Source organism: Rhodococcus sp. 05-2254-5 (assembly GCF_002258575.1).
Classification (GTDB): Bacteria; Actinomycetota; Actinomycetes; order Mycobacteriales; family Mycobacteriaceae; genus Rhodococcoides; species Rhodococcoides fascians.
Window position 1 is genome coordinate 1 of the sequence record NZ_NOZG01000021.1, and the last position, 93,170, is coordinate 93,170.

At 64.2% G+C, this 93,170-nt stretch carries 103 protein-coding genes and 1 pseudogene; 47 read left to right on the forward strand and 57 right to left on the reverse strand.

The window, feature by feature from the left end; translation table 11 throughout:
- The 11 genes from CH278_RS12715 to CH278_RS12770 form a co-directional block, all read right to left on the reverse strand.
- The coding region (locus CH278_RS12715) for a hypothetical protein (protein WP_179279580.1) at positions 1-1,269 on the reverse strand (1,269 nt) is incomplete at its 3' end.
- A complete protein-coding gene (locus CH278_RS12720) occupies positions 1,254-2,123 on the reverse strand; it encodes a hypothetical protein (RefSeq protein WP_094622102.1) in 870 nt (289 codons plus the stop codon). The genes CH278_RS12715 and CH278_RS12720, both read right to left, overlap by 16 nt.
- A complete protein-coding gene (locus tag CH278_RS12725) occupies positions 2,123-2,797 on the reverse strand; it encodes a hypothetical protein (protein WP_256991941.1) in 675 nt (224 codons plus the stop codon). Before CH278_RS12725 ends, CH278_RS12720 begins: the two co-directional genes overlap by 1 nt.
- Positions 2,798-2,843: 46 nt before the next feature.
- Positions 2,844-3,080 carry a hypothetical protein gene (locus CH278_RS12730; protein ID WP_094622026.1) on the reverse strand — a complete coding sequence of 79 codons (237 nt, stop codon included), beginning with the start codon at positions 3,078-3,080 and terminating at the stop codon, positions 2,844-2,846.
- A 10-nt stretch (positions 3,081-3,090) separates the two neighbouring features.
- Positions 3,091-3,375, reverse strand: a complete 285-nt coding sequence (locus CH278_RS12735) for a hypothetical protein (protein WP_094622027.1) — start codon at positions 3,373-3,375, stop codon at positions 3,091-3,093.
- Positions 3,372-4,022 (reverse strand): DUF6668 family protein, encoded by a 651-nt coding sequence (locus tag CH278_RS12740; protein WP_255182252.1) that lies wholly within the window; start codon positions 4,020-4,022, stop codon positions 3,372-3,374. Before CH278_RS12740 ends, CH278_RS12735 begins: the two co-directional genes overlap by 4 nt.
- Positions 4,019-4,906, reverse strand: a complete 888-nt coding sequence (locus tag CH278_RS12745) for a MinD/ParA family ATP-binding protein (protein WP_094622028.1) — start codon at positions 4,904-4,906, stop codon at positions 4,019-4,021. The genes CH278_RS12740 and CH278_RS12745 overlap by 4 nt, the downstream gene beginning before the upstream one ends.
- A complete protein-coding gene (locus CH278_RS12750) occupies positions 4,903-5,679 on the reverse strand; it encodes a hypothetical protein (protein ID WP_094622029.1) in 777 nt (258 codons plus the stop codon). Before CH278_RS12750 ends, CH278_RS12745 begins: the two co-directional genes overlap by 4 nt.
- 58 nt (positions 5,680-5,737) lie before the next feature.
- Positions 5,738-7,300 (reverse strand): cutinase family protein, encoded by a 1,563-nt coding sequence (locus tag CH278_RS12755; protein WP_256991942.1) that lies wholly within the window; start codon positions 7,298-7,300, stop codon positions 5,738-5,740.
- Positions 7,297-8,379: a hypothetical protein gene (locus tag CH278_RS27545; protein ID WP_179279581.1), complete on the reverse strand. Its 1,083-nt coding sequence runs from the start codon at positions 8,377-8,379 to the stop codon at positions 7,297-7,299. The genes CH278_RS12755 and CH278_RS27545 overlap by 4 nt, the downstream gene beginning before the upstream one ends.
- 496 nt (positions 8,380-8,875) lie before the next feature.
- Positions 8,876-9,055, reverse strand: a complete 180-nt coding sequence (locus CH278_RS12770) for a hypothetical protein (protein ID WP_094622033.1) — start codon at positions 9,053-9,055, stop codon at positions 8,876-8,878.
- Between the two features lie 598 nt (positions 9,056-9,653).
- On the opposite strand from CH278_RS12770, the gene CH278_RS12775 reads away from it, so the two are divergent.
- Positions 9,654-10,100, forward strand: a complete 447-nt coding sequence (locus CH278_RS12775; RefSeq protein ID WP_094622034.1) for a helix-turn-helix transcriptional regulator — start codon at positions 9,654-9,656, stop codon at positions 10,098-10,100.
- A 142-nt stretch (positions 10,101-10,242) separates the two neighbouring features.
- On the opposite strand, the gene CH278_RS12780 is transcribed toward CH278_RS12775, so the two are convergent.
- Positions 10,243-11,262, reverse strand: a complete 1,020-nt coding sequence (locus CH278_RS12780; RefSeq protein ID WP_094622035.1) for a GAF domain-containing protein — start codon at positions 11,260-11,262, stop codon at positions 10,243-10,245.
- Between the two features lie 581 nt (positions 11,263-11,843).
- On the opposite strand from CH278_RS12780, the gene CH278_RS27550 reads away from it, so the two are divergent.
- Positions 11,844-12,632: a cytochrome P450 gene (locus CH278_RS27550; RefSeq protein ID WP_179274558.1), complete on the forward strand. Its 789-nt coding sequence runs from the start codon at positions 11,844-11,846 to the stop codon at positions 12,630-12,632.
- Between the two features lie 94 nt (positions 12,633-12,726).
- Positions 12,727-12,948 (forward strand): hypothetical protein, encoded by a 222-nt coding sequence (locus tag CH278_RS12790; RefSeq protein WP_143536251.1) that lies wholly within the window; start codon positions 12,727-12,729, stop codon positions 12,946-12,948.
- Positions 12,949-14,493: 1,545 nt separating this feature from the next.
- On the opposite strand, the gene CH278_RS12800 is transcribed toward CH278_RS12790, so the two are convergent.
- Entirely contained in the window at positions 14,494-15,327 is an 834-nt protein-coding gene (locus tag CH278_RS12800; protein WP_094622037.1) for an SDR family NAD(P)-dependent oxidoreductase, read from the reverse strand.
- A 720-nt stretch (positions 15,328-16,047) separates the two neighbouring features.
- Between CH278_RS12800 and CH278_RS12805 the strand changes: the two genes are divergently transcribed.
- From CH278_RS12805 to CH278_RS12820, 4 genes are all read left to right on the forward strand, one after another.
- Entirely contained in the window at positions 16,048-16,962 is a 915-nt protein-coding gene (locus CH278_RS12805) for a ParA family protein (protein ID WP_094622038.1), read from the forward strand.
- Positions 16,959-17,357 carry a ParB family protein gene (locus CH278_RS12810; RefSeq protein ID WP_094622039.1) on the forward strand — a complete coding sequence of 133 codons (399 nt, stop codon included), beginning with the start codon at positions 16,959-16,961 and terminating at the stop codon, positions 17,355-17,357. The genes CH278_RS12805 and CH278_RS12810 overlap by 4 nt, the downstream gene beginning before the upstream one ends.
- A 111-nt stretch (positions 17,358-17,468) precedes the next feature.
- Positions 17,469-18,395, forward strand: a complete 927-nt coding sequence (locus tag CH278_RS12815) for a DUF2637 domain-containing protein (protein ID WP_094622040.1) — start codon at positions 17,469-17,471, stop codon at positions 18,393-18,395.
- Between the two features lie 418 nt (positions 18,396-18,813).
- Complete coding sequence (locus CH278_RS12820; protein WP_094622041.1) at positions 18,814-19,401, forward strand: recombinase family protein; 588 nt, start codon at positions 18,814-18,816, stop codon at positions 19,399-19,401.
- A 202-nt stretch (positions 19,402-19,603) separates the two neighbouring features.
- Here CH278_RS12820 and CH278_RS12825 read toward each other — a convergent pair whose 3' ends face one another.
- Positions 19,604-20,125: a hypothetical protein gene (locus CH278_RS12825; protein WP_094622042.1), complete on the reverse strand. Its 522-nt coding sequence runs from the start codon at positions 20,123-20,125 to the stop codon at positions 19,604-19,606.
- Between the two features lie 363 nt (positions 20,126-20,488).
- Between CH278_RS12825 and CH278_RS12830 the strand changes: the two genes are divergently transcribed.
- Complete coding sequence (locus tag CH278_RS12830) at positions 20,489-21,394, forward strand: DUF3800 domain-containing protein (protein ID WP_094622043.1); 906 nt, start codon at positions 20,489-20,491, stop codon at positions 21,392-21,394.
- A 1,313-nt stretch (positions 21,395-22,707) separates the two neighbouring features.
- Here CH278_RS12830 and CH278_RS12845 read toward each other — a convergent pair.
- The 5 genes from CH278_RS12845 to CH278_RS12865 all read right to left on the reverse strand — a co-directional run bounded on the left by CH278_RS12845 (position 22,708) and on the right by CH278_RS12865 (position 28,962).
- On the reverse strand, positions 22,708-23,520 hold the full coding sequence (locus tag CH278_RS12845; protein ID WP_094622046.1) for an SDR family NAD(P)-dependent oxidoreductase: 813 nt from the start codon (positions 23,518-23,520) through the stop codon (positions 22,708-22,710).
- A 15-nt stretch (positions 23,521-23,535) separates the two neighbouring features.
- Positions 23,536-25,089, reverse strand: a complete 1,554-nt coding sequence (locus CH278_RS12850; protein ID WP_094622047.1) for a class I adenylate-forming enzyme family protein — start codon at positions 25,087-25,089, stop codon at positions 23,536-23,538.
- Between the two features lie 3 nt (positions 25,090-25,092).
- On the reverse strand, positions 25,093-26,325 hold the full coding sequence (locus CH278_RS12855; RefSeq protein WP_094622048.1) for a thiolase family protein: 1,233 nt from the start codon (positions 26,323-26,325) through the stop codon (positions 25,093-25,095).
- Between the two features lie 53 nt (positions 26,326-26,378).
- Positions 26,379-27,644: an MFS transporter gene (locus CH278_RS12860; RefSeq protein WP_218828706.1), complete on the reverse strand. Its 1,266-nt coding sequence runs from the start codon at positions 27,642-27,644 to the stop codon at positions 26,379-26,381.
- Positions 27,645-27,828: 184 nt separating this feature from the next.
- Positions 27,829-28,962 (reverse strand): PucR family transcriptional regulator, encoded by a 1,134-nt coding sequence (locus CH278_RS12865; protein ID WP_179274559.1) that lies wholly within the window; start codon positions 28,960-28,962, stop codon positions 27,829-27,831.
- 137 nt (positions 28,963-29,099) lie between these two features.
- Here CH278_RS12865 and CH278_RS12870 point away from each other — a divergent pair, with 137 nt between their 5' ends.
- Positions 29,100-30,263 carry a hypothetical protein gene (locus CH278_RS12870; RefSeq protein WP_094622050.1) on the forward strand — a complete coding sequence of 388 codons (1,164 nt, stop codon included), beginning with the start codon at positions 29,100-29,102 and terminating at the stop codon, positions 30,261-30,263.
- Between the two features lie 232 nt (positions 30,264-30,495).
- Here CH278_RS12870 and CH278_RS12875 read toward each other — a convergent pair whose 3' ends face one another.
- On the reverse strand, positions 30,496-31,290 hold the full coding sequence (locus CH278_RS12875) for an aminoglycoside 6-adenylyltransferase (protein ID WP_094622108.1): 795 nt from the start codon (positions 31,288-31,290) through the stop codon (positions 30,496-30,498).
- 518 nt (positions 31,291-31,808) lie between these two features.
- Positions 31,809-32,042: a helix-turn-helix domain-containing protein gene (locus tag CH278_RS12885; RefSeq protein ID WP_094622052.1), complete on the reverse strand. Its 234-nt coding sequence runs from the start codon at positions 32,040-32,042 to the stop codon at positions 31,809-31,811.
- Between the two features lie 165 nt (positions 32,043-32,207).
- Between CH278_RS12885 and CH278_RS12890 the strand changes: the two genes are divergently transcribed.
- The 5 genes from CH278_RS12890 (at position 32,208) to CH278_RS12910 (ending at position 38,490) form a co-directional block, all read left to right on the forward strand.
- A complete protein-coding gene (locus CH278_RS12890) occupies positions 32,208-33,884 on the forward strand; it encodes a Mu transposase C-terminal domain-containing protein (RefSeq protein WP_256991943.1) in 1,677 nt (558 codons plus the stop codon).
- Between the two features lie 4 nt (positions 33,885-33,888).
- On the forward strand, positions 33,889-34,854 hold the full coding sequence (locus CH278_RS12895) for a TniB family NTP-binding protein (protein ID WP_256991944.1): 966 nt from the start codon (positions 33,889-33,891) through the stop codon (positions 34,852-34,854).
- On the forward strand, positions 34,851-36,089 hold the full coding sequence (locus CH278_RS12900) for a TniQ family protein (protein ID WP_256991945.1): 1,239 nt from the start codon (positions 34,851-34,853) through the stop codon (positions 36,087-36,089). Before CH278_RS12895 ends, CH278_RS12900 begins: the two co-directional genes overlap by 4 nt.
- Before the next feature lie 191 nt (positions 36,090-36,280).
- Positions 36,281-37,447, forward strand: coding sequence for a site-specific integrase (locus CH278_RS12905; protein WP_094622053.1), 1,167 nt, complete (start codon positions 36,281-36,283; stop codon positions 37,445-37,447).
- Entirely contained in the window at positions 37,444-38,490 is a 1,047-nt protein-coding gene (locus tag CH278_RS12910; protein WP_094622054.1) for a hypothetical protein, read from the forward strand. Before CH278_RS12905 ends, CH278_RS12910 begins: the two co-directional genes overlap by 4 nt.
- Positions 38,491-38,574: 84 nt before the next feature.
- On the opposite strand, the gene CH278_RS12915 is transcribed toward CH278_RS12910, so the two are convergent.
- The 3 genes from CH278_RS12915 to CH278_RS12925 form a co-directional block, all read right to left on the reverse strand.
- Complete coding sequence (locus CH278_RS12915; RefSeq protein WP_094622111.1) at positions 38,575-39,432, reverse strand: ZIP family metal transporter; 858 nt, start codon at positions 39,430-39,432, stop codon at positions 38,575-38,577.
- A gap of 116 nt (positions 39,433-39,548) precedes the next feature.
- Positions 39,549-40,241, reverse strand: a complete 693-nt coding sequence (locus tag CH278_RS12920; RefSeq protein WP_094622055.1) for a DedA family protein — start codon at positions 40,239-40,241, stop codon at positions 39,549-39,551.
- Positions 40,238-41,038: a phosphatase PAP2 family protein gene (locus CH278_RS12925; protein WP_179279582.1), complete on the reverse strand. Its 801-nt coding sequence runs from the start codon at positions 41,036-41,038 to the stop codon at positions 40,238-40,240. Before CH278_RS12925 ends, CH278_RS12920 begins: the two co-directional genes overlap by 4 nt.
- Before the next feature lie 122 nt (positions 41,039-41,160).
- On the opposite strand from CH278_RS12925, the gene CH278_RS12930 reads away from it, so the two are divergent.
- The gene (locus CH278_RS12930) at positions 41,161-41,841 is read left to right on the forward strand and encodes a winged helix-turn-helix domain-containing protein (RefSeq protein ID WP_094622057.1); all 681 of its coding nucleotides are present in this window, start codon (positions 41,161-41,163) and stop codon (positions 41,839-41,841) included.
- A gap of 96 nt (positions 41,842-41,937) precedes the next feature.
- Here the strand turns inward: CH278_RS12930 and CH278_RS12935 are convergent, their stop codons facing one another.
- The 3 genes from CH278_RS12935 to CH278_RS12945 all read right to left on the reverse strand — a co-directional run bounded on the left by CH278_RS12935 (position 41,938) and on the right by CH278_RS12945 (position 44,033).
- Entirely contained in the window at positions 41,938-43,170 is a 1,233-nt protein-coding gene (locus CH278_RS12935) for a phosphodiester glycosidase family protein (protein WP_094622058.1), read from the reverse strand.
- 158 nt (positions 43,171-43,328) lie between these two features.
- Positions 43,329-43,667 carry a hypothetical protein gene (locus CH278_RS12940; protein ID WP_143536253.1) on the reverse strand — a complete coding sequence of 113 codons (339 nt, stop codon included), beginning with the start codon at positions 43,665-43,667 and terminating at the stop codon, positions 43,329-43,331.
- 129 nt (positions 43,668-43,796) lie between these two features.
- Entirely contained in the window at positions 43,797-44,033 is a 237-nt protein-coding gene (locus CH278_RS12945) for a hypothetical protein (RefSeq protein ID WP_032371172.1), read from the reverse strand.
- A 169-nt stretch (positions 44,034-44,202) separates the two neighbouring features.
- Between CH278_RS12945 and CH278_RS12950 the strand changes: the two genes are divergently transcribed.
- The 5 genes from CH278_RS12950 (at position 44,203) to CH278_RS12970 (ending at position 51,491) form a co-directional block, all read left to right on the forward strand.
- Positions 44,203-45,606: a sensor histidine kinase gene (locus tag CH278_RS12950; RefSeq protein WP_094622060.1), complete on the forward strand. Its 1,404-nt coding sequence runs from the start codon at positions 44,203-44,205 to the stop codon at positions 45,604-45,606.
- A gap of 214 nt (positions 45,607-45,820) precedes the next feature.
- On the forward strand, positions 45,821-46,567 hold the full coding sequence (locus CH278_RS12955) for an ABC transporter permease (protein WP_094622061.1): 747 nt from the start codon (positions 45,821-45,823) through the stop codon (positions 46,565-46,567).
- Between the two features lie 81 nt (positions 46,568-46,648).
- Positions 46,649-47,899 (forward strand): COG4705 family protein, encoded by a 1,251-nt coding sequence (locus tag CH278_RS12960; RefSeq protein WP_094622112.1) that lies wholly within the window; start codon positions 46,649-46,651, stop codon positions 47,897-47,899.
- A gap of 116 nt (positions 47,900-48,015) precedes the next feature.
- A complete protein-coding gene (locus tag CH278_RS12965; RefSeq protein WP_094622113.1) occupies positions 48,016-50,538 on the forward strand; it encodes a DUF2156 domain-containing protein in 2,523 nt (840 codons plus the stop codon).
- Between the two features lie 401 nt (positions 50,539-50,939).
- Positions 50,940-51,491, forward strand: coding sequence for a recombinase family protein (locus CH278_RS12970; RefSeq protein WP_094622062.1), 552 nt, complete (start codon positions 50,940-50,942; stop codon positions 51,489-51,491).
- A 12-nt stretch (positions 51,492-51,503) separates the two neighbouring features.
- Here the strand turns inward: CH278_RS12970 and CH278_RS12975 are convergent, their stop codons facing one another.
- From CH278_RS12975 to CH278_RS12990, 4 genes are all read right to left on the reverse strand, one after another.
- Positions 51,504-51,794: a hypothetical protein gene (locus CH278_RS12975; RefSeq protein WP_143536254.1), complete on the reverse strand. Its 291-nt coding sequence runs from the start codon at positions 51,792-51,794 to the stop codon at positions 51,504-51,506.
- Positions 51,794-52,198, reverse strand: coding sequence for a hypothetical protein (locus CH278_RS12980; RefSeq protein ID WP_094688662.1), 405 nt, complete (start codon positions 52,196-52,198; stop codon positions 51,794-51,796). The genes CH278_RS12975 and CH278_RS12980 overlap by 1 nt, the downstream gene beginning before the upstream one ends.
- A 170-nt stretch (positions 52,199-52,368) precedes the next feature.
- Positions 52,369-53,400 carry a hypothetical protein gene (locus CH278_RS12985; protein ID WP_094622065.1) on the reverse strand — a complete coding sequence of 344 codons (1,032 nt, stop codon included), beginning with the start codon at positions 53,398-53,400 and terminating at the stop codon, positions 52,369-52,371.
- 134 nt (positions 53,401-53,534) lie between these two features.
- Positions 53,535-54,266, reverse strand: coding sequence for a hypothetical protein (locus tag CH278_RS12990; protein ID WP_143536255.1), 732 nt, complete (start codon positions 54,264-54,266; stop codon positions 53,535-53,537).
- A 561-nt stretch (positions 54,267-54,827) separates the two neighbouring features.
- Between CH278_RS12990 and CH278_RS12995 the strand changes: the two genes are divergently transcribed.
- The 5 genes from CH278_RS12995 to CH278_RS27555 all read left to right on the forward strand — a co-directional run bounded on the left by CH278_RS12995 (position 54,828) and on the right by CH278_RS27555 (position 57,284).
- A complete protein-coding gene (locus CH278_RS12995) occupies positions 54,828-55,754 on the forward strand; it encodes an ArdC-like ssDNA-binding domain-containing protein (protein WP_094622067.1) in 927 nt (308 codons plus the stop codon).
- A 371-nt stretch (positions 55,755-56,125) separates the two neighbouring features.
- Positions 56,126-56,362, forward strand: a complete 237-nt coding sequence (locus CH278_RS13000; protein WP_094622068.1) for a hypothetical protein — start codon at positions 56,126-56,128, stop codon at positions 56,360-56,362.
- Between the two features lie 58 nt (positions 56,363-56,420).
- Positions 56,421-56,729, forward strand: a complete 309-nt coding sequence (locus CH278_RS13005; RefSeq protein WP_094622069.1) for a hypothetical protein — start codon at positions 56,421-56,423, stop codon at positions 56,727-56,729.
- A 55-nt stretch (positions 56,730-56,784) separates the two neighbouring features.
- Entirely contained in the window at positions 56,785-57,114 is a 330-nt protein-coding gene (locus tag CH278_RS13010; RefSeq protein WP_094622114.1) for a hypothetical protein, read from the forward strand.
- On the forward strand, positions 57,111-57,284 hold the full coding sequence (locus CH278_RS27555) for a hypothetical protein (RefSeq protein WP_155289420.1): 174 nt from the start codon (positions 57,111-57,113) through the stop codon (positions 57,282-57,284). The genes CH278_RS13010 and CH278_RS27555 overlap by 4 nt, the downstream gene beginning before the upstream one ends.
- Before the next feature lie 428 nt (positions 57,285-57,712).
- Here CH278_RS27555 and CH278_RS13015 read toward each other — a convergent pair whose 3' ends face one another.
- The 3 genes from CH278_RS13015 to CH278_RS27560 form a co-directional block, all read right to left on the reverse strand.
- Positions 57,713-58,282 carry a TetR/AcrR family transcriptional regulator gene (locus CH278_RS13015; RefSeq protein ID WP_094622070.1) on the reverse strand — a complete coding sequence of 190 codons (570 nt, stop codon included), beginning with the start codon at positions 58,280-58,282 and terminating at the stop codon, positions 57,713-57,715.
- On the reverse strand, positions 58,282-58,749 hold the full coding sequence (locus CH278_RS13020) for a nuclear transport factor 2 family protein (RefSeq protein WP_094622071.1): 468 nt from the start codon (positions 58,747-58,749) through the stop codon (positions 58,282-58,284). The genes CH278_RS13015 and CH278_RS13020 overlap by 1 nt, the downstream gene beginning before the upstream one ends.
- Positions 58,750-58,858: 109 nt before the next feature.
- Positions 58,859-59,008: a hypothetical protein gene (locus tag CH278_RS27560; RefSeq protein ID WP_179274560.1), complete on the reverse strand. Its 150-nt coding sequence runs from the start codon at positions 59,006-59,008 to the stop codon at positions 58,859-58,861.
- Positions 59,009-59,323: 315 nt separating this feature from the next.
- On the opposite strand from CH278_RS27560, the gene CH278_RS13025 reads away from it, so the two are divergent.
- Both CH278_RS13025 and CH278_RS13030 read left to right on the forward strand, forming a co-directional pair.
- Entirely contained in the window at positions 59,324-59,611 is a 288-nt protein-coding gene (locus CH278_RS13025) for a hypothetical protein (RefSeq protein WP_094622072.1), read from the forward strand.
- Between the two features lie 99 nt (positions 59,612-59,710).
- Positions 59,711-61,414 (forward strand): ParB/RepB/Spo0J family partition protein, encoded by a 1,704-nt coding sequence (locus CH278_RS13030; protein ID WP_094622073.1) that lies wholly within the window; start codon positions 59,711-59,713, stop codon positions 61,412-61,414.
- Here the strand turns inward: CH278_RS13030 and CH278_RS27565 are convergent.
- The 4 genes and pseudogenes from CH278_RS27565 to CH278_RS27995 form a co-directional block, all read right to left on the reverse strand.
- Positions 61,390-61,560, reverse strand: a complete 171-nt coding sequence (locus CH278_RS27565) for a hypothetical protein (RefSeq protein ID WP_179274561.1) — start codon at positions 61,558-61,560, stop codon at positions 61,390-61,392. The genes CH278_RS13030 and CH278_RS27565 overlap by 25 nt on opposite strands.
- Before the next feature lie 6 nt (positions 61,561-61,566).
- Positions 61,567-61,935, reverse strand: a complete 369-nt coding sequence (locus CH278_RS13035; protein ID WP_094622074.1) for a histone-like nucleoid-structuring protein Lsr2 — start codon at positions 61,933-61,935, stop codon at positions 61,567-61,569.
- Between the two features lie 90 nt (positions 61,936-62,025).
- Complete coding sequence (locus CH278_RS27990; RefSeq protein ID WP_256991947.1) at positions 62,026-62,523, reverse strand: hypothetical protein; 498 nt, start codon at positions 62,521-62,523, stop codon at positions 62,026-62,028.
- A gap of 97 nt (positions 62,524-62,620) precedes the next feature.
- A pseudogene (locus CH278_RS27995) lies at positions 62,621-62,986 on the reverse strand (ATP-dependent DNA ligase); the annotation flags it as partial.
- Positions 62,987-63,232: 246 nt separating this feature from the next.
- Between CH278_RS27995 and CH278_RS13045 the strand changes: the two are divergent.
- From CH278_RS13045 to CH278_RS13070, 8 genes are all read left to right on the forward strand, one after another.
- Entirely contained in the window at positions 63,233-63,490 is a 258-nt protein-coding gene (locus CH278_RS13045; RefSeq protein WP_094622115.1) for a hypothetical protein, read from the forward strand.
- A gap of 334 nt (positions 63,491-63,824) precedes the next feature.
- Positions 63,825-63,989 (forward strand): hypothetical protein, encoded by a 165-nt coding sequence (locus CH278_RS27570; RefSeq protein ID WP_179274562.1) that lies wholly within the window; start codon positions 63,825-63,827, stop codon positions 63,987-63,989.
- A gap of 87 nt (positions 63,990-64,076) precedes the next feature.
- Entirely contained in the window at positions 64,077-64,931 is an 855-nt protein-coding gene (locus CH278_RS13055) for a hypothetical protein (RefSeq protein ID WP_094622076.1), read from the forward strand.
- Positions 64,928-65,272, forward strand: coding sequence for a hypothetical protein (locus CH278_RS13060; protein ID WP_052065211.1), 345 nt, complete (start codon positions 64,928-64,930; stop codon positions 65,270-65,272). Before CH278_RS13055 ends, CH278_RS13060 begins: the two co-directional genes overlap by 4 nt.
- Positions 65,273-65,357: 85 nt before the next feature.
- On the forward strand, positions 65,358-65,522 hold the full coding sequence (locus tag CH278_RS27575) for a hypothetical protein (RefSeq protein ID WP_155289017.1): 165 nt from the start codon (positions 65,358-65,360) through the stop codon (positions 65,520-65,522).
- A 775-nt stretch (positions 65,523-66,297) separates the two neighbouring features.
- Complete coding sequence (locus CH278_RS13065) at positions 66,298-66,579, forward strand: hypothetical protein (RefSeq protein WP_094622077.1); 282 nt, start codon at positions 66,298-66,300, stop codon at positions 66,577-66,579.
- A 35-nt stretch (positions 66,580-66,614) separates the two neighbouring features.
- Positions 66,615-66,755: a hypothetical protein gene (locus CH278_RS27580; RefSeq protein WP_179274563.1), complete on the forward strand. Its 141-nt coding sequence runs from the start codon at positions 66,615-66,617 to the stop codon at positions 66,753-66,755.
- A gap of 50 nt (positions 66,756-66,805) precedes the next feature.
- Positions 66,806-67,819, forward strand: coding sequence for a DUF4192 domain-containing protein (locus CH278_RS13070; protein ID WP_094622078.1), 1,014 nt, complete (start codon positions 66,806-66,808; stop codon positions 67,817-67,819).
- 184 nt (positions 67,820-68,003) lie between these two features.
- Here the strand turns inward: CH278_RS13070 and CH278_RS27585 are convergent, their stop codons facing one another.
- Entirely contained in the window at positions 68,004-68,174 is a 171-nt protein-coding gene (locus tag CH278_RS27585; protein ID WP_179274564.1) for a hypothetical protein, read from the reverse strand.
- Positions 68,175-68,661: 487 nt separating this feature from the next.
- Here CH278_RS27585 and CH278_RS13075 point away from each other — a divergent pair, with 487 nt between their 5' ends.
- From CH278_RS13075 to CH278_RS13085, 4 genes are all read left to right on the forward strand, one after another.
- Entirely contained in the window at positions 68,662-68,904 is a 243-nt protein-coding gene (locus CH278_RS13075; protein WP_008719967.1) for a glutaredoxin domain-containing protein, read from the forward strand.
- A gap of 27 nt (positions 68,905-68,931) precedes the next feature.
- The gene (locus tag CH278_RS28000; RefSeq protein WP_254924082.1) at positions 68,932-69,063 is read left to right on the forward strand and encodes a hypothetical protein; all 132 of its coding nucleotides are present in this window, start codon (positions 68,932-68,934) and stop codon (positions 69,061-69,063) included.
- An 87-nt stretch (positions 69,064-69,150) separates the two neighbouring features.
- The gene (locus CH278_RS13080; protein WP_094622079.1) at positions 69,151-69,747 is read left to right on the forward strand and encodes a DnaB-like helicase N-terminal domain-containing protein; all 597 of its coding nucleotides are present in this window, start codon (positions 69,151-69,153) and stop codon (positions 69,745-69,747) included.
- An 86-nt stretch (positions 69,748-69,833) separates the two neighbouring features.
- Positions 69,834-70,688 carry a hypothetical protein gene (locus tag CH278_RS13085; protein ID WP_094622080.1) on the forward strand — a complete coding sequence of 285 codons (855 nt, stop codon included), beginning with the start codon at positions 69,834-69,836 and terminating at the stop codon, positions 70,686-70,688.
- A gap of 83 nt (positions 70,689-70,771) precedes the next feature.
- On the opposite strand, the gene CH278_RS13090 is transcribed toward CH278_RS13085, so the two are convergent.
- Genes CH278_RS13090 through CH278_RS13110 form a run of 5 tightly spaced genes read right to left on the reverse strand, consistent with a single transcriptional unit; the run spans position 70,772 to position 72,972 of the window.
- Positions 70,772-71,101, reverse strand: a complete 330-nt coding sequence (locus tag CH278_RS13090; RefSeq protein WP_094622081.1) for a hypothetical protein — start codon at positions 71,099-71,101, stop codon at positions 70,772-70,774.
- Positions 71,098-71,517: a hypothetical protein gene (locus CH278_RS13095; RefSeq protein WP_094622082.1), complete on the reverse strand. Its 420-nt coding sequence runs from the start codon at positions 71,515-71,517 to the stop codon at positions 71,098-71,100. Before CH278_RS13095 ends, CH278_RS13090 begins: the two co-directional genes overlap by 4 nt.
- On the reverse strand, positions 71,514-72,326 hold the full coding sequence (locus CH278_RS13100; RefSeq protein WP_094622083.1) for a methyltransferase: 813 nt from the start codon (positions 72,324-72,326) through the stop codon (positions 71,514-71,516). Before CH278_RS13100 ends, CH278_RS13095 begins: the two co-directional genes overlap by 4 nt.
- Before the next feature lie 37 nt (positions 72,327-72,363).
- Entirely contained in the window at positions 72,364-72,546 is a 183-nt protein-coding gene (locus CH278_RS13105) for a hypothetical protein (protein WP_094622084.1), read from the reverse strand.
- A gap of 3 nt (positions 72,547-72,549) precedes the next feature.
- Entirely contained in the window at positions 72,550-72,972 is a 423-nt protein-coding gene (locus CH278_RS13110; RefSeq protein ID WP_094622085.1) for a hypothetical protein, read from the reverse strand.
- A 192-nt stretch (positions 72,973-73,164) separates the two neighbouring features.
- On the opposite strand from CH278_RS13110, the gene CH278_RS13115 reads away from it, so the two are divergent.
- The gene (locus tag CH278_RS13115; RefSeq protein WP_094622086.1) at positions 73,165-73,560 is read left to right on the forward strand and encodes a hypothetical protein; all 396 of its coding nucleotides are present in this window, start codon (positions 73,165-73,167) and stop codon (positions 73,558-73,560) included.
- Positions 73,560-73,913: a helix-turn-helix domain-containing protein gene (locus CH278_RS13120; RefSeq protein ID WP_094622087.1), complete on the forward strand. Its 354-nt coding sequence runs from the start codon at positions 73,560-73,562 to the stop codon at positions 73,911-73,913. The genes CH278_RS13115 and CH278_RS13120 overlap by 1 nt, the downstream gene beginning before the upstream one ends.
- A gap of 55 nt (positions 73,914-73,968) precedes the next feature.
- Here CH278_RS13120 and CH278_RS13125 read toward each other — a convergent pair whose 3' ends face one another.
- Both CH278_RS13125 and CH278_RS13130 read right to left on the reverse strand, forming a co-directional pair.
- Positions 73,969-75,246, reverse strand: coding sequence for a PIN-like domain-containing protein (locus CH278_RS13125; protein ID WP_094622088.1), 1,278 nt, complete (start codon positions 75,244-75,246; stop codon positions 73,969-73,971).
- 101 nt (positions 75,247-75,347) lie between these two features.
- Positions 75,348-76,547, reverse strand: a complete 1,200-nt coding sequence (locus CH278_RS13130) for a hypothetical protein (RefSeq protein WP_094622089.1) — start codon at positions 76,545-76,547, stop codon at positions 75,348-75,350.
- 425 nt (positions 76,548-76,972) lie between these two features.
- Here CH278_RS13130 and CH278_RS13135 point away from each other — a divergent pair, with 425 nt between their 5' ends.
- The 5 genes from CH278_RS13135 to CH278_RS28005 all read left to right on the forward strand — a co-directional run bounded on the left by CH278_RS13135 (position 76,973) and on the right by CH278_RS28005 (position 81,140).
- Complete coding sequence (locus CH278_RS13135; RefSeq protein ID WP_094622090.1) at positions 76,973-77,350, forward strand: plasmid mobilization protein; 378 nt, start codon at positions 76,973-76,975, stop codon at positions 77,348-77,350.
- A complete protein-coding gene (locus CH278_RS13140; protein WP_143536256.1) occupies positions 77,347-79,071 on the forward strand; it encodes a relaxase/mobilization nuclease domain-containing protein in 1,725 nt (574 codons plus the stop codon). Before CH278_RS13135 ends, CH278_RS13140 begins: the two co-directional genes overlap by 4 nt.
- Before the next feature lie 75 nt (positions 79,072-79,146).
- Positions 79,147-79,506, forward strand: a complete 360-nt coding sequence (locus CH278_RS28230; protein ID WP_094622091.1) for a PadR family transcriptional regulator — start codon at positions 79,147-79,149, stop codon at positions 79,504-79,506.
- Positions 79,500-80,165, forward strand: a complete 666-nt coding sequence (locus CH278_RS13150; protein ID WP_143536257.1) for a hypothetical protein — start codon at positions 79,500-79,502, stop codon at positions 80,163-80,165. Before CH278_RS28230 ends, CH278_RS13150 begins: the two co-directional genes overlap by 7 nt.
- Positions 80,166-80,414: 249 nt before the next feature.
- Positions 80,415-81,140 (forward strand): toll/interleukin-1 receptor domain-containing protein, encoded by a 726-nt coding sequence (locus tag CH278_RS28005; RefSeq protein ID WP_094622093.1) that lies wholly within the window; start codon positions 80,415-80,417, stop codon positions 81,138-81,140.
- A gap of 5 nt (positions 81,141-81,145) precedes the next feature.
- On the opposite strand, the gene CH278_RS27780 is transcribed toward CH278_RS28005, so the two are convergent.
- The 11 genes from CH278_RS27780 to CH278_RS13210 form a co-directional block, all read right to left on the reverse strand.
- A complete protein-coding gene (locus CH278_RS27780) occupies positions 81,146-82,237 on the reverse strand; it encodes a hypothetical protein (protein ID WP_218828708.1) in 1,092 nt (363 codons plus the stop codon).
- A 133-nt stretch (positions 82,238-82,370) separates the two neighbouring features.
- The gene (locus CH278_RS13165) at positions 82,371-82,808 is read right to left on the reverse strand and encodes a hypothetical protein (protein WP_094622094.1); all 438 of its coding nucleotides are present in this window, start codon (positions 82,806-82,808) and stop codon (positions 82,371-82,373) included.
- A 41-nt stretch (positions 82,809-82,849) separates the two neighbouring features.
- Complete coding sequence (locus CH278_RS13170; RefSeq protein WP_143536258.1) at positions 82,850-84,040, reverse strand: hypothetical protein; 1,191 nt, start codon at positions 84,038-84,040, stop codon at positions 82,850-82,852.
- Positions 84,041-84,091: 51 nt separating this feature from the next.
- A complete protein-coding gene (locus CH278_RS13175; protein WP_256991948.1) occupies positions 84,092-84,703 on the reverse strand; it encodes a DUF4913 domain-containing protein in 612 nt (203 codons plus the stop codon).
- Complete coding sequence (locus CH278_RS13180; protein WP_094622096.1) at positions 84,700-86,607, reverse strand: type IV secretory system conjugative DNA transfer family protein; 1,908 nt, start codon at positions 86,605-86,607, stop codon at positions 84,700-84,702. The genes CH278_RS13175 and CH278_RS13180 overlap by 4 nt, the downstream gene beginning before the upstream one ends.
- Before the next feature lie 33 nt (positions 86,608-86,640).
- Positions 86,641-86,880, reverse strand: a complete 240-nt coding sequence (locus CH278_RS13185; protein WP_094622097.1) for a hypothetical protein — start codon at positions 86,878-86,880, stop codon at positions 86,641-86,643.
- Positions 86,877-87,470: a hypothetical protein gene (locus tag CH278_RS13190; RefSeq protein ID WP_094622098.1), complete on the reverse strand. Its 594-nt coding sequence runs from the start codon at positions 87,468-87,470 to the stop codon at positions 86,877-86,879. The genes CH278_RS13185 and CH278_RS13190 overlap by 4 nt, the downstream gene beginning before the upstream one ends.
- Positions 87,467-89,125 (reverse strand): peptidoglycan DD-metalloendopeptidase family protein, encoded by a 1,659-nt coding sequence (locus CH278_RS13195; RefSeq protein ID WP_094622099.1) that lies wholly within the window; start codon positions 89,123-89,125, stop codon positions 87,467-87,469. Before CH278_RS13195 ends, CH278_RS13190 begins: the two co-directional genes overlap by 4 nt.
- A 4-nt stretch (positions 89,126-89,129) precedes the next feature.
- Positions 89,130-89,438 carry a transposase gene (locus CH278_RS13200; RefSeq protein ID WP_094622100.1) on the reverse strand — a complete coding sequence of 103 codons (309 nt, stop codon included), beginning with the start codon at positions 89,436-89,438 and terminating at the stop codon, positions 89,130-89,132.
- A complete protein-coding gene (locus CH278_RS13205) occupies positions 89,435-91,144 on the reverse strand; it encodes a hypothetical protein (RefSeq protein ID WP_179274565.1) in 1,710 nt (569 codons plus the stop codon). Before CH278_RS13205 ends, CH278_RS13200 begins: the two co-directional genes overlap by 4 nt.
- 28 nt (positions 91,145-91,172) lie before the next feature.
- Positions 91,173-92,660, reverse strand: coding sequence for an SCO6880 family protein (locus CH278_RS13210; RefSeq protein WP_094622101.1), 1,488 nt, complete (start codon positions 92,658-92,660; stop codon positions 91,173-91,175).
- Between the two features lie 373 nt (positions 92,661-93,033).
- On the opposite strand from CH278_RS13210, the gene CH278_RS13215 reads away from it, so the two are divergent.
- Positions 93,034-93,170: galactokinase family protein (locus CH278_RS13215; RefSeq protein ID WP_143536259.1), on the forward strand; the 137-nt coding region annotated here is incomplete at its 3' end.

Below are 93,170 nucleotides of genomic sequence, written 5' to 3' on the forward strand. Positions count from 1 at the left end.
GGCTAGTCGTCCGACACCACCGGCCCCTCCGGAGAACGCTGCCGCGCCTGCGCTGCCGCCACCGACTGCTTTGCCTGCGGCCATGGACTTTCCGCCCGTGGCGACCGCAGCTCCGGCCATCAGAGCTGTTCCTGCTGCGGCGGCACCGGATCCACCCGAGCCGACGGCCGCGACCGCCGGCACCAACAGGCGCATCATCGCGGGCAGAACCGCCGCGGCCATGGTGAGCATGACGATGCCCAACAGCGATTGTTGGAGCTGGTCGATGTCGGGGATCTCGCCCTCGGTGACGTTCGCCGAGTTTTGTGCGGTCAGGAACGCCATCGCGTAGACCAGTGCGCCGACGGGCTTGAAGAGCAGGAACGCAATGATCCAGGCCACGATCTTGTCGTAGGACTGTGAGCCGACCGAGGTACCTCCGGCTGCGGCCGCGAGCGGTGCGGCCGCGACAGCGGCAATGAGAAGCACCTGGCGGGCCACGAGCATCACTGCCTGCGCGATCGCGCCGAGAAGGCCGACCAATCCGATGATCAGCATCAACCCCGGGGTGGCGCTGCCGTAGGAGTTGATCGAGAGCATCGAGTCGACCATGCCCACCGGGTCACGGTTGGAGGTATCGGTGATCAGCCAGTCCGAGAACGCGTCCCCGGCACGGGTTCCCGCGGCGACGACGACGGAGAACATCGTGGCTGCAATGACGGTGCGGGAGAGGGCCTTGTAGGTTTCTTCGGCTTCGTTGAGCAGTGCGTGACGCCGCGCAGCCGCCAGACGCAAGGCCAGGAAGATGATCGTCGCGACCAGCAGTGCCAGTTGTATCCAGCCCGTGTACTCCGAGATCGTCTGCAGCGGAGTGAAATTCTGCAGATCCGGGTTCGGGATCTTGATCCACCAGGTCATCGCCATGGTCAGTACCTGCGCCATGCCGGTGAGGATCGACTGCACGATCTCCCCGAACTGCGATTCCCACATCTCCGCGAACTGACTGGTAGCGAAGTTCTTGGCTGCGTCGAGGGGGTTGCCGTCCGCGGCGCACAGTGCGCCGCTCGCGCCGCCGATCAGATCGCCGATGACCGGCAACTGCGTACCCAACACGTCCCCGACGACGTCGCCGGCGGTGTCGCACGCGGTGGTCTGTGCCGCGTCGTCCGGGGTGGGTTCCTGCGCGGCCGCGATCGCACTGTCGGTCAGCGTCACCGCAAGCACGATCACCAGTGCCACTGCGGTCGACCGGAGGCACCGGAGGGCGAGGGTCGTCATTTGCCGGGCCATTGCGTCCACCCCGCCAACGTCGGGGTGTTGCCGACCTTGCCCGCCTCGGCGAGCTTGAGGGACCAGTCGCCGCCGCGCCAGAGCAGCTCGATCGGCACCGTGGTCCAGCCGTTGCCGGAGACGTTCTTGCCGGCGTATTCGATCACCGCATAGTCCGAGGAGTAATAGGTCAGGCGGTAGGCCTCCTGCCTGAACAGGGGCTTGGCCGGCGGCGCGGTGTTGCCGGCCGCGATCTGACGTTGGGCGTTGGCGAGATTGCGGTCGAGCTCGGTCTGCAGCTCGGAGGTCGAGGCGACCGCTCGGGTACCCATCACTGCCGCTGCACCCTCGAACGTGGATTGGCTGCGGTTCACCAGCTGCAGTCCCGCCAGCGCCGCGCCTTGTGGGGTTCGAGCGAAGCCGGTGGCGAGGGCACCGTCGACTGCGGTGGGCCCGTCGGAGGCGGAGAACGGGAGGGGATAGTTCTGCACTTTCTGCCACATCACCCCGGCGGGCGGGGCGCTCTGGTAGTCGGCGGAGCTGGGATCGGGGCGAGTGCCGGGGTCTTGGTCGAGGGCGATGCCGTTCGGGTTCGGGGGCACCTCGACGCGGAAGCCGAGTTCGTCGAGGTAGGGCAGTCCCCAGTCGGCGCGGTTGCTCTGGGTCGGCTGCGGCGCGGCGGGACTGGCGGCGTCGGGTTGCGGCGCGGGGATCTCGCGGGCGCTGCGGTTGATCAGGACGGCCGCGGTGCCGCCGACGACGACGAGAACGATCACGATCACCGACAGCACCAACGTCCACCGGCGTCCGCCCAGCACCTGTCCGTCGTCATCCGGAGACGACGGCACGGGATTGTGTCGCGGGGCTGTGCTCATCACGATTTCTCCAATGGTGTTGCCTCTTCCGGTACTTCGGTGATCGAGTGCACTCTGACGGTGGCGTCGCCGGGCTCGGGAAGTAGTAGCCGCCAGTCCTCGCCCGACCACACGACGGCGGTGTCGGATGCGGCGATCGAATCGTCCGGGAAGGTGGTGTAGATCGTCAGAACCGCCCGCTCGGCGGTGTAGTCGGTGATCCGGTACCCGGCGATCGAGGGACGCTCATCGGCGGCAGGAGGTGCGGTGATCGAGATCAGCTGCCGGTTGACGGCGAACGAGTCACGCGCAGGTCCGGGAGCGACCGCAGCATTGACCACCGATGGCCATTGGTAGTCGGGAGCGACCGAGATCCGCACGGTCTGTTGCAGTGCTGCCAGGGCCGCACCCTGCGGGTCGTGAGTGAATCCGCCGACCGGGCCGCTTCCCGGATTACGGGCCGGGCCCTGATCGCCGACAGGCAGTGCGATGCCTTGGTAGTCCTGCCAGCGCACTCCGGTCGGTGGTGCGGACGGATCCGGGGCCGTCGAGGTGGTCGGAGCCGCCGGATCGGTGGCCTGGATGTCGCCGGAGCTGCAGGCCGTGGCCAGTGCCGCTGCGAGCAGCCCGACGGCTATCCATGCTCGTGTCCCGCGGGTGCGGGGTGCCCCGTCGCCGGGTGTGGATGCGGTCATGGTCGGAGATACCTCTTTCATTACGCGATGCTCGTGCGCTCGCATGTCAGAACGTCAACAGGGCTGCGGCGATACCGGTTGCGGCAGAGGCGAACACTGCCGAGATGAGCGTGACCACGATCGACTGACCGGCATCGGTCTCGTGGGGAGATTGGTTGCGGGCGTACGCCAAACGTCCTGCAGCCCAGATCAATCGGACGGTGAATATCGCGAAGGCGAACCAGAGCAGATACTGCAGCAACTGCACCAATGGTTCGGTGACTTCGGTCGGTGGTGTCTTCACATGTCCTCGCTCACGAGAGGACGACGGTGTTCATGATGGTGCCGGCGCTGGTGGCGATGACACCGCCGATCAGGGCACCGACGACGATCTTCGGCGACTCCAACGACCCGCCGTTGTACTTCTCCCAGCCGAACTTTCCGCCGCCGTAGACCAGTGCGCACACCCCGGCAAGGACGACGAACCAGAGCAGCCAGCGACCCAGGCGGAGGAAGCCGTCGGACTTCGGGGGCGCTTCGGGGGTGAGTTCGATCTGGGCGAGGATGTCGATTCCGGTGTGCAGGCTGTGCAGGATCATGGCTTTCCTTCTGTCGGGGTGGTGGAGCGCTGAACGTCGAGGAGGATGGCCTCGCGTAGTTCCGATCCGACGGCGGCGATGTCGGCGGGAACGTCTGTGGCACTGCGCTTTTTCTCCGGTTGCGGATCGAACGGTGACCAGACCGCCAGGCCGCTGGGATCTCGCGCGAGTGGGTACTGCTCGACCCAGCCGATGCGCCAGTCGCGGCCGACGAGTGCGGTGACGACGTCGCGGGTCTGCTGGATTTGTTTGGGCAGCTTTCGACCCGGTCGGTCGGCCACGGTGATCAGGCCGATGATCGTGGAGGGTCCGCCGTGGCCTGCGGTGTGTTGACGAAGCAGTTCACCTGCTTTGACCAGTCCCGAGACGGTCTCGCGGGCAACGATCGCGACGTAGGGACTTTGCTTTCCGTACCCGCCGGGCCAGCGGTCACCGCAGTCGCCGGCGGGAGCGAGGACGTGGGCGAGGGTGCTCACGCCCGCGCCGCCGTGTGCACCGAGCAGCCAGAGCATCGGGGACGGGGAACGATCCGGTAGTGGTATCGGCCTGTCCCAGATCGGGAGCTCGCGTTCGGGTAGGCGCATCGAGAGATCTCCCGACTTGCGGGGTGTCTGGTCGCTGGAGGTCGCGAGGTGGGGAATGCTCACCGGTCCTGCCCTCCGGCGGCAGCGCGGACGGTGTTTGCCCGCAGCTCCTCGTAGGCGGCGGACGTCGCTGGGTTCAGCTCGTCGGCCGTAATCGGCAGCCCGGCGGCCAGGTGAGGGTCGTAGGGGATGTCGAGGACGGCGAACACTTTGCCGTGCAGGTGGTTTCGGAGTTCGTTGAGGTCGATTCCCGGTGTTCCCGGGAGCTGGTGGGATATCGCGACGATGGTGCGCAGTGGGCCTGCATCCGTGGCGGTGTAGCGGATGGTTTCCAGTGCCGCGCGCATCCGATTGACGGCGTCGGCGCGGGCATGGACGGCCAGGACTATCGCCGCCCAGGGCTCGGACCGCAGTGGATCGGCTGCGGCGCGGCCGAACCCGCGGTGTCCGAGGTCGTAGATCGAGGTGTCGACTTGGCTGCGGAGGTAGCGATCGATGCCCCGGTATGCCGGCTCGACCGACTGCAGCCAGGCGCGCCCGAGTATGTGTGCTCCTGCCGAGGTCGCGGAGGTGCAGTCGGCGACCGAGGCCGGCACGTTGTCGGGGTCGGAGCTGTCGAAGGCGGTTTCGATGACGGTGTCGCTGACCATGGAATCTGCGCCGCGTTCGACCAGATCACCGCCTGCAGGTGTGGCGTCGACGACGACCACGTCGTGGCCGCGGGCAGACCATGCGTTGCCCAGTCCGAGTGCTGTGGTGCTCGCTCCTGCGCCCCCGCAGGCACCGAGGACCAGAGTCATCGGTGGTATCGGTTCGGGGGCGGGCACCGGTTCGGGGTGAGCACGTAGGGGAAGGACCCGTGCGCCCTGGTCCGCGGGGTCGGGTAACGGGCTCTCTGGGGGCGGGGTGAGCCATTCGCTCATCCATTCGGCGCGCTCTTCGGTCACTGTGCTGCTCCGATCGACGTGATGAAGGTGCGGCCACCGGCGTCGGTGGTGCTGATGGTCTGTTTGTCCGTGGTGCGAGTGCCGTCGCTGTAGCGCTGTTCGAGGGTCACGGCGTAGGTGTTCGGGGCGGCGGCCCGGATGTTCACGCAGTGCTCGGTACCGGCGGGGATGGTGTCGATGCCGCGTTGGAGCTCGTCGGCGGTTGCAGACTTCAACTGCGCGTTCGGGGCGAGGATCTCGCGGGCGGCCGCGCCGCTGCGTTCGACGTAGTAGGCGTGCTCGAACGCCAGGATTGCTGCGCTTCCCGAGGTGGTACCGCCCGGGCCCGCGCCGGTCACCACGCCGTCGGTCACCGATTCGGGGCACCAGGATTGGGCGAGCGCAGCGGTGGTGGTCGTGGGTGCGGGCAGCTCGGATGTCGGGGCGGGGGTCGACACGGCCTCGATCTCGGGCGTGGTGTCCGGGTCGGAGGTGAAGGCAGAAACCGCAAGTGCTCCGACACCGATCGTCATCGCGACGGCCGCCGCGGTGATGCCGAGCGCGCGGGCGTTGACGGAGCGGCGTCGAGCGGGGCGTGGGGTATCGGTCGAGACGGGCTGTGGGGGCGCGAGAAGCCAGTGCGACCCGTCGTCGGCGGAGCGGGTGTTATCGGACTTGTCTGCTGGAACGTCCTGTGGCGGTGTGGGATCAGCCACCGGGGTGGCGTCGAGGGGATCGAAGGGCGGAAACCAAGAGTCGAGGGAGGTCGATGCTTCGTTGTTGTATGTCATCATCTTTGGTTCCTCTCTTCGAGAGTCCCTGGCGCACAACCGGTGTGCGCCAGGGGCTTTCTCAATTCGGCAGAGCGGCCGGGGTCGTCGTGGTCGGCCTGCTGCTGGCCGGTGATGTGACGCCGACGGTGGTGGTGATCGCAGTGCTCGGGAGCGGGAAGCTGGGGTCGGCGTCGATGCCGCCCGTATCGGTCGAACCGTTAGCCAGGTCCTTGGCAAGCGCGACGAACCAGTCGGTCACGAACGCCGTCGCCGATTCACCTGTCGGGGTGGTCGGTGTCGATCCGTAGGAGCCGTGTTGAGCGATGGTCGACGAGTACTTCGTCAGGGTCGCCAGGTTCAACAGGTCCTTGTTGTCGGTGATGTTGTCTTTGACAGCGGTGAAGGCCTGGTTGGTCAACCGCGACGTCGTGGCCGGGGGAACGAGCTTGGCGGCCGCGCCGAGGAGCTTGGTTCCGAGCAACCCGACCGCGGCGACGGGGTTGGACATCCCGACTGTGGCGAGTTCGGCGATATTCGCCGGCGTCAGGATCTCTTTCGCGACCGTTTTCACGGCGTTGAACCCGATCGTCCCCACCTTGAGCAGAGCCGAGATCGCCTGGTCGGCAGTCGGTAGCGGGGTATTGGGATCCGATGCCACCGCGAGACGCTCGGACAGGGACTTCTTCGGAGCGATCGACAGGTTCGCCAGCGTCGTTCCCTTGATGTCCTCGTTGACCACCGTCACTGCCGTCTTGATCGAGGTCATCGCCAATGCTTCCGCGACCGAGGACAGGGACCGAACCGGGTCACCGGCCGAGAGCTCGGACTGACCGGCGATGTTGGTGACCACCCGCAGGATCGGTGAATCCGACGGTGCGTCACACGCGAGATCTCCGGACTGGCAGAAGCTCGCGACCCGGCCGGTCAACGCGCCGTAGTTGCTCACCGTGTCCGACGTGGGCGCGATACCTCCACCGGTCGGCGCGTTCTGATCGAGGGCCTCGATCTTCGAGACCTCTGTCCCTGCGGTGCCCGGTGCAGGCTTTGGGGTCGTCTGCCCTGGTGCACCGGGAAACAGCGGTGCACCCACGGCCCGAGTCGGGTCGCCGAAGGTGGCGACCCCGACAAGCTTGGCGGCCGGAATCGACCCCTGACCGGCTCCGACTTTCTGTGCCCACGTCGAGACCGCGTGAGCGCCCTGGCTGTAGCCGGCGGCGGTGAATTTCGTTTCAGGGCATGCGGCAGCGACCTCCGCAGCCATGGCGTCGATGCTGGTCTCCGCACCCTCGACCGACTGTGTGTAGGGGACGTTGCCGCCGGGCACCGCGCCGCCGAACCCGGCGTCGTACGGCACGTACGCCCGCCCAGCGAGCTCGGTACCACCGGATACGGCTTTGGCGAGCAGAGGCATGAAGACCTGCGAGAGCATCCCGGTGTCGGTCGTCGGCGCGGCATCGGGGGCGGACTCCCCGGTCCCTTGCACGCCGAGGGCGAACAGCGCCGGGCACGGCCCTGTGATGAGGTCCGTGCCCGATTCGCTCGGAGCAGCCAACGCCGGCGACGTGGCATTGACCACGACCGCCACAGTGGCGGCCGCAGCCAACGCCACGCGAGCAACGCGGAGTCGAGGACGCGAGGTCACAGGTGCCATCCAGCAGGGGCAACCGAATCCAGGAACGATCCCGCCTGCGCTGCAACGTTGTCGGCAGCGGCGAGTGCATCGGCACCGCCCGGCTGCGCAGCGACGATCTCCCGCACCTCCAACGGATGCGCGGGTGCGATGCTCGCTGCCTCCGGAGGAGTCCACACCGGGGCCGCGAGTGGCGCGGGAGTAGGGGCTGGCGTGGGTGCCGGGGCAGGTGCTGGGGCGGGCGAAGGTGCTTCACCAAGGTTTTCGCCCGCACCGTATGCGCCGCCGACGACACCGCCGATGACCGCTCCGGCTGCGCCGACACCGGCCGCTGGAATTAGCGCTGCAGCAGCGCCGACCGCTGCACCGATCGCTGCACCGCCCGCTGTGGCGGCGACACCCACCGGGACAGCTCCGACTCCGGGAATCAGAACCGACCCGACTCCTGCGCCGGTGATGCCGCCGATGGTGCCGCCGATCAGGCCACCGGCCAAGATCGCCGCCGGTGCTACGACTGCGTAGGTCGTGACCGCGGAGGTCGTTCCTCCGATGAGCACGCCCGCCGTGGTGCCGGCCGCCATCCGCTCCGAGCGTGTCGTCGGAATGCCGAGGTTGTTGAAGTACGTCGCGCCCTGGGCTTCGAGCACAGCGGCGGTGTTGTTGACACGGTCCGCGTCGTCCTGGCTCAACCAACCTGGCTTCTCACCGGAGATAGCGCCGAAACGAACGGTGTTGTCCGGAGCCTGAATCGGAGCAACCGGCGTACCCGGTGCTACGACCGTCTCGTCCTTGGAAGGTTCGGGTACAGCGTCGGTGGAGGGCTGTGGGCCAGGTTTCGACGGCGTTTGCTCGACGGTGGGTTCGCTGTAATAGACCGGGGCGTTGTAGTTGGGAACCGAACGGGTCGGTGCGTTGCGGTACTCCGCCGGAGGCACGTACGGGCCGACGTACTGCCAGTCCGTTGTCGTGCCTGAATCCTGCTGCGGCACCGACGGAGACGGTGCAGTGACGCTCGGCTGGCCGCCGGGAACTTCAGTGGTCACCCCAGGCTGCCCTGGCGCGGCAACGGCGAATCCAGCACCGGTGAACATCGCGGCCACCGTCAAAGTGAGCGCTGCTGTCGCTGACGCTGCGACAGGTCGAGGGATCGCACGGTGGCGTGCTTTAGTCGAAGAGTGAATCGGCATGGTGGTGTAGCCCCTTTTGAGAATTGTTGTTCTACAACAAGTTTGGTTTTTTGGTCGATTGACCGCTTCGGCTAATGACCAGCAAGGAGTTGTGTGGGCAGTCGGATCGGCATGTGTGGATGTCGATCCGAATGCCCACGTCCCTCGTTCAGAGCCAGCCGAATATGAGCGGCCAGAACCAAGGCTGAGTGAAAAGCCACATCGGGTATCGGAATCCTTTCTGTGAGAACGGGTGTGAGTTCGAGGGGTGATGTCCCGGCGGGGCCGCGCAGTACCGAACATGATGAAATGCGCTTACTGCGCGACCCTCGCGCCGGTCCACCGGTCGAGCTGCAGGGCGTCGGGGAGCTCCCGCAGCTCACGACTGGGGTCGGGGGTGACCTCAGTCGAGATTGGGGGGTCAGGCGACGTCGCTGAACTCGATGGCCCGTCGGGGTTCGTTGGCGGGCCCGCGGAACGTCGTGTCCGCGTCGGTCCATTCGCCAAGGAGCTCGCCGGTGTCCTCGCACCGCAACTGATGCACGTCGTGAGTGCCATAGCGCAGCGAGCAGATCGCGAAGCCGAACGCTTCGGTGATCATCGCCGGGCAGAGGAGCGGGTTACGGTCAGAATCGAGGTGTAACACCGAGTCGAGATGAGAAGATGTCATTGTCGTCCTCCGAACCGATTGCAGTTCGCCTTGCGGCAATGAAACGGGTTGCACCCCGGTTCACGCCTAGATCGGTAATTGGCTGTGGAGCTCGATGGAGAAGAGGCCCTCAGCGCCGCCAGAGACGTCCAATCAACGATGGCGCTGAGGGTTTCCGTAATTTTTCGCGTGAGTCGCCACCGCGATCGCGCATGGGCGAGCGAGAAGGCAACGAAAGATGCGCGGCGGCGAGATGCCGGTCCGGCACAACCTCGCCCTCGCCGCCGCACCGATGCTGCCGTCCCGTGCGGCAGCGGCATTCTGACGCAATTTGTGCCCTGAGTTCTGGCCCGTCGATGCGTCAAGTTCGATTTCGTCTCGACAGGGGCCAGCCGCAATTGCTCAATCAGCACTGCGCTCCCCCTTCGTCTCGACGTCCGTATTCAATCTATACCCTACTATTATCGCCATATTTATCAACCCCATGCGGGGACTGTATGGAACGGATTCGGGCACAGTTATGGGTCATGAGGAACGAGGAGCTCCGCGAGTGAGTCGACGCATATTGCGCGGCTTCTCGCGGGAGGCCTTTGTCGAGCAACGCGACAAGGCGAAATGCAGTCGCGCCGACCTCGCCCGACTGGCCGACATAAGCGTGGGTGCTGTGTTCGCGTGGGAGACCGGTGCCGCTACCCCGCAGGTCGACACGTTGCTCAAAGTGGCTGAGGCGCTGTCTGTTCCGATCGGAACGTTCATCGACTTGGATGAGAACGACCGGTACCTGGGTGACCTCAGGGTGCTGGCCGGATTGACGCAGCCGCAACTCGCGCAGCAAGTTGGAATGTCGACTACGTCGCTGGGCACCCTCGAACGAGGAGAGGCGCGGCTGAAGGACGACGTGGCGCAAAGGTTGGCAGAAGCATTGGGGTGCACGGTCGACCAGGTGGAGGCGGCGTACCAACGTACGCGGCAGCGGCCGCCCGGCGTCGCGCCCTGACACTGACTTCAACATCGACTCCCCGAATCTGCACAGCTCAAAATAGGCCTTGCGCATATGCAGCCGTCTCGACCAGCGAGAGCGGGGAGATCCCCCTGTGGGGGGCGCGTCTAGGGATGGTACAGAACCGGCTTTTGGGTGTCTACGCCTCGAGTCGAATCAACACGAACGCTGCGTGGACGCCTCCTTCGAGGGTGACGGGCTCGATCACCACGTCGGCCGAGAGATACTCGCCGTCGATCCCCATCACCCTCACTTGCCCCTCGCTGCGCCCGATACTTTCTGCCCGGCGCATCAGGAGGATCGCTTCGCCGAGATCGTCCGGGTGGATGGCTGGGGCAGGCTCGCCGGCAACGCCCTTCCAGGCAATGCGATCCGAGGCCGCCGTGACCCAGCGGATGAAGTTCAGTGTCCGGAGGCTCACAATGGCGGCGTGTTCGCCCTCTGCGCGGGCCATACGCAGATAGTGGCCTTCGAGGTGCACCAGTGATTGGGGCCCGTCCTGGACGACCTCGCCCAAATTCTGGCTGACCCCGACCGAGCAACGATGAACTTCTCCTCCACGCTCGACGTCGAGAATGCGGAGTGAGAAGTGAGCACGCCATTGCGAACCGTCGCGACGCTCGACGATCCAGTCACCCTGGTAGCCGGCACCGACAGTCTTCGTTTCGATTAGGCTCAGAGCACGGGATTCCCCACCATCCTTCATCACCACCTGATCGAACATGGCTCCGATGTGTCGCTCCTGCCCACGATGCTCGGGTGGGAGGTCGGCCATCGCGGCCCATTCCTGGCTGCCCAGAGCGGTGTAGGTGGTCAGATCGATGATCCACGCGCCTGCATCGTTGTGGACGGGCGGGGGTTCCATGCCCAACGGCACCGACACGAGCCAGACTGCATGCATCCGCCCCTCTACGACAAGGGGATGAGCAATGATTCGGCGGTCACCATATTCCGTGTCGAGAGGCTCCTTGGTTCGACGAAGCCCGGTGATCACAGAGCGAATCGTGGCGAGACGATCGTCGCTGAACATTCTGCTGAGCTTCATGAATGGCTTAGGGGACTTCCCCTCAGACACGATCGTGGGATCTCGGTTCTCGTCGAACGTTTCGATCAACAGCCAATGCCGCGTCTTCTGACCGTTTGCCTGGTTGTTTGTCACAATCTAACCTCCCCGTTGGGACCCCCGACAGGTCACCTGTATCGACATCTCGAAGCCCGCAGTATGTCACTGTGGCTCGCGTCATCGGCGCGGATGACCTGTCATTCCGATCAACAGAACGGACACTCTTGCCGATGCCGCAGCACGTGACCTTCGACAGCGCATTCTTCCAAGAACCACAACACCTCTACCGGGCGTTGCGCAATGATGGTCCGCTGCACAGGTTTACATCGCCCACCGGAGTGACCGGATGGATGATCACCGACTACGACGTAGCCCGCCGCATTCTCAATGACCGATCTGTGATCAAAACCCAGGACACGATGGCCGGGGCGGATCCAAGTGCGCAGCCGCGCGAGCTGTCCGCTCGCCTACGGTCGTGGTTGAGGGAACGAACATCACCGTGGATGGTCAGCCATATGCTCGCTGCGGAGCCACCCGATCACACAAGGTTGCGGGGCGTCGTTCAGAGCGCGTTCTCCCCCGCGGCTCTCAGAGCGCTGGAACCCGCTATCGACCAATACGCCACCGATTTGATTATCAAGCTGGAATCTGAATCTGGTTCGGAGCCAATTGATCTGGTGGAAAATTATGCGTTCGCGCTCCCCGTGCAGGTCATCTGCCGAATCCTTGGTGTTCCCGACCGACACATGGGGGCCATCGGTGAGGCATCGAGAGTGTTGTCCGACGTGATCGTGGCAGATCCCGATGACCTCCGACGAGCCGCTCTGACGCTCGCCAAGATCATCTACCCGCTGATGCGTAAGCGCCGCCGGAACCCGACGGACGACGTTCTGTCCCTGTTGATGCAGGCCAACCGAGCGAAGCAACTCTCTCTGCAGGAAGCGATGTCCACGGTCGCACTGCTCTTGATCGCAGGCCACGAGACCACCGTGAACCTGATCGCAAACACGACGCACCTTCTGCTCAAAGACCGCACTGCTTTGATGCGTCTGCAGGCCGGCGACAGCTGCTTGCGTGACGTCATCGAAGAGTCCCTTCGATTCGAACCCCCGCTGCCGACAACGACTTTGCGGCAGGCAAGTATCGACCTCGACATCGACGGAACTCTCATCTCCGCCGGCGACATTGTGATGATCAGCTTGGCGGCAGCGAACCGAGACCCCGCCAAGTTCGACCAACCGGACACATTCGATCCTGCCCGTGCAACTCGAGGAAGCCTGGCATTCGGCCACGGGATACACCACTGCATCGGGGCACCGCTTGCTCGGCTCGAGGCCGAAATTGCGCTCAAGAGGCTGGTCGCGGCCTATCCCGACATGCACCTCGACACCGATGTCGGAGACGCTGTGTGGCGCGAGAGCATCGTGTTCCGTGGACTTCGATCTCTGCCGGTACGTCTCCACTAGTCGTTACGTGGCTCAGGGCCTCTTTCCCAACTAACCGGAGACCGTGCGGCGTGTCGTCGCCCCGTCTCGAGTTTCGGGTACCAGAATCGCAGCCATGACCGATATGTCACCGCGACATCCCGGCCGCCCCAGCAAAGGCGATCGGCTCGTTGCAAAGATGCGGCTGGCTCCTGAGCTCAAGAGCGCAGCCGAACAGGCAGCAAAACGCAAAGGGATGACCGCGAACGACTACTACGCGGCGTTGGTCGCGGCAGACACCGGTCTCACACACCTTGCTCCGATGTCTCGTCAGGAGGTGCTACCCGACGCGAGTTGATGAGAGCTAACCAGCAACTTCATATTCGCTCGCAGTAGCGCAAACAGACAAAAGCCCTGGTACTCGTGCCGGAGTAACCAGGGCCCAGTCTGTGTCGAGAGAGTTCGCTGCTCACTCGATCTGTTGTACTGCATTCCCCGAAGGGAACTGTCTTGCGGGACATGTTCCAGGGTACCTTGCGCCCTGACACAGTTTCAATCAATTCTGAGCGTGTCGTTTCGCGACTTCACGCACCACAGCTTCAGCACCCTCCGCGCTATCGCGGCAGCACCTGCACCAACCGTCGCCGCGGTAATGCACGTGCCCCCTACACTGCCCCCGGCCATGTTTGTGGACATCAATGCGGGTCGCTGACACCTTCATTCATAAGAGCGCTAGGAGGCCGCGAGGCCGCCTGCCGACGGTATTGCAGCGTCAGCCTCGACCTCGGGGATGGGGCGCACGGCGGCATCGCACTATGGCGCGGTGCTCAACAATGGGTAGAGATCGTGGTTCGGTGCGCTTACAGCACCGACTACATGAGGATTCGTCCCATTCTCGTGCAGAGCAGTGCGAGCTCCACCGGTGGTGGCGTCAGTCTCAAGAGTGTTCTGGCTGTCGCTGGGGCGATGGCGAACGCCGCCGACTACGACACTGGCCGGAACTCGCGGCTGTCCGTCCAATCCATAGCCCTGGCTACCGGCCTGGGTGAGAGGACCGTCCAGCGAGCCCGACAAGCCCTCAAGCTGCTACGCGTAGCCACAGAAGTCCTGCGGGGTCGGCAACGGACAAAGCACGAGAGGTTGGCGTCCTGGAGGGTGGGCGACCGCAGCCGAGGGTGGGCATCGGTATGGGCACTTCATCCAGCCAAGCCTGTGGATAGAACTCGTGTCGTTGACGCCGGTTCCATCAAAATGGCACCCCACCCCCGCAGGGGTCTCTTTTGTTCTCCTAACTCTCGTAGAGAGTTACTTAATACAAAACAACCTGTGGAAAAACGCGCCGCTCCGCGGCCAGCCACGACCAAAAGGGTGATCGCCAAGCGTGAGCGCGAACGTCAGGGGGCACTCTTAGCGGCCAGATGGCTCGGTGACGCTCGAACACCGCGCTGGGCTCGGCGACACACCTCACGAGGCTGGGCCCCGGTACTGCGCGCAGCAGCGGAACACGGGTGGACACCCGACGATCTCAACACCATCGTCGACGAGTGGGCGCGAGCGAACAGGGTTTCCCCCATGCCTCACACGCCGATGGCGTTCGTCAGATGGCTTCTCAACCAGCAGGACCTGGCGTTTCCCCCTCACCTACTCGTCGATATTGCGCGTGCCCAAGACGCAGAAGACCGGAAGCGGCAGGCCCAAGTACGCGAGGCCGAACGCCACCACCGGAATGCTGCTGCTGCTCCCCCGGACAGCGCAGCCAGAACCACGGCGCGTGCAGTAGTAAACCAAGCAGCGGCAAGAGCTCGGCAACGGCGATCGCTGGATCGTTCCCAGGACCTATCTCATCTGACAACGATTGTTGAGAGAGCTCGACGGTGGTGAAGCATGAATGTGCAGACGGGTTTCAGAGACGCTGGCGAACCCACGGGATGACCCGCATATAGCCAGGGCCGAACGACCTCGTTGCGATATCAACTGCTCGTGCATCTGCCCCCACAAGCACACGCGGTGCTCCTTTCGCGACCCCGCGCAGTATCTGGCCGGCAGCAGCCTCGGGCGTAGTCCGGGCGAGTCGATCGAAGGTGTCGGCCACAGAACGGTGGTCGACACCCGGTGCGACCTGCGCGGTGCGAGCTATTGGTGTCTTGACGCCACCGGGATATACGCACGTCACACGCACGCGATCGCCGTATTCAGCGTTCATCTCCTGCGCCAATGCCTCGGTGAACCCCCGAACAGCGAACTTGGACGCGTTGTATGCGGATGAGTTGGGAGATGCCATCAGACCGAAGGCCGACGAGACGTTGCAGATGCGGCCCGCAGTTGACGTGTCGGCTATCACGGGCAGGAAGGCTTTCGACCCGTTCACCACTCCCCCGAGATTCGTAGACACCACGCGATTGAAGTCGTCGACGGGCGTCGACATGACGCTGCCCGAGTACAGGACTCCGGCAACGTTGAATATTGCGTCTACCGACCCGAACCGCGTCTTTGCCGATCCCGCAAACTCTTGCAAGGCAGCGTAATCCGTCACGTCGAGTACTTGAGCATGCACTTCACCCGCCCCGCCCCTCTCAAGAGCTTGCACCGTTTCGAGCAGGCCAGCTTCCGACAGATCCGTCACCGCTAAGTTTGCGCCAGCCGAGGCTGCCTGCATCGCTATCTGTCGACCAATCCCACTGCCGGCACCCGTTACGGCAACCACGCGGCCGTCGTAGAACTTAGTGGCACGAGTCATCACAACCCCTTTCGGTGAGATTGAACGGTATCTGAGTGTCCGCGACACGGCCCCGATCAGGCTATTTCGGGACGTCACCGTCGACGGAGGTTTTGCCCGGCCGGGAGTCCGTCCGAACGTCTCTCGCTGCCCGGTCTCAAGTGGTGTCGCGGGGTGTTGACTTCGAGGGTGACATCAATAGCGGTAATGCTGCTATTAATGGCGTTTCTCAAAGTCGGCCGCTTTGAGGGCACGGGCATGGGGTGTTCGGGGTCATATAGGCGCGGCCCGCCGCCTTCATCTCCTAACTCCCCAACCCTCGCTGGTCCTTGTGGCTGGGGCCCAGCTGTTGCGCGCTGCGGTAGAGGGGCCTCGCGATACGCGTACGACGGTTTGCGGCTAGGGAGCCAGGTGCTATTACCAGCAATGCTGGTAATAGCACCTGAGCTGCGGATATTCGCGCTTGCTCAGCTCCCCCCACGCGTGGATCGAGTTTGTATTGGCAGTAATACTGCTATTGATGTAGGCTGGTGGCAGTAATGCTGGCAATACTGCTAATGGCGTTTGCGCGGGTATTAGTGGTAATAATGGCAATACCATGAATACTGGTCACACCAGTATTCATGTCTATAACAGTAATGCTGGTATATCCCGTGGTAATAGCAGCATTACTGTCAAAAGCGGGAATGTCAGCGTTCTTGCCAAAGCCGTCGTGTCTTAGCCGAGAGGGGCCACCAAATCGTGAGCGCAGATGCAGCTTATGACCGCGAGCGAGTTATCGCCTTCATCAACGGCAAGGGAGGTGTCATGAAGACGACACTGTCGGCCAACGTGGGAGGCCTGGCAGCGGCCTCCGGCTATCGCGTCCTCATCGTAGACTTCGATCCTCAGGGAAATCTCGCAGAAGATCTCGGCTACACCGAAACCGAAAGCGACGACCACGGTCGCGCCCTCGCTGCCGCTCTTACCTTTGGGGGAGTGGTCGAGCCGGTGCGAGGCGTGCGTGAAAACCTCGACGTACTGACAGGTGGCGTCCATTTGGAGCAGGCCACAGCAGCCCTGGCATCCAAGGCGGCCAAGGACCCACACGGAGCAAAGCTCGCACTTGCAGCCCTCCTGAAGCCGCTGGCCAGCGACTACGACCTCATCATCATCGACTGCCCGCCCGGTGACGAGACACTGCAGAACGCTGCTCTCGCCGCAGCTCGATGGGCAGTCGTACCCATCAAGAGCGATGCCTCAAGCCGTAAAGGGCTCGCAGCCGTCGCTCATCGTCTCGACGCCGTCCTAGAGATCAACCCCACTCTCGACCTTCTCGGTGTCGTTCTGGTGGGCGTCGGCAAGTCAGCGACTGCAGTTCAAGAGCGTGCGCGCAAGCTCGTCGCCGAGGCATTCCAGGACGACAGCGTCCTCTTCAGCGGGGTCGTGCGTCATTCCGAAGCCACCGCGCAAGCAACCAGGGAACGTGGGCTCCTGGTGCACGAACTAGACGATGCAGTTCGCAAAGGGCCGAAGTGGTACGAGGTCATCCGCGGGGAGGCGCAGGCACAATCCCTTGCGCCGAAGTCCTCAGGGTCCGTCGCAGACGATCTCCTCGCAATCACCCAGGAAATGATCGCCCGCATCACCGCTGCAGAACAGAAAGCGAACGCATGACCGAGCCCACGCAGAATCGCATCGTTTCAGGACTGGCTCCACGTCGACCACAGGTCACGGGCGACCTTTCAAGACTTCAAGCGAAGAATCGAACACCGGTACCGCCGCCACCATCGACGTCGACCCCAACCGAGACACCGTCAGGACCGACAGCAACCACGGACGACAACGCAGGTAAGAAGCGAATCACCGTCTATATCGACAACGAGATCTTCACCCGTGCCCGCGGTGTCCACAAAGCGACGGCGCACCTCGAAGACGACCGATCGTGGTCACAGTTCATCGAGAAAGCCCTGCTCCGCGAGGTCGAAGCGCGCGAACGCTCACACAACAACGGAAAGCGGTACAGCGGATCCGACACCCCTCTGTCACCCGGTCGACCACTTTCGTCGTAACCCAAAGCCGCGTTCCCTCATCGAATTACAAACAAACCCGACACGGGGCCCCGGCAGTGCTGACACACCACCGGGGCCGTCGGCCACAGACAACTCGAGGAGCTGTGACCTATGACCAACCGTAACGCCGACCAACCCACCGAAGCATCAGGCCCCGACTCTCTCCCAATCGGTCAGCCAGCCGAAATCCACCCGGCCATCATCAAGTGGGCACTCGGCATCGGCCTCGTCGTCGCCATCGCCGTGACCGCGTCGAGCTTCAAACTCAGCTTCTCCACCCTCTACGACCTCGCCACCATGGCCAACCTGGGTGACTCCGCCTGGGTGATCCCAGTCGTCCTCGACGGCCCGATCCTCGTAGCCGGCATCTTCCGCGTCGCACTGTCACAACACACCGACAGGGCCACGGTCATCGGCCGGCGCTTCATCATTGCCGTCTACACGCTCGCCGGACTGGCCAGCATGGCCGGCAACGCCTACCACGCGGTCCTCACCGTCACCGACCTCAACGCCGGAGTCGCTGCCGCACTCGGAGCGCTCGCACCTCTGATGGTGATGACCATGTGCGAAATGATGTCCATCGGGATCAGCGCCCCGCGACACCGCCGATCAACACCCGCAAATGGCAACGCAAGCGATTCAACCAACTCCGGCACCGCATCCGCAGACACCACCGATGGGCAGCTCGCCGCCGTGGGGACCCCCAGCGATGCTGAGCAGCTCGAGGCATACATAGACGAACAAGGGAATCTTGCACAGGTCGTCTGGGACACCGCTGACGTCTACCTCAACCACCCAAAGGCCATGGGAAAGTTCAACAAAACTGCTGAGGTACTTGGCGTTTCGCCGTCCGCGGTTGCGTCGCGGTACGACAGATGGGTCGAATTCCAACAGAGATTCGCAGCCACCAAAGCGGCCCCGCGGTCGATGTCGACCACGGAAAACCAGGCGATTGCAGAAGATTCAGACGATTCATCCCCGGTCCGTGCCAAATCCGACGGTGCGGCCCCTGTCGCCTACGCGGGGGCGGCGCAATGATGCAGCAGCAAGCCCGCCAAAACCCCGTCTGGGTGTGGGGTCGTGGTGTTAACATGAGCATCCCCATCCGGCGAGTCTGGATGGTTCGACTACGCGCTCGTCATTCACAGTTATGGCTGCGACGGGTGCAGGTCAATGGAGGCGTGGCAGAGCGGCTTATTGCGGGCACCTCATAAGTGTCTGATGCCCATAAAGCATCCGAGGGTTCGAATCCCTCCGCCTAGGCGACTCGTTAGCGAGAGTCATTAATTCGGTTCGACGGGGTTCGCCAAAAACTAACGGTTCCGGCAAACGGTGTAAAGCAAACGGGGTTATTCGTTACATTGATGCGGACACGAGTTCTTCTACACAAAAGCCGCATCTCGACGCTCGAGCCAATCTGATGTAACGCAAACCAACGTTTACGTACACTTGTGGAATGAAGATCGGTCTCGCACGTGTGTCCACTCGCGATCAGCACCCGCTCGCGCAAGAGGACGCGTTGAAAGCGGCCGGCTGCGACGAGGTGTTCACCGATCACGCCTCCGGGGTTCTCGCACGACGGCCCGGTCTCGAGAAGGCGCTGCTGATGGCTCGGGCCGGCGATCAGATTGTGGTGACCAAGCTCGACAGGCTCGGTCGATCACTGTCGAACTTGATCGAGTTGGCCGAGCTACTACGCGACCGTCAAGTGGATCTCGTTGTCCTCGACCAGGGCGTTGACACGTCTACGCCGTTAGGTCGGATGTTCTTCTCGATACTCGGTGCGATTGCCGAGTTCGAGCATGCTCTGATGTCGGAGCGTACTGCGGACGGTCTCGCCGCCGCTCGCGCTCGGGGACGGACCGGTGGACGGAAGCCGAAACTAGGTGCGCGGCAGGTAGAAATGGCGCGGTCGATGTACGACGAGGTCGACTTGGACGGCAAGCGTGCGTACACAGTGGCGCAGATCGCCGACGAGTTCGGGGTAACCCGACCTACGATCTATCGGCACCTATCTAGCCGAGCGTCCAACACCCGAATGTAAATAGAAACGCCTCTTGCTACCCCATGCTCGACAACCAATCGAGCATGCTTTTAAGGACAGCCGTGGCTGCGACTATCGTTGAATTCGACCCATCTGTCGTATCGCGACGCAACCGCGGACGGCGAAACGCCCAGGGCCCGGCTCGGCGAAGAACAGTCGCGCACAGGCTTCGACCAAAGCGTTCTCGTAGGAACTCTCTGAGCTAGAAACCGATCGCGAACGGCGGAGGCCGCCCTGTTCCAAGATGGAATTCAGCAATCTCCGCGATCCAGTCATTCGAGACCATCCCGCCGTACGGTTTGGGAGCACGCTTCAACGGTTTTGGACGACTAACCGGCCGTGCCGGTACCGACCACTGTCCGTATCCGCCGGAGTTAGGACCGGTGGGTTCGCGTAGCCCGACGTAGACCTGCTCGACCGGAAAGACTGTCTCACCATTCCAGGTCTCACTCTTCCGCATGAGCTTCTGTTCGGTAGTCCACTCGACTGCGAAGCCGTCCACAGTTAGAGCTGTGCCCGTGTCATACCCCGTGTACCAGTCCTTATAGTCGGCCCCCAGGAACCACACGTCGTAGATGGGGTGGGCGATGTACTCATCAATCCCAGGCTCAGCATGGTGGCCACTGCTGAACACACCCGGTGCCTTTTTCCGGCGGCCGGCGCGGACTTGGCGCGAAAATTGGACGTCGTACAGTACGCCTGGTACGACGCCATTGCGCTGCATGACGCTATTGAAGTCCGCCCATCGCTCCAGAAAATCGGCAACATCCGGAGCTGTCGATGCAGGTGTCGCACGATCTCGCGCGCGTCGGGCTAGCTCATCATCAAGTCCCACATGCAGGTCCTACCACGCTTCTCGTGTCGGCACATAGACCGAAGGATGCAGTCATCTACTACCTGCCGTCGTAGAAAACTCAGGACAGGGTGTGCCAGGCGGCTAACACCAGGCAGAGGTGGCGGTTGCGACGGGCTGCTCTACGCATTATCCTCAGACGTAGTAGCTGGGGATGAAATAGTTCCCCGAGCGCTAATTCCGAAGATCCACGCCACTGTGCGTGGATTTTCGCGTTGTAGGCATAATCGTGCCATGTTGCTGGCCTACATCGACGAAATCGGCGAGACCGGGGCATTCGTCTCCAACAAGCACGCTCGCTACAAGACCAGCCCAGCCTTCGGCTATGCGGGCTTGATCCTTCCCGGCGATCAAGCCCGTAAGTTCGGTGCAGTATTCACCAGCGAGAAACGGGCACTGTTCAAAGCCGACATCGCAGCTGCCGAGCACCCCGGTAGATGGGAGCGTAAGGGATCCGAAATATTCCGTCCGGACACTTTCGCTAAGTATCCACAGCAGATGCGCGTGTTCAGCCACTTGGTGAGAAGCCTACGGGAACTCGGCGGGTCTCTCTTTTACTACGCCAACGAGAAACCACTGGGCACGCCTGGACAGACCGATCTCGACACCGACGCCCGCGAGACCGCAGCGATGCGAGAGACACTCAACCGCATTGCCCGGTACGCCGACAACAATCAATCCAATGTGATGGTCATGATCGATCAGATCAACGAGAAAACAAGAGCTGCAAGACTTCCGGCCATGTACGAACACATCCTGGGTCGCGCGGCAGACCACGTCGAAATGAAGCGGATAGTCGAGCCGCCCATGCACATCGACAGCGTTCTCAGTTCGAACATCCAATTCTCGGACTGGATCGCTGCATGCGTCACGCGAGCCATCGACTATCAACTCATCCAAGACTCCCGTTACAACTGGATCGCCGAGCCCCGAGCGCTACCAACGGTGAGAGGTGCCTTTACCCACGAATCCAAGCTGCATCTGTGGCAACGAGATGTAGGCGACCTCAATCATTCCGACATCTTCCGGCAGATCCGAACTGTGCATCCGAGTGCAACCGGACGTTTGCTCGGTGATCAGTTGCCAGCCGACCGGTTTCGGAGGATGAAGGCGGCCGCGGAGCGGGCCAAGATGACGTGAGGCAGAGCTTTCCATCCCGCAGCCGATGAGCATCGAGAGGCTGCGGACCAACGAGATGTGCTGACCGATGCCACCAACCCGTCCTCACGTCTCGGCAGAAATACCGGATCCTGAAATAAGGGGCGGCGCAGTTAGCGCCCATCAGTGAGTTCAAGAAATCGCTCGTACAACCATTCCGTTGTTGATAGCCAGATACACCCCCTGACGGTCTGCCTCATCGGCCCCTCAATTTTGTACGTTGGGGTAACCCATACGGTGAATTCATCGTTCGAACCGAGTTTGGTTCCTGAGGTCGCGCCGTTAGACCAGTCGTTTCGGGGGAGATCAACGACGGTCTTCGGTGGAGCAGCCAGATACAGATTTGCCGGCTCGGCAGACTGGCCTTCTCGCCGCCTTGTCCACGATAGAGCTCCCCGCTCAGAAAGAACCGGTACTTGCCCAATGACCCATTCGCCTCGATCGCCGTACTCATACCTATCGTCCCGGACCCAAGATGCACTCGCGTCTCCAAGAACCCACCCGCGACCGGCGATCGGCTTGGACTCCCAAACTGTTTTCTCGAAGTATGTAGTTCTTTTGAAGCTCCCCTGTTTGACGGGTTGGCGGACAGTTCGCTCCGTCGCGACACCGAGCGGTACTGAGGGGACACCACGTTCGCTCAGCATCCCGGCAAACTCGGCCAAGTCATCTTGAATCTGAGCGAGCCCTCTTGCCACGGTGCTGGCGAAGTGCGAGTCAGTGTCAGCGCTTTGGCTGGACAGGCGATCGAACTCATCGGCCAACCCCACAGCGATCCCCCTCGATTCGGTGACAGGCTGACATGCTCGCAGTTCGCCGCTTATTCGTCTATCTAGATGCTCGAGACTCTCATCGCGGAGGCCCGTTCGGTGGTGTGCCAGAAACGAACGTTTTTGGCACCCCCTTGATCCGCGAATCACCCGATGCCAGTTTCAAAAGTGGGCTGCACGGTTCGTTGGGGTTTCACCGTTGATTGCAATCGTCTTCTGACGTTCTGAGTGCAGAAGTTGAGTTCGCAATTGGTCACTCAGGCTTGGTGTTCGGAAGCCGCGTGTGGCCTGAGAGTCACACGGCTACGGCGCGATGACAGCGGCCGGCTGAACCAGTGGAACGCTGCGACGGAGGAAGTCGAGTTGGTCCTCGCCGACACCGTCCACAGGTGCGGAATCACCGCCTGAACTCCACGGATACAGAACATACGCGGGAGCGCACCCCGTGGGGACCTGCGAATCGACCCGGTGGTGGAGCTACTCAATACCTTCGAAGGATCGGGCGAAGACGGCCCCGCGACCGGATCAACTTGCTCGGCCCATTCCCAGCGTGATTCCGCCGTCGACGACCAATTCGGCACCGGTGATGTACTTGGCGCGGTCGCTGGCCAGAAAAAGTGCAGCGTGTGCGACATCCCACGCCTCTCCCATGCGTCCCATGGGCACCTGTCGGTCACGTTTGCTCCACATTTGTTCGATGTCGGCGCTGCTGTACGCGTCGGCGATTCCGGAGACGCTCTCGACCATCGGCGTCTTGATCAACCCGGGCAATACGGCATTGACTCGGACACCACGGTCGGCGAATTCGGCGGCCGTGGTGCGTGAGAGGTGGTTCAACGCGGCTTTGCTGGCGTAGTAGCCGGCATATGCGACACCGCTCCACCGGATGCTCGCCACCGAGGAGATGTTGACGATACTGCCACCGCCCTGCGTCACCATTGCTGGAATGACGTAGCGCATGGTGTTGAACGCGCCGTCGAGGTTGACCTTGAAAACGCGTTCCCAGTCTGCTGGTTCGACGTCGGTGACACCTCCGACGGCAGCAATCCCGACGTTGTTGTCGAGAATGTCGATGCGCCCGTACCGATCGACGATTGCGCGGACGGCATCGGCAACTTGGCTCTCGTCGGTGACGTCGAGAGTCAGGACGGAAGCCTTGTTACCTTCGTCTCGGATCATCTCCGCTGTCGTCGTGGCTGATTCGGTGTCGATGTCGGCGCAGATGACCGTGGCACCTTCGCGGGCGAAGGTGATGGCTGTGGCGCGGCCGTTCCCCAATCCTGTTCCGATGCATCCTGCTCCGGTGACGACGGCGATCTTGTTTTCCAGCTCGTTCATTGTCTTCCTTCTTGTTCAGATCGCGCGATCGGACGTGGTCCAAAATGTCTGCCGAACATCCTTTTTGAGCACCTTGCCGTTCACGCTGCGTGGCAGTCGGTCGACGAAGATGACCTGTTTGGGTGTGCGCACACCTCCCAACGTGGTCCGGCACAGGGCGATGATTTCGTCTTCGCTCACGTCGAGCCCGGGTTTGAGTTCGACGACTGCAGTGACGCGTTCGCCCCAGTCGTCGTCGGGGGCACCGACAACAGCGCAGTCCTCGACCGCCGGATGGCCCCATATCACCTGCTCGACCTGGCCGGGGTAGACGTTGAAGCCTCCGGTGATGATCATGTCCTTCTTGCGATCGGTCAGGTGGAGGTAGCCCTCGTCGTCGATGCGGCCGAGGTCTCCGGTGTGCAGCCACCCATCCCTGATCACGTCGGCAGTTTTGATCGGGTCCTTGTAATAGCCCTTCATCACGAGGTCGCCGCGCACACAGATCTCGCCGGTTTCATCGTGTGCGAGTCGCTGCCCGGTCTCGGGGTCCTTCACTACGACGTCAACCAACGGATAGGGCCTACCGCACGAGGACAACCGGTCGTCTGACGCGATGTGGCCGTCGACGATGTGTTCCTCGGGTCGAAGGAAACTGATGGCGGCAGGTGCTTCCATTTGGCCGTAGCACTCGATGAACACCGGCCCCAATCGCTGTATGCCCAGACGCAGTTTCTCGCTCGACATCGGAGCAGCGGCATACAGTAGATAGCGCAGAGTCGAGGTGTCGACCGTGCGAGTAGTCAGAACGTCGAGCAATCGGTAGACCACGGTCGGCGGTAGGAATATCTCGGTCACACCGTAGGTCTCGATCGCCGTCAGTATGAGATCCGGTGCAGCACGCTCGATGACGACGACCGTCCCACCCCGAGCGGAAGTCTGCAGAGTCAGAACCCCGGCGGTGTGAGTCATCGGGGCCGCCGCCAGGTTCACCACAGGCTCGTGTGCGTCGTAGCTCAACGCGAGCATCTGGTGGATCACCATCACCGAGAAACTTCGATGCGTGTTCATCACGCCTTTGGGTTCACCCGTGGTTCCTCCGGTCGGAGATACGGCGATGACATCGTCCATGCGGTAGTCGATGTCGGGTGCACTCGACGGGTGCTCCGCGATCCAACCGGCGAGGTCGTGAGCGCTTTCGTCCTCACCCAGCGCGATCAGGGTGATGCCGGTGCCGAGCTGTCGCAGATAATCCACCTGGACGCGGAGCGAAGGATCGTAGAACAAGACCTCGACATCGAAACGTCGTAGCAGTGTTGCTGTCTCGGCCACGGGATTCGCCGGATTGAGTGGGACCCACGCACCACCTGCTCGCCACACCCCGAGCACGCAGATCCATGCCAGCGGGGCGTTCGGCGAGAGCACCGCGACTGTGCTTTCGCGCCTTAACCCCATGTGCAACAGGGCATTGGCGATTCTGCAGGACATCTCGCCGGCGTCCTGGTATGTCCAGATCTCTGTGTCGGTTCGGTAGGCGATGGATTGTGGCCCAGCACGCCATCCGCGGTCGAAGAAGTCGATGATGGCCATCGGTTATGTCCCTTTCAAGATGATGACGGAGGTGACGGCTTCTTCTCCGCGGTGAAAGCCGCCGCCGTTCTCGGCCAGGGCGATTCGGGCACCGTCGACCTGTCGGGCGCCTGCGCGGCCACGAAGTTGGTCGGTGAGCTCGAAGACTTGTCCGAGTCCCGTGGCACCCAGGGGGTGACCTTTGGATTCGAGACCGCCGGAGGGGTTGATCGGGATGCGGCCGCCGATGCTGGTGTCGCCGCGTTCGGCTGCCGGTCCGCCCTCGCCGGGCGGGACCAACCCGAGCATTTCCGATTGCAGCACCTCGGCGAAGGCTGTCGCATCGTGCACCTCGGCTACGTCGACCTGGTCGGGTCCGATGCCGGCCTTGTCGTAGGCGCGTGCGGCGACGTGCTGTGCCAGGTGTCCGTCGAAGGTGGTGGTGTCTCGGTCCGTGCCCGTGCCGACGACAGTAGCCAGGATCTCGATGGGCTGATCGGCGTGCAGCCGTGCGAGTCCTGCGTCGCTGCACACGATGACCGCTGCGCCGCCGTCGGTGACCGGTGCGCACATCGGAACCGTCAAGGGATGTGACAGCCGCCGTGCGGCGAGAACGTCCTCGACAGTTAGCGCGCGACGGTAGTGCGCGCGGGTGTTCTCGACGGCGTGCGCGTGGTTCTTGGCGCTCACTGCCGCGATCTGTTGCGGTGTGGAGCCGTAGATGCGCATGTGGTTTCGCGCCATCGCGGCGTAGATGTCCATGAAGATCGACCGGTGCCCGAGGTCTGGTTCGTCGAGGTCACCGCCGAGCTCGGCGAGGGTCCGTTCGAGGGCAACACGATCGGTGATATCGAACCCGGCGTCGAACAGCGACATCGTCTTCTGCGGATCCCCGATGTGCATCTTCTCCGCGCCGACGGCCAAGGCCACATCCGCCTCGCCCGCACGGACGTGTGTCACTGCGAGATTGAATGCGGATGCACCGGTTGCACAGGCATTTTCGACATTGTGCACCGGGATTTTGCCGATGCCCATTCCCCGTAAAGCAATCTGCCCGGAAATGGTTTCTTGGCCTTCGAGAAATCCGTGGGCGGCGGTCGCATAGAACGCTGCGTCGATCATGCCGATATTCGCGGCGTCGCCGGCATCACGGATTGCCTGGCCGATTGCACACCGGGCGAGGTCGTAGTTGGAACTGTCAGGGTGTTTACCGAAGGGCGTCATTCCCACTCCGGCGATCCATACGCGTGAACTCATGTGGTTCTTTCGTGGTGTGCTTCGATTCGCCCGCGAGGGCGAACCGAAAACGGTTATCTGAGAGGTCTTCTGGCGGTTTCGGGAAGGAAAATGTAGACGGCTGTGCTCACGGCTGCGACCGCCGCGATGTACCAGCCGAAGCGCTCGGCGTGCCCGATCTCGACGAGCCACGTCGCGAGGTAAGGGCCGGTTCCACCGAATACCGCCACAGCCAGGGCATACGGGAAGCCGATGCCGGAACTCCGCAGTCGGGATGGAAAGAGTTCACTGACTATCGCGGCGCTGATACTGGCCCACGCGGCGATGAAAAGCAGGCCCGTGATCTGAACGAACAGCAAACTCCCCATGGTGGGTTGCAGGGACGACAGCAGTGGGATCGTCGCGATGGTGAAGAACAGCCCGAACGTGATGAGCAGGGGTTTGCGGCCGACGCGGTCCGACAACGCACCGAACAACGGCAACGCGAGCAGAAAGATCGTCAGGGAGATCACGCCGGTGATCAGGCCCTTCTTCACATCGAAGCCGACCGTGATGCTCGCGTAGGTCGGAAGGTAGGCGGTCCACACGTAGAAGACCAGAGCTGGCGCTGCGGTGAGGCCGAAGATCTGTAGCGCCGACTTGGGGTGCTCGCGGAAGAAGTCGAACATGCCGACGCGGGCGCTCTTGGGCTTGTCGATGACGTCCTCGTGCAGGGTCTCCTGGGCGTGCCGGCGCACCCACAGGCCGATCATGGCTGCAACCGATCCAAAGATGAACGGGATACGCCAACCCCAGGACGTCATGTTCTCCGCGGACAAGGTGGTGGCGAGCAGGGCGCTGAGGCCGATGGCGGTGAGGTTAGCCGTGGTCGCGCTGATGTAGAGAACGCTCGAGAACAGCCCGCGTCGACCGGGTGGAGCCGACTCGACGACGAAAGCCGAACCGGCCGCGTATTCGCCACCTGCGGACGCGCCCTGGATGATCCGGGCGATCAGCAAAATGATCGGTGCTGCGATACCGATCTGTTCGTAGGTCGGTACAGCGCCGATCATCAAAGAGCCGATGCCCATGCCGACGATCGTCCCGCTCAGCGCGCGTCGCCGGCCGAATCGATCCGCGAGAACACCGATGACGAGCCCGCCGACCGGCCGGGCGAAGAAGCCCACCGCAAAGATCGCCAGCGTCGACAACAGCGGGACGAGGCTGTCTTCGCTCGTCTTGGGAAAGAACTGACCCGCGAAGTAGATCGCCAGGATCGAGTAGATGTACCAGTCGAACCACTCCACAGCATTGCCGACCGACACCGCCACGAGCTGACGGGCCCGGTTCGGCGGCTTCACGAGGATAGTTCGGTTCGAGCTCAGTTGTTCTTCGGTCACAGTTGTCTCCGGTACGCGATGGCGGCCTCAACGGCCGCTGGTGGCGTCGAGCGGTGGTGCTGCACGACCCCTCAACTATGCGATCCAGATCACACCGAAACTACGGACAGGAATCCAAAGATTGGGTGGCACACTTCGTAGCTGGCTACGAAGTGGCGATGTCGACGGATCGGAGCGCCCACGACAGTTCGATGACCGTGTCGGTGTTCGACAGTGATCTGCCGGTGAGCTCTTCGAACCGCGCGAGGCGGTACCGCAGGGTGTTGACGTGCACATGCATCGCCTCGGCGGCACGAGGAATGCTGCGGTTGTGCTCGAGGTAGGCGTGTACCGCGGCTGCAATGGGTGACGCGGACCCGCGTGCACTCTCCAGCGGATCCAGGTACCTTCTACGGAGAAAGGCGGCCAGTCCAGGATCTGCCACCACCCCGAGTCGCCACCCGAGACTGTCGAGGCTGTGTACCCCCGCTTCGGTCGCTGCGGTGGCGTTCAGTACCCGTTCAGCGATAGCGAATCCCTCGTGGGCGTGAGCCGGTACGCTTTTCGGACCCACAGCGAGAAGAACGTTGTCGATCGGATCCGGCTCTCGAGACAGCAGCCCGACCAGCTGCTGCTCCTTGGGCACCATGACGCAGACCTGACCGCGACAGTGCTCTGCAACGACTCGCTGGAGTGTCGTCGAACCGGCACCATCCGTCCGGCGGGCGGCGAACGGGACATACAGTGCCTGATGGTCGAGGCCGAGTGCAGCCATGCCGCGGCCGAGGGCCTCGACTGCCATCGGCCCGGCCAGTATGGACCGCAGCACTTCGTCCCTCAGACGCTGCTCGGCCAGGTCTTTCGCCACACCGTATTGCCGGTAGCTCGATGCCGCTTGGGCCGAGAAGACATCGCCGAGTTTCCACAGTAATCGCGTCAACCGAACCAGTTCGGATCCGTCGATCTGCAGTTCTGCGGCCAGCTCCGCGAGACGATCTTGGATGCACGAGATCGACACCCGAAAACCGGCCATCACGTCTTCGATGGGGACTCCGGCCCGCAGCCTCTCCTTGATGGAGGTGTCGGCTTCCCAGATGTCTTTCATTTCGGGCACTGTGCCCTCTCGAAGCGTGCGTACCGCTCGGCGTAGATTGCGTTCAGCGGCACCGGCGATAGCAGCATCGGAGACTGCGGCATATGCAGCGATCTCCTCTCGGACGCGCGCCAATGTGGGGCCGACCACCTGCTCGTCGACCTCCAGAGCATTCAGTAGCGCTGACGTAGCGCAAGGCACGGTCATCTGTTCATGATGGCCGACGGCACGGACGAAGCGCAGTTCGCCCACACCCCACCCGATTGCTCCCCCGTCGTCGCACTTTCGTGAGGGCCGGCGGAGCATGGACCCCCACACACAACGCCGATTCAGAAGGACCGAGGATGAGTTCGAGCTACGCATGGCTGCCCGACCACCATCTGGCCGTGGCGGCGACGCTCGCGCACGCCGACGAGCTCATCGGAGAAGTCGCCAGCCTCCTCTTCGATTATCAGACGCAGCCGGAAGGAACCATCGAGCTGAGGGAGGTGCCGATGATCACGCACAGTCAGACTGTCGTGGTGAGCATCTCGCCGATGCCGCGCAAGGTCGTCCTCTTGGTCGCCGACGCCCTGGTCGTCCTGCGAAACGCGATCGAGCACACCTTGTTCGCCGAGGTCGAGTACCGCGATGGCGCACTCAACGAGAAGGCGGCCAAGGTCGTCGAGATGCCGGCGGCGCAGACCTACGTGGCATTCGACACATGGCTGAAGGGCCGCGTAAAGAACGGGCCTCCTTCTCTGCAACGGGGTAGTGAGTTGATCAAGCGCATCGAAAGGCTTCAACCCTTTCAGCGAACGATGAGCTCGCACGATCATCCGATGGCGCTGTTGACGTTGCACACGAACCACTCGAAGCACCGCGCGCCAGCGGTCACGGCCCTCCGCCTCGCAGCGATCCATCGCGAGGACCTTACGCCGCCGTCTTTGGCGGATGTCGAGCGTCGTCCGGAGGTGCCTTTGCAGGTAGGAGAGGTGATCGCAGAGACCCCTAGAGGTCAGCGCATCCCTGTCGCGCTTTTCCCGACCATCGGTATCAACCGGCCCGGTACCGGGCGCTGGCCGGTGCTGATGAAAGAGCTCGACGAACTCGCCACGTGGGTACGGACTCAGGCAGTGCCACGGCTGATCACCGGGACCGAACCGCCGGCACCACCGTTGCCTGCTCGGTACGAGATCTCGGTCGGACGTGTAGATGAGCGCAGCGCGTTGCCAAGCGGGGTGGCGACATCTGCAGCACAGTTGCATAGCGATCGCCTAGGGGCTGCGACTGCTCGGCTTGACATGGTCGAGACCATTGTTCGGATGGATGACGCCCCGAGCGCTGCACACGTCTCGGCATGGCTGGAGAGCCTGCCGGATCAAAAGCTTCTCGCTCGGATACGGGAGCTAAGAGCTCCGGCTACGAATGAACCGGAGATCATGCTGAGCAACTTCGCCGTGCTCGAGCGGATGCGTGACGATGCCCGACGGTTCTCGGGGCTACCGGTCGACGGGCATAGGAAATGAGGTTTGATTCGCGGGCCTCACCGCGCGTAACGGCCACAAGGGCTTCGGCAGCGCGATGCACACCGGCGCGGGAGGTGTTCTTCTGCAGCACCTGCTCGTCGTTGTGTTGGTTGTATGCCCAATTCTCCAATCGCGCTGGAGGGGGTGTTACCGCACTCCGCACGGCGACAGGATGAAACCTCCGAGTGGGGGCAGGATTCTGTGAACCCCACATTGGAAAACTGAACTTCAGCTAGAGGGAAATAGTCAGTATCCGGTTGATCTCCTCTCGTACGGCGGCATGATGGAAATCGCTCAGGTGATCTTGCGTCGCTACTCTGCTCGCAAGCTCGTGGAACAGCTCGACAGTTGTCAACAGTGCCTTGCCGCTGTCCCCACCGAACGTGGCCCAGCATCCGCCGAGGCGATCCTGTATGTCGCTGTCCATCCACTGACGCATTCTCGTGCCGAGGTAGCGCACATCTCGCTTCGTTCCGTAGCGAATGTTGTGATCCCATTCGATCATGCGCAGCAGCTCGGTTTTCAGATCTGCGTCCCTGGTCATCACTGACCACGGTTCATCTCGGACAATCGACTTGGCGGTCATCAGCGCCGCAGCCCAGGCCCAGTTGCAGCATTGATCGAACAAGCCCTGATCCGGAATCTCGGGCCGTCTCGAACGCAACGAAAAGCCCTCCGCTACTCCATCTTTGTCGAGGAGCACCGTGAACGGCCGATCGTATTCTCCGGACCTTTCACCCGCGCCTACGAGCGTGAAATCCAGCTTGCCCCCGACGTAGTAGATCAGTCGCGTTGGCTGATCGTCGCCGTCCTTTAAACGCTCGACAGCAAGCACCGTCCCCAGGCCCGACCACCAGGAATCGTCGACCTCGAGTGGGCTGGTGTCGCGAACGTGAAGTTCGATGTCCCGGTCGGAGAGCGGATGGTCGCTAGCAGTAGCGGCAGAGCCTGTCAGGACGACTGCCCGAACATTCGCATTGTGCGATGCCCACTGCAGTAGTGATCGAAGGGCGAGCTCGTAGTTCATGTCCACGATTTCATCAGGCGGTCATTTTGCAGAAGGGCGTCGGCACCCTTCACCGATTCCTCTTTCAGTAAGCGATCATTCGTCGCTCCTGGCACCTGAGCTTCTCTATTGCTTCCCTGCAGAGTGAGTCGCGTCGTCGATCTCACGTCACGTCACGTTGCGGGTGGGTCCTGTAGCGGCTTCCCAGGTTCCTGCCGAAACCTGTATGAGCTGTAGCTCTTTTGGGGGACCAGGCGGCGGCCGTCCTTCCGTTTCTCGAGAAGACCGACAATGGTGTCAGTATCGTCCGCACCGAGTCCCGCTGAAAGGCATTTGGATCGAAGAGCCTCCAAAGTCACCGGTGCCCACCGCTGTGGAACATTCATCATGTCCGCTTTGAGTTTGGCAACTTCGTTCCACTTCAACCCGGTGCTGTAGCCGGCAGCCCAGTGGGCGATGTGGTCGATGATTTCATTGATGTCGGGTGGCGGGCATAGCTCCAAGTATGAACAGACATACCGACACTAACTTGTACCGACTCAGATGGTTTTCGTCTCGGTCGAACGTTGAAGATGTCGATAGATCGTTGGTCGAGTAACTCCGAACTCGTCCGCGATTTGTGTGACGGTGTACGCACGCTTTCCGTCTGTGCCGACTTCGTCGTACATCGCGCGCGCCATCTGGACCTGTCTTGCACCGAGTTTCGGCTTTCTGCCACCGGTGCGTCCCCGAGCGCGGGCAGCGGTGAGGCCGTCGGCGGTCCGCTCCGACATCAAGGCGTGCTCGAATTCGGCAATCGCGCCGAGTATGTGTCAGTTTCAGAAGTGGGCGTCATAAATTCCTGGGGTTTCACCTCTGATTGCAGTCGTCTTCTGACATTCTGAGTGCAGGAGTGGGCTTCACAATCGGTCACCTGGGTTGGGTGTTCGGAGGCTGCGATGGATGCGGACAGGTTCGACGTCGTAGAGGCGGGTGTGCTGACCGCGTCGGCCGAGCAGTGGGAGCAGGCACGGTCGCGGTTTGCGGTGCTCAGCGGGCTGTTGGATCGAGGCTCGATCGGTGCCGCAGCGGTCGAGGATGCAGCAGAACAGTTGGGGGTCTCGGCCCGGCGTGTGTACGTGCTGTTGTCCCGGCTCCGGAATGGGGAAGGGGTGGTTACCGATCTGCTGGTCTCCGTGCCCGCAGGCGGACGTGGACGCTCCCGTGTGCCGGTCGAGGTGGAAGACGTGATCACCGAGCACATCAACCGTGAATTCCTGGCTCGCCAAAAGCTCAGTGTCGCTGCACTGCATCGGCGTATCGCGCTGGCCTGTCACCGCGCCGGACTCCCGATCCCAGCCCGCAACACAGTCAATGCCCGGATCGCAGCAATGCACCCAGGCCGTGTCGCACGCTCACGTGGCGGACCGGACGCCGCCAGGTCGCGGCAATCCGCGGGCGATGTCCCGCCGCCGGTGACGGCCGTTCTCCAGCAAGTCCAGATCGATCACACCGTGGTTGATCTGATGATCGTCGACGAATACGACCGGGCGCCGATCGGACGTCCTTACCTCACGATTGCCATCGATGTCTTCAGCCGCTGCGTACCAGGCTTCGTGGTGACACTCGATCCTCCGTCCGCAGTGTCGGTCGGGCTATGTCTGGGCCGGGTGTGCTCGGACAAAAGCGTATGGATCGACTCTCTGGGCCTCGGTGCGGATGTGCGATGGCCGATGGCCGGAAAGCCGCACCGCCTGTACGTCGACAACGCCTCCGAGTTCAAAAGCGAAGCGTTACAACGCGGTTGCGAGCAACACGGAATCGACCTCGGCTACCGCCCACCCGGCAGGCCGCATTACGGCGGGATCGTCGAACGCATCATCGGCACCGTCATGACTCAGGTTCACGAACTCCCCGGAACCACATTCTCGAACCCAACTCAGCGGGGCAGCTACGACTCGGATAGTAAGGCGGCGTTGACGTTACGAGAACTGGAACGCTGGCTGATCCTGGCGGTCGCGGCGTATCACGCAGAGGTGCACACCAGCCTGCGGCAGAGTCCGGCTGCACAGTGGACCAGCAGCACCGGCACCGCTTTGTCGACGTCGACGGTGGTGGACGAGACCACATTCCTGGTGGACTTCCTTCCCGTCATCCGCCGTCGCCTGACCCGGACGGGGTTCGTCATCGACCACATCCAGTACTTCTCGAACGCTCTGAAACCGTGGATCGCCCGACGAGAGACTTTGGGCCAGTTCGTGATCCGGCGGGATCCACGAGATCTGAGCAGGGTGTGGGTCCTGGACCCCGACAGCGGCGGCGGATACATCGAGGTGCCGTACCGGACGATGTCACATCCAGCGGTGACCTTGTGGGAGCATCGCGCAGCAGTGACACGACTGCGCGAACACGGCCGAGCGCATATCGACGAACACGCCTTGTTCTCGATGATCGACAAGATGCGAGAGATCGCTACATCGGCGCAGAAGGACACCAGACGGGCTCGACGTAACCGCAGTCGTCGTGCGCACCTGAGCAGCGTCGTGACATCACCGAACGCGATGGGCCCGCCCGAGCTCGGCCCAGGCACCGACGACGTGTCGGTTCCGATCTTCGACGACATCGAAGAATGGTGAAACGGTGAACAACGACCCCCGAATTACTCCCGCAGGCGACGGCGACGACCGCAGCTGCCAGGACATCGACCCCGGTAGTGCGGATCTGACCCACCTGCGAAGTTCGGTCAGATCGATAGCGGGTCTTCCTGCAGCGCAACGTATCAGGCACATTCGTACGGAACGGTGGATCGGGTATCCGCGTGCACGGTCGGTGATCGAGCACCTCGAGACGTTGCTGGTATGGCCAGATCGGCAACGAATGCCGAACCTGCTACTGATCGGACCGACGAACAACGGCAAGTCGATGATCATCGAGAAGTTCCGGCGTGCGCACCTCGCTGTCAGCTCGCCCGACCGTGAGCACATACCGGTGTTGTGTATGCAGATGCCCCCTGACCCGGCACCCACACGGTTCTACCTCGCGATGCTCGCTGCCCTCGGAACGCCGACCCGGCCACGGAGCCGCGTTCACGAACTTGAACAGCAAGCAGTCACGCTGCTGCGAGCAACCGGGGTTCGGATGCTGATCATCGACGAGCTCCACAATGTTCTCGCCGGCCGCGACAACGTGCGCCGAGAATTTCTGAACCTGTTGAGGTTTCTGGGCAACGAACTACGGATCCCTCTCGTCGGAGTCGGTACCCGAGAGGCGTACCTCGCGATCCGCAGTGATGCACAGTTGGAAAACCGTTTTCACCCCATGACGCTGCCGATCTGGACCAACGACACCGACACCCGCTCCCTGCTGGCGAGCTTCACCGCCAGCTTCCCGTTGCGTGCGCCCTCTCACCTGACATCGACGGAGATGACCGATTACCTCCTCACCCGGTGTGAGGGCACCATCGGCGAACTGGCCACGCTGTTGACCGCGGCCGCAGTGACCGCAATAGAAGCCGGAGAAGAATCGATCACCTCACAGGTGTTGACCCAAACCGCCTACTCCGGGCCCACCGAACGCCGCCGCCACTTCGAACGGCACCTGGCATGACACCAGCCGATGCCCCTGCAGCGCACACGGCGCTCGACCACAGCGCGCATCCGCGGTGGCCACTGCACCCGCAACCACTACCTGGTGAGACTCTGACGTCGTGGCTGGCCCGGACCAGCGAACAGTATTCGTCGATCACCGCCGCGGACCTCCTCGACGGGCTCGGCCTCGAGACTTCGGGCGTGAACCTGGACCGCTACACACCCGAGCCGATATTGAACGCGCTCGCCCAGAGGAGCACCTCTACTGCGGAACGGCTGCGTGAGATGACGTTGGCGGGCTGCACGCCCTGGCTGCTCGACAGCATCGACCTCACCGAATGCGACTTCGACACCTACGTCCACCAGTTCTCTGTCCTACTACCGGCGGGTCTGGCGATGGCAGATCGACGTCGACGCACACCGCCTGCCGGCACATGGCTTCCCTGGGTGAGCACGCTGACTACGCGGGCATGCCCCCTGTGTATCGACGACCTCGACACAGACACCGATATCGCGGTCATGATGGCTCATCAATACCCGATACTGACCAGTTGCACGAAGCACCTCTGCCGGTTGGAATTCTGCGCTGTGGTGCCCGGCAGACTGGTTTTCTGGGACAGGACACCGCCCGGCGCGGACGAACACGCATCACCGATACCGGTCGCGGCGGCCGTCGCAGAAATCGACAGACGCAGCGTCACCGCGTTGACGAGCGGGTCGGTCGAGCTCGGCGGAGGCCGTGTTCATGCAGCAGTGTGGTTCAGGCTGCTGCGCACCGTCGTCGACGAAGTGTCCACACCGCTGGTCCGCACTGGATGGTGGGCGAAGCCACTGAGCGCGATCTGGAAGTCCACCGGGTGTTCTCGACCTCTCCGGACCGCGTGGGTTCCGTTCGAGGACCTGAGGTGGAACGAGCAGTCGACAGTCATGCTCGCTGCCGCGACCGCGATGATCGCGGTCGAGAACGACGAGATATTCGCAGGTGGTGCTGATGCGGCTCTACTGCGCCCACGTTCGCACGAGCCGGTCGATCCGGGGACCGCTCCGACGAGGTCTCGCAGTCCGGTACCGGCCCGCAGCGCTTGGGACGGTGTGATTGCGGCGATCGATGCCGCTGTCGCCGCCGCCCGCGTCGACAGCGACGCCGCCCGATCTCTGTTCGGATTCGCTCGAACGGGGTGCCGCACCGAAGAAGACGTCGATGAATTGGCCTTTGCCTTCGTCGAACTCGGCATCCGGCTGGACTGGGACTGAAAGCGCGCGTGATCTCCACACGTTTCTTCACGGTGGCTTTCAGGCGGAAATCGATCGCCCCTGTAGTCACCCACAATTTGTGTGCGGTAACCGACGAGAATTTTCCTTCCCGCACCGTCTCCACGGAAGCGCCTGCTCAGCGTGCTTTCGGCCTAAGAAGTCTGTCGGGAGGGCTCGCTACAGTCCCTGTCATGGCAGAACGGCAGCTCGGAGAGGTCCTGGACGTGGGTTCAGTCGCCCCGGCGGGTGGTGTGGCGGTGTTCCCGGACCTGTCGGGCGAGGTCGCCGCGCGAATCGAACGGTCGATTGCGTCGGCACGGTCTGCTGCTACCCGCCGCGCCTACGATTCGGCGTGGCGACGATTCGAGACCTGGTGTACCGCCTCCGGACACACTCCGTTGCCGGCCCACCCCGCGACCGTGGCCGCCTACCTCGTAGCGGCGGCCGACACTGTCACCGTCGAGGGGACGCGGGCATATGCGCCGTCGACGCTGAGCAAATGGGTCGCCGCGATCGCCGACCGCCACCGCGCAACCGGCCACGACAACCCCGGCGGCCACGAGATCGTGCGCGCCACTCTCGCCGGCATCCGAAGGGAATACGCGTCTGCGGGGGAGCGGCCCCGCAATCCCCGTGCCCCGCTCCTCACCGCTGACATCACTACGATCGTCGACCACGCCCGACGCACTGCAGCGGGCTGGGCGTCGGAAGTTCTCGAACGGCGCGATACTGCCCTGCTTCTGATGGGCTACACCGGCGCATTCCGCCGCAGCGAACTCGTAGCGCTCGAATGCCGCGATGTCCACCGCGACCGTCTCGACGGTGCCCACGTCCGCGTCCGGCACTCGAAGACCGACCAGGACGGAACCGGAACCGTGAAAGCACTACCGTTCACCGGCGGCCACCAGTCATGCCCGGTCTGCGCATGGGTGCGATGGCTGCAGATCGTCGCCGCGTTCGACACCGGCGGCAGAGTCGCGGTCATTCGGTTACTGTCCCGCGCAGTAGAATTCGACTCACACGTATGCCGCGGAATTCTGCCTACCGCCGAGAAACAGTCGCCGCTGTTCCGGTCCATCCGCAAGAACGGCAATCTCTCCGACACTGCCCTCTCCGGGGCTGCGGTACACGCCGCGATCCGTCGACGCGCCGCCCGCGCCGGATTCGATCCTGAGACGGTCACACAGTTGGGTGGGCATTCGTTGCGGGCAGGATTCGTCACCCAAGCATTCCGCAACGGCGCCGACGCCCACGCCATCATGCGCCAGACAGGGCACACCACTCCCGGGATGGTCGAAATCTACGCCCGTGAGCACGCACCCATGCTCGGCAACGCCGTCACCGAGCTCGGACTATGAAACCGGAATCGAACGGAATTGCGTTCGACTCGGTGCCCTATAGCATCTCGGGTCTCGACCGCTCCGCAGAACACACATGGGCACTGTTCTGCGACTGGTGCACCGCCACCGCCCGATCGGCGCTGCCTGCGACACCCTCCACGCTGGCAGAGTTCCTCGATCATCATCCCGCCGCCGACGCCACGCAGCGTCGTAGGGTCGCCGCCGTCAACGCAGCGCACCGCAGTCGCGGCATGGCCGAACCCGGTCGCTCGGTTCCCATTCGACTCGCACTCGCAGAGCGTCGCCGGGAACGTCTCACCGAAATCCGTGTCTGCGCTGCGTCGATCATCGACGGGATTCCGTCGACTGGATGGCCGTACGGGCTGTTCGGCCGACGTGATGCACTGATACTCACCTTGGTTTCTGCCGGTCTTACCTACCGTGACATCAGCACTCTGCGCCGCGGCGACATCAACGTCGCAGGGCCGGACCTGGTTGTTTCCGGCCTGCACCGGGTCACCCCGACCATGCTCGGCAGCCACGGTGAGTCCGGTCCGGTGGCGGTGTATCAGCGCTGGGCGCAGATACAGTCCATGCTCGATCGCTCCGCGAGCATCGCGGTGCTACGTGAATTTCTCGAACACGATCCTGCACCTCTGCTGGCCGCAACCGGGACGGTGACAGCGACGCAGGCGGGGGAGCCGCTTGTCGTTCGCATCGACCGCTGGGGCTACACACCGTGGATGCCGGAACCGCTGACAGTGCAGTCGTTGTCCGCATTGACGCGCGCGCACCTGACCGGCCGGCCGGCCGCGCATCGACCGCGAGTCCTATGGTCAGAGAACGTCATCGACAGGGATGTTCTACACGACGAGGAACTACACCACCCGCGCATCGTGCTGGACAATGCCTACTACGAGCGTGGAATTCGTGCCCGCCGCGACGCCCACACCCGCCTGTCCGATCTCGACGATCGGTTCGAGGACATCAGCGACCGCGCCGACGACCTTCTGCGCTCTCTCGTCGACATTCTCGACGGACGGGCCTGCGACGACAGTTGACCATCGAATCGCACCACCGGTGGTGTCGTCCGCGACTGATCACGACGACGATCAACCGCTCGCAGCGTGGCCGGTCTGGGGCGATCACGCCCCGGCCGCGACGATGACGAAGTCGGTGGCAAACCCGAGAAACAGTCCCAGCAACAGGCCCCAGCAGGTCAGCTCACGGCGGCCGAGGGTGCGCGCTATATCAAGCAACTGGATCACGACATACAGAATCGACCCGGCTGCGAGTCCGAGAAACCCGACGGAGACGGCGTCGTTGACGAAGGACTGTCCGATCAGAGTTCCGACAAGAGTCGGTCCGCCGCCGATCAATCCGAGTGCGGCGAGGAACGACCAACTCGGACGGCTGGACTGCCCGGCCATCGGCGCTACGATCCCGAATCCTTCGGTCGCGTTGTGCAGACCGAAGCCGACGATCAGTAACACCGCAAGACTGATCTCCCCGCTGGCAGCGGACTGCCCGATCGCCAGACCTTCCGAAAAGTTGTGCAAACCGATACCGACGGCGATCAGCAGCGCCAATCGACGGGCAGCGCTCACCCCATCCAGAGGTCGATCGGTCATCTCGGTGAGTGCAGCGGCCCCCGGACCAGGCACACGCTCGTGCACGGCAGTTCGAGGCCGAGACATCCACCGTTCGTAATAGACCAGGGCCATCAGCCCGACCGTGACGCCTGCGGCGACGACGACGGCGAGGCCGCCGAACCGCCACCAGCTCCCCGTGCCGTCCACCGCAGCGGCGGTCAACGACCCCTCCACCGGCTCGGCGGCGTGTGCCAGAACATCCCACAGCAGGAACACCAGCACGCCGGTTGCGACGGCGTTGAGCAACGCCCGCACCTCTACCGACACGTGACGCAACCGACCCAGCGGCAATCCGAGGAAAATGGTGAACCCGGCAACAGCCCCGAGTGCAGCGATGTCGAGCGAGGTCATGAGTGTCACTTTTCTGTTGGACGTCGGGGCAGCAGGTGTAGATCGAGGACGTTCGACGGAGGACATGTCCACCAACAACGGTGCTCGAGTCGGCCCGGTCTGTCGAGGTGCGCCGGTCATCCTTCGTTCAGTGTGGGGCGGTGAACGCCCGCATCCGGGTCGGGGCGGTGCCCGTGCCGAGGTGTTGTTCTGCGTGCTCTGGAACGGGAGCGCAGGTAGTTGACGGCGATCGGGAGTATCGACAGGACGACGACCCCGATGAGAATGACCTCGATGTGGTTGCGCACGAACGGGATTCCGCCGAGTAGGTAGCCGAGCATCGGTACGCCGACACCCCAGACGATCCCTCCGATGATGTTGTAGACGAGGAACGTTCGGTATCTCATGCCCGACGCGCCGGCCATGACGGGTGCGAGTGTCCGGACGACGGGCACGAACCTTGCGAGTACGACAGTGCGTGCACCGTAGGTGTCGAAGAACGACTGCGCGCGGGCGAGTTGCGCAGGGCCGAGCCGTTTGGCACCGGGTCGATCGAAGACAGCAGGGCCGGCGGCGCGGCCGATCATGTAGCCACATTGATCGCCGAGTACGGCTGCAATCGGCGCGGACACCAGGATCACCCACAATGGAACGAACGGATCGGCCTGCGCCACGAGCACTCCTGCGGTGAAGAGCAGAGAGTCGCCGGGGAGAAAGAACCCGATCAGCAGACCCGTCTCGACGAACAAGGCGACGAGCAGCCCGATCAACCCGAATGTCGCGACGAGCGTGCTCGGGTCGAGGACGCCGCCGGTCAATCCCGACGTCACAGCGAGATCCTGTTCATCAGCAGGCGAGGTGGCGTCGCATCGGTGGCGCCGCCGGAGTCGAGACGATGCAGTGCGTAGCTGCCGAGGGTGACTGCGCAGGCTGCGAGGAGCGCGCCGGCGAGAACGTCGGTGAGCCAGTGGACGCCGAGATACATCCGTGTGCACGCAACGGCAACGACGATCGCTACGGCGATTCCGAGGAACAGTGTCCGTACCGCCCTCGATCGCCGCGTGCCTGCGAGGAGGGCGAGCATCAGTGACAGGGCAGCGGTCCCGGTGACGTGACCCGACGGGAAGGAGAAATCGGTTTCGAGCATCAGCTGGATCGACTGCGGCGGCCGCTCGCGTCCGACGACCAGTTTCACGATCGTGCACAGCATCGATGCCGAGCCGACGGTCGCCAGCATCACCAGTGCCGGGCCGTAGCGTTTGGTTCTCCACACCAGAAGCACCGCGACCACGAGGCCCAACGCGGCGGTCTCAGCGGGGCCACCCGCTGTCGTGACGGCAAGGGCAAGATCATCGAGCGCGGGCGTTCGGTGATCGACGAACCAGGCCGCGACAGGCGCGTCGGCACTGGTCAGCCATCCGTTGCTGTGCACTGCGACGGCGAGCACCACCACTGCGAAAGCGAAGCCGAGCGTGCCGAAGATCGCCGCTCCGGCCCGGTCGGAGCGGACGCGGAGCATGATCCCGGCACCGAGGAGGCCAACTGCGATCACCAACCCGGCGATCTCGACGTCGGCGGTGGCGGCTTCGGTGAGCACTTCGGTGGCCGTTGCGTGAACGGCGGACATCGATGAGGAGAGGAGCACGACCGTCAGTGTGCCGAGCAGCTCCTGAAGAACCGCTGAGAGCGGCTCGTCCGTGTCGGCGTGGGTCTGTTGTACTTGCCCGACATACACGGACGGAGCTGTCGATGCGGGTTCTGGTGGTCGAGGACGAAGTGCGCCTGGCGGAGATGGTCCGCCGTGGTCTGGTGGCCGACGGGTTCACCGTCGAGGTCGAGCACGACGGGGACAATGGGTTCCACAGTGCCGCGACGGGGGAGTTCGACGTTCTCGTTCTCGACATCATGCTGCCGGGCAGGCATGGGTACGACATCGTGCGCGATCTCCGCGCGCAGGGTGTGTGGACGCCGATCCTGATGCTCTCGGCCAAGGACGGTGAATACGATCTGGCCGACGCGTTCGATCTCGGCGCGGACGACTATCTGGTCAAACCGTTTTCCTTCGTGGTCTTGGTTGCTCGCTTGCGCGCGCTGGTGAGACGGGGCGCTCCCGAACGCCCTTCCGTGCTCGCAGCCGACGATCTCGAGTTGGATCCCGCGCGTCACCGTGTCACCCGGGGCGGTACGGAACTGGCGCTGACCCCGCGTGAGTACAGCGTGCTCGAGTTCCTGATGCGGCGCAGCGGCGTCGTGGTCACCAAGTCCGAGATCGTCCGGTCGGTGTGGGACGTGAACTACGACGGGGACGAGAACATCGTCGAGGTCTACATCGGGTATCTCCGGAAGAAGGTCGATCAGCCCTTCGGGCGCAAGAGCATCGAGACGATCCGCGGGGTCGGGTATCGCCTGGCCGCCGGAGCGACCGACTGAGCACCTCGCTCTGCGGCACGTGCGTGGAACCTATCGTCACGTGCGACACCTACCGTCCCTCAACAGCTTTCGACGTAGGGCAGCCGATGGTGGGCGTCACTTCGCGCCCGAGATGCTCGCGGCGGTGAATGTGCTCGGCCCCGATGTCGTGGTGTCTTCTGCGGCCCACTGCTGAGTGGGCGTCGGTGTCGACAGCGTGAGATAGAAGAAATCGCGTTGATCCGGTGCCAGGTATCGGTCGGGACGGTTCTGGACGGTCGGCAAAATCGTTGTGGGCGTCAAGGTTCCAGTGCGGTCCGCTGCCCAGGAATTGAACTCGGTCAGGCCGCCGTGAATGTCGAGTTCCATCCCGGTCACCGCGCCGGCGGCCACGAGAGCCTGCGCCAGCGTAGCCAGATCGACCTTCGACGCAGCGACGTAGACGAGGTCGCCGTTCGCGGTGGTCCCCAGTGCGGAGCGTTCGGTGTACTGCAGCTGATTCTTCGCGCTACCCCACCTGCTGTCGTCGTTCGACTGCACCCCTGCCGCGATCGAACCGTGGTCGACGATCAACGGCAAATTCTGCCGCACGGACACGATGTGTGGGTCCACGACTGCGCCGCCCGTCCAGTCGAGGACGCTCAGATGGCCCGTATCGTCCACCACTGCCGAGGCTTCACCGTTCTTCAAGGCCTTGTCCGCCACGCCGTTCGAGAAATACCCGCCGGCAAGATCGTTCATCTTCCATCCTGAATTGAATGCAGCCACCAGATTCGGCACCTCGGCGGCCGGGACCGATGCGGCGGCATTATCGTCGCCGCGGGGTTGGCTCGTACCGTCGACGAGGTGCGCGATCGTGGCGGTACCGGAGACGATCGCCACCCCGGCCACGGCGCTGCGGTGGGCAGGGTCGGGCTGAAAGTGCGAAATGTAGGCAACAGGAGCTCCATCTGCTCCCACGCGCCCAGGTGTCCATGTCGGAGTCGGCGATCCGGCAACTGTCGGCAGGACGGGAAGGGCGGCCAAGGACGTCACTGTACCGCCGGGAATGGCTGCAGCCGAGACGAATTGAGAAGGATCGGGTGAGGTGTCCGGCGGCGGGCTCGCGTACCGCCAGTTCTCGTACGCGTCCAATGCAGGGCCGCCGCCGTGGTCGCGGATCCACGACGAGGTCTTGTCGTTCCAGCTCGCATATCCCGGGGTCGCGAGTGCTCGCACATAGGACACCGAGGCAAGGGTGAACACGATCAGCGCGGCCACCGAGACCAGCTTCCAGATCGACACTTCGCGGGGTGAAATCTGTCGATCGGAGCTGTGCTCGGGCGGCGTCGGAAGGGTCGGTGCGAGCATGGGGTAGCTCCTGCCAGAAGTGATCCGAGGACCACTCGATCATGCGCGGACGACACTGAAGAAACGCTGAAACCTACTCGTGTGCAGCAGGGTTGAGATTCGGAGAGGGCAGCGCCCGTCGCGTGTGAGCAGACGGGCGCTGCGGTGACGCGGCGGATCTACTGCCCCGGGGCGTCGGCGATATCACCGGGCTCGGGTAGGTCCACCGAACCGGGTGCGTCGGGGGTGTCTCCTGCTTCTGGCGCGTCGACTGCGTCCGGTGTATCTCCTGCTTCGGGAACGTCCACTGCGCCCGGTGCGTCCGGGGTGTCACCTGCCTCGGGTACATCGACCGCACCGGGTGCGTCCGGTGTGTCGCCCGCTTCGGGAGTGTCGACGACGCTGTCGTGCGAGGCCGCGGAGTGTCCGAGGGTGTGGGCTGCGGCGATGCCGCCGCCGATGGATGCTCCGGCCAGCACGACGGCGGAGACCGCAACGATCTTGTTCTTGACGTTCACGAGGGTTCCTTCGGTTGTCGGATGCACGTGCCACTTGCGTGCGCTACAGCCCCGAATATGCTCGCCTGCTCCTGAAGAATCCCTGTGGAGAGCTGAGAGAGTTCGGCGCAGCGGCCCGAACGTCGGCGCTTACACCCCCGGGAATCGGTTCCGCAGGGAATCGAGCTGGCGATGGAGATCGTAGAGAATCCGGCGCTGTGTGCGCGCATCGTCGGCATACCAACGGCGCGACGAGGTTCGGCCGACCTCCCAAGCCGTCCGAGACATGTGCTCGGCGCGTTCGATCCGCGCCGAAATAAGATCGATCTCGGCCTGCAACATGGTGACGAACGCGCGCGCCTGCTCGTCGTCGGCGTTGCCGGTCACCGACCGACCGCAGCCGCAGTGACCGCCAGGTCAGCTTCGGTCATCTGCAGCGGCACACGCGGATCCTCGCCGCGGGGGTGGTCATGGTCGTGGATTCTGACAGAGCGTTCCTGAAGCGATGCTGAAGACGGCAACGACCTTCAGGCCGCCGGGTAGCAGACTCAGAGGCATGAGTGCCTTCGTCGATGTTCTGCGGCCACGATCGTGGACGGTGCGCGTGCGATCCGCTGTGGCCTCCACACTGGTGCTGGCCGTGTGCCTGATCGCGGCCGGTGGTGCATTGTTGTGTGTCCTGTACAGCTCCCTCGAGTCCTCTGCTCGCACCGCCGCCACCGCCCGAGCGGTGCAGGTCAGCGAACAACTGGAAACCGATCTACCGGGACAGATCGACGAGTCGCTGCTGGCCACGGACGGACAGATCGGAATCCTCCAGGTCATCGACGCGGCCGGGGCGGTGCAGGCATCCTCGATTGCAGACGGCGGCCCGCCGCTGTCCACGGTCGAGATTGCGCCCACGGCCACACAGGACCTCGGGCGCATCGAACGGGACGAGACCGGCGACTTCTGGGTCACGGGTGTCGGTGCTGCGACGGCCGACGGGCCGGTGACAGTGCTGGTCGGTGCCGACCGCGAGCCGGTGGAAAAGGTGGTCACCACCGTCGCGATCCTGCTCGCGATCGTCGGCCCGGTAGTCGTCGCGCTCGTCGCCTTGGCAACCTATCGACTCGTCGGGGCAGCGCTGAGCCCCGTCGAGCGGATCCGCACCCGCGTGGCCTCGATCTCGAACAATGATCTGGGAGAACGCATCCCGGTCCCAGAGACCCGGGACGAGATCGCGCGCCTGGCGGTGACCATGAACGAGATGTTGGCACGATTGAACGCCGGGCAACGAGCGCAGCAACGATTCGTCAGCGACGCCTCACACGAACTTCGAAGTCCGCTGTCGACGATCACTGCCGCTCTCGAACTCGCAGCGGCCAGGCCCGAGCTCATCGATGCGTCCCTGATCGATGAATCGTTGCTGCCCGAAGCGCGTCGAATGCGACGACTGATCGAAGATCTTCTCCTGCTCGCCCGCTCGGACGAGATGCAGACTCCGCACGGCACGGTCGATGTCGATCTCGACGACGTGTTGTACGAAGAAGGAAAACGGATCGAAGCCGTGACAGACCTCGATGTCGGGACGTCGATCGTCCCCGTTCGAGTGACCGGTGACCAACCGGCATTGGCGAGAATGGTGCGCAACGTCGTCGACAACGCTGTCCGGCACGCACGGACCCGGGTGGAACTGACCTGCACCGAGTCGGCAGGATCTGCAGTGATCACTATCGACGACGACGGGCCAGGGATCTCCGAGACCGAACGTGAGCGGGTGTTCGACCGGTTCGTACGACTCGACGCCTCCCGCACCCGTCACGAGGGCGGTACCGGGTTGGGATTGGCGATCGTCGCCGGCACCGTCGCGGCACACGGTGGTTCGGTGACCGTCGGTCGATCGACCCTCGGTGGAGCACGCTTCCAGATCGCCATCCCGATGACCTCGCCCGACGCTTCCGACCATCTACATCCCTGATCGAGAACACAGGCCGCGTGCGGTCTCGAACGACGTGATGGAGCACACGCACACTGCCGAAGACCGTGTTGAACTGGGCGGGGCCAGATCACCCCTGTGGTTGACGGTCACGTGAACGCCACCATGACCGTCCTCCGCTGAAAGATCGCCGAGACACGATCGCTGAGACAGATCGACGAGACACACGGGCTGGGTCACGCCACATACTTGACCGGTGAGTTCTTCCTTGGCCGAGCCTGGTCTGCCGCTCGTGGTTCTCTGCTGCGTGATGGTGACGCTCGCTGCGATCATCTATCGGGTCTCCTCGATCGGGCGAATGATCACCGCTCCGGCCGCTGCTCTGCGCGGCTTCGTGCAATTGGCGGCGATCTCGCTGATTCTCGCTGCGGCGCTCGAGCATCTGTGGTCGTCGTTGCTGGTGCTGCTGATGATGTTCGTGGCCGCGGCGTTCACATCGATTCGGCGTTCGGAGTCGGGGAGGTCAGGTATCTGGCTCGTGGTTCCCCTGGCGGTGGGTGTCGGGATCGTGGTGCCGTTGTGCTTGCTCACCGGTGTCGTTCCGGCGCAGGGCATCTCGATTGTGCCGGTCGGCGGAATCATCCTGGGCGGGACGATGACCGCAACATCGCTGTCCGCGCGCCGTGCACTGGCCGCGTTGACCGACAGGCACGGAGAAGTAGAGGCGGGACTGAGCCTGGGCATGACCGAACGTGACGCGCGCGTGGAGGTGGTGCGGCCCACCGCGAACGACGCGCTGCTGCCGGGCCTGGATCAGACACGGACGGTGGGGCTGGTGACTCTGCCGGGTGCGTTCGTGGGCGTGCTGCTGGCCAGTGGTTCGGCCCTGCAGGCGGGGGCCGTACAGATTCTGGTGCTCGCCGGGTTGTTGCTTGGGCAGACCGTCGCCGTCGCGCTGACCGTGGAACTGGTCGCGCGGGGATCGGTTCACCGGAGGCTGTAGACGGGTGGTTCGGCGAGGTCGGGGTACGCGGTGGGTGATCCTCAGCGGACCTTCAGCATCACGTGGGTACGGTCCCGGTTCATGAGCGATGTCACCGATTCCGAGCACTTGGCGGTCCACCACCGGGCGCTGAGCAAGGTCCCCGAAATCACGGTCTGGTTCTGGGTCGTGAAGATTCTGTGCACCACAGTGGGGGAGAGTGTCGCGGACTGGGTGAACATGACCCTCGGTGTCGGACTGACCGCAACGGCGGGATTGTTCACCGTGATTCTCGTTGTGGTGCTTGCGGTTCAGATCTGGCTGTCGAGGTACGTACCGGCCGTGTACTGGCTGACGGTGGTGGTGCTCAGTGTCACGGGAACGCTGTACACCGACATCCTCACCGACAGTCGTGGTGTTCCGTTGGCGGTGAGCATGTCGGTGTTCGCTGTGTTGTTGGCGGTGGTGTTCGGGGTGTGGTTCGTGCGGGAGCGGACTCTGTCGATCCACAGCATCGTCACGGTGCCCCGAGAGTTGTTCTACTGGCTGGCGATTCTGGTGACGTTCGCACTCGGTACCGCGGCGGGTGACTGGACGCTGAGCATCACCGGGTGGGGCCCGGGCACGTCGGTACTGCTGCCCGCCGGCCTGATCGTGGCTGTCGTCGCCGGTTGGCGGCTCGGCGCGAACGCTGTGTTGGCGTTCTGGTTGGCCTACATCCTCACCCGTCCGCTGGGTGCGAATCTCGGAGACTGGTTCGCTCAACCGAGCACCGAGCACGGTCTCGGTCTCGGCACATTCCTCACCAGCGTCATCTTCCTGGTCGCGATCCTGGCCACGGTGCTGTACCTGACGAAAACGAAACGAGACGTGATCGGGAATCACCGCGTCGAGCCCGAACCGGTCGCCACAGACTCACGCCGTGAGCGCACGATGCTCGTCTATTTCGCGGCAGTCGCGGTTGCCACGGCGGGGCTTCTGTCGTGGGCGTCCGCGCAGCCACATTCAGCGCCGGTAAATGAGGCGGAGGGTTCCGGGGCTGCGATCGTCGATCTCGCGCCGGGGGAGGCGATCGCGAATTTCCCGCCTGAGCGCGTAGTCGAGCTCCGCTCGATCGTCGACGACACTGCCGGGGCCGTTCGGTCCGGTCATCAGGACGAGGCGAAGACTACTGCGAAGAATCTCGAAAACACCTGGGACGACGATCAACCCGTGTTGCAGCCGCTCGACGCTGCGGGGTGGACCGCTCTGGACTCGCGTATCGATATCGTGCTCACCGCGATCCGCTCCAACACCCCCGACTCCGCCGCGGAGACTGCTGCGCTGACGGACCTCGCCGCCGCCCTGCAGTGACGCAGCCACGCGTTGCGGTGCACCCGAGTGCTGTGACGGCCGGCGATCGTGAGCTGGACCGACCACAGCGCTGGGCAGCCGCGGCCAGCTCAGCCGTACGGGTCACGCCGCGGCGCATGAACGAGGCGGTGGCGTTCGTACGTGAGACCGTGCTGCGTGCGCCGGCGACTGCTGTGTTCGTGGCCGGGATGTGGGTGGCAGGGGTTGCCACCGGGAGTGTGGGGCACGGTCCTGGGCGGTCGGTGCTGACTCAGGTCGGTGTCGGGAGCGAGTCCTTGCAGCAGGGCCGGGTGTGGACCCTGCTCTCGGCTGGTCTCTGGGCACCGAGCCTGACCGGGTATCTACTCGCGACGGTCTTGGTGCTGTGTGTGGCTGCGCCCCTTGAGAGACGGCTGGGCACGCGTAGCTGGGTCGCGGCCGCAGTGCTGACACAGCTGGGCGGCACCGCAGCTGGAGTGCTGTTCACCTCGGTGACCGAACATATCGGTCTGCGGTGGGCATCTACGTTGCATAGCGGCGTCGCGGTGGGCCCGACCACCTGGATCGTGGGGGTCGTCATGGCGTCCACGGTCTCGATGAGCACCTTGTGGCGATGGCGGGTGCGGGTGGTGATGGTGACATTGTTGATCACCCTGGTTCTGTTCGGTGGACACCTGCAGGACGTCATCCGGCTCATGGCCGCGTCGACCGGGTTGCTTCTGGGACCTCTTCTGCTCGGCCGGGCTCCGCGGCGGCAACCGGTGGCAGGTACTCAACGCGAGGGTCGGTTGCTGGTTGCGCTCGTGGTGGCGGCCAGTGCGATCGGTCCCATCCTCGCGGCACTGTCTCCCAATGCGATCGGCCCGTTCGCCGGCTTGAAAGATGTGTTCGGTGGATCCGAGGCTACGGTCGGTGACGTCCGGGCACTGTGCTCGGCGGGAGGGGATCCGCGCGAATGCCGGGAAGGTCTCGCTGCGATCCGGCTTTCCGGGTTCGGTCCCACAATGCTGGCGATCATGCCGACCGTATTCGTGTTGGCGGTGGCGGACGGTCTGCGGCGTGGTCGGCGCGGAGCCTGGTGGACGGCAGTGGCCGCCCAAGGCATCCTGATCGGGTTCGGCGTTCTGAACATGGTGTTGCGCTACATCGACAGTGTCACACCGGGTTCGGTGTTCTACGGCCTGGACGAGACTTCGCAGATCGCGAGGTCTGCCATACCGGTAGCGACCCCGATCCTGATCTTGGCACTGCTGCTGTGGTCTCGGGAGTTGTTCGACGCGGCGGCGCCGCCTGGAACGTATCGGCGGTTCGGCTACGCGGCCGCGACAACTGTGGCGACTCTGTTCGTGGTCTTCGTCGTCGGTGGTCTGCTCGCAGGAGCGGGGTTCGATCCGGTGGCTACACCGACCGCGCTCATCGCCGAATTTCCCAACCGGCTGATCCCGCCGGTGGACCTGACCTGGCTCGACCCGCGTCTGCTGCCCACGAACGCGTCGGCAACGCTGCTGTTCGAGTGGACAGGTGTGGTGTTCTGGATCGTTCTGACCGTGGCCATGTTCAGGACTTTTCTCAAACCTGCCTCCACGGTCGGAACCGGTGATGTCGTGCGCGCCCGCGACGTTCTGCGGTCCTGCGGCGGCGAATCGTTGTCGTGGATGACCACATGGCAGGGAAATCAGTACTGGTTCGACGAGGCAGGAACAGCCTTCATTGCCTACCGAGTGATCGGTCGTGTCGCGATCACCACCGGAAGCCCGGTGTGCCCGCCCGGCACCGTGCACGAGACGGTCGTTCGATTCGCAGATTTCTGTGTCGACAACGGATGGACACCCTGCCTGTATTCGGTCTCGGCCGAGGTTCGGTCGGTCACCGACTCGTTGGGGTGGTCGAGTGTGCAGGTCGCCCAGGAAGCGGTGCTGACCCTGTCGAACCTGGCGTTCACCGGGAAGAAGTTTCAGGATGTGCGTACTGCGATCAATCGGGCGGGCAAGGCCGGTGTGCACGCGGAGTGGCTCTCGTACCCCGACGCACCCTTCGTGATCACCGATCAGATCGCTGCCATCTCCGAGGAATGGGTATCCGACAAGGGCATGCCGGAGATGGGGTTCACGCTCGGTGGGCTCGACGAGCTCGACGACCGAGACGTTCGATGCCTCATCGCTGTGGACGAGCACCGGACCGTGCACGCGATTACCTCGTGGATGCCTGTGTATCGGGACGGAGCGGTGGTGGGGTGGACGATGGATTTCATGCGCCGGCGAGCAGACGGGTTTCGGCCGGCCATCGAATTCTTGATCGCTTCCGCAGCGGTGATGGCGAAAGACGAGGGTGCGCAGTTCCTCAGCCTGTCCGGTGCCCCGTTGGCCAAAGCTTCGACGCCCACTGCAGTATCGACACCCACTGCGGCCGAAGGATCGACCGATGGAGTCATGGACCGAGGGCTCGACCTGCTCGGTCGAACTCTCGAACCGGTCTACGGATTTCGATCGCTGCTCGCGTTCAAATCGAAGTTCCAACCCGAATACAGGCCCATGTACATGGCGTACGCCGATCCCGCGGCCCTGCCCAGCATCGGCACCGCGATCACCAAAGCGTATCTACCAGACCTGTCCCCAAGGCAAAGCCTGCGACTGATCACCACGTTGGTACAACGCTCCTGAACCGAATATAGGCAAACGCACCTGCACGACTCGGACCGCGCAAAACGGGAGGTGCCTGTTCTGCCGGCCCGGAGTAGTGCGCCCAGGAGGTCACGCACTCAATCGCGCCCACAGGCTGCGGGATACCTATTTTGGCTGAACAGCGGAACCGCTTCGTGATCGCACAGTGTCCGGAGACAACGGTCGTCGACACGTCGAACTTGCAACGCAGGCTCACCACACGCAGGATTCAGCCATCGAACCGCAACTGAGCTAGTGCAGTTCACTTCTGAACAAGTGCAGCCGTCTTCTGAAACTGACAACCAATCAGTTGACCAGCCGTCGAGTAGTGCCAAAAACGTACGCGATACCCCTGCATGTCAAAACCTCGAAACCGATGAGTTGTGGCATAGTAAGCGCCTGTGGGCCACAAATACGGATACGCCAGGGTCTCGACCGCCGAACAGAACCTCGACCTACAGAGCGACGCTCTGACCGCCTTCGGCTGCGAACGCATCTTCACCGACACGGTCAGTGGATCCACCACTGTCCGGCCGGCACTGACTGAACTGCTCGAGATCCTCCTACCCGGTGACACCCTTACCGTGTGGCGACTCGATCGACTCGGCCGCAACCTTCCGCACCTCATCGAGCTCATCGCAGACCTGAAAGCCAGGGGAGTGGCATTCGCGTCGGTCACCGAACAAATCGACACCACCACCGCCGGCGGAGAACTCGTCTTCCACATCTTCGGCGCACTCGCCAGCTTCGAACGCCAACTCCTCCGCGAACGCACACACGCCGGCCTCGCCGCAGCACGCGAACGAGGAAAGGTCGGCGGACGACCACCCGCACTCACGGTCACCAAAAAACGAGAAGCCACCCGAATGCGCAACCAAGGCAACACAATCGGAGACATCGCAGACGCACTAGGAGTCAGCAAGCGTACTCTCTATCGTCACTTCCAGCAGTAAAATGAGTCTTGCTCACTCCGGCTTGGTGAAGGCCTTCCTGAACCAGGAAGAGTCAAAACCGCGCTGAGACCATCGGGACCCGGAAGTTGCCTTCAATGCCAGCACCAGAAGGGAATCTGTCGTCTCTAAAGATTCACTCGCCTTACGGCGAAACTCGCTGATAGGCAGGTCGGACTCCACGATCCACACATTGTCAACGTGATGCCACCACTTACGGCTGATTGCTTTGATTCGCTTGTGTACTTCTTTCTGGCGATTAGCGTCAGTTACGCTGCATATTACGACGAAGTTGGGTGCCGCCATCACTCCTCCTCTTCTTCTTCCTCGACCTCGCCGATAGTGTTCTCAGTGCGCGTTCCCGCAGGTAATGGTGCGACAGCAAAGCCACCGACAAACTCTCCGTTGTCGCTATCTCCGTAGATGCGCTGCTCGATCGCGACATATTCTGTACCCGATATTTGGCCCAGCATTAGCCGTTGCGGCTTTACGATACATAGGACAAATAGCCCAACGATAATTGCGACTATTAAGGATCCGCCGAATATTAAAGTCGGCAACACAAGGTACTTCGACTCTGATGATGCCAAAAAGCCGACGGTGCCAACCGTGCCGGATACAATCACCGACAATGCGACACCCCAAAAGGCGAGAATGGTTCTGGGGTTCGATGTCGTTCGCTTAACGACCCCCTGCACGTGTTCGACCACAGTTCATCGTAGATCCTGCGTGCGAGCGGTGGCAGCAAAGCGTGCACTTAGTCGCGCACTACCGTGACGCCGAGCGGGGTCGGTCTCCGTTGGTCCCGCGCGGCGTTCTACGGCCGGGAGGTGGTCACGCCCCGGCGTCGACAACCACTGACGGAACGGCTGGCAGGTCTTCACCAGCCCCCAGGGTGGCCCAGTTCTGCACTCTGTTCGCGCAGACGGTTCGTCATGATTCGTCTCGTGCTGTTGGACAGACGCTTTCGACCAAGACTGCTGAAAGTAGCCTCTAACTCTGCGCTCGTCTCGCGCCACTGCTCAGCGGCAGTCGAAGAGTATTTGGGGATGGTTTTGCTCAACCGATCCCGTACCCGCACGCTCGGGTCGGCTCCTTTGAACAGGTCGTTGAAGTGAAGCTCGTTCCGAACCTCGAGCAATGCATCCTCGTCGACCTCGCCAGCAAACTGACGTCCGGTCTCGATCACGAAAAACCCGAGCTGCTTGGCCATCCAGTAAGTCGTCGGGTGGGTTTTCCTGCATACCAGGATCGGTAGGATGAGCTGGTCAGGACGGCTATTTTGTAAACGGCTTGCCTTACCGAGTAGCTGGTACAGCTCAACGGAACTGGGATAGATCCAGCCGCGAATGTTCTTGACCTCGATGAGCACCGTGACCGGGGACATAGGAAGTCCATTTTTCAGTGGCACCATGAACCCCGCGCTATCGACTGGCCCGCTGAGCTGCACACCCAGCAGTGTCGATGCCTCTCCGGCACCAGGAACTGCGGGCTGCAGCGCGCCGGACTCAATCACAGCGAGTCGTACGGCGGTCTCTCCGGCTGGTCCGATCAAGCCCTGCGGATAGCGTTTAGTACCTTGTGCCCAGCCCTGATACCGCGAGTACAGCAGCCGCTTCCTGGCAGCCGACCGGTCAATTTTCGTTGCTCGTCGACGCCGGTCAACGGGCTGAATGGTGGCGATCTGCTTGCCGCCGCGGGTTGCCCGTCCTTCCTCCCAGACGATCTCCTCATCGCGCTTCAGCTGTTGCAGCGCTGTGGTGATGTGGTGAGGGTCGACGTTGCCGGCCGAACCCGCCCAATTGGCCTCCGCGATCCGGCTCTCCAACTCGGAATGGACCACCGCGTGGTGGTCCGCAAGGACGGCCCGTACGCGCTCCACAGCGAGAGCGACGTATTCGGCCTGGTCCATACGTCGAGTATCGCAAAGTTACGTTTCACCGCATCCGTGACGCCATATATAGAAGTTATTGTGGGTGGCGCAGGGGAGCGGGCACGAGACGATGCTCGATTCGGCCAGATTTGCCAGCTCACGGGCCCGGTAGATCAGTGCTGGCTCGACAGACACGCCTTCTTTAGGTCCTGAACCTCTTGCCACTGCCGAGCCGTCGCCAGACGCTCGTCAGTGAAGGCTCTAGCTGCTTCGATGGGGAACCAGTCGTAGAAGGCAAGGACATCGTCCTGGTATGCCGAAACCAACGGAACCACCGCAATACCTTCAGTGACGTTCTGCTCGATGTAGGCCCGCGCGGGCGACGACCATTTGGACCACTTCAACATGGGTTCCGCCATGAGCGTCACTTCATGCCGCAGATCGCCGGAGACCTCGCCGACAGGCCATTTGAGGGAGGCATTCAACGTCGGAACACCGTAGTGGCAGCAGTAGTTTCGAAGGTCCTGCAGGAACTTGTACTTCGGCTTATCGAAGTGCAACTCCGTCTTTTTGGCGTAGTCGTCCTTTGCCCACCGAGCTGGCTCGCCACCGACCTTCTCGCACAATTTTGCGATGTGCGCCCGAGTGGTATCTACCAGCGCCGACCGAGCTGAGCAGTAGTTGATCAACAACCGCACAGTCTCTTGGACGAACTCACCTGTCAGTTTCTCGCCGATGTTCGTGAAGTCCTCAACGTACAAATGCGCCCGCAGCTCGTAAGCGTTGCGAACCAACACTTCCTGCATGGAGGCGACCACATCGAGTCCCACCTGAAATCGGAAGCCAGGAGTCAAGCGAACCGCCTTGTCGGCTGCAGCCCAGCGGTCGCATACGGAAGACGCCAAGACAAGGCTCCTAACTCGATCATGTTGTAGTCCGACCAGAGTAGCTGCACCAGCAAACCCATAAAGCGATGTCGGAGCAGTGCTCAACCCAGGTCTTGCCGCCACCCACCAGCGCTACCGCGACACCGAGCGTGGTCGGTCTCCGGCGCTCCCGCACAATCACCTCGCGATCTCCACGACCGGGAGGTGGCCACCTCCGCGGCGTCGACGAGCAGTCGGCCATTCCGCCTAACGGCGGTGCCGGCCACCCTGCGGGCGTCCACCGAACCGAACTCCGCTGCGCTCCGCACCGTGAAAAGACATCGAATTTCTTGTCGAACATCTGGCTCCCGGCGATACTGCATCACCCGGGCCCGCCGCCTCAACCCCTCGCTCCGCTGCGCTACGGCCATGGCTCCGAACACTTTTCGTAGAGCAGTCGCTGCGCTCCCACAAAAACTGCCCGGCCGCGGCGTTGCCCCGTCGTTCCCGTGCGCTGCTGTCTCTCCTCACGCCAGATGACGGCGACAAGAAATTGGCAGAGCAGGCCGGGGGACCGGTCACAAGGGAGAGGGGCCAGTCATGGCATCACGGACCAAGACCAGCGCAGCGGACAAAGCCGAAGCACGCCGCGAGCTGGCGGCATCACTGCACACCTCGATCACCGACAAGGTAGCCGAGCTGACCAGCTCCGACACCTGGCGCGCGTACCTCGACCACGTGGCCTCGTTCCACTCCTACAGCTTCAACAACGTCCTGCTGATCCTCGGTCAGAAACCAGAGGCAACGCAGGTCGCCGGATTCCGTGCCTGGCAGCAACGCGGACGGCAGGTTCGCAAGGGCGAGAAAGCAATCCGAATCTACGGCTACAGCTCCCGCACCGTCACCGAGACCGACCCCGACACCGGCGACGAAGAGACCCGCAAGGTGCCCATCTTCCCGATTCTGTCGGTGTTCGACCACTCCCAAACCGACCCTATCGAGGGACACCCCCAACCCGAGGAGATCGCGCAGCTCCTCACCGGCGCCGATCCGGACGCGATCTACGACCGCGTCGACGCGATCATGACCGCACGTGGTTGGACCGTCACCCGCGAGGCGATCGCCAGTAGTGCGAACGGCTACACCACCACCGACGGCTCCCACCGGATCGTCGTCGACGCTGCGCTAGAACCCGCAGCGGCTGCGAAAACGATGATTCACGAGGCAGCGCACGCGATCATGCACGCACCCGACCTCATCGGCCCCGAGGCCCGGAAAGACCTGCACCGGGGCCGGATGGAAGTCGAAGCCGAATCCGTCGCCTACGTCCTGGCCGGGATGCTGGGACTCGACACCAGCGCCTACAGCGTCGGCTACATCGCCGGATGGGCAGCAGGAGACCTTGAGCAGGTCACCGCCACCGCGAAAGCAGTACTGACCGCAGTCCATGAGCTGGCCGACGCCCTCGACCCTGCCGCCGCCGAGTCGGACGACGCCGAGGACACCGGGACCGGGGAGGCCGCGTAGCCGGTCGGGGAGGGTTCGCCGGCCGAGAGTTCCGGCCGGCGGATCAGGCCACCTGCGGTGTCCACCGAATCGAGCTCCGCTGCGCTCCGCACCGCGAAAAGCGAACAGACGTTTTTCGCAGCGGTTCTGGCTACCGGCGAGCATTCATCACCCGTGCCCGCCGCCTCAACCCCTCGCTCCGCTGCGCTACGGCCGAAGGCTCCGAACACTTTTCGTCGAGCAGTCGCTGCGCTCCCACGAAAAACTGTCCGGCCGAGGGGTTGCCCCGTCGGCCCCGTGCGCTGCCTTCTCTCCTCACGCCAGAAACGGCGAAAAACGTGGGGGAGGACGCAAGACCGACCCGGCACCAGTTCTGAAGGGCAGCAACAGTTATGACCGAGACCACGAACACCGAGCCCGTTACCTGCATCGCGGACGGACCCGACTGCACCGGTGACGTCGAATACCGGGACGCACTGTCCGGAACCGGAGTAGCGCATCCGAGATGCGACAAGCACTGGCAAGACCGCCTCGACCTCGGGGACGACCTCCGACGCCGCTACCCGGCCCACGCACCCGCCGACTTCGACCCCACCTACGCAGGCGAGCACTGGGACGAGGACTACTGACCCGGCCCGCTCACCACACCACACCCCATCCGACCGACCAGACCGAGGAGTACAAACCATGACCACCAACGACAGCGATGGCATCGACGACTACTGGACCATCTACGACAGGGCCCTCGACGCGGCCGCCGAATGTCGGAGCGTCGAATCGCTGATCGACACCCTGAACCGCTACTACCCGACCTCGTCCGGAGTGGCGTTCTTCCCGAACGGGGCCGACCGAGACCTAGTCGGCACACTCACCGACGCCGGACACTTCGCTACCGTCTGGATTCAAGCGGACTACCACTTCGCGCTCCGTGACGGCCGCGGGGACGGGTTCACCTACATCGAAGGCGACATCGTCCGCGGAACCTCACGCCGGTAGAACACCCGCCCCGGTGCCTGACGGCACCGGGCACCACCTGGAAGGAACGCCCCTGATGCCCGCTCAAGCATGGGTAACCCTGATCGTCGGCGTCCTCGCCGTCGTCGGCGTCGCCCTGACTGTCCGCCAACGCACCGTGGCCGACAAACGCGCCCAGGCCTGGCAACGGATCACCTGGTGCCTCGAACGCACCACCAGCGCAGACCCTGCCGAAGCCGAGCTCGGATGGGACATCTACGCCACCGTCACCGACTCGCCGCTCATCACCACCACCGAACAAGACGTCCTCGTCGCCGTGGCCGATCGATCCGCCCGACGCGCACTGGCGGAACCCGACGAAACCGAGGACACTGACAACCAGAACGAGCAGGAGGACCCACGATGACCACAGCAGAAGCTCGCAAGACCTGGACCCCTAACGAACGGCGCAGTGTCGCTGCCGCAGCAGCCCGCGCCTCGATCGCACTCCGTGAACGCAGTGGCCGTGAGGTACCCCAGTGGATCCGCGACGCCGCCGAAGGGCGCCCGACCACCCCACCGGCCGAGCAGCCCTGACACAGGCACCAGCCGCAGACCGAAAGGCCCGCACCCGACACCGGGTGCGGGCCTTCTCCGTTGCCCAAGATCGGGAAAGCGTGAGGGAGCAGGGCCGGGCCACCCTGCGGGCGTCCAACCGAATCGAGCTCCGCTGCGCTCCGCACTGCCACACCACGACAACAGCGCACACAGGCCGCCCGTGCACGTGCGCTCGAGTCTTCAACCCGTTGCAGCGCAACGCAATCTGTCGGTACCTATTGCGATCCTCGTGGCCATGCGAATCAGAACAATCGACGGACCGCCACTACCCGCGGAAGTCGCCGCGCACACCGCAGTCGCACTGTCGCTCAACGAATTACACCAGCCCAGTGGAAGACGCACCTGCGCGGGTCAGGGTTGTCCGGCGGTCGAGGCGGACACTATCGCTGGAACAGCGCTCTACGCCGTCAACTGGTGAACGGGGCGAGAAGATGCTGCTGGGTGCGGGAGACGATCCCGAGGAACGTCGCATCGTCGTCGTAGGCGCGGGCCAGGATCAGACCACCCTGGATTGACGCGACCGCGTCGAGCGCGTGCGCCGCCGCTTCCTGCGGATCGAGTCCACCAGAACACAATGCCGCAGTGAGAGCGTCGACCCAGTCGGTGAAATAGGACCGGACTGCGTCGGTGAAGATGCCCTGCTCCTCGCTCAATGCAATTGCAGCGAACAGGCACACGCGTTCGCGTGAGATGAAGTACTCGGACACTTCCTTCGACATCGCCTCGACCGCCGTCGCGGTATCGGTTGCGGTGCGCAGGGGGATGAAGATTCGTTCCTCGAACCACTTGTCCACTTGCTCGAGGACGGCGCGAGCCATGTCCGTCTTCCCCTCAGGGAAGAAGTGGTACAGGCTGCCGCGTCCGACGCCCGCCTCCCGCTGGATGACGGTCAAGGAGGCACCGTCGAAGCCTCGCTTGCGGAAGACTCCGGCGAGAGCGTGGACTACGTCTGCCCGGTCGAGGACGGTTCGGGCCATTACAGGCCGAGCTCACTGAGGCCGGGGTGATCCGCTGGGCGGGGTCCGGTTGCGTCCCAGAAGAACTTGCGCTCGGACTCGTCGATGGCCACGTCGTTGATGCTCGCGTGGCGGTGCGTCATCAGGCCGTCCTTGTCGAATTGCCAGTTCTCGTTGCCGTACGCACGGAACCACTGACCCGTTGCGTCATGGTACTCGTAGGCGAAGCGCACGGCGATGACGTTGCCGGTGTACGCCCACAGTTCCTTGATGAGGCGGTAGTCGAGCTCCCGGTCCCACTTGTCGGCGAGGAACTCGACGATGGCGGGTCGACCCTGCACAAACGTCGACCGATTACGCCACCAGCTGTCCTCGCTGTACGCGAGGGAAATGCGCTCGGGATCACGAGTGTTCCAAGCATCCTCAGCAGCGCGTGCCTTCTGGATGGCGGTGGCTTCGGTGAACGGTGGCAGCGGTGGACGGGACATGTCGTCTCCTCGGGCAGGAATGGACACTGTACCGATTGATACAGTGTGTACTGATTGGTTTAGTGTGTACCTAAAGGTACAGAGTGTCCAGTGGTGAGTCAACACCGCATTAGCCGGCCAACAGCGGTGTGCGCACCGAATCGAACTCCGCTGTCTTCCGCACTTCCGCACTTCCGCACCCCGGCCCACCGGCCTCCGTCGCCCCGCCGCCGGCGTCGACCAACGGTCCCGCATTCCGCCTGCCGGCGGTGCCGGCCACCCTGCGGGCGTCCCCTGAATGGAGCTCCGCTGCGCTCCGCACCGTGGAAGAGCAAAGACGTTTTTTCACTCCGGTTCTGGCTACCGGCGAGCATTCATCACCCGTGGCCGCCGCCTCAACCCCTCGCTCCGCTGCGCTACGACCGAAGGCTCCGAACACTTTTCGTCGAGCAGTCGCTGCGCTCCCACGAAAACTGTCCGGCCGAGGGGTTGCCCCGTCGTCCCCGTGCGCTGACTTCTCTCCTCACGCCAGAAACGGCGAAAAAACGTGGCAGGGCAGCAGGTCCGGCCACCAGTTGAGAAGGGACGTAGCGACATGCACGACACCATCACAGAACCGAGGACGGTGGGACTGCACACGGCGATTATGGCCGCGATCGGTCAGGTACCGGGCCAGGTCAAGACCCACGCACTCGCGCAGGTCACCGCCTACACCGAGCAGGTCAACCGGGCCGCAGCGGATGCGAACTCGACCACCGTCGATGCGCACCTCGAGCGGGCCGCGTACTGGGCCTGCATCGCCCGCGAAAACGGAGCCAGCGAGGACGAAATCCACGCCGCACGGCTCGCAGGCCACCACCGGGCAGCCACCGCTCAGCAGTAACCCCAGGGCCACACCGGCCCCGGAAAACAAGAAAACACCGGACAGCTCTTACCTGCCCGGTGTCTCCAACCGAAGAATCTACCAGGGAGAGACACCACCATGACCGCGAGCATCGAAACCGCCACCGCCGCAACCGAAGCCCCCATGACCGGCACCACGCCGGTCGTGGGGGCGGGCGAGGAGTTCGCCCGCCTGCACCCCACCGTCCTCGAGGTCGGCCCGAACGTCCGCGACGAGGTCGACACCGATTCGGACGAGTTCCGCGCCGTCGTCGCCTCGATCACCGAACACGGTGTGCTGCTGCCGATCCTCGCGCGACGCGACGAGGAACGCATCGTCGTCATCGACGGTCAGGTCCGCACCCTCGCAGCGATCGAAGCCGGGGTCGACAGTGTGCCGGTGTTGATTCGGCCGACTGCGAGTAAGACCAAGGACCAGGAGATCGAACGCCTCACGCAGCAGGTGTGCACCAACGACCGCCGTATCGCGCTCACTGATGGTCAACGCGCGAAGGCCGTAACCGAGATGTTCGAGCTGGGCCTGTCGGCTACCAAGATCGCCAAGACGATGCAGTACGACAGTCGAGACACCGCTAAAGCCGCAGGGACAGCGGGTCGGTCGCAGACCGCCCTCGACGCCCTCGACGCCGGGCAGCTCGACCTCGAGCAAGCCGCGATGGTCGCGGTGTTCGATGCTGACGGCGACACCGAGGCCGTCGAGAGGCTGCTCGACGCCGGGTCGTGGTTCCACTCTGTCGCGCGGGAGCTGATCGCGGACCGCGCCGAGCGCAAGGCCCGCGCCGCAGCAGGTACCCCGTATGCCGAGAAAGGTTTGACCGTCCTCGAGGAAGAACCCGACTACGACAGCCCCTACGTCGCTGCTGAGGACTTGGTGACCGCAGACGGAGACCCGATCACCGAGGCCGTCATCGACGGCGCAGCCGAGCACTGGGCGGTGTGGCTGACTGCCGACGAGCAGATCACCCTCACGGCCAGCGGCGAGGTGATCGAATCCGAGTCGATCGACTGGGGAACCGAAGGAGCCCCGAAAGCCGTCGCCGCAGAGGGCTACCGCCACCACAAGGACGTGACAGTCGCGCAGGTGTGGGTGCCGGAGTACTTCACTGCCGACCCCGATGCGGCCGGTGTGAAACTGGGGCCGATCCTGGCCGCAGCGTCGAGCGAACCCGATGAGGCGGACGACCAGGCCGCAGCCGAGAGGAAGGCACGCGAGAAGAATGCCGCGCAGGCAGCGCTCGCGGAGAGGGAAGCCGAGAAGGCCGCTCGGCGGCGCACCGTCGCATTGAACAAGGCCAGCGCCGCCGCGACGATCGTCCGCAAGGAATGGCTGACGAAGTTCCTGACCCGCAAGACTCTGCCGAAGGGGGCAGGGAAGTGGATCACCGAAACACTCGTCGACGAGCCGGGACTGTTGACCGAGAACAAAGCGCCGCAGTACCTCGCGGAGCTGCTCGGTGTCACCGTGCCCGCCGACACCAGCCCCAGTGCCGGGTACCCCGGTGTCGCGGACAAGGCCGCGCGTCGAGCGCTCGCCGCCACGATCGACAAGGCCAGCGAGACTCGCGCGCAGGTGATCCTGCTCGCGCAGATCCTCGCCGCCTACGAAGCACGAGTGAGTGGCAAGGGCCACGACTCGTGGCGGCGTACGTCCTGGGGTAACCAGGACAACTACCTGGGCTTTCTCGACCAGCACGGCCACGTGCTGACCGTGGTAGAGCAGGCCGCAGCCGGAATGCTGACCCCTGAGCAGGCGTACGATCAGCTCACCGCGTCCACCGAGTAGGGGCCGGGGCCGGTGGCGGGTACCTCGACGGTGCCCGCCACCTGTGGCCTCGTTCCCCGGCCCGGGTCGAGGGGGCTGCCGCCGCCCTCGAGCTCCCCCGCTCGACGCCCCACCACCGCACTGCTGACGCCGGGCAGGCGGCTCACGGCAGGTCAGTGAGCGGCGTTGTACGCCTCTTCGATATCGGCCGGGATGCGGCCGCGATCGTTGATCTCGTAGCCCTCATCTGCTGCCCACTGCCGGATCGCGCGTGTCTGCGCCGGATCACGCTTGGCCGGTGTCCCGGTCTTCGCGGGCGTCGCCGCGCCGGCGGGGGAGGGCTTACGTTTGCGGCCACCGACCCGAGTGGAATGCTCGATGTAGTAGTCGAGCTTGCGGTGAAACTCGGTGGCGTTCTTCGCTTTCAGGTCGATCACGTACTCGACACCGTTGACTGCGAAGTCGATAGTTTCGCCGGACTCGTCGTCGATGACCGACCCGTCGATATCGTCCACCAATTGGGTTGTCACTCTTTTGGCCACAGCCGGAAAACCTTTCGATCACACACATTTGTCAGGGACTCGGGTAGCGGCCAGCGTAACCAACGAATGTGGCGATGAGCTGCAGCCTTGTCATTTGACGACGTCGCGGGGAGCGATATCGGATCGGATGCCTTTGAATGTGGGATGCCGTAAACGCCCCGTTGTCGATTGTTCGCGGTATTCCACGGTCGCCACCAATTCCGGTGTCACCCAGGACACTCCGACTGCGTCGGTGTGAGGAATCGGCCCGTGCAGCGCACTGTCCGGGAGGGTGCACGCGGTGAATGTGCTCCGCAGTTCGCGGCGCATTCGATCGGTGAAACCCGTTCCCACACGGCCGATGTAGACCAACTCGCCCGCCTCGTCGTACGCTCCGAGGAGCAGTGCGGCCAGTGTTCCACCGGCGCGGCCGCCGGTAGGAACCCATCCGCAGATCACGCCTTCGCGGGTGTTCCGGATCGGTACCTTGATCCACGACGGCGACCGGATCCCCGGCCGGTACAGCGACCCGGCTTTCTTGGCGACGACCCCCTCGATGCCGTTGTCGGCGGCAATGCTCATCAACGTGACGCCATCGATTCCCGTCATGTTCGGCGGCACCTGGACTCGCCGCCCGTCGGCTACCAAGGCCCTCGAGCAGCGCACGGCGCTGCGTGTAGGGCAGTGCCCGGACCGATTCGCCGTCGACGTCGAGGACATCGAACACGAAATACGTCACCGGGGTCGACCGCAGCAATGCCGCCGACGGGCGGGCGACATGCATTCGGCGTTGCAGCAGCCCGAAATCGGGCCGACCGCCCGAATCCAGTGCCACCAACTCGCCGTCGAGGGTCACCGATCGACCCGCCGTCGAGTCCGACAACGCCGCCGCCACGTCCGGGAATGAGGCGGAGATGTCGTTTCCGTTGCGCGAGAACAGCTTCACCCGCGATGTGCCGTCGACAACGCTGACCCCGCGCTGGCCGTCCCACTTCCATTCCCACACCCAGGCCGGTCCGGACGGAAGCGGCCCAGGAGTGGCGAGCATCGGAGACAACGGATTCGGGGGCATCGACGACGGATGCCCGCGTAGGGGATCTGCGAACCATCGAAAGCCGACCGCAGGCGGTCGCACGTCCCCTCCGGGGCCGCCCCATATGGGTCACCAATTTTTGTCGTACGAGTCGCCCGAGTCTGACATGCCGGGGACCCCGTCCAATCAACCCACGGTCGCACGCTCCCTCTTCGGGGTTGACAGGCCACCCTCGTCATGTCGATCGGGGACGTCTCATCCGAACCTGTGGAAGGTGTCCCTGCCATGAACAACAACCTGCTCAACGATCACCAGATCATCACCGAGCTCATCGGCACTGCCGCTCAGCTTCCCGCCGAAGATCCGCGCGCGGCCCGGTGGGCCCGCGAGGCGCTCGCGCTCGCCAGTGCAGCAGAGCTGCCCATCCTCATCGAGGAGGCCGAGGGAGTGCTCAGCCGGATCGAGCACGACACCACCTGCCGGTGGTGCGCCGGGCAGCCGGGAGCAGCCATCCCGGTCGGGTCCTTCTGGTGCACCCACTGAGCCAGGCCCTCCGGGGTCCCGGTCCCACCACGGGGCCGGGACCCCCTTTTTGCCTCCCGCACGGGCTGGAATACCACCGATAGCACGGTCGTTGTAGGACTCGACGGCGTTCGATCCCAATGCCCCGGGTACCAACCATCAGCCGCTACGAGCGGCCACCTGCCGAGAGGCGCACTGGCGAACACCGTCACCCAACACCGAAAGCAGGGCCGCGCACCACATGCGCGGCCCTGCTTTCGTTCGAAACACCCCGCCGCCGCAGTCACCCCGTCCAGTCGTTCGAGTGAATGACTGTTGCCGGAACCACCGCACCGTCCCGTGCGTCCAACCAGACATGGACGACGACGAACGTGCAGCCATCCGAGCGGACGGCCACGACCCCGACCACCCGGCCGTCTTTCACGCCATCGACCAGGTCAAACGCACCCTGCGCCAGTACCGGCACCTCGCCTGGACCTTCACCGTGGATGACCTCGACGGCCACCACCTACCCCGCTGAACCGGCTCACCAGCACATTCGACAGTCGAACGCGTGTTCGAGTAATCTGGCGGAAGTTCCTACCGGCACGGCGAAAGGTCGATCCACATGGCCACCGCCGACGCCATCCCCGACCTCACCGGACTCGACAAAGCCACCCAACTCGACGTCCTACGCCGACGGATGGCCACCGTCCCCGGCGGCCGCCGCGACCACGCACCCACCGACCTCCCCACCATCACCTCACCCGAACCAGCGGCACCCACCACAGGCGATACGAACCTCGCGGGCGAGGCCGACGACCCGGAACCGCTCAGTGGCGCTGTACGCGGCAAAACCCTCCGCACCATGCCCGTACCCCCACCACTCGCCGCACTGCTCCCACGCCGAGCCCTGGCCCGCGGAACCGCCATCACCGTCACCGGCGCCGGGTCCATGCTCATCGCCCTCGTCGCCGAAGCATCCGCCGCCGGCCACCACGTCGCCCTCATCGGCCAACCCCGACTGAGCCTGCTCGCCGTCCACGAACACGGCGGTGACCTCGCGAAAGTCCACCTCGTCGATCCCGGGGCAGGCGACCCGCTCGACGCCGCCAGCATTTGTCTCGACGGGCTGGATTTGGTCGTCACCACCGTGCACGGCCGAGACGTACCACCGACGCGCGCAAGGGCTTTGCTAGCCAGGAATCGTCGACATGCCAGCATCCTGGTCCTGACGGATGGGCACATGCCCGGTACCGATCTCACGATCGCCTCCACCGTCTGCGGCTACGGCGGCATCGAACAGGGCCGAGGGCGCATCAAATCGCTCACCCTCGAAACCACCGTCCACGGCCGCGGAACACCACACCGCACCGGCCACTACACCCTCACCGCCCCCACCTTCGGCGAGACAGGCCTGCGCTGGACACCCACACCCGCCGCCGATCTCACCGCCCACCGGCCCGTAGCCGTCGCGCAATGACCACCGACAACGAGGCCGGCATCTTCGATGCCTGGCCCACCACCTTCGAGCCACCCACCCGCCGCATCGTCGACCCACCCAAATCGGTGAACGTCAATATCGCGCTCGCCATCGGACGATCCGGAAGCGGAGGATTCCGCGACACCACACCCTTGAAAGTCCGGGCCGAGGGCTTGGCCATGGACAGCATCGTCGAAGGAACCTTGTACGCCTGGGCACGGACCGGGACCGGCGATTGGCTTGCGCAAGTGTCGTTTTCGATCCCCACCGGCAACAAGAAAGGCCGACTCGACCTCGACCGGCAATGGTGCCCCGCCGCCGCCATCACACCCATCACATGACCGACACCACCACCGCAGAGGCCATCAGGATCGGCCTCGAGCACCGACAATCAACCCACACCACCGCAGCAGCACAGGAGAGACCGTGAACATCGGCGACCGCTACCACCTCGCACCCGGCGCACCCGGCATCGTCGTCGTCCGCGACATCCAACCCGAGGGCCTCATCCTCGTCGAAAACGAAACACCAGGCCCCGGCGTCTACCCCTACCTCGTCAAACCCGACACCCTCGTACCCGCCACCACCTGACCGCGCTAACCACGACGCCGACGGAGCCGACGCGGATTCGCAGCATGAAGCCTCGCCGCCCGCTCCTCCGAATCGACCCGCAACGGATACCTACACTGAGAACAGAAGTTGTCCAGCGGCAACGGAATCGGGCTACTACACCGCGGACAATCATCGAAATGCGACCGACTCGTCACGGCCTCCACCTGTGCATCCATAGGCGGTGACCCTGCCACAGGCCACCGACAACCACAGTCCGGCTACCGACACAACTCCCCGCCATCGCGAGGCAAGACACCCCCTCACATCCAATCAGCGCTACCGCAACACCGAGCGTCGTCACCCTCCGTCGCTCCCGCACAATCACCTTCACAGTCGTACCCCACACCACGCCGCCGTAGAGCACCAGCTCCGGCAGCGTTTCGCGTCCCACCACCAGCGGCCGGCCACGTGACGGGCAGGCCCTGGAGGGCCACACGCACCCCTACGGGCTGCACCGAATCGAACTCCGCTGCGCTCCGCACTCAAAAGAGCGAAAAGAAACAATTTCTTTCGACGTAGGTGGCTTCTCCGAGCATCCATCACCCGTGCCCGCCGGCTCAACCCCTCGCTCCGCTGCGCTACGGCCAAGGCTCCGAACGCTTTTCGTCGAGCAGTCGCTGCGCTCCCACGAAAACTGTCCGGCCGAAGGGTTGCCCCGTCGTCCCCGTGCACTGGTTTCTCTCCCCAGCCACCACGGCGAAAGAAATTGGCAGGGCGAAGGTCCGGCCACCAGTCGAGAGGGAAGAGGCCCGTCATGCACGAGGACCACAACGCAGCAAGCGACGACAACACCCGGCTCTACGCGGGCAGGCTCTGCGACTGCCGCGACTACAACTGCCCCGCAGGTGCCGTCCCCGACCTCCCGTGCATCAACGAAGACACACGCGGCGCTCCCGACAACTCGCCATGCGAAGACCACGACTGCCCCACCTGCTACGAGCACGCCATGGGCTGGTTCGACGAAGCCATCACCGGCCCGCCGTCCATCACCGAACGAATCCGCCGCTTCCTGAGAAACCTCACCCGCACACGCTGAGACCCCGCACCAGCCACCGACAACAAAGGACCGTCATGCGAGCACAACACCCCACCACCGCCGACGAAATTGACATCATCGTCCACCGCCAGGGCAAGCCGAAGATGCGCCGCACCGTCAAACGCGCCAGCGCACGCCGCGACCGCCGCACCGCTCGCCGCGAACTCCGCCACTGAAAACCGCACCACCCCAACCCAACCCGCACACACTCCCGAAAGGCATCACCATGACCCAACAGCGCATGTCCCTCACCACCGCCGCGGACACCCTCGCCGCCATCCCCGCCCTGCTCGGTTTCACCCCCGACAACTCCGTCGTCATCATCGCCCTGGCCGACGACGGGAACGGCTCGCACCTGGTCGCGCCTACCGCCCGCGTCGACGCCCACCAGGCAGAAGCCGCCGCAGGCATCATCACCGACGCGCTCACCCGGCAGGACACCCCCGTCACCGCCGTCATCCTTGCGGCCATCGCAGACACCACCCATGCAGGCGCAGCCCTGATCGGACTCGACGCCATCCGCGACGCGCTCGCCGCTGCCGGAATCCGCACCATCCGCGCCCTGCACACCTACAGCCTCACTGCAGGAACGACCTTTACCGACCTCGACCGCTTCACCGACGGCACCATCCCCGACCCCGCCACCACCGAGCTTGCGACCGCCCGCATCGCAGACGGTGCCGTCATTGCCGCATCACGCGCCGACCTCGAGGCCCGATACGCCCCCACCACGGAGATTCCCGAATCTCTCGCCCTCGCTGCCGCCGCCACGATGGGCGTCGCCGACTTCCTGCCCGTCACCTTCGACGAGCTCGCCGCCGTCATCCACGCCCGCGAAATCCCCAGCGCCGACCTCACCGCCCGCGTCGGCCTGGCACTGGCGACCGGGCACCTCGAAGTCCGAGACGCGTTCCTGGCCATGTCCGTTCACGGAGACGCCGACGCAGCCGACGCGTTCACCCGCATCGCGGCCCCGCTACGTGGCACCGCCCGCGCGAATGCTCTCACCATCGCCGCCTACTTCGTGTACTGCACCGGCGACGGCGCAGCAGCTCACGCAGCACTGCAGGCCGCCGAGCGCACCGCCGAACGAGCCAACGTGCCGTTGCCGAGCCTGACGGGAATTCTCCTGCGTGTCCTCAACGCCGGAATGCCGCCGGAAGAGGTCAGGGGGATCGGCGCGGTCATCACCCCCGACTACGTCGCCGCTCACATCGGCGCAGTGCAGAGCTACACCTGACACCCGCCGCCGAGCGTGGCCACCGGTTCGAGGTGGCCACGCCCGGCAGTCGCAGGTCGCGGGCGCGGGGCCGGTGCATCGGGCATCGAGCCCTCACACCGACAAACGCGCCGCCCGCAGCAACGACAGAAGAGCAGGCGGGTGCGGTGAGGTCAGGCGTGGCAGAGAAAGAGCGGAACAGCGCTCAGAGGGACGTCGGATCGGCCGGCCACACCACATCGACGTCGGCGGCGGGTGGACGGGTGTCCTCGACCCGAACACCGGCCACGATCGCATCGAGCGCCAGCTCCGACGGCGGCGGTTCAGCGTTCACCACAGCTTTGGACAAGGCATGTTCGATCCGCGAGCGCTCCATACCCCAGCACCCTACCGACCAGCACGAACACAACTACGGCCACGAGCTCCGCCGTCCGACGAGACAAGGGAGGAGTTCTTGTCGGCCCGTCTGACTGCGCGACGAGAATGCATCACCCTTCGTCTCCCGGATCAACCCCTTCACTCCGCTCACGCTTCGGCCCACAGTGCCCAGCACGACTGTTCGCCCGACCCGCACTCGCTGCGCTCCCCGGGTGAACACCCGCACCGGCCAGGCATTGACCATCGACGCCGTGCGCCGCCGTCTCTTCTCCGCGCCACCCGTAAGCGAAAAGAATGCAATAAAGGCAGCCCGATACACGTATCCACACCCGTTTTCGAGGGGTCTGTCGGGCATTGCAATGGGTAAGTACAAAACGTCGAAAAACGTTATAGCGCAACATAAATGACTGCATTTACACCTGGTGCAAAAGCTATTTGTGACGTAGAATAGAAGCCAATAGAACAATTCCGAGAAGGAGGCAACCATGTCGATCACCGTGTACACGAAACCGAATTGCGACCAATGCGATGCAACGAAACGACGGCTCGACAAGCACGGTCTCCAATACCGAATCGTCGACATCACCGAAGACGACACAGCCCGCCACTTCGTCACCTCCGAGCTCGGCTACCTCCAAGCGCCCGTCGTGGTCGTCGATCGAAGCGACGGTGACCGCGAAGACTGGTCCGGTTTTCGAATCGGCCGACTCGACGCACTCGCCGCCTGACACCCCCACCGACACAGGAGAACCGCCATGCACCTCGTCCCCGCCTACATCCCCGACGCCGACTACATCGACCGCCAGATCGATGCCGAACTCGCAGCAGAGCGCGACACCGAACAGAACGACACCCCGTACGGCGACGCCGAGCAAGTCGCATCGTGACCACCCCCGAAGGCGTGGCCGCCAGTAATCCCGTATCCGTTCACGACGACTTCTGACCCGACACCGACACGAACGCGAGGCCCGACGATGAACGCACTACGCGCAGTCCCCACACCCGGCGACGACCCGGCAGCGCAGGCACGCGCGGACCTCGCACCCGTCGAGGACCTCGACACAGCGGTCGAACCCGGCTACGACCCGGCCACCGACCCCGAAGCAATGCTCCTGTGCGCCCTGATGGACGTCCGTAACCAGAGCACCAACGGTGCGGACGTCGAGCGGATCACCAGCACGCTCACCGCGGCGGACTTCGAGGATCCCGCGCACGCACGCATGTACGGCCACATCGTCGACCTCATCGCCGCCGGGCAACCCCACGACTTCGCTTCCGTCACCGGCGCACTCATCCGATCCGGAGCAGACGGAGCCAAAGACGCCCCGCTACGCAAACGCCTCATGGGCATCGTCACCGCCGGCGCGCACTCCGTCGCCGCCGTGCACTACGCCGACAACGTCCTGTCCCAGTCCTACCGCCGTAGCTTCCATGTCGCCGGCCAACGGTTGGCCCAGGCCGCCGAAGAGGCACCCGAAGCTGATCTGTTCGACTACATGGTCGAACTCGGCACCCGGCAGCGGGCAGCATTCAACAGGCTCAACAGCTTTCGGCAACCACCGATCTCCTGAACGAACCCACAGGGACACCGGTGAGCGCGTCGACGACGCCCAGGGCACTACGGTGCACTGCGGGCCACAATCGAAAGACGAGGACAGTGACAGAGACAGGTGAGCACGCCGAACGGCCGCCACACGACGCGCCGGACCGCACGAACGCACCGACAACCGGCGCCGCTGTCGATGCGGGTCTGCCCGTCCACGTCCGCGAGCAGATCGCTGCTGTCGTCGACGCGTCCGGCGACCTCGAGCGCGTCCCGACCGGCGGCGGCGCACTGACTGTGCAGGTGTGCTCGGCATCGGAAACCTCGTACGACGCCGCGACGTGGAGCACCCTGGGCACCTACCGCGCCGCTGACGCCGCAGCCCTGGCCGAACGACTGCTCGACGCTCTCGGGGACAGTGCGAACATCGGCACCGACCTCGGTGTCCTCATCGTCACCCACACCCACACCGACACCTTGGAGGCACCGGCCATGACCGCACCCACCGCCGACGGAACCCGCGCGCCGGCCGCGCCGCTGCTCACCCTCGACCTCGCCAAAGCCGACGTGCTCGACGACGACTTCGAGTGGCCCGAACCCGGTACCCCACAAGCACTGTGGACGCCGCACTGGCTGCTGCAGGCCGCGATCAACTCCGGGGCCGTCACCTACGACCGGCGACTGTGGGGCGAGCTCGCACTGTCGGCCGAGTTCACCGCCCCGAACCGGCACGAGCTCCAATTCGTGATCACCTACGAGATCGACGGCGCACCGAACATCGTCGACGGTGACACCACCGACTACCCCGCCGACTTCAACGAGCTCTCCGACGAGGAACAGGATGCCGTTCCGTCGACGCTGGTCCCGAACCCGGAGACCGCAGCGTCATGGTTGACATACCTCGTCGACGCCTTCAACGCCGTGCACGCGAGCACCGACAAGCTTGTCCGCGGCTGGCCCCAGCACTAGTTACCCGCCGGACAGCAGAAAGCCCCGACCACACGATGGTCGGGGCTTTCTGATGTCTCGCGGACCGATGCAGGTGGCGTAGGTCAGTCCTGGCGGATGGTGCGCAACAGCTGAGCGAGCGCGAGCGCGGTGATCGGATCGTCGAGCGTGGGCGCGGCCGCGACGACCAACGCGAGGTCGCCCGAGTCCTGTACCGCGTCGAGCAGGTTCAACGATGCGTCGACGGCAAAGTTCGGGCCTGAAATGTCGTTGATGATCGCCAGCAGCTCGGCGAACCGGGACCCGGTCTCCACCGGAACGGTGCCGTGCAGCATCTCGAACGCGGCCACCGCTTCCGGTGAGCGCAGTTCGGTGAGGATCGCGAGTTCGATGCTGTCGAGGTCGGACAGGGCAGGGGAGTCGGGTGTGCTCATGGTGTGGGTCCTTCGGTCGGTGCGTCGCCGGTGGCCGGAGACGTGGGAGGGACGAGAAACATTCGGGACACCGCGGCTTCGGTGGTCCCGAGATGGCCGGCGATGGTGGCCACGGAGTCGGTGGCCACCATCTCGGTGACCAGATCCCTATGGATCAGCGCGGCGAGGCGGTGCTGATGGGACAGGTAGGCGAGCAGCTCGGAGGTGAGCAGTGCGGCACCGATCGGCCCGCCGTAGTCCTGCGCCCAGTCCTCGCCGTCGCGTTCGGGGGCGTACAGCAGCGAGTCCGGGGCGCTGAGAACCTTGTCGAGGATCTCCGCAGTGATCCCGCACGCCTGGAGGCGCTCGATAACCCCGGGGATCTCGGTGGCCGTGCGGTGTCCGACGAGGCTGAGGTGCCACTGGATGTCGATCACGCCACTGCGTCCGATTCGTCGTCGAACGACCGGCGGGTATGGCTTTCCAGTACGTGGAGCTCGGCAGTGAGGCCGACCGCGCATTCGGCGTCGGCCACCGGATCGAGGGCAGCGAGGTTCGCCCGTAGCTGGGTGATTCGGGTGTAGCGGGCGACAGCTGCGGCGTCGGTTTCGTCGACCTCCACCGGGTGTTCGACGACGAGCCGCCGTTGCCCGGGGACCGTCTTCACGGTCGCCTCGCTGTGGCCGCCGCTGCGCATCGTGATCTCGCGGGCGAGAGCGCCGGCGAAGATGTGCGCCGAGTGGGCGGGGAAGTCGCCGGCCATCGTGGTCGAGTCCGGCAACGGATCGGGCCGGGTCGAACGCACCGTGACGTCGATCAGGTCGGCCGGGTCGACGCCGGGAAGCGGTTCGATCGGTGTGGCGGTCCAGACCCCGATCGAGGTGGTGACGTAGCCCGGTGGCGGCAGTTCCGCCGACCGGGCACCCGCTGCGTAGACCGGGATCGAGGCGAGAGCACACGCGATCTCGCCGGGGGTCCCGATGAGGCAGAGCGAGTCGTCGACGGTCTGGGTGAAGCTCGCGGCGACGGTATCGACCTGTCGGAGGTCCGCGACGGTTTCGGCTTGGCTCACCGCGAACCGGGCCGCCGTGGAGGGGGAGTGGAAGTGCCCGCGGGTGTGTACGAACCCGGGGTCGCCGTGTTGGTCGAGGGTGGAGATCTCGATCTCGATCAGCGTACGAGTCGAGGGCGCGGCTGAGGGGGACTCTGCGGCCGGCTGGAGTGATTGGGGATCGGTGGTGTCCATGAAGGTCTGCCTTCGAGAGGTCCGGGCAAGGAAGCGGTTATGCGAGGGCGACGAGCGCGGGTGCAGCGAGTCCGCACACCGCAGCGGCCGCAGACAGGGCGGTGGTGGTTCGATCCATCGGCTCGCAGCTATCGGCGAGAGCCAGGCGTAGCCCGGCGGTACCTGCTGCGACGACACCGACGAACACCAGAACCCAGGTCGAGCCGATCAGGGATGCCATCGGTCAGCTCGCGTTCGCGTAGCTCTCATCCGGCGACTTCTGCTCAACCTCACCGCCGGTCGACTCGGGAGCGTTGTCCTCGTTCTTGGCCGGCGTCGACGACGGTTGCAGGCGTGGGGGCCGAGGTGCCGTCTTGGTGGCCGCGGTGGTCGCGGTCTTCTTGCCGGAGACGGCAGAGGTGGGGACTTTCAGTCCGGCCTTGCGGAGCTCGGGTGCGGACCAGCCGCCGTCGAGTGCGGCTTTGATCGCGGCAAGCTCTGTCGCGGCGGCCGCGCGTTCGGCGGCTTGGGCTTCGGCGACCCTGGACGCCGCTGCGGCGCGTTCGTTCTGCGCGGCGACGATGGCGTCGATGAGACCGAGACGGGTCTCGAGTGCGGCCTGTGCGGCGGCGCGAACGGTGTTGGGATCGAGAGGGGTGAGCGACATGTGTGGGACCTTTCGGAGACGGCGTGCAGCACGCGCCCATAGACGGCGCAGCGCTGAGTGACAACGCGGTCTCGGGCGGCCCACACGCCGTCCGATATCCGAGGGCAACGCTATCGAATCGGCCCGACAGATGCACCCCACCGACCCGGATATGCCTTGCGTGACATATGCCGTGCGAGGTATACTCGGTTGGTGGATGTTGATGCACCGGAAGAGTTCTTCGACTGGCTCGATCGAGTGGAGGCGAAGGCCGACGCCGGGGATGCTGCGTCGGTGCGGGTCCTCGCGCGGGTGACCGATGCGTTGGTGCAGTTGCGCGAGCTCGACGGCGTTCCGGTGGAGGATCGGCCGGATCTCAAGAGAGTGCGGCAGTCGAAGAAGTTTCCGGTGTGGCGCACGGCGCATCCGTTCGATGCGCAGATCGCGCTGCGGTTGATCTGTTGGTTCCCGCCCGGCAGTAGCTCGGTGGTGGTGGCGTTGTTCGCGGCCGACAAGGCGCGGATGGGTGATGTGTTCTACGACGGTGTCGGCGCGAGGGCCGATGTCGCGATCGAGCGTTGGTTGCGCGAGACAGAAGGGGAGCAGTGATGAGCAAGAGCGAGAAGAAGTCGTTCCGGCGTGCGAACGACCGGATCGAGCAGTTGCGTACCAAGCCGGCGATTGCGGAGACGGTGCGCGAGTACGCGGCCGAGCGGGAGACGATGAACCGGGTGTACGCCGAAGGGTTGGCCGACATTCGGAAGGCCGGCAACCTCACCCAGGTTCAGATGGCTGCACTGCTCGGGACCAATCAGGGTGCGGTGTCGCGGATCGAGGGCCGCGACGATCTGTTGCTGTCAACTTTGCGGCAGTACCTCGCTGCGACCGGCGCTGTGCACCCGAAGATCGTCGTCGAGAAAGACGGCGTCGAAATCGCACTCGACCTCGACGCCTTCGCGTGAGCGGCTGACCTGTACGCGGCTAGTGATCGTCTGCGCACGCGCCGTGGGGCGGTGACTAGTTGGCCGGCGAGGTATCTCCGAGGGATCCATCATCACTATCGTCAGGGCCGGGTTCTTCCGACGAGGCGCGCGTTTCGCCATTCTCCGCGTCTGTACCTGTTCGTTGTGATTTGGCGATGTAGTCGCCGATCGGGCTTCGTGATAGCCGGCTGATCTCTGCGAGCTGTTCGGCGATCGGGTTGCGGCCTGTTCGTTGTGATTTGGCGATGTAGTCGGCGATCGGGCTTCGTGATAGCCGGCTGATCTCTGCGAGCTGTTCGGCGATCGGGTTGCGGCCTGTTCGTTGTGATTCGGCGAGGAAGTCGGCGATCGGGCTTCGTGATAGCTGGCCGATCTCTGCGAGCTGTTCGGCGAGGCTTGTCTTCAAGTGAGCTACTGCTGCAACCTCCTCGTCTGAGAGTTGCGAACCTTCCTCGACACTTTCGATCGTGTCGTCCGCAATAGAAACATCGAGGTGCTTTTTCGCTAGACGCAGGAAGGTCTTGAGGTTCATGTGGTGGTACGCGACACCAGCGACCGTGCCCATCTCCTCAACGAGTTCTCGGCGCGGGGTTCTGTTCGTGTACGACCAGTCGCCTTTTTCATCATTGGTCACGAGAAGCAGAGGCCGGTTGGTCGCACTCGCCTTGTCCAGGAGTTCGCGCCAGATGAGGTAGTCGCCGTACATGGCCGGCGCTCCCTTGTGGGCGTCCAGATACCCGGGCGGGATCTCCAGGGGTGCGCGGCGTTCGTATTCAGCAGCACGCTCGAGAATTTGTGCGGTTGTGGGCCTTGCACCCATACGGTCGGGTGTCACCAGCGCATCCAGAGCGTCCCTCACGTCGTCCTTGTCAACTGTGAGTGCGTACTCAGCTCTAAGCTCGTCTACAAGCTTCCGCAACTCTGCGGAGGCATGCTCTGATGCGGCCCGCACGCGTTTTCCGATTGCCGAGCTAGCGAAGCCTTCTGCGGTCGAATTTCTCCACTTCTGAAAGCTGGACTGTGTGGAGGCAAAACGCTCGTATTGTTCGGCGATCGCACCCTCGCGGCCACGTTGATATTCAAGAGCTGCGTGATACGGGACGAACAGTCGGTCACCAACTGCCCCGATTGCTGCAACAATTTCGGAGCGCTCAGCGGGGTCCGCGCGATACAGCTGGAGGAGTGCGCTGGCGTCGAACGCAACCGTCGCACTAGCGTCCGTAATGAACTCGGCCGCGTGAGCGTCCCTGTCCTCTGCCGAGCCGCCGCTGTACCACTCCGGGAAAATGGATTTCACGCCGTAGCCTTCCATCGCCTTACTTCTGTGGAGCCAACTCAATCACACCGGGTGGCCCGATCTGCAATCTGCCGGGGCGGTCGCCTGCGGGCTACCGGACGCAACAGCGCAGCTGTCTATTTGCCCGCATATAGCGGTACGAGGATGAGGGCCACGGCGACCGTACGGTCTGCGTCGTCGGGCTTTCGCAGGATGTAGCGAGTGCAGCTGTCCCACTCGGTTCTGGTCGAATCGAAGCCCTTGCAGTCGGGGTGGGATTCCATTGTCTCCTTCGCTAGTTTGATCACGGCCCCGATGTCTTTTCGGTCTTTGATGAACACCACGAGGGCGGCCTTCGTGTCACGCCAGGTGGTGTAGCTCAACAGTTGGTCGACTGCGTCGGTGACCGACTTCTGTCCGGTCCAGAACTTGCATTCGCCGATGAACGCGTGGCGGTTCTGCCATCGCAGCAGGATGTCTGTCTTGCCGGCCGCGTTGAATGCTTCACCCACCGCTTGCCCGTCGTAATTGGCGTTGAGCACGATCAGAATCAGGTCTCTGATCTCTGGCTCGCTCAGCCCGAATGCGGTGGACGTGCGCTCCATTGCAACCGCCAGACGGTCGATGGTCCGCACGACATCCTCGTAGATTTCTTCTTCCAAGACATGGTCTGGCTGACCCCTGCGCGCCATCCCTGCGGGGGGAAGCTTCAGGCTCTTTCGCGTGAGCGGGATGGGGATCTGTTCTTCGGTCGGCCGTTTCCGTACAGGTATCCCGAGAGCATCGTCCAAGGCGGCCCCCCGTTGTGCTTCGAGGCGGCGCTCTTGCAGGCGGGCGCGCACGTCCGCACGGACGGTGGTGCTCCACGTTTCGACGCGTTCGTTGCACCAGCCGACGTACGTTTTCACCTTGTTCGTGGTCCAGCTGAGTTCGTTCGTGACATCACGAAGCTCCATGCCGCCAACGAACATCTCGATCATCAATTCTTCGTCGCTGTGTACTTTCGCCCGGCCAAGTAGGTTTTCACCGCTGCGTACGAGGTCCTGTGCGCCGTCGATGACTTTCGACCAGAGTTCTTTGGTGCCGGTGTACGGAACGTACACCTCCAAGCTTCGCACCTTCCGGTCTACAGATGGTCCGTCGCTTCGATGAATCGGCATCGACTTCTCCGCCGCTCCAGCCGACCACTTGTCGTCCCACGACACCTCAAGCGGCTCGACTCCGGCCTGCTCCCAGATCGCCGCCTCCAGGTCGTCGAGCGCTTCCTCTGTGATCCGGTCCAGGTCGACTCTCTCAGCCGCGGCTAACGCGGAGGCCGCTTGCTCTTTGAGGAACATGCTCAACAGCTGACCACCAACGAAGACTCCCATCCGTCCATCATGCCCAGGCACACGGGAGCGGTTGCCCCCAGCTGGGGATCGGACGTGGTCCTCATGTGGATGTCCGAGAGTTCCCAGGCCGCTCCGCTCGATCTCAGGCACCCACAATCGGCTCCGAAATCCACAACCGGGGACAACCGCCGGCCGCGCACCTGTGGCGCGCGAAATCGGAACTCGCGGCGCTCGTCCTGAGCGTCTTTTCTGGTGACCCACTGCGCAGGCTCCGCGGGCCACCAGCGGTGCCCCAGGCGGAGCAAGCTATAACTTAGGTGCCCTAAGTGTGGCGCACTGGGCGCGCGCCTGGCACACTGGCCGTGTGGTCCCCGGCTGGGGTCGCTGCGCTAGGCCTGTGAAAGCCGGGCAGAACACGAAGGGCGGTCGAGATGAGCGAGCGCATGGCGTGGCGTCGAACTCGTCAGTCCAACGAGGACGGTGGCCGGCAGAATCGACACGTCGTAAAGCTGACCGATGAGCAGGAATTGGCGGCGCAGGCAAAGGCCAGGGTCGCTGGAGTGACGGTGTCTCGGTTGCTGGCCGATGCTGCGTTGTCGCAGCCGCGGGCAGCGATCTCGCACGAGGATCTCGCGGGATTGTTCGAGCTGTCTCGTCTGGTAGCGGCGGTCGGTCGGAACCTCAATCAGCTCACCAAAGTCGCAAACGCGACGGGCGAGTTGGAGCCGGAAACTGCCGCTGCACTCGATGCCGTGCGGCGGATGGTCGACCGGCTGGAAGCTACTCGGTCGGAGTTGGTTGGCAGATGATGCCGAACATCTCGCGTGGCGCGAAGATGACCGGTTTGATGGTGTACCTCGCCGGTCCTGGACGCGCGAACGAACACGAGAACCCTCATGTGGTGGCAGGGCACGATGTCGTTCTGCTGCGTGCCCCGGTTGGTGAGTTGACGCACGAAGACGCGGTACATCTGGCGCACGATGTCGACGAAGCGCGGTTGGCGTTCGGTACCGAAGTGAAGGTAACCAACAGGGGTAAGGCGAACGCTGCGGTCGACACTGGGGTACCTCGATCCGTGGCGGTCGCGGACGCGACAAGCGATCAGAACGTTTGGCACTGCTCGCTGTCACTCAAGGCCGACGAGGGCGAGCTGCCCGATGAGAAGTGGGCGACGATCGCGGCCGACTTCATGAAGGAAATGGACTTCGACAATCCGGATTCCCCGCGCGCACCAGCTCGCTGGGTGGCGATCCGCCATGGCAAGACCAAGGCCGGCGGCGACCACATCCACATCGCGGCATCCGCTGTTCGCGAGGACGGTACGAAGGTCAACACGTTCAACGACCGTAAGCGGGCACAGGCTGCGTGCAACACCCTCGAACACCGGTACGGTCTGGAAGTTCTGCAGTCCCGCCAGCAGCAACTCGGTGGCCGCGGAACCAAGCCCGCCGAGCAAGGTCGTGCTGACCGGGCGCATCTGCCGGAGACCGGTCGAGATGTGTTGGAGCGTCGCGTGCGTGCTGCGGCTACCGCGTCGACGACCGAAGCGGAATTCGTGCGTCGTCTACGGGGCAGTGGTGTGTTGGTGAGGCCACGTTTCACCAAGGGAACCACCGACGCTGTCGAGGGTTATTCGGTGGCGCTGCGACCGAATCGCGGCGAGGCCGCGGCCGCCCCTGTTTGGTACGGCGGAGGAAAGCTGTCGAAAGATCTGACGCTGCCGCGCCTGCGCAGCGAATGGGATACCTCCTCCGAGCAAGTGGCGAACGCCGTCGACGAATGGACTGCAGCCAAAGCAGGGAAGCCCGCCAGGCGGAGCGGACCGGAAGCTGTTGTGGCCGATCCGAGACTGCTCGCGCGAGCAGCGGAGGATCTCGAACGGTGGAACGACTACCTCACGAGCATTCCGGTCACCGACCGCGCGCAGTGGGCGCGCGCGGCCGGCCGCACTTCGGGAGTGTTCGCAGCGTGGTCGGCGAAGGTCGAGACGCGTCCGGGACCACTCGCACATGCATCGAAGCAGCTCGCCCGCGCGGCGCAGTTGCCGGCGCACCAGCGCGCCGCGAAACCGGCCGGGGTGGTGTCGGCCGGCGGGGCGGCGTTGATCGTGATGGCCTGCAAACCCGGACTCGACGCCACCACCGGATACATCCTTCTGCTGAGGCAGTTGATGAAAGCAACCGAAGCCATTGCGGCGGCGTCACGCGCGGCCGGTGATGCCTCGTACGCGCACGATCTCGAAATCGTCACCCGGGAACGGCTCAGTGCGGTGCACAGCCGGCTCGAAGCCACTCAACCCGCGCCAGGGCAGACCTCGGTCGCCGTGGCCGAGCGTGATGGCACTGCAACAGCCCGAGAGGTGACGTATACCGAGACTGAACTCGCGGACGCCGAAGAGGCGGCACGCGTCGCGTACACGATGCGCTCGTCGCCAACTCCGCATGTGCCGAATTCAGCAAACATCGAGCAGGCGCGGCCGTTCCGCCCGGACAAGAACGACCGGGAGCGAGGCGGGCGAGATGGGCGCTAGCTAGGCCGACGCATCGATTGGTGCAGAAATCCGGTTCGTCTCATCTCAGGGACTCAAACTATGTAACATTTCATCATGGCCAGCACAGTCCGAGTGACTAGGGCGCTTGCCGCTGTCCTGAGAGAATTTCTTGAGGACACGAATCGTCCGCAGTACGGCTACGCCTTGATGAAGCAAACTGGTTTCAGCAGCGCCAAGACATACAAAATCCTGAAGCGCTTGGAGAACTCGGGCTGGATCGAGCGAGCCCATCGAGTCGATGGGGAAAGCGGTGGCCCTCCTCGCGTTTCGTACCGGATTCGTCGTTCCGCGGTTCCCCTAGCGCAAACAGCCGTTACGCGTTCCGGAGGCCATTTCGACGGATCGCTCCCGATCGTGGCACCGCAGCACGTGAACCAGACAGGGGCTGCACGGCGAAAGAGGGCAGGGTGGTGACTGTTCTGGGATGGGTTGCGGTCGCTCTGGTCGGCACGATGCTGTGGATCCTGGGAGCTTGGGCCAGAAAAGTGGTCGGTGACGATCTTCGAACCCGTTCGGACCGCCTTCCTACGACCATGATCGATATCGCAGCTAGATTGCTGCCGAACGAAGTTCGTGATGACGTACATCGGGAGTGGGTGTGCGACGCAGAGAAGTTGTACGCATCGACCGATGGACTGCCCGGAGAGCGCGCACTCCGATCGCTCCCATTCGGGTTTCACCTTGTACTAAACGCCTATTCGTTGCGGCGGCTATACAAGCCGAGACCGCGTCCTTTCAAACCGCTACCACTCCGCGAGCCGTTGAACCTGGGCGAGCTCATGTTCTCGGTAATGGCCACCGTTGTCTTCGTTGGGCTCCTCCTGGGGATGGTCTTCGTTGCTGCCCCTCATTGGATGCCAGCCATCGCATTCATTCTCGCCATTCCGGGGTTGATGATGCTCGTCATACTTCTAGAAGGAATCGAAGATAGCCTGAACCGGACAACAACGGGCTCAGCGATCGAGCCCGACCCCACGCCCGGCAAGCCGCAGCGTCCTGAGACTCGCACAAACGACACGGTCGGGACGGACCGGTCGACGAGGGACGAAGAGTGGGAGGACGGAGCTGCGTAGCGAGGCCGTCCGTCACTTCGACGGAGAAACTCGTCGACGGTACGTGGCCTGAGGCCGGACCGCACCGGTTCGAATACACCCGGCCGGCGGACTAGTCGGTGCTCTACGCAGGCCCGCCGCACCAGAGCTGGAGAGCTCGTCGAGCAAGTTCTGTCGGTGGGTGCAAGTAGAGTCGACTTGCAACCGAAATGTCTGGATAGGGATCGCCGTCGAAGGCCTACGGCGCTCGGTTCCAAGGAGGACCAATCTATGTCTGGGTGTACAGCTCCCAAGCGAGGCCACATCAGGGGTGGCGGTGCGGACTGCCCAGTCCACGGACGGGGTGGAGGCTACTCAAGGCCGTCCAACCCGCGGTACTCACCGCAGCCCACCCCAGTCGCCAGGGGCGGCGGTTCGACAGATAGCAGCAGCAGTGGGCGTAGTAGAAGCCGCCCCGCCCGTCCCAGCTGGTCGCCAAAGAACTCGACTGTCTCCTATACGGCGGATCAGGTTCGCCAGCTTGAGCCGGTACGCACAGCAATCCTGGACCGAACGCAGCCGACCGATGTGTTTCTCTGCCACGCATGGCCGGACCGACGGACCGAAGCGCAAGTGGTGTATGAGTTGCTGCTCGGTAATGAAGTGTCGGTGTGGTTCAGCGAGGTGTCCTTGATGCCGGGAACGGACATGCGCCTTGCGATCGATAAAGGGCTCGCGAAGTCCCGCATGGGCCTCGTTCTGGTGACGCCCGCGATGCTGGAGAAGCTGAACACCGATCGAAGTATCGCGAACAGTGAGCTCAGCGCTCTGCTACGCCGCAATCTATTGGTGCCAGTGATGCATGGTGTGACCTTCGAGGAGCTCGACCAGGTCAGCCCCATGCTGGCGACGCGTGGTGGATTTAATACGGCCGAGGACTCCATGGAGGACATCGCCGTGAAGATTGCCGAACTTGTAGGCATCCTCGATGCCGACGAGGCCTACCAAGCCCAATAGCGTGATCAGTTCGCGGAGCTTGTCTCGGGTGGTGGAGGCACTATGTTGACGCGTCGGCGCACGACGAGCGGTGCGCCGTCGGGGCCCTTGATGTGGGACTCGACCCAGCGTCGTCGTCGCTCCTGCCGGTCCGGACCGTAGCGGTAGGTGTGCCAGTGGCCACGAACAATGTGTCGATTCTTGAGACGGTTTCCCTGTCCGACTGAGTCGGCAGTAGTGGCCGAGCCGCGGTAGCTGAGGTGGCGTACGACTGTTTCCACCCTGCGCCCTCGACTGTGGGTGCGTTTGGACAGAACGGTTTCGTCGCTGGTGGTCAGGTTGGATCGTTCCATCCGCAGTAGGTCGGTGAACGCCATCAGGACGCGGATGAACAGGGCTGGATCGTCCCAGCAGAAAGTGTTTCGAAAGCCTTCGGGGGCACGGGGAGCATGCGGTGGCTGGGTGAGGAACCCCCAGCCTGCGCTCAGACCGGGCGGAGCATCGTCCGCAGGTTCGCCGATGTCCATGGTCATCGATTGAAGTGGCATGTGTAGAGCGCGATCGGTGCCCCACCCTGCTTCACCGTTCTGGAGCAGGAATGCTTCGAAGCCGGCGGCCGTCGCCATCTGGATGCCGACGCTGTTGGAGGACGTGGGATCACTGTCTGTGTGCCACAGCAGGTAGAACGATTCCTCGGGTACGGTCGCACCGAAATACGCGAACCCGCTGGGGGACGGTAGATCGGCCACTGTCGCGGGGACGAGTTCGGCAGGCTGCGCCGATGCCTCCTGCACGAGGGCCGATGCTTCGGGAGAGGCGTAATAGGTCTCGCCCTGGATTGCGCCGGAAGTAGCCGAAAGTGCCAGCCGTACAGCGAAGTTGCTGTACCGCTCGAATCGTTCTGCCTCGCTCAACTGTGGTTGCGGGTGGTCCCATCTGGGTGCCATCTTCTGGTGGTAGCGCAGCACATCGTCCAGCCGCGGTCGTACAACCGCATCGATGCCGTCGAGTAGAGCCGGTACATGCTTGGGCAGCGGCGATCGAACCGCCCGCACGGCAGCTTGGGGCGGGGACGGGAACACATCATCGTTCGGACGACCGATGAAGTAGCCGGTCATGGGATACCTCCGCTGGTGAGCAGTCGAACAGAGTGGGTGGGTGCCTTGTGACGGCAGATTGTCGCAAAGCGCTCCGACACGACTGCCACCTCGAAGCTCGAAGTGGGCAGTCGTGTTCGTTCCGAGTTCGCGACTACGGAGCGATCCAGATGTAGTTCGATACGGCGAATGCTCGCTGGGGGAGTACGGAGACGGTCACCCAGCTTGCGCCGAGTCCGGCGTCGACGGTGATGGTGGCGGGGCCCCCGTCGAGGGTGTGTTGTGCGGAGTGGGTGAACGGTGCGATGCCGTTCACCCAGTCGACCTGGATGGTTGTTCCGCAGCCCGGACGCGTGCCTAGGTCTCCGCGGGGTGTGGCGGTGATGGTCAGTTGGCCGGGGTTGGTGCGGTCGGTGGTGCGGTCGATGTGGATGGGTCCGTTGCAGCCGCCGTTGTCTCCGACGGTGACGATGTCGTCGCCGGTCAGGCTCGGGGTTGCAGGTGGCACGTCCGCTGCTGCGAGACCGGTCCCGCCGATCAATGCTGCGGCGGTGATGGCTGCGGTGGCGACAGTGCGGGTGATGGTGTTCATGGGTTCTCCTGTGTTGGATGGGGGTTGGGCGTGAGACAGGGTCAGCGGCCGGAACGTTCGCGGTCGGTGTGCTTTCCGTTGCCGGGACGTCCTTTGCGTGCTTGAGGTGATTTCGTCGAAGGCACTGTAATGGCGCCGGCGGGTGCGCCCTGGCAGATGTCTGCGGAGATCCGCGCGGCGATCGCTTCGTCGTCGACGCCGGCCGCGCGCATGTCCGAGACAAACTGCTCCCGGCGTCCGGCACTGTCGTAGCTCGCTCCGGCCTTCGAACGCGCCTGCCGGATCTCCGTCCGATCCGTCGGCTCGAATGGGGTTTCGTGCCCGCCCAGTTCCCCCTGCGCGAGGGCTTCTTCGTAGAAGTCAGAGACTTTCGCCATCTGCGCTGCGCGCTCGTCGACCAGGCCACTCGAGGTCGTGGATTTGATGAAGTGGTCGTACGCCTCTGTGTCGGTGAAGAGCTGAGTGAAGCGTGCTGCAGCGACGAGGCCGGCACCACCGAATGCGTCCTCGATCGAGTGCTCGAGGTCCGCTACTTCCTGGCCCAATTGTTCCAGTGCGGCTTTGTCTGTCGTAGTGAGAGGGTCGTCGGTTGCGGTGACGGTGTCGAGGTATTCGAGGTGCGAGCGTTTGGCCATGGCGACGTTGCTGACTTGCGAGGTGAGGAACCCGTAGTTGACTTCCTTGGCGTCGTCGGACTTTCGGTCGTACTCGGCGCGACGCTGCTGCGCTGCGGCGTCGTGCTGCTCGGCGTCCGCGATGAGTGCTGCGGCCTGGATGCGATCACCTGCGGCCGTCTGTTCGGCGGTCTGTGCGAGGGCTTGCTTGTTCGCACTGTCGTCGATGAACGTGCGCGCGTCGCGGTCGTGAGCGATGTCGACGCCGTATCGACGGTGGACTTCGCTGCGGACTGCCGCTGCGGCTTGCGTGGCGATCGCCGACTCGCTTTCCCAGGCCTTGGCCTGCTCGTAGACGGTCGTGATGTCGTGAGGTGTCGCCCGGTCCCACCACTGAGGGTCGAGAGGCCTGCGGAGCTGGGTTTCGGCGGCGATCCGTTCGGTGCGGAGCCGTTCGCTGTATTCGCGCGCAGCTTGGTTGCTGTGCTGTTCGGCCTCGCGTGACTGCTGTTCACGTCGGCGGGCGCTCTGTTCGGCGAAACGGGATGCGAGCTGCATCCCGACGCGGAACACCATCCCCACTTCTCTACTGGCGGAGCCGAGCTCGTCATCGGACATGTGGTGTCACCTTTCAATTGGCGGTCCGGCTCGTTACCGGATCGGTGGGGGTCAGCGCTGTCGTTGGTCGGGGAACATCGCTGGTGGCGCGGGGTCCACGGGCAGCGGATGCAGCCGGTCGGAGTGTCCGGTGCGGGTATCGCAGTTCTGGAAGGGGCCGTCGGAGGCGAAGAGCTTTTCCATGTGGTGGTCGGCGTGATCGCGCAGCCACACGCTCATGCCGGTGTGTGGGTCCTTGCGCAGGTGCTCGAACGATCGCCACAGCGCTTCGAGGCGGGCGACGGCTTCGGCGTGCCGCCACCACTGCGGGCACCAGCACCGGTGCGGTACGTCTTCGACCTCGCGGCGGTAGAGGACGGCGAGGTGGTCGCGCACGAACTCCTCCACTGACCCGAACTTGAGCGGTTCGGGCTCGTTGCCGGCCGCGTCGAGTGCGGCGTCGAGCTCGGCTTCCATCCGGGCCCGTGTCGCCTCGGCGAGCTGGTGGTGCAGCTCGGGGGTCAGGAGCTCCTCGAACTGTGCGGCGGCGATCGCGTCGACTTCGGCGCTCAGGCGTCGGTCGACGCCCGCCTGGACCCGGGCCTGCATCGGCTCGCTTAACGATCCCGCGGCAGCCTCGGTGGCGGTGTCGTCGAGGCCGTCGAAGCTGAAATCCTCGCTCACGCTGCACCCTCTTTGGTCAGGTCGACGTTCCCGACGAGGGTGACTGCGCCGGCGAGGGTGCGATCGGCTTCGGGGTCGTGGACTCTGATGGATGCGACGACGGCGGCCTGGTTCGGTCCTTCCCACCACGGCACGGTCCGGACGAGAACCGGTGTGTTGCCCGATGATCGGACGATGGCGCGTCCGCGGGGGAGGGCTTCGAGTTCGGCTTCGGTGAAGGTGCGTTGTCTGGTGCGCGAGCGTGAGACGCTGCGGCCGTGATCGCTCGTGGAGACCGATCCGCTGATTTCCCAGTGATCACCGATCGCGGTGGACATGTTGCGGAGGAATTCGCCGTCGTCGATCGCGACGCCGCCGCCGTAGATGCGGACGTTGGCGGCGGACCAGAGTTTGCGCATTCCTTCGGTGCCCCAGACGTTCACGCCTTGGGACCATGACTGGAGGACGGCCATGATGATGATGCCGCGGGAGCCGTAGTGGCTGTAGAGGCCGGGTAGTTTCGCCCAGCGCACGACGTTGGCGACCTCGTCGAGCGGTGCGAGGAGGGGGACGGGGAGACGGCCTTTGGGGGAAGTGGTGGCGAGCTGTTCGGCGGCGTCGATGATGGCCACGGTCAGGGCGGTGACCAGGGGACCGGCGGAGCCGTTTCCTTCGCGGGAGAGGCTGTACATCGTGCCGCCCTCGGCGACGAACGCCCGCGGGTCGAAGTGCGGGCGAGTATCGCCGGGTCCGCTCGCACGGATCCACGGGTGCACTGCGGAGAGCTTGAGCGATCGAATCATCTTCTTGGCGGTGGTGAAGACGCCGGATCGCTGCTTCTCGGTCTGGTTGTACTGTGCGGCAAGGCCATCCGCTTGCAGGCGGTATCGGCCGTCGGCGGTGCCTCGGAGGATTTCGACGGGCTCCTTGTTCTTTTCCTGCGTTGCCCAGGTGTAGACGTCGGTGATCGGGCGTCCGGCCACCGCGGCGGCGAGGATCAGCCCGGCGAGCAGGTCCTGGCCCTCGGGGTCGAAGAACGGGTCCTTCTTGGCTTCGACTCCGTCGTCGCCGGAGGCGAAGTGTTCGGCGAGGTCGGCAGCTTTGACTTCGTCGGTGACCCAGGTCAGCGGGTTCCACCACCAGCTGGGCTGTTCGTCGGCGACCTGCTGAGGGTCGAACACCCACACCGGGCGCCGCTCGAGGGACTCGACGGACACCATGCCCTTGGCCGGGACGGCCTTACTGTCGCCGTAGGTGCTCCAGTCCACCGCCGCGGCCTTGACCGGTTCCCCGGTGACGCGGTCGAGAAGGCGGACGCTGCGCCAGAGCCGGGTCGCGTCGACGACGTCGCGTTTGTTGGAGGTGGTGATCACCCCGCCCGGGGCGTCGAGAATCGCTGGGATGACCCGCGAGGAGGACTTACCGGTCCGCGGCCCCCAGATGTCGCAGTGCAGGTCCTCGTAGCTGCCGCGCAGCATCTGCTTGGAGAGCAGGTGGCGGCCGACCTGGACGCCGGGTACCTGTGTGGGTGTCAGCTCGATCGCCAGGTCCGCTGCTTTGCGTCTGCATCCTTTCTCGCTGAGCGATTCGATGTCGCGGCCACGGCCGAGGTAGCGGGCTTTGTCGTCGACGCGGGTTTTCTTGCTCCGGTGGCGGCCGAGCAGCACCAGCGCTCCGACCGCCGCCGCGAGCAGCACCAGTGCGGCGAGGACGACGACGATCGTCGAGCCGGTCTGCCATACGAGATCGCCGCGGAAGAGGCGTTTGGCGATGGCGATGGGATTGTCCGGGGCGGGTTGGTCGGTGCCCAGGTGAATGCCGGCCCACAGTCCGCCTCCGGCGAGGGCGGCGACGGCGGAACCGATGCCGAGCAGGACCAGGGAGCCGTCGGTGGTGGCGGGGTCTTTGACGCTGCGAGTGCTCATGTGAGGAGTCCTTCTCGTTCGTGGGCGGGTGTGTCAGGAGACTTCGACGATGGCGGTGATGGTGACGGTGAAGCCGGGGGCTGTGCGCGATCCCGGTGGATCGGCTACCTGGAGCGGTGTCACGGCGTGCGAATGGCCCTGTACGGCAACGAATGTGTGGCCTCGTTCGAGCTCGTCGATGTAGCCGATCATGCTGTCGGCTGCGATCTGCAGGGCGGGGGCGGGAGAAGGTCCGGCGGCGGTGCCGTGGCCGTAGAGGACCAGGAAGCTCATCGCACAGCCACCGCGTTGATGCGCCACACGCCGAGTTTGGTGGCGGTGAAGTATGCCGCGAAGGTGTTGGTTCCCAGTGTCTTTCCGTCGGGGGTCGTGGCGGTTTGGGTGACGGTGACCACGCGTGAGACTCGTCCGCTCTGATCGGCGGGATGGTCGTCGCCGCCGATCGCGGCGACCGCGATGACGCGGGCACCTGCCTGTGCCCAGTCCTGCCACTGGTTGCCGGTGATCGGGGCGAGGGCGATGAACGAGGCGGCGTTGTCGGCGTAGTAGCGCTCGTCGAACAGCGGCTGCGCCCGCTTCGCTGCGGCGAGCTGGTTGGGCTCGTCTGCCGGGGTGTAGGAGAACAGGGTGGTCGCGGCGGCGAGCATGACCTGCTCGGGATCGGTCTGGTCGACCCCGGCGAAGGCTTGTGGCAGGTCCGGGGTCGAGGGCGCGGGTAGCGAGGTCGTCGGTCCGCCGGCATCGAGAGGCTGGTCGCCGGTGTCCTGACCGGAGTCGTCGCTGCCGCAGCCACCGATGACCAAGGTGAGGGCCGCCAGCAGGGCCAGAGCGGCGCGTCGGTGGGTGCGTGGTGTGGTGTTCATCCGAATCTCCTGACGTACATGTCTTCTCCGGCCCAGCCGGAGAGCGGCATGATCGAGACGGTTTGGCCGGACTGAGGGGCGTTGAGGAGCATGTCCTGGCCGCCTTCGGTGCCGGTGTAGATACCGACGTGGTGGGTGTTGCCTCCGGAGCCGAAGTAGATGAGGTCTCCGGGTTGCTTGTCCTCGAACGGGATCTGTTGCCCCCGTGGGTCACCCAGCTGTCCGGGGTTGGAGGTGTCGCCGGTGTAGTGCGGGAGCGTGATCTTTCCGCCCGATGCTTGGAAGACGGCGTAGAGGGTCAATCCGGAGCAGTCGAACCCGGTTTTGGAGGTGTCGCCGTTCGCGTCGGCTGCGCCTCCGCCGTCGCTGATTCCTCGGGTCGGACCGCTCGAATCTCCGCCTCCCCATGCGTAGGGTGTGCCGATCCATCTCGACGCTGCGGCAATGACATTGGCTCCGAATGGGCCGCCGGGGACGAAGGTCGGTCCTCCGCTCGTTCCGCTGGCAGGCGGGGTACAGGCACCGGGGGCGGTACCGCCGTCGACGACGGCGGTGGCCACCGCGCCGGTGCCGTTGTTGGCGATCGCTGCGAGGTCGTCGGCGGTCAGGTCGGCGCGGGCACCTTTGAACTGTGCGTAGAGCTGGCGGGCGAGTGGTTCGTCGTCGGCGTAGGCCCCGGGGTGGCCAGACCCTTGCACTGCTTGGGCGGCGTCGGTGACAGCCATCGACTGCCAGCCGGGGATCTTCAGCAGGGCGGTGTAGAACTTGATGTTCGCGGTCACTGGATTCATCAGCTCTTCCGTCGTGCCCCAGATCGTGACTTGTTGCTGAAATTGATTGACCGACAGGTGATCCGATCCAATGCCGTCGTGGGGGTAGTTCGTGGAGTCCGGGACATTCGAGCTGGCGAGCATCCGATAGGTCGACTCCTGGCCTTCGGTGGCGAGCGCGACGACGATGCCCTGTTCGGGTACCCCCATCGCCTCGCCGATGGCGACGGTCTGTTTCGCCAGTGCGAGCTGTGCGGCATTGAGACCGCCCGTTCCTGCACCGGGGGAGCTCGAGGTCTGTGGCTGGGCGGCGGTGCCGGGCTCGGCTGCCTTGGCGACCCACGGAGCGGGGTCGACTGCGGTTCCAGCGCCGTCGGGGAGCCGCGCGCCCTCCCACACCTCGAAATGCAGGTGTGCGCCCGTCGATTCGCCGTCGTTGCCGATCTTTCCGATCTCCTGGCCGGCCGAGACGTGCTGGCCGGCAGAGACGAGGACACCGTCGGCGAACATGTGACCGTAGACGGTGGAGTAGGTCCGACCGTCGATCTCGTGGTCGAGGACGATCCAGTGCCCGAATCCGGCGGCCTCCCCGGCTTCGGCGACACGTCCGTCTGTGAAGGCGTAGATCGGTGTACCGACCGGGCCGGCGCGGTCGATGCCCTGGTGGACGGTGCCCCACCGGGGGCCGAAACCGGAGCTGTCGGTAGTGGTGTCGCTGGCGGTGGGCTTGACCAGCGTCCCGGCCGGCGCGATCGCGCCGGCCGCGGCACCGGACGGGGGAGCGCAGGCGATGGTCGTCGACGCCGGAGCGAGGATCACCACCACGATCAGGACCAGCCCGAGAAGTGTCGCGGCGGTGGCGACGAGAAGTTTCTTGGCGTCCACGTCGCTATGCGCGCCGACCGGTGTGCGGGCCCATTCCTGCTGTCAGGGTGGCGATCAGCTCCGTCGCGGCCGCGAGCTGGACTTTGTGTTCGCGGGCGCGGCGCTCGGCTTCTTCGGTGGTGACGGGGGCGGCGTCGCGGCCGGCGGCCACGACCCAGTTGCGCAGGGTGTTCGGGTGGACCTCGAGGGTTTCGGCGACGAGCTCGATCGCTCTCCACCGGGAGGACACCTCGGTGGCGACCTTGGCGACGGTCTGTACTGCTGCTGCCCGCAGTTCCGGGGTGAGGCGCTTGTACTTGCGTTCGGCGATCATGCGAGCGCTCCTGCTTGCTCAGGTGCGGCGATGTCGGCTTCGATGACCTCGCGGACGAGGTTCGCGTCGGCGAACTCACTGAACCGGGAGTTGGTGTCGTGGATGCCGGCGTCGATCTCGGCGGCGGAGAAGATCAGCTGTACCGGGATGCCGGGGCTCAGTTCGCTCTCGCCGATCTTGATCAAGAACTTGCCGAGTCCGGATGGGGGCTCGATCGGCTCATCGTGTTTGCGGCGATCTCCGGTCATGGGCGGCGGCGCGGACCATCCGCTGACCATGTCGGATTCGGTGGCCGTGAACTTGACGATGCCGGCCAGGCGTTCGACTTCTTTTTCCGGGATCGGGCCGATGACCTTGACGCGGGCGCGTTCGAGGAAGCCCAGGGCTTTGTTCGCCGATCCGGTCGTCGACTGCGATTCGAGGTCAGTGATGGTGTGGGTGATCATCCACAGCGCGGTGGCGATGGCTCGGTTCAAGCGGGTGAGGGCGTTGACGCGGTCGACCATGAAGTCGCCCAGTCCCAGGACCTGCCAGAGCTCGTCCATGATGGCCTGGAAGTAGCGCTGCGGTCCCAGGCCCGCGTCGGCGAGGGCGTGTGCGGCTTCGATGGCGGCGAAGCCATCGGACCAGCACACGAGCATCACGGCCGCTTTGAGTTTGGTGTCGCCTTCGGCGATGTGCGAGACATCGATGCAGATGGCGACGGCGTCGATATCGATTTCGGTGGTGGTGTGTCCATTGAACACTTCACCGAACCGGCCTTTGATCAGCCCGCGCAGTGATTGCCGGAGGCGTTTGGTCGAGCGCCGGTACTCCTCGACGGTGTCTTCGCCGGCGTCGGCGATCAGTTCGGGGTGTCCGTCGATGACGAGGGCGAGCAGGTCGCCGAGCAGGGGCGGGCGATCGGGGGTGTAGCCCATCTCGCCGTAGAGCAGGTTCAGCGAGGTCGCGAGGATGGTTTCCTCGAAGTCCTGCACGGGGCCGCCGCGGGAGAGTTCGATCAGTCCCGAGACGACCTGGACCTGGCGGCCGCGCAGTTCGGCGAGCATGCGGCGCTGCAGGTCGGGGAATGCCGAGAGGGTGGGGATCACCGATCCCAGGACCCCACCGGCGAGCGGGTTGATGCGTCCGTATCCGTAGCCGAGGTCGATCACCTGGCCTCCGACGGCTTCGATTTCCTTGCGGTAGTCGGGCTTGACGTCGGCCAGGACGAGGGTGGTGACGTTCTGTGCGATACCGCCCAGGACCACGCGTCGTACGAACGAGGACTTGCCGTAACCGTTGAGTCCGAGCACGAAGCCCACCGGTGCGGTGATCAGCCCTTCGATGAACCAGTTGAGCAGGTCGAAGCAGACCGCGGCGCGGGTGAGCAGGTGTTGCCCGATCGGGGTCCCGATCAGTGGTGCTCCGGCACCGACCGACCACGGCCACAGGCCGGCAGCTTGGACGGAGGTGGCGCGGTACTCGATCTGTCGGCCGACGGTGTTGGTGCGCCCGCCCCCTGGACCGGCGAATCCGCGGTCGGTCAGGCGCAGGGTGGAGCGGGCGAAGCCGTCGGCCGAGGACGAGTAGTCCGCGGCGTCGCGGTTGCGGCGTCGGCGGTCGTCGGTGGCGAGCTTGTGTTTGGCCAACATGCTGCGGACGCCGGGACGGTTCGCGGCGACGACCAGGGCCGCGCGGGCGGTGTCGTCGAGGATCTTGACCATGGACGGGTCCTCTTCTCGTCTCGGGTGCTTATCCGGCGAGTGCGCCGGGGAGGGTGGCGTGTTCGGGCAGCACTGCCCCGATGCCGAGGGAGCCGTAGAACCCGGCGGCCTGCCATCGGTAGGCGCGGCGGATCTTGAGACGGCACTGCACCGACAGATCGCGGACGATGGCTTCGATGGCCGGGATGTCGCCGGTGAGGGGCTCGGTGACGGTGATGAGCACCCCGAAGCGCACCAGTCCGTGGCCACGGGCCTGCTCTTCGCGGGCGCGGGAGGTCGATTCGACCTTGATCGAGGCGGTCACCGATCCGATGCCGCGCCCGCCTTGCTCGGCGATGAGTGCGTTCTTGTAGTCGGTGTCGACGATCTTGACCGCATCTGCCGCGGTGTGCGGTCGGTAGATGATCGCGACACGTTTGCGAGGCACGTCGGGATTGGGAGCGAGGATGCGCCGCAGGACGCCCTCGTCGACGGCGCTGGCGGGAGCGGAATCCATTTCCCAGGTCACCGACCGGCCACCGTCGTGGACGTACTGGTCGAACTTCTCCTCGTGCGAGACCGGTCCGGCGTCGTCCCAGTGAAGTCCGTGTCCGGCCGAGCTCGACGACGCGCGTTCGAGATCTGCCTGTGAAGCGGGATCGGTGGAGCGCCGGACGAAGGCGACGATGTCGGCCGCAGGCATGGGCCGGACCATCACCGACGCCGATTTGAGGGCCGCGCACAGCCCGGGTAGTCGACGGCTGATCTCGACGGCCTGCTCGGAGGGGTCCTTCTTGCGGGCATCGGTGGTGGCGCGGAAGGTCACTGCGATCCGGGCTTCGAGCTGGACCTGTTCGGTGGGCAGCGACTCGGCGAGGTCGTACATCGAATGCTGAGCCAGGGCAGGTGCATTCGGTGCGGTGTTGCGGTCGACTTCGGCGAGCAACCGGTTGCCGGTTTCGGGGACGGTGTCGATGACTGGGACGACGGCCACGATGTCGGAGGTCTGGCCCATCGCGGCGAGTACGACTCCCCATTCGCCGACCCAGTTGTTGATCAGGGACTGATCGACTGCTTCGTCGCCCTGCGGCCAGGCGCGCAGCACCACGGTGTAGCAGTGCTTGGCGGGCATGTGGATCATCCCGAACCGGAACCCGGCGGCGTCTTCGCCTTCGTAGAGTTTGGTCGGGGCCATGATGCCCGGGAGGAACGCTTTGCCTCCGGGTAGTTCGGAGAACAGCCCGCCTCGGTAGATGTTCTCTTTCCTGCGTCGTGCTCGTATCCACTGCATTCTCAGCACCGTCATTTCGTATCCGGATCGGCCATCTCTGCTCCACACCAGCGGTGCGGCAACAACTGTCGCGATTGATGCGACGACCACGCCTGTGCCGAAGCCGGCGAACATCATGGTCACCATCACCGAGATCACCAGGACGAACCCGATGATCGTCGCTGCCCATGTCGCACCGAACAATCCGGTGTTTCGGGGCTTGGTCCACCCGTGGTAGAGCAGACCTGCTTCGGTTCTCGTCGCCATCTACTCACTCCTCGGATAGGGGAAACTGCGTTGCGCCACAACCGGTGTGGCCGATGTCGGGGTGGTCATCGTGGTATTGCGTGTCGGTTACCGCTGCTGCTGTTGTTCGAGGTTCGGCCACCGGCGAGGTCGTCGGCCGAACGTCCTGCGCCCGCAGCTCCGGACCCCACCGCCTTGGCTGCCTTCGATCCCGATCCGCCGCCTGAGCCTCCGCGAGATCCGTTGGCGCTCTGACTCTGTCGGCCTGATGCCGAAGACGGCGAACCGCCTGGCGAGGGTGGGGTCAGGTTCGGTCGTGGGCTCGGGCGACTTCCACCGCCGCCACCACCACCAGCGCCGCCGACATCGCCGCCGCTGCCGCCGAGGAGAACCGATGACCGCCGCTCCCGCCTCCCTGACCGCCGGCGCCGAGAGCGCGGCCGCCGCCTTCGAGCGCACCTTCGGCCGCCCTGCCGCGGGCGTCTGGGCCGGCCCCGGCCGCGTGAACCTGATCGGCGAGCACACCGACTA

Coding starts and splice junctions, on each gene's coding strand:
- CH278_RS13070 (WP_094622078.1), top strand. CDS start 66,806: ATGACCCAACAGCGCATGTCCCTCACCACCGCCGCGGACACCCTCGCC.
- CH278_RS12935 (WP_094622058.1), bottom strand. CDS start 43,170: ATGCTCGCACCGACCCTTCCGACGCCGCCCGAGCACAGCTCCGATCGA.
- CH278_RS13015 (WP_094622070.1), bottom strand. CDS start 58,282: ATGGCCCGAACCGTCCTCGACCGGGCAGACGTAGTCCACGCTCTCGCC.
- CH278_RS28005 (WP_094622093.1), top strand. CDS start 80,415: ATGTCTGGGTGTACAGCTCCCAAGCGAGGCCACATCAGGGGTGGCGGT.
- CH278_RS13000 (WP_094622068.1), top strand. CDS start 56,126: ATGACCGAGACCACGAACACCGAGCCCGTTACCTGCATCGCGGACGGA.
- CH278_RS28000 (WP_254924082.1), top strand. CDS start 68,932: ATGCACCTCGTCCCCGCCTACATCCCCGACGCCGACTACATCGACCGC.
- CH278_RS13185 (WP_094622097.1), bottom strand. CDS start 86,880: ATGAGCTTCCTGGTCCTCTACGGCCACGGCACCGCCGCCGGACCTTCT.
- CH278_RS12960 (WP_094622112.1), top strand. CDS start 46,649: ATGAGCGATGTCACCGATTCCGAGCACTTGGCGGTCCACCACCGGGCG.
- CH278_RS27545 (WP_179279581.1), bottom strand. CDS start 8,379: ATGTTCACCGGTGCTGGATTCGCCGTTGCCGCGCCAGGGCAGCCTGGG.
- CH278_RS12915 (WP_094622111.1), bottom strand. CDS start 39,432: ATGACCTCGCTCGACATCGCTGCACTCGGGGCTGTTGCCGGGTTCACC.
- CH278_RS13060 (WP_052065211.1), top strand. CDS start 64,928: ATGACCACCGACAACGAGGCCGGCATCTTCGATGCCTGGCCCACCACC.
- CH278_RS13020 (WP_094622071.1), bottom strand. CDS start 58,749: ATGTCCCGTCCACCGCTGCCACCGTTCACCGAAGCCACCGCCATCCAG.
- CH278_RS12975 (WP_143536254.1), bottom strand. CDS start 51,794: ATGGCGGCACCCAACTTCGTCGTAATATGCAGCGTAACTGACGCTAAT.
- CH278_RS12865 (WP_179274559.1), bottom strand. CDS start 28,962: ATGACCGTGCCTTGCGCTACGTCAGCGCTACTGAATGCTCTGGAGGTC.
- CH278_RS12815 (WP_094622040.1), top strand. CDS start 17,469: ATGACCAACCGTAACGCCGACCAACCCACCGAAGCATCAGGCCCCGAC.
- CH278_RS27570 (WP_179274562.1), top strand. CDS start 63,825: ATGGACGACGACGAACGTGCAGCCATCCGAGCGGACGGCCACGACCCC.
- CH278_RS27990 (WP_256991947.1), bottom strand. CDS start 62,523: ATGACGGGAATCGATGGCGTCACGTTGATGAGCATTGCCGCCGACAAC.
- CH278_RS13200 (WP_094622100.1), bottom strand. CDS start 89,438: ATGATCGCCGAACGCAAGTACAAGCGCCTCACCCCGGAACTGCGGGCA.
- CH278_RS12885 (WP_094622052.1), bottom strand. CDS start 32,042: ATGTCGGAGCGGACCGCCGACGGCCTCACCGCTGCCCGCGCTCGGGGA.
- CH278_RS12750 (WP_094622029.1), bottom strand. CDS start 5,679: ATGATGACATACAACAACGAAGCATCGACCTCCCTCGACTCTTGGTTT.
- CH278_RS27580 (WP_179274563.1), top strand. CDS start 66,615: ATGCGAGCACAACACCCCACCACCGCCGACGAAATTGACATCATCGTC.
- CH278_RS27555 (WP_155289420.1), top strand. CDS start 57,111: ATGACCACAGCAGAAGCTCGCAAGACCTGGACCCCTAACGAACGGCGC.
- CH278_RS13120 (WP_094622087.1), top strand. CDS start 73,560: ATGAGCAAGAGCGAGAAGAAGTCGTTCCGGCGTGCGAACGACCGGATC.
- CH278_RS12905 (WP_094622053.1), top strand. CDS start 36,281: ATGGCAGAACGGCAGCTCGGAGAGGTCCTGGACGTGGGTTCAGTCGCC.
- CH278_RS13180 (WP_094622096.1), bottom strand. CDS start 86,607: ATGAGCACTCGCAGCGTCAAAGACCCCGCCACCACCGACGGCTCCCTG.
- CH278_RS13190 (WP_094622098.1), bottom strand. CDS start 87,470: ATGAACACCACACCACGCACCCACCGACGCGCCGCTCTGGCCCTGCTG.
- CH278_RS13110 (WP_094622085.1), bottom strand. CDS start 72,972: ATGTCGCTCACCCCTCTCGATCCCAACACCGTTCGCGCCGCCGCACAG.
- CH278_RS12910 (WP_094622054.1), top strand. CDS start 37,444: ATGAAACCGGAATCGAACGGAATTGCGTTCGACTCGGTGCCCTATAGC.
- CH278_RS12800 (WP_094622037.1), bottom strand. CDS start 15,327: ATGACTCGTGCCACTAAGTTCTACGACGGCCGCGTGGTTGCCGTAACG.
- CH278_RS12825 (WP_094622042.1), bottom strand. CDS start 20,125: ATGCAGCGCAATGGCGTCGTACCAGGCGTACTGTACGACGTCCAATTT.
- CH278_RS12820 (WP_094622041.1), top strand. CDS start 18,814: ATGAAGATCGGTCTCGCACGTGTGTCCACTCGCGATCAGCACCCGCTC.
- CH278_RS13105 (WP_094622084.1), bottom strand. CDS start 72,546: ATGGCATCCCTGATCGGCTCGACCTGGGTTCTGGTGTTCGTCGGTGTC.
- CH278_RS13090 (WP_094622081.1), bottom strand. CDS start 71,101: ATGAGCACACCCGACTCCCCTGCCCTGTCCGACCTCGACAGCATCGAA.
- CH278_RS13075 (WP_008719967.1), top strand. CDS start 68,662: ATGTCGATCACCGTGTACACGAAACCGAATTGCGACCAATGCGATGCA.
- CH278_RS12790 (WP_143536251.1), top strand. CDS start 12,727: ATGACCGATATGTCACCGCGACATCCCGGCCGCCCCAGCAAAGGCGAT.
- CH278_RS12810 (WP_094622039.1), top strand. CDS start 16,959: ATGACCGAGCCCACGCAGAATCGCATCGTTTCAGGACTGGCTCCACGT.
- CH278_RS12845 (WP_094622046.1), bottom strand. CDS start 23,520: ATGAACGAGCTGGAAAACAAGATCGCCGTCGTCACCGGAGCAGGATGC.
- CH278_RS12925 (WP_179279582.1), bottom strand. CDS start 41,038: ATGTCCGCCGTTCACGCAACGGCCACCGAAGTGCTCACCGAAGCCGCC.
- CH278_RS12855 (WP_094622048.1), bottom strand. CDS start 26,325: ATGAGTTCACGCGTATGGATCGCCGGAGTGGGAATGACGCCCTTCGGT.
- CH278_RS12965 (WP_094622113.1), top strand. CDS start 48,016: ATGAACGAGGCGGTGGCGTTCGTACGTGAGACCGTGCTGCGTGCGCCG.
- CH278_RS12830 (WP_094622043.1), top strand. CDS start 20,489: ATGTTGCTGGCCTACATCGACGAAATCGGCGAGACCGGGGCATTCGTC.
- CH278_RS12950 (WP_094622060.1), top strand. CDS start 44,203: ATGAGTGCCTTCGTCGATGTTCTGCGGCCACGATCGTGGACGGTGCGC.
- CH278_RS13055 (WP_094622076.1), top strand. CDS start 64,077: ATGGCCACCGCCGACGCCATCCCCGACCTCACCGGACTCGACAAAGCC.
- CH278_RS13140 (WP_143536256.1), top strand. CDS start 77,347: ATGATGCCGAACATCTCGCGTGGCGCGAAGATGACCGGTTTGATGGTG.
- CH278_RS12930 (WP_094622057.1), top strand. CDS start 41,161: ATGCGGGTTCTGGTGGTCGAGGACGAAGTGCGCCTGGCGGAGATGGTC.
- CH278_RS13010 (WP_094622114.1), top strand. CDS start 56,785: ATGCCCGCTCAAGCATGGGTAACCCTGATCGTCGGCGTCCTCGCCGTC.
- CH278_RS13045 (WP_094622115.1), top strand. CDS start 63,233: ATGAACAACAACCTGCTCAACGATCACCAGATCATCACCGAGCTCATC.
- CH278_RS12770 (WP_094622033.1), bottom strand. CDS start 9,055: ATGATCACCGAAGCGTTCGGCTTCGCGATCTGCTCGCTGCGCTATGGC.
- CH278_RS13005 (WP_094622069.1), top strand. CDS start 56,421: ATGACCACCAACGACAGCGATGGCATCGACGACTACTGGACCATCTAC.
- CH278_RS13210 (WP_094622101.1), bottom strand. CDS start 92,660: ATGGCGACGAGAACCGAAGCAGGTCTGCTCTACCACGGGTGGACCAAG.
- CH278_RS27585 (WP_179274564.1), bottom strand. CDS start 68,174: ATGGAGCGCTCGCGGATCGAACATGCCTTGTCCAAAGCTGTGGTGAAC.
- CH278_RS12870 (WP_094622050.1), top strand. CDS start 29,100: ATGAGTTCGAGCTACGCATGGCTGCCCGACCACCATCTGGCCGTGGCG.
- CH278_RS12985 (WP_094622065.1), bottom strand. CDS start 53,400: ATGGACCAGGCCGAATACGTCGCTCTCGCTGTGGAGCGCGTACGGGCC.
- CH278_RS13030 (WP_094622073.1), top strand. CDS start 59,711: ATGACCGCGAGCATCGAAACCGCCACCGCCGCAACCGAAGCCCCCATG.
- CH278_RS13205 (WP_179274565.1), bottom strand. CDS start 91,144: ATGGTCAAGATCCTCGACGACACCGCCCGCGCGGCCCTGGTCGTCGCC.
- CH278_RS13170 (WP_143536258.1), bottom strand. CDS start 84,040: ATGTCCGATGACGAGCTCGGCTCCGCCAGTAGAGAAGTGGGGATGGTG.
- CH278_RS12720 (WP_094622102.1), bottom strand. CDS start 2,123: ATGAGCACAGCCCCGCGACACAATCCCGTGCCGTCGTCTCCGGATGAC.
- CH278_RS12725 (WP_256991941.1), bottom strand. CDS start 2,797: ATGACCGCATCCACACCCGGCGACGGGGCACCCCGCACCCGCGGGACA.
- CH278_RS12735 (WP_094622027.1), bottom strand. CDS start 3,375: ATGATCCTGCACAGCCTGCACACCGGAATCGACATCCTCGCCCAGATC.
- CH278_RS13100 (WP_094622083.1), bottom strand. CDS start 72,326: ATGGACACCACCGATCCCCAATCACTCCAGCCGGCCGCAGAGTCCCCC.
- CH278_RS13125 (WP_094622088.1), bottom strand. CDS start 75,246: ATGGAAGGCTACGGCGTGAAATCCATTTTCCCGGAGTGGTACAGCGGC.
- CH278_RS12850 (WP_094622047.1), bottom strand. CDS start 25,089: ATGGCCATCATCGACTTCTTCGACCGCGGATGGCGTGCTGGGCCACAA.
- CH278_RS28230 (WP_094622091.1), top strand. CDS start 79,147: ATGGCCAGCACAGTCCGAGTGACTAGGGCGCTTGCCGCTGTCCTGAGA.
- CH278_RS12890 (WP_256991943.1), top strand. CDS start 32,208: ATGGATGCGGACAGGTTCGACGTCGTAGAGGCGGGTGTGCTGACCGCG.
- CH278_RS12875 (WP_094622108.1), bottom strand. CDS start 31,290: ATGAACTACGAGCTCGCCCTTCGATCACTACTGCAGTGGGCATCGCAC.
- CH278_RS13130 (WP_094622089.1), bottom strand. CDS start 76,547: ATGTTCCTCAAAGAGCAAGCGGCCTCCGCGTTAGCCGCGGCTGAGAGA.
- CH278_RS13135 (WP_094622090.1), top strand. CDS start 76,973: ATGAGCGAGCGCATGGCGTGGCGTCGAACTCGTCAGTCCAACGAGGAC.
- CH278_RS13080 (WP_094622079.1), top strand. CDS start 69,151: ATGAACGCACTACGCGCAGTCCCCACACCCGGCGACGACCCGGCAGCG.
- CH278_RS27780 (WP_218828708.1), bottom strand. CDS start 82,237: ATGACCGGCTACTTCATCGGTCGTCCGAACGATGATGTGTTCCCGTCC.
- CH278_RS12900 (WP_256991945.1), top strand. CDS start 34,851: ATGACACCAGCCGATGCCCCTGCAGCGCACACGGCGCTCGACCACAGC.
- CH278_RS12995 (WP_094622067.1), top strand. CDS start 54,828: ATGGCATCACGGACCAAGACCAGCGCAGCGGACAAAGCCGAAGCACGC.
- CH278_RS13025 (WP_094622072.1), top strand. CDS start 59,324: ATGCACGACACCATCACAGAACCGAGGACGGTGGGACTGCACACGGCG.
- CH278_RS13065 (WP_094622077.1), top strand. CDS start 66,298: ATGCACGAGGACCACAACGCAGCAAGCGACGACAACACCCGGCTCTAC.
- CH278_RS13165 (WP_094622094.1), bottom strand. CDS start 82,808: ATGAACACCATCACCCGCACTGTCGCCACCGCAGCCATCACCGCCGCA.